Below are 97,061 nucleotides of genomic sequence, written 5' to 3'. Positions count from 1 at the left end.
AATCTCACCTTCGGCACCAGAACGCAGGAACATCTGACGGAGTCGCAGGCGAGCTGGAGCTGGCGTGAGGTCGCAACCTCGGTCTTCGTCGTTGCCGTCATCCTCGGAGGATACCTGTATTTTACGGGATAAGAACGATGCATCTAGGAAGCAAATGAGAAATGAAAAACTAAAAATGAGAAATTGAATGGAATACAGAAAATTAGGACGCACTGGATGGAATGTCTCCGCGATAAGTTTCGGCGCCTGGGCGATCGGGGGAACATGGGGGAATGTCGACGACAAAGAATCGCTTGAAGCTCTTCACAAAGCGCTCGACCTCGGAGTGAATTTCATCGATACCGCCGACGTGTACGGCGATGGACGAAGCGAACGACTGGTGGCTGCGCTGCGCCGCGAACGAAAAGAAAAATTATTCGTCGCGACAAAAGCCGGCCGCCGGCTGAGTCCGCACACCGCCGACGGATACAACAGGAAAAATCTCAGCCTGTTCGTCGAACGCAGTCTCAAAAATTTGAGCACCGACGCGCTCGATCTTCTCCAGCTTCATTGCCCGCCGACGGAAGTGTATTACAGGCCGGAGGTCTTCGAGATCCTCGACGATCTGACAAAAGCCGGAAAGATACGCTTCTACGGCGTGAGCGTTGAAAAAGTCGAAGAGGCAATCAAAGCGATCGAGTATCCGGGAGTGCAGACCGTCCAGATCATTTTCAACATGTTTCGTCATCGTCCTGCAGAGTTATTTTTTGACCTGGCAAAGAAAAAAGAGGTTGGAATTCTGGCGCGTGTCCCTCTTGCGTCGGGACTTCTGACCGGAAAATTTTCCCGCGACTCAAAGTTCGCAGCAGACGACCACAGGCATTTCAACAGACACGGTGAAGATTTCGACAGGGGAGAAACATTTTCCGGGGTCGATTATGAGACAAGCCTCATAGCAGTCGAGGAATTGAAAGCGGTCTGCCCCGCCGGAATGTCGCTCACTCAATTTGCCCTTCGCTGGATCCTAATGTTCGATGCTGTGACATGCGCAATCCCGGGAGCAAAACGGAAGGATCAGGAAGAACAAAACGCTTCCTCTGCAGATCTGCCCCCTCTTTCCCGCCAAACGATGGACGCCGTGCGAGCGATCTACGAGCGCAGCATCCGAAAAAGTGTCCATCACTATTGGTAGCACTTTGAATGATTTGAAACGGGAGGGGAGAACTTGAAGGTTGGTGAATCTCGGAATCTTCAAAAAAGCCCGATATAATGAACATTTTCGCATCCTGCAAATGCGGATCTTTTTGCTGAACAGTGTGCAAATTATCTTTTTTTCCCTTGCCTTTTTAATAGTTGTTGTTTACTATTGAAACGGTTCAATAGCAATTTAACCCATTAAATAGGAATAATGAATCGGAGTTTCCAGCCGGAGGGGTGAGGCGATTTTTAAGCCGGCGTGAAAACGCAAAGATCTATTTGATACATTCGGCGTCTTTGATGCGGCGTGATTTGTCTGCAACGCTGGGGAAGCGAGTTGTTCGCGGACACAGTATCAAAGAAAATGAATGACCGATCGACATCCCATTTCGTTTTGCCCGCACGTGGTTCTAGTGCACGGAATCCTACAATGATAGAAAAACTTTCCCACACTGCCGCAGACGTCCAATTAGACCTGCCAGACTACAAAAATCCCAAGCTCTCTGTTGACGACCGCGTTGCCGACCTGCTTGGCCGCATGACCCTCGAGGAAAAAATCGCGCAAATGATCTGCATCTGGGGGCAGAAGAAAACGATCCTCTTCGACGAAGCGGGAAAACTCAACCTGAAAAAATTGGGACACTATCTTAAGGACGGTATCGGCCAGATCGGGCGGATCAGCGACACCGGAGGCGGACAGGAAGCCGTCGCGATGGCGGAACTTTCGAACAAGCTTCAGAAATTTTTTGTGGAAGAGACGCGCCTTGGTATCCCGGTAATTTTTCACGAGGAATGTCTCCACGGGCTGGCGGCGAAAGATGCGACGAGTTATCCTCAACCGATCGGATTGGCGTCGACGTTCAATCCACAGCTTGTCGAAACAATCTATTCATCCGTTGCAGAAGAGACACGGTCGCGCGGAGCTCACCAGGCCCTGACGCCCGTCGTCGACGTGGCCCGCGACCCGCGCTGGGGGCGTGTCGAAGAAACGTTCGGCGAGGACCCGTACCTCATTTCACGCATGGGCATCGCCGCGGTGAAAGGATTCCAGGGGGACGGAACGTTTTCCGATAAGAAACATCTCATCGCAACACTGAAACATTTCGCCGCTCACGGCCAGCCTGAATCCGGTTCCAATTGCGGTCCGGGAAATTTTTCCGAACGTGTTCTTCGCGATACCTTCCTCTTCCCCTTCAAAGAAGTGATCAGGAAGGCCAACGTTATGAGCGTGATGGCGTCGTACAACGAGATCGACGGCGTTCCGTCGCATGCCAATCGGTGGCTGCTGCGCGACGTGTTGAGAGGCGAATGGGGATTCGAGGGGTTCGTGGTCTCGGATTACTACGCGATCACCGAGCTGAACGGAAAAGCCGATAGCGTGAGCCATGCGGTCGCGGCGAACAAGATCGAAGCGGCAATTCTTGCGGTCAATGCCGGGGTCAACATCGAACTCCCCGACCCGGATTGTTATCCCAACCTCACCAGCCTGGTGCGCGACGGAATGATCGCGGAATCTGCGATCGACGAGCTGGTCGCGGCGCTGCTGAAGTATAAGTTCCTCATCGGATTGTTCGACGATCCGTACATTTCGCTCGATGCCGTTCGTCACGAGCGCCGGATCGAAGACAACAGGAAGATCGCCCTTCGCGCCGCTCACGAAACGATGGTGCTTCTGAAGAACGACAACGGCCTGCTTCCCCTGACGAAGAAAAAAGGAAGTACGATAGCCGTCATCGGGCCGAACGCCGACAGAAAGCTGCTGGGCGGCTACAGCGGCAAACCGAAATATTTTACCACGGTACTCCAGGGGATCAAAGAGAAAGTCGGCGGTGACGTCACTGTCCTGTACAGCGAAGGATGCAAGAACACCGTCGGCGGTGCGTGGGATGAGGACGTCGTAACGCTTCCCGACCCGAAAGAGAACAAGAAACTTATCGCCGAAGCAGTACAAACAGCAAAGAAAGCGGACACGGTAGTGTTGGTTCTCGGGGATAACGAGCAGACCTCGCGCGAAGCGTGGAGCAACGTTCATCTCGGCGACAGGGCAAACCTCGATCTCTTCGGAATGCAGAATGAACTCGTCGCATCGATCGTTGAAACCGGCAAACCGATCGTGGTCCTTCTCTTCAACGGCCGGCCCAACTCGATCAGCGAGGTCGCGGCCAGGATCCCGGCGATTATCGAGTGCTGGTATTTGGGGCAGGAAACGGGGATCGCCGTTGCGGACGTTCTCTTCGGCGATGTCAATCCCGGCGGGAAACTGCCGATCTCGATTCCACGATCGGTAGGACACATCCCGTGTCATTACAATCATAAACCTTCTTCGCGCCGCGGATACCTCTTCGACGATATCTCGGCGCTCTATCCGTTCGGCTATGGGCTGAGCTACACGACGTTCCAGTTCACCAACGTGCGGCTGGAAAAACCGATCATCAAAGCCGATGAATCGACCAGGGTTCTCGTCGACGTGAAGAATACCGGAAGCCGAGGAGGGGATGAAGTGGTACAGGTCTACATCCGCGACGTTGTCGGCTCGGTCACCCGTCCGGTGAAAGAGCTGAAGGAATTCAAGAAGATCAGCCTGAAACCGGGGGAATCACAGACCGTCTCCTTTGCCATCGCTCCGGAACAGCTCTCCTTTACGAACATCGCCAAAAAACTGGTCGTCGAAGCGGGGGATTTTGAAGTCATGGTCGGAAATTCCTCGCGCGACCAGGATGTGACGAAGGTGGTGCTGAGAGTTGTCTAAGAGAAGAAGCCGGATTACAGAATTCAGAAGACGGAATACGGAAAAGCGAGAAGGCGCCGTGCGCATGTAGGATTGTGAATCCACGATTGCTAACCTAAAACTTACCCTCCAAACTCCCTTGCAGACTACTACGGAAAAGCTTGCGATAAAAGAAAAAGTCGGCTACGCCTTGGGCGACACTGCCGCGAACCTCATCTTCCAGACGATGGTGATGTTTCAGCTCGCCTTCTACACCGACACGTTCGGCATCACCGCGGCCGCGGCCGGAACGCTGCTGGTGGTCGTGCGCGTGTGGGATGCGATCTTTGACCCGGTCATGGGAATCGTTGCCGACCGGACCAAGACAAAGTGGGGTAAATTTCGCCCGTGGATCCTCTGGACGGCTGTGCCGTTCGGCATCATGGGATTCCTCGCCTTCATAACCCCGAATTTCGACGCCGGCGGAAAGCTGATCTACGCGTACGTCACGTACATCGCTTTGATGATGGTCTACTCTGCGAACAACTTGCCCTATTCGGCCTTGAGCGGAGTGATGACGGGGGATTTGGGAGAACGGACAAGCCTGTCGTCATACCGATTCGTCTTCGCAATGATCGCCCAGCTGATCATTCAAGGCCTCGCGCTTCCGATGGTCGGTTACTTCGGCCAGGGGAACGGCGCTAAGGGGTATCAGTACACGATGGGAATTTTCTCAACGCTGGCCGTCATTCTCTTCTTCATCACATTCTCGACCACGAAAGAACGCATCCAGCCCGACCCCGCGCAGAAAGCCTCGGTCAGGGAACATTTCCGCGACCTCACACGAAACGGCCCGTGGATCTCGATGTTCGTTCTGACCCTCATTCTCTTTATCACGCTCGCGATGCGCGGCAGCGTCGTCTTCTATTATTTCCGGTATTACATGCATGCCGAAAATTACGCGAGTCTTTTCAGCGTGTTCAACGTGCTCGGGACATGTTCGACGATCATCGGCATTTTCTTCTCGAAAGGCCTGGCAACAAGATTCGGCAAGAGGAATGTTTTCATCGGCGGGCTGCTGGGAACGACGATCTTTACGCTTCTCTTTGTCTTCCTTCCGCCGAATGCGATAGTCGTGATCTTCGGTATGGAAATGGCCCGGCAGTTTGTGTACGGGTTTACCATCCCGCTGCTCTGGGCAATGATGGCCGACGTTGCGGATTATTCCGAGTGGAAGAATCACCGGCGCGCGACCGGCATCGTCTTTTCAGCGATCGTCTTCGCGCTGAAGGCAGGTCTCGGGTTCGGCGGCGCCATCACCGGGTTCGTGCTGTCGCTTTACGGTTATGTTCCGAATGCCGAGCAGAGCGAGTCCGCTTTGAACGGCATCGTCATGACGATGAGCGTCTTCCCGGCGATCACATTCGGATTGTGCGCCGTCTGCCTCTTCTTTTACAGCATCAACAAGCAGGCTGAAATTCAGATCACTACCGAACTGGCGGAACGAAGGAAAAGCTTTGCAGTCCAATAAGATCACTATGAAAAAGAATCTCGTCGTACTCGTTGGCATTCTGGCCTTCGGCATAAGCAACAACGCCATGGCGCAGACATTTCTTAAAGACGTATTTAAGAACCGCTTTCTTGTCGGCGCCGCATTGAATGAAGCGCAGTTCTCGGGAAGAGATGAAAAAGGGGCCGCGCTCGCCGCCGCCCAATTCAATACGATCACTCCGGAAAACGTACTGAAGTGGGAACACGTTCATCCTCAACCCGGAACGTATGCATTCGCATCGTCCGACCGGTATGTCGAGTTCGGCGAAAAGAACGGCATGGTCATCATCGGCCACACGCTCGTCTGGCACAGCCAGACTCCGCGATGGGTGTTTCAGGACAGCACCGGAAAACCGGCGAGCCGCGAACTGCTGCTTGAACGAATGCGCGATCATATCAGCACCGTCGTCGGGCATTACAAAGGCAGGATCAAAGGATGGGACGTTGTCAACGAAGCGTTGAATGAAGATGGTTCACTCCGCGACTCTCCGTGGATGAAGATCATCGGCGAAGAGTACATGGTCAAGGCGTTTGAATTTGCGCACGACGCCGACCCGAACGCGGAATTGTATTACAACGACTACTCGCTCGAGAATCCTCCGAAGCGGAACGGCGCGGTTGCCCTGATCAAGAAGCTGCAGGCCGCGGGAGTACATGTCGCAGCGGTCGGACTGCAGGGGCACTATAAAATGGACTGGCCTTCGATGGCCTTGGTCGATTCCGCCATTGACGCGTTCGCATCCCTCGGCATTAAGGTGAACATCACCGAGCTGGATATCGACGTCGTCCCCGCCACACAGCAGAGGAGAAGCGCCGACGTTTCAGCCAACAACTACCATGCGGTGAACGAAAATCTCTTCGCCGCCGGTCTCCCCGATTCCGTTCAAGTCGAGCTGGCGAAACGGTACGGCGATCTTTTTCGGGTGTTCGTCAGGCATGCGGACGTGGTCGGCCGGGTGACGTTTTGGGGAGTTGCGGACGGAAACTCGTGGCTGAATTCTTTCGGCCGCGTCAATTATCCGCTTTTGTTCGACCGGAATTATCTCCCCAAACCGGCGTTTGACGCCGTTGTGAAGGCTGGTCAGAAGTTGTAAACGCATCGGTTTTCAGATCGACGCCTTGCTTTGGTTTCCCAGGGGAACTTGAAAGAGAGTTCCCTTTTTCATTTCCATCGATCAGCCGCTCACATTTTCGCGGAAAGCTTTTGAAGATCAACGTGATCATCTTGCGGTCGCTCTTTCTTGCTGCGTCAACCATCTCTCTCGCGGCAACATGCCTCTCTCAATCCACTCCGAATCCGGAAAGCGGAACGTACGTGGCGCACGAAAAAAGCCCGGGAAGTTTTCCTCTTGCATCGCCCGGAGTTCTTTCACCCGTCATCGTTTCTTCGAAGGATTTTCCCGGGGTATTGCGCGCCGCAAAAGACCTTGTCAACGACATCGATCGGGTTACGGGCTCCCTCCCGCAATTCATTGTGGATACGCTTCCCTCCGTTAAAGAAGTAGTGTTTGCCGGAACGATCGGAAAGGACCGGTGGATCGATTCTCTGATCTCGCTGAAGAAGGTCGATGTGAAAGAGATTGCGGGAGCATGGGAAGCTTTTTCAATTCAAACGGTCGAGAAACCGTTCCCGGGCGTCGATCAGGCATTGGTGATTGCCGGCAGCGATAAACGCGGGACGATCTATGGAATCTACGACCTCTCCGCTCGCATCGGCGTTTCTCCATGGTACTGGTGGGCGGATGTTCCGGTTCGTCATGAATCAAATCTCACCATCCTTCCCGGCCGCCATTTGGACGGCGGGCCCGCGGTGAAGTACCGGGGAATTTTCATCAATGACGAGGCTCCGTGTCTCTCGGGCTGGGCTGCAGAAAAATTCGGGGGGTTCAACAGCAAATTTTACGTGCATGTGTTTGAGTTGATCCTTCGCTTGAAAGGGAACTATCTCTGGCCTGCGATGTGGGGGAGCGCCTTTTCCGATGACGACACGCTGAACCCCCGTTTGGCCGACGAATACGGCGTGGTCATCGGCACGTCTCACCACGAGCCGATGATGCGTGCGCAGGCCGAGTGGCACCGCTACGGAAGCGGTCCGTGGAACTACGAGAAAAATGAGAATGTCCTCAAAGATTTCTGGACAAAAGGGATCAGGAGGATGGGAGAGAACGAGAGCGTCGTGACGATCGGTATGAGAGGAGACGGCGACATGCCGATGACCCAAGGGGCGAACATCGCGCTGCTTGAGAGGATCGTCAAGGACCAGCGCGAGATCATTGGCGCTGTGACCGGTAAAGACCCTGCCGCCGTTCCGCAGGACTGGGCGCTCTATAAAGAGGTGCAGGATTATTATGACAAGGGAATGCGCGTCCCCGACGACGTTACGCTTCTCCTTTGCGACGACAATTGGGGGAACATTCGAAAGCTCCCATCGCTGGGGGACCCGCCCCGCAAAGGTGGTTACGGAATCTATTATCATTTCGATTATGTCGGCGGCCCGAGAAACTATAAATGGCTGAACACGAATCAGATCGAGCGGACGTGGGAGCAGATGCATCTCGCGTACGCTTACGGCGTGAAGCAGATCTGGATCGTCAATGTCGGCGACATCAAACCAATGGAATATCCGATCCAGTTTTTTCTGGATTATGCCTGGAACCCCGATGCCATTCCGGCTCAACGCCTTCCCGACTATACAAAGCGGTGGGCAGCGCAACAGTTCGGCGAGGAACACTCAGCCGGCATCGCCGAGGTTCTGGCGGCGTACACGAAGTATAACGCCCGGCGGAAACCGGAATTGCTTTCGCCCGACACCTACAGCTTGACCGATTACAGGGAAGCCGAGACCGTCGTTGCCGAATACGATACGATTGCCGAAAAGGCGCAGCATATCGGCGACGCACTTCCTTCGGAATACAAAGATGCTTATTACCAGCTCGTTCTTCATCCGGTTCTTGCATGCTCGAATCTAAACGAACTTTATGTGACCGTCGCAAAAAATCGCCTCTATGCAAAAGAGGGGCGTGCTGCGGCGAATGGGCTAGCACAAGAAGCCCAGGCATTGTTCGAAAAAGATTCCGCCATCTCGTACTACTATAATAAAGTGATGGCCGGGGGAAAGTGGGACCACATGATGGATCAGACCCACATCGGATATACGTACTGGCAGCAGCCGGACAAGAATTCCATGCCCGAGGTGAAGAGAATCGGCGTGCGCGATGCCCCTTCGATGGGGGTTGCGGTTGAGGGAAGCAGTGCTTCGATGCCCGATGGCGGTACCGAAGCGGCATTTCCTCCTTTCGACTCGTTCAACCAACAATCCTATTATATAGAGGTCTTTAACCGGGGGGGGACTCCCTTCCGCTATTCAATCGAAACAAGGGACCCTTGGCTGAAGATCAACAAATCCGAAGGGACCGTCGAAGCGCAGGAGCGCCTTTGGGTCAGCGTAGATTGGAAAAATGCGCCTGCCGGGGAACATGCTTCTTCGATCGTTGTAACCGGACCGGAGAACAGCCGTATCACTGTCCATGCGTCGATCAACAACATTTCACCGGCGCAGCAAGGAAGCATGGCTGGATTTGTTGAAAGCAACGGCTGCGTATCGGTTGAAGCGGAACATTATTCCAAAGCGATCGGATCGTCGTCGGTGGATTGGCTGACGATCCCGGGATTAGGACGGACCCTTTCCGGAGTCACGCCCGAGCCTGTGACATCGCTGCCGCAGGTGGCGGGAGGGACTAGTCCGCACCTCGAATACCAGATGTATTTCTTTGACACCGGCAGCGTCAGCGTCAATGCATATCTTTCACCGACGCTCAATTTTCACAACGACCGGGGGCTGCGGTACGCAATTTCCTTCGATGACGATCCGCCGCAAACGATCACCATGAACGGCGAAAATTCGAACCGGACATGGGAACAGTGGGTGGCGAACAACATCAACATTTCGACCTCACAGCATGTCATTCATCATCCGGGGGTCCATACGCTGAAATTCTGGATGGTCGACCCGGATGTCGTACTGCAGAAGATCGTCGTCAACGCCGGCGGAGTCAAGCCAAGCTATCTTGGACCGCCGGAAAGTTTCCTTTTGCGCAACAAGAAATGAACGCATAACGCGGCGATCGCACGACCGGAAATTCGCCGACTGTAAAGGTACCAGAGAATTCTTTTGTTGATCGATGCGCAAAAACATCTCATCACATATTGAGTCTTCAAGGAGACAACTCGTATGAAAACTTCCTGCGTCAACATCTCTGCGATCTTGCTGTTCGCCGTCTTCTCTGCCGCATCGTTGAAGGGAGCTTCCTTCGACTCATCGTCAACCGCTCCGGCCGTTGAGATCGCCGGAACGCAATCGCTCCATATCACGTCCATGATCGTCAATCAGGAATTCAACCTTTACGTGAACCTTCCGAGAGATTATCAGGACAGCGCCAGAACGTTTCCCGTTATTTATCTCCTCGACGGCCAGTGGGATTTCCCTCTTGTCCAGGCGATCTTCGGCCAACAGTATTACGATGGATTTGTCCCCTCGGCGATCGTCGTCGCCGTCGCATGGGGAGGGAACAATCCGAATTATGATATGCTGAGAGTGAGAGATCTCACCCCGACCGCGCCAAAGGAGCTCCCCCAATCCGGGAACGCGCCGAACTTCCTGAAGTTCATCAAGACGGAATTGATCCCGTTCATCGATGCCCGCTATCGGACAAAAAAAGACGACCGGACGCTGATGGGGAGCTCGCTCGGCGGATTGTTCACCCTCTACGCTCTCTTTCAGGAAACGTCGACGTTTCAACGGTACGTATTGACGAGCCCCGCTATCGGCTGGGATAACAACGCGATAGCGGGCTTTGAAAAGAATTACACTCCGGCGAAAACCCTGCATCCGGTGAAGTTGTTCATGGCGGTTGGAGGGCTGGAAGGGAACGAGAGTTCGTTCGAAAAGTTCGCGGCCGACCTGAAGGCAAAAAAATTGGAGGGACTGGAGATCGAGACCCGGGTGCTCGAAGGGACCGGACATTCCGGGGGGAAAGCCGAAGGATATACGAGAGGACTCCAATTTGTTTTCGCCAAGCCGTCGATTGAGGTTTCGACCGCTGTTCTGGATGAATACGTAGGGGCGTATCGCATCAATCCTCAGGTGAGCATCAACATTTCCCGCGAGGAACAGCATCTCATGGTCGCGGGACCGGATGGGGTAAAGATGGCGTTGTGGGCCGAGACGGAGCAGGATTTCTATCGGAAAGGGGTCTTCCTTTTTGTTCACTTCAAGAGGGACAACAAAGGAAAAGTGATCGGAATGACGGTGGACCAATATGGCGGAAGTCAATTCATCGAGAAAGCCGAGTAGCACAACTGCCGCTGCACGCGCTCGGTACTAGCAGGAAGGGAATGAAAGTGAAAAGATTTGCGTTCGCCTCGGTGTTGCTTTTGATCATGGGGGCAATCAGCGTTCAGGAATTTTCGTATTGCCAATCCAGATCGACGTTCACGAACCCTATCATCGCGGGATTTTATCCTGATCCGAGTATCTGCCGGGTCGGGAAGGATTTTTACCTCGTCAATTCGACCTTTGCCTACTTCCCCGGGATCAATATCTTCCATAGCACAGACCTGGTCCATTGGAGCTTGATCGGTTACGTCTTGAGCCGTCCGGAAGAATTCAACCTGGACGGGCAGCAGGTATCGCGCGGTCTTTTTGCCCCGTCGATCCGGTATCACAACGGGTTGTTCTATGTGACATGTACGTTGGTCGACATCGGCGGCAACTTCGTCGCCACCGCGAAAGACCCGGCCGGTCCCTGGTCGAAACCTGTATGGCTGCCGCAGCTCGACGGGATCGATCCGTCGCCGTTCTTCGACGACGACGGCAAAGCATACATCGTCTACAACAGCATCCCCCCAGAGCACAAATCTCTTTACCCGGGACACAGAACGATCCGGATCCGAGAATTCGACCCGGAAAATCTTAAAGTAAAAGAAGACGAAAGGATCCTGATCAACGGCGGAACCGACATCAACAAAAAGCCCGTATGGATCGAAGGACCGCATATCCTGAAGAAGGACGGGATCTATTTTCTTATTGCTGCAGAAGGGGGAACTGAGGATCAGCATTCTGAAGTGGTTTTCAAGAGCGCCAATATTTACGGTCCGTATGTTTCGTATGAGAAAAATCCGATCCTTACTCAGCGCAACTTGAATCCGCAAAGACCGAACCCTATCACGTCGACCGGTCATGCGGATCTTGTTCAGACCGAGTCGGGAGATTGGTGGGGAGTGTTTCTCGGCTGCAGGCCGTATGGTCCGTACGAAGGGGAGTACTATAATACGGGAAGGGAGACATTTCTCGCGCCGGTAACATGGGAGAACGGTTGGCCGGTGATCAACCCGGGGCATGAGGAGGTGCAATACCGCTATTCTTCGCCGGTCGTCCCTTCAGCAGATCTGGCCGACATACCGAGGAGCGGGAATTTTCGGACGAGAGATGATTTCGATTCTCCGGAGCTGAACCGAAACTGGGTTTTTCTCAGAACGCCTCACGACCGATGGTTCGACCTGTCGACGAAGAAAGGATTCGTCACGCTGAAACTACGGCCGGAGACCTGTTCGGGGGAAATGAACCCGAGCTTTCTTGGAAGGCGCCAGGAACATTTGCGCTGTTCGGCAAGCGCCAGCTTGCTGTTTACTCCGCATGCGGAGAATGAAAAAGCGGGACTGGTGGTTTTTCAAAACGAACGGCATTTCTATTTTATTTGTAAATCATTGGAAAAGAACGGCGAGGCGATCCAGGTGTACAGCTCGGACAGCAGCGGCACGTCTGTTGACGGGATGCTGCTGGTTGCTTCCGTGCCAATCGCGAAGGATGAGGGCGGGAAGGAAGTGATGCTCAAGATCGATGCAACGGAGGGCCTCTATTCATGCTCTTTTGCGTTCGATGAGCGGCATTGGACCCTCCTGAAGGACAGCATGGACGCGAAGTACCTTTCCACAAAAGTTGCAGGAGGCTTTGTCGGGTGCATGTTCGCCATGTACGCGACGTCCGACAAGGAAACGAGTACGAATGCCGCCTCGTACGATTGGTTCGAATATTCCGGCGACGATGAAGTCTACAAATGACCGATCGGTTGTGTCTCAGCCTGAAGTTTGATAAGCATGGCTTCGTTCTCTGCAGTCAATCGAAGGAACTCTGTGAAATTGAGACGCTCTCGGGCGACTTGACTCTAGGGAAAAAAATCTTACCTTTTAGTCGGCTCATGAACATGCTGCCGATAAACAACACTAACGGGGCGCCTCCCGAAAAGAGGTACCGAAAAATCATATGAAACGAATAACAATAGAAGACGTCGCCAAGAGGACGGGGGTCTCGAAGGGGACGGTTTCCGCCGTTATCAACGCAAAAAGTACCGTAAAGCCTGCAACGCGCGACCACATCCTGGCGGTCATGAAGGAACTCAACTTCCGCCCGAAAGGCGTCGCACGGAATCTCAAGAACGGCAACCAGGATAAAAGCATCGGGATCATTCTCAAGGACCTGAATTACCCGTTCTACACTTCGATCGCTGCGGGAGCGAAGGATTATGCGAAAAGCAAGGGGTACTCTGTCCTCGTGACAAGTTCGGACGACGACCACGAGACCGAGAAAAAATTCTCTCATCTTTTTTCCGCAAAGGACATCAAAGGAACGATCATCGCGCCGATCGTGGCCGGAACGGCGGAAATAGAGCATCTATTCAAGCTGAAGATGATCAATTATCCTTTTGTTCTGCTCGAGGATGTCGGCGGCATCCAGGCGAATGTGGTGGCCATCGACAACCTGAAGGCGATCAAAAAAGCGGTGAAATATCTGATCGATGCCGGACACACCCGCATCGTCCACTTCGCCGGCCCGCCGCTGTCATCCCATACGCTCGAACGGATCGAAGGATTCCGGGATGCGTTCAGCGAAAGCACGCTCGTATTCCATAAGGAGATGATCGTTTCGGTCGGTTCCCACTATGACGAGAGCTTCAGCAAGACGGTAGAATTTTTCAAGAGCAAAAAGCCGGAAGATTACCCGACGGCGATCGTCTGTTTCAACGACCACCAGGCGCTTGCCGTCATGAGCGCGTTGAAGCAGTTGAAGATCCGCGTGCCGGACGATATATCGATCATCGGAAACGACGACATCTACTACGCGCAAATCTATCCGGTTCCGCTCACCACGATCCGGGCTCCGCAGCACGAGATCGGGAAGAAAGCGGCAGAAATCCTGATCAGGAACATCGAATCTCCATCGCTCCTTCCCAACGAGCATGTCGTTCTGGAGACAGAGTTCATCGTTCGGGAGTCGACCAGGGTGCTGAACAAGTAAAAGCGGCCGGTGTCGTTGATCCTATCGAGGCGGGACCCGTCCCGCTGCGGGTTAAAATTTTCTTATCGTTCTGATTTTTCTGTTTCCTCACACTCCATAGTCCGCTTCTGCACATTGGTCCGCGCGCCGATGGGGCGTTTCATTCTTTCATCGTAGAAATTGTTCGGAGATCGTTATCATGCCAAAGATCCTTCTGGGATATGACGTCGGAAGTTCATCTGTAAAAGCTTCATTCATCAACGCCGATACGGGGGAGCTCGTCGCCTCGGGGTTTTCTCCCGAGACAGAAATGAAAATCGATTCGCCGCAGCCGGGTTGGGCAGAGCAGGACCCGGACGCATGGTGGCGTCATTGTGTCGCCGCAACCAAGAAGATCTTGTCAAAGGTCAACGCGGCATCGATCGAGGTGGCCGCTATCGGCGTCTCGTACCAAATGCACGGGCTTGTGATGCTCGGAAAGAAGAATGAGGTTCTGTATCCTTCTATCATCTGGTGCGACAGCAGGGCGGTCGACATCGGCAACAAGGCGTTCGACTCGATGGGGGGCGATTTCTGCCTCCGGCATTACCTGAACTCTCCGGGAAATTTTACGGCGTCGAAGCTGAAGTGGGTGAAGGAGAACAAGCCGGAGGTCTACGCAAAGATCGCGAAGGTGATGCTCCCCGGCGATTATATCGCCTTCAGGCTGACCGGCGAGATCAGCACGACCATCTCCGGTTTGAGCGAAGGGATCTTGTGGGACTTTGAAAAAAAAGAAACGGCCGGCGACCTGCTGAAATTTTACGGCATCGATCGCGGCCTGATCGCAAACATCGTTCCGACGTTCGGGATGCAGGGAACATTGCAACCGTCAGCGGCGGCCGAGCTCGGACTGAAAGCCGGTGTCCCGATCACCTACCGCGCAGGGGACCAGCCGAACAATGCGCTGTCGCTCCATGTGTTGAAGCCGGGAGAAATCGCGGCGACGGCCGGGACATCGGGAGTGATCTATGGAGTTGCGGAGAAGAACATTTTCGACACTGCAAGCCGCGTCAACACGTTCGCCCACGTCAATTACACAAAGGAGACTCCGTTTACCGGAGTGCTGTTGTGCATCAACGGGACAGGCATTCAATACAGCTGGCTCAGGCAAAACGTTCTCGACAACAAGCTTTCGTATGACGAGATGAACACCCTCGCATCCGGCATCGCCGTCGGGTCGGACGGCCTTTTCTGTTTTCCGTACGGCAACGGGGCGGAACGAAGTCTGGGGAATAAGGATGTGCTTGCACAGTTCTCCGGCATCAATTTCAATATCCATCAGCGGGGGCATTTGATCAGAGCGGCCCAGGAAGGGATCGTTTTCTCATTCCGGTACGGCCTGGATATCATGAAGAGCATCGGCATGGAATTCGGAGTTATAAAAGCCGGGGATTCGAACTTATTCCAGAGCCGGGTGTTCAAGGAGGCGTTCGTCAACACATGCAACGTCGACCTTGAAATCTGCAATACGGACGGCTCGCAGGGTGCAGCCCGCGGAGCCGGCATCGGCGTCAAATATTACTCCTCTGCTGACGAAGCCTTTCGAGGGTTGAAAGTTATTGAAAAACTAGGCCCAACTGGCGAATTAGCAACGGAATATGATGCGGTCTATAAAGGTTGGAGTCGGCGGCTGTCGGCGCTTCTGGAGAGGTAAGTCGTTATTATTTCGCTTGACATGAAGAAGAATTATTTATAACATTGAATCGGTTCAATTCTATTTGAACTGTTAAAGAAACGGAGGAGCCTTTCACCGACATTCGAACCTTGCATCAAGCTCCATCATAAGCGCAAAACCATCCCACCACACAAATTCGAGAAGAGACTTCACATGGTCATGAGCAATAAATATTTTCCGAAGATCAAGCAATCAATTCCTTACGAAGGCAAAGATTCCAAGAATCCTTTTGCATTCAAATTCTATAATAAAGACCAGCGCGTCGGTTCGAAAACCATGGGAGAGCATCTCCGGTTCTCGGTTGCTTATTGGCATACGATGATGGGGAACGGGAGCGATATGTTCGGAGGACCAAGCTTCGAACGTGCGTGGCGGAAATCGAACAATCCGATGGACCGCGCCAAGGAGACGCTGGAAGCGGCATTTGAGTTCTTTCAGAAATTAGGCGTCGATTATTATTGTTTCCATGACAGAGACATCGCTCCCGAAGGAGAGAACTTTTCCCAGTCGATAAAGAATCTCGACGAGATCGTCGGGCTGGCAAAGACCTTTCAGAAGGAGACGGGTGTCAAGCTTCTCTGGGGGACGGCGAACCTGTTCGGGAGTCCGATCTACTCGCAAGGTGCCGGAACAAGCCCGAATGCCCACGTGATGGCTCATGCAGCCGCCCAGGTGAAGAACGCCATCGATGCGACAAAGGAGCTTGGCGGTGAGAACTACGTCTTTTGGGGAGGCCGCGAGGGGTACGAAACGTTATTGAACACCGACTTGAAGAAAGAACAGGAACAGATGGCCAAGTTCCTTCACATGGCCGTTGACTACAAGAAGAAGATCGGGTTCAAGGGACAGTTCCTTATCGAGCCGAAGCCGGCGGAACCGATGAAGCATCAGTACGATTCCAACGCCGCAACGACGCTCTATTTCCTGAAAGAGTACGGCCTTCTCGATCATTTCAAACTGAACATCGAAGCGAACCACGCGACGCTCGCGGGGCATACCTTCGAGCACGAACTGGCCGTTGCTTCGGCGGCGGGCAAGCTGGGGAGCGTTGACGCGAACCGCGGCGACCTGCTGCTCGGCTGGGACACCGATCAATTTCCGACGGACCTTTATTCCACCACCTTTGCGATGATGGTGATACTCGGCCAGAACGGTTTGGGCAAAGGGGGCTTGAATTTCGACGCCAAGGTGCGGCGCAGCTCGAACGACCCGCTTGACCTTTTCCATGCGCATATCGGCGGCATGGACACGTTCGCGCGCGGCCTTGTCGTTGCCCACTCGATCATCGAGGATAAGGCTCTTTCGAAATTCGTTGCCGAGCGGTATGCAAGCTTCAACTCCGGCATCGGCGCGAAGATCATGGCGGGGAAAGCGGGTTTCGAAGATCTGGAAAAGTGGATCATCAAGGAGGGCAAGCCGCAGCTCGATAGCGGCCGGCAGGAGATGCTGGAAAATATTGTTAATTCGTATATCCTTCGTTAAAGAGTCACCAGACAGTCGTTCAAACATCAATCATTGTCGTTACGATGCACCAATTGATACGACGAACTGAACAATTCGTTTTCGCTGTCGACCTGTCGGTCCGCATGTCATCGGACCAGCAGCAGACGCAGGATCAGGTGTATCGCCATCGGGTGGCCGCTCCGGAGTGAGTGCTATGCAGCTCACGGGAAAGAACGGTCACCCGATTTTTTTAGCCGGTGTTTTTATATAAGGAGATCTTGTTGTGAAAACCTCATCCGGTGTTAACGCAGCAGTTCAGCCATTGTTCGTCGAATACACAGGACTTCGTTTTAACGGAAAAAATATATTGTTGGCGGCGCTTGTGTCGCTGTTCATGGCTCCCTTGGCGTTTGCGGGGGGGACGATCAAAGGACGCGTGTTTGACAAGGACTCAAAGGACTTGCTCCCCGGCGCCAATATCGTGGTGAAAGGAACAAGCATCGGGGCGGCTACCGATCTGAACGGAGCGTTTTCCATTCCCAACGCTCCCTCCGGCGAACAGACGATCACGGCGTCCTACCTCGGATACGTCTCGATAAGCGTGACCCTGAACATACCCGACGGCGGCTCGGTGACGCACGATTTTTATCTCGGCGCTACGACCATTAAGGGAGAAACGGTTGTCATCACTGCACAGGCACAGGGACAGGTGCAGGCGATCAACCAACAGCTGGCGTCGGATAAGATCGTCAGCGTCGTCTCGGAGGCGAAAATTCAGGAGCTTCCGGATTTCAACGCAGCCCAAGCGATAGGACGTCTGCCGGGAGTCTCGACGCTGAAGAGCTCGGGTGAAGACAATAAGGTGGTCGTCCGAGGATTAGCCCCGCAGTATAACGAAGTTGCCATCGGCGGAATTACCCTTGCCAGCACCGGAAGTTCACAGATCGGTGCAAGTTCCCTGGGCATCACGGCGAATTCCCCCAGTGACGACCGGAGCGTTGACCTGACGATGGTGACACCATACATGATCAAGTCGATCGAAGTCTATAAATCTCTCACTCCTGATTTGGAGGCCAATGCCATCGGCGGCTTCGTCAACATGGAGTTGCGGGAAGCTCCTTCGGGTCTTCATGGGGACGCACTGTTCCAAACGGGCTACACGCAAAAAACGAATGATTATGGAAATTACAGGGCGGTTGTATCCGGAAGCGACAGACTCTTTGACGATCAGCTCGGCGTGTATGTCCTTGCGAACGCCGAGCAATATGACCGCAGCGCGGATAATATGAACGCCACCTACGCCACCGCGCAGAGTTGGATCGACCAGACCGGCTACAGGCCCGTGTTGGTAAACAACGTCACTCTGGATCGTCACATCGAGACAAGGGAGCGGTTCGGAGGCAACCTGATTCTTGATTACAAGCTCCCATCCGGCTCTATAAAGTCGATCAACATGGCAAGTCGTCTGACCTCGGACGCGCAGGATTATAACACAACCATAAATTACAACGCAGATCTTACTAACCACAGCCTGGGCTTTTCATACCGCCAGGCAAATAGCAACACCGACCTTGCAGTCAACTCACTGGATTTTACCAACGATTTCGGATTCATTTCCGCGGATGTGAAAGCGGCGAACAGCTATTCGAGAAATCATCTTCCATACTCGCCATATTATGTATTCTTCCAGAACAACGGCACAAAGGGCTTCAGCGGAAAGGACACCAACATCACCCCGGAGAATCTGCTAACATTTTTGAAGTACGGTCCGGATTCCACGACCTTGCTGAGCTCGATCAATCTATTCAGCAGCGATTACCACGAAAATGACCAGGCGTATAAGGCCGATTTCAAGGTCCCGTTTGCACCCGGGAACTTACTCTCCGGCTTCTTCAAGTTCGGCGGGGAGTATCGCTACAACTACATTACGAATACCCAGAGCACCCCATACATCCAGCTCGGCGGCACGAATGCGATCAATACTCAGGTTAGAAATAACCTAGCCAAATTATATCCGGGATTGAAGGTCGCTTCTACCGGTCAACTGGAAGGGGCTAATTTTACGTCGACCGATTCAAAACTCCTGGGTTCATTTTTGGATAATAAGTTTGGATCCATTAACTGGGCCACCGACCCCACCATCCTCAACGGTGCTGTCAATTATATTCAGGCGAATCGGGCTCTCTTCGCTCCGTTGGCGAGCGACGCAACAGGTGGCGGCTGGTATGACGGGCCATTTCAGGAACTTCCCAATGATTACAAGTATGTCGAACGGTACTACGCAACGTACCTGATGTCGGAATTGGATTTTGGGCAGGACCTTATGGTCGTCGGCGGGGTGCGGTACGAAGAAACGAAGAGTTTATATTTCGCGTACAACATGGAGGACGAGCGCAATCCGTACTCTCAACCCGTATTCCCCGTCACAACGTATCCACAGAATCATTACCTCCTTCCTCAGGTTCAGGGAAGGTATAATCTTACCGACTGGAGCGACATACGCTATTCCTACACACAAACACTCGCTCGTCCGGATTATACCTCGCTGTCGCCGCACTTTGTTGTTTCAGCCGCTGCAGGGGCCGTCTATGCCGGAAACCCGAGTCTGCTGCCGGCGCAAGCGTACAATCACGACGTGTTGGTAACCTTCCACAACAACGAGTTGGGGCTCTTGTCGGTCGGCGGGTTCTATAAGGAGGTCAATCATTTCACATACGCAGCGTCGTATCCGCTCTATAATAAGAAATTTTACGCTGCGCAGGGGGTGACCGGACTTCCATTCACGCTGGAATCATTTGCTCCGTTCTTGTCCTCGGCCGACCTTAGCCCCAACAACGGTACGAGAGTGTCCACGTTTATTAACAGTCCGTACGCCGCGTACGTGAGAGGAATAGAAACGGACCTTCAGACACGACTTTGGTATCTTCCGGCACCGTTCGACGGCGTTGTGCTCGGCGTCAACTACACGCATATTGCCTCCAAGGCTGTATATCCATATTTCGATGCACAGCAACATGGCAAGACCGTCCAATTTATCGACAGTACGAGGACCGACAGGCTGGTCTATCAGCCGAACGACGTTATGAACGCTTATATCGGCTATGATTACAAAGGCTTTTCTGCGCGGGCCTCCTTCGTCTATCAAGGGAACGTCGTCCAGAATATCGGGGCGTATCCTGAAACGGAAGGTTTCTCCAAAAGTTACAACCGGGTCGATATTTCTGCGCGACAGAAGCTTCCGTGGGAGGATGGACTCCAATTGTACCTGGATGTGAACAATCTCAACAACGAGCCGAATATTTCGACACAGCCCTCGATTAGCGGCTTCACATCAGAACAGTTCTATGGCCTCACAGCCGACCTGGGAATCCGGTTTACCCTGTGAAACGCGTAATTGATATCACGATGAGTGCGTCTGCTACTGTGGAACGATTTTGAAAGAGGATCAGCATCAATCAAAAACACAAGGAGAAGTCAACATGAAAAACTTTGTTTTGGTTTTGTTGTGTATAGCGTTGCCGGTTGTGATGGTGGCGCAGACCGATACGGTCAATGTGCCGAGCGACCAGGGGGACGGAGGCAACCTTAATACTGCCGTTGCCAACGTCATTAATGCAGACCCCACCGGCGTGCAGCTCTCCAACACGGTGTTCAAACTGGAGACGGGCGGATTTTATATTCTTTCAGGAGCGATTACGACTCCTCCTCATTCCCATCTTTATATCGTGGCACCGGCACCCGGCACCTCGCAGGCAACTTCGCTTCCGCAGATCGTTTGGACCACCAGCGGCGGCGTGACGACAACATACAACTTTGACTGCCATGGCGATCTGACGATGAAGAATATCTGGATTCTTGAGGGGAACATCACCGGCGCTCAGGTTGGGTCGAGCATCGTTATCGAGGACGACACGCTCCATAACACGAACGGGGCGGGGGAGCATTTGGACATGGACGGCTGCATCATCGATTATATGCCGATCGGTAACGGCGGCGGCGCCATTGAGCCGTCGTGCCAGCATTTCCGGGGACATATCTCCAACACGTATTTCCGGAACATGACCGATAACCACTATCGGTATTATGGCAGGCCGGTTTCTTGGACGTACCAGAGCACAACATGGCATACCGACACCTTGACCTTCGAGAATTGCACGATTGCAAACGCGGGCTATGCGTATATGCAGGAATCGCCTTGCTACGGCGATTATGTCTCGTTCAATCACTGTACTTTTTTGAACACGATGATGTACACGCTCGAGTCGTCGTACTGGTGGTGGCTGTCGGTCACCAATTGTGTTTTTCAGAACATCTTCATGTTTGGCGATACACCGTCGGGTGACGGGACCGGCATGGTCCCGAACGGCGGCGTCATTAACATCGACAGCGCTTCGGGGTTCAGTGCGTTGACCCCCCCCATTCCATTTACCGACGATCCGACAGCCGGCGCGGCGTTGCAGCGTCACATCGTCGTTGCCAACTGCAGCTATGGCTATGACCAGTGGTTTTACGACTTCCTCGCTCACAATCCATACAACGACACCGCCAGTGAAGTCAACAAAATCCACATCATGCCAATGATGAGCGGAAAGACATACCAATTCTTTGGAGGCAAGGATTCCGCCGGCCATAAGCTCTTTCCGTATATGAACGCCTGGAACCTGTATCCGTTTGATACAGCGACAACCACCTATAATCGCGTAACCTCGTACAACGCTGCTTACGACGCGGGTTTTGTACTGGAACCGACGAATATCGACAGCATCAAAGGTTTTTTGATCGGCCGATGGCAGACGGGAGCAAATGTCAGCTGGGCGTATGACCCTCAATCGGATGTCACACAAGCCTGGCCGCTGAACGAAGACCTCTCGTACGGTAACTCCACATTCATGTCTGCCGCTATTGGAGGATTGCCGTTGGGCGATCTGTTCCATTGGTGGCCGGCGAAATACACGCAATGGGCTGCTCAGGCCGCATCGGAACATGCCACGATCGCCGGATGGCTTAACGGGACGGGCATTACCGCAGTGAAGGCTCAGCCATCGACGGTTCCGGGAAAGTTCGATCTCGCGCAGAACTATCCTAACCCGTTCAACCCGACGACGACGATCAACTACTCTGTGCCCCAGAGCGGTTTCGTGACCCTCAAAGTCTACAACCTGCTCGGACAGGAAGTTGCAACATTGTTCTCGGGCACTCAGCAGCCGGGAAATCACACGGCGGTGTTCGACGGCAGCAAGCTTTCCAGCGGCGTCTACTTCTACCGCCTGGAAGCGAACAGCAGTTCATTGACCAAGAAACTGGTTCTCATGAAATAAGTTCATGCAGAATTTCCCTCCCGGTCCTCCAGGACCGCGGCCGGGAGGGGCGAGCGTGATGTATCAAAGATGTTTCTTTAGCGATGAAGGAGGTGATTGAAGCCGAAGTGATCGTGAAATTTGGAACGTAGCGTCCGATCATCTGTAGCATCGAACCGCTCTCGAACGAGATGCGGAGTTTCTTTGAGCAGTACCTGATTCATCGACGCAGGGAATCATCGTCGAGCATGGCAAAAGAGCATCACCAATAATTCACGTTGTACGTTGTGGTATTTTTTAGTTCATCGCTGTCCAATTACAACAACCTGGGAGGTAACATGAAAAGGTTTGTACAGCTACTCACGGCTGTCACAGCGCTTCTCGTGCTTGGACTCAGTATCTCAAGCGCACAGGAAGTGACATATGTACCGGCAACGTTCCCCGCACCGGCTGTCAACGCGGCGAACGGCGGTTTTGCCTGGGGCGATCTCAACGGAGACGGATATCTTGATGTCTTCACTCCGTCGACGAGTATCACCCTCAATAACGCCGGCACATCGTTTGCCGCTGCGGCATCAACGATGACGGCAAATCTTCCGCTGAACACCAACGACGTCGGCGCGCTGTTGGCCGATTTCAACGGCGACGGAGTCCTCGACCTGTTCACGACGAACGGCGGAACGCCGAGCAGCGGACTTTACTATAACAACGCCGGGGTATTTACGGCGGCAACAGGAACCGGCGACCTTGGTACGGCTGGACTTTCCGGCGAGGTTTTCCAGGGACTTGCGGCGGCGCCTATCGATCACAGCAATTACCTCAGCGTTGCATGGCCTGGAACATTTACGCCGATCGGCGCCTCTGGTCCTGGCAGCAATAATCAGGTACCGGCCCCCGCAGGCGGAATTTGGCTGCTTAAAGGCGGTCCGACCGGCTTCACGAATATCGGTAAGGGAGCGACTCCCGCTAATGCCGGCATAGATACGAGCCGTTCATTTGAATCCTGGGACGTCCGTTTCCTCGACGCTAATAACGACGGCTACATGGATTTGTTAATGCCGAGTTTCCGGCAAGGATTTTCCAAAGTGGATACCGGTACGTTTAACACTGCTCGAAAAGGATGCGTCCTGTATCTAAATGATGGAACCGGGAAGTTTTATGTTCCCACGAGCGCGACGATCCCCGGTAACCCGACGATCTACGCTCTCGACTCCATAAAAGTTAATGTGGCTGGCACCATGGACAGCGTTGAATATGCCAGCGTTCACGCGGACACCGGAATCATCGTCGATGATACGGTTCGCCACTTTGGCGCCATCGGCGAGCAGTGGGGCGACCTTAACAACGACGGTATCGAGGACCTGATCCTGAACGGTCTCAATGCGAACGATAACAGGGACGGCAATGATAGTTTGAAGGCCGATGTTATCCTGTATGGCAAGGGAGACGGCACGTTTACATACAAGTGGGATGGAGTCCATGTTGCAACGTGGAACGGACTGACTCAGAATACGGCCCAGCGTGCGATGTCCATCGGCGACTACAATAACGACGGGTGGGCGGATATCTTTACGTGCGCGACTTTCGGCCCCCAATATCTGTACCACAACAACGGTAACGGTACATTCACGAACGTGGCAACGAACGATGCCTTGGGGACAAATGGTGCGCGGGCCGGGCAGTTTGTCGACTACAACAACGACGGCTTCCTTGACATCTTCATGTTCATCGGCGGCACCGTTACGCTGGAGAAGAACAACGGCAACACGAACCATTGGATCGCCTTCACGCCAATAGGCACGGGCAATAACATGTCGGCCATCGGTGCCAGGTTCACTGTTTACACTGCCGGAACCAAGCAAATCCGCGACATTAAAGCAGAAGGCGGTTCTGCCGGTATGGGCGGAACGCTGAGGGCCAACTTCGGTATCGGCGCGAACACGAAGGTTGATAGTGTGAATGTTCGGTGGCCGGATGGAACATCACATACCTACGTTACTGGCGCTGCGAATAATACCCTTGCAGTGAACAAATACTATACGATCCAGGAAGGATCAGTTGTTCCCGGCACCCCGACGACGGGCCGGCCTTCATGGGCTGCAGGCGACTCGTCTCTCACGTCGACCGATACCCTGAACTGGACCGCAGGCGCAACGGGCACCGGTACCACCACCTATACAGTACAGGTTGCGACGAATGCTTCGTTCGGCAATATCGTGAAGACGGTTACTGGAGTTACGGCGACAAACACCATCGTCCGACTCGGTCTCTCCACGAAGTACTACTGGCGCGTCCAGGAGTTCGACAATCAGTTACCGAGCCCCTTCTCGGCGATCGACAGCTTCCGTACGAAAGTTGTCCCCGATTCGGTAACGCCGACGCAGTTACTGCCCGTGAACAATTACAAGGCAGCTCCTTCTGTCGGTGCGAAACTGGTCGTCAGCTATGTAGGAACGGCCTCGACGTATCATTTCCAACTCAGGTCAGACTCGGCTACCGGATTCACAAAGACCACCGGATTCATTGTCAACGACTCGACCAGCGATTTCGATACAACCTGGACGGTTGCGAGCGCGTTGACCCCAAGCAAGACCTACTACTGGCGTGTGCGGGGATACAACCCGGCTGGGTCGTCGGTCTTCTCGCCGGTCGATTCGTTCACTGTGATGTACGTGCCTGCGACACCGGTGCTGGCTTATCCGACACATGATGTGCCGAACGTGACGACGAACCCGACGTTCAAGTGGAACAGGGTGGCCGGCGACAGCTTCTATGTCGTCCAATTCTGGACCTCGAGCTCATCGGGTCTGTTGACCACCACCGACACCGTGCACCACGACTCATCGCTGGCGGTAGCCGGACTGCAGAACCGTGCAAAATACTACTGGCGCGTGATGGCCTACAACCAGGGGGGCGCGAGTGCCTTCACAGCGGTCGATTCGTTCACGACAGTGACCGAGCTTCCGATCGCCCCGACGCTCGTTTCTCCGAAGAGCACCACTGGTGAGAACAGGTTCACGAAGTTCGTCTGGCTGACGACGCCGAACTCGACGTCGTATCACCTGCAGGTGGCGACCGCTTCATCCTTCTCCACGATCATCGTGGATATGGATCTTGTCGACACCTCGGTGGTGATTACCGATACGCTGGCGGCCAACTCGCGGTATTACTGGCGTGTGAGCGCAGTGAATGCCGGCGGCGAGGGACCGTTCTCCGGTACCTCGACATACCAGACGGGAACGCTATTGCTCGTCGATGAAAACGGCGGCGGCATTCCCAGGGTCTACGCGTTGAACCAGAACTATCCCAACCCGTTCAACCCGTCGACGAACATCAGCTACGACATTCCGAAAGCTGCCTACGTCAACGTCGAAATTTTTGACGTCCTCGGACGCCGTGTGGTCTCCCTCGTCGATGGAGTCCAGGCGCCGAATCACTATGTGATGCAGTGGAATGCATCTAACGTGAGCAGCGGAATGTACTTCCTCCGCATCCGGGCGAAGAGCCAGGATGGGTCGGGAGAATTTAACGCTGTGAAGAAACTGATGTTGATGAAGTAACGTTGTTTTGCGTGAATTGCAGCCCGTCCGTGGTTCACGGGCGGGCTGCTTTTGTTTTGTTGCGGCAAGATGTCTCTGAAACTTTTTGTTATCGGTCTTCTATTTTTTAACAAGAGTAATCAATGAAGGCACTATGAAAACTAATTTTTGCGATCAAGGTAAAGAGAAGAAGACGTTGGGGCTGTCCGTATCAATTGTTTTCATAGCTCTTTCGGTGATTCTTACTACGCAGTTACATGCTCAAATTCAGACGAACGTTCCGTCGTTGAAGAACGTCTATGCGAATGATTTCTACATCGGCTGCATCTTATCCTACCGACACGTCGGCTTTCCATCCGATTCCGCCGTTACCGGGCAGTCGTCGGTGGTCGACCCGAATGGCGGATACCTGGTGAAGTATCATATGAATTCGATGTCCCCCGGCAACAACATGAAGCTGCAGTACACGGTGGATATTGCCACGAGTGCCGCCAATTATCTCGCAGCGTCCGGTTCTGCACGCGATTCCGTCAACGTCCATCCCGTGGTCAGGTTCAACGGCGACATGATCGCACAGCTGAATTGGGCGCGGAGGCAGGGCTTCACTTTCCGCGGCCATAATCTGGTATGGCATTCGTCCGTCCCGACGGAATTTTTCCGGACCGGCTATACGACCACCGGCGCGCGGCTGTCGAAAGACAGCATGACCATCCGCATGGGGAACTATATCCACGAGGTCATCAGGATCATCCACCAGGGATGGCCGGGACTCTTGTCCGCCTTCGACGTGGTGAACGAAGCCATCGACGACGGCACCTCCTCGGTGCGCACCACCGGCAACGAATGGTACACGACCTTTGGCGACTCGACATACGTCATGCTGGCCTTCCAATTTGCGCGCCAGTATACCGCGGAGTACGGCGAAACACAAATCAAACTGTACTACAACGACTACAACACCGACATCGCTGCAAAAGCCAACGGCATCGTTACCCTCCTTACTCCGATCTTTCAGGCGGGGTATCTCGACGGCATCGGCATGCAGGAACACGACGCGATCTCTCCATCCCCGTTTCCCACCGCCGCAAACTTCATCGCATCGTACAATAAATTCTCCCCCATCTGCTCAGAAATGTCGGTGACCGAGACCGATTGTGTCACCGGCAGCGCAACTCCGTCGGCCGCGGTCCTGGCGAAACAGGCCAATCAATACGGGATGCTCTTCAAATGTTTCGTGGAGCGAAGTTTCAGGTCGGGACGGGGAAAGATCGTCAATGTCACAAAAGACGGTTTGGACGATGCCTACACGTTTGCGACAGGCCAGTCTTCGTCCCTCTGGGATTCCAACGACCAGTGCAAGCCCGCATTTTTTGCCGTTGCCGACGTCGGCGCCAACTACGACATGCTCGATTCGCTGATCCGGTACGCCGACAGCCTCCACCAGAAGGATTACTCGGTTGCATCCTGGGCTCACCTCGATTCGGTCCTGTCGACCGTGGTGACCGCGCGCGACCAGAATTACTCCGCCTCTTTTTCGGCGGACACTGTGATGTGGAATGCCTTCTTCAGCTTGCAGGATGCGATCCTGGCCCTCAGCGCCCCGACCACGGTGAAAGCAAATCGATCAGAAGTTCCAGCCGAGTTCGGGCTCGGGCAGAATTATCCAAACCCGTTCAACCCAAGCACGGTGATCAGTTATCAGTTGCCAATTAACAGCTTTGTGACGATGAAGGTCTACGATCTGGTCGGGAGAGAAGTAAGAACCTTGGTGAGCGGATGGAAAAATGCGGGAACGTATTCCATCCAATTCGACGCAAGCAGCCTTCCAAGCGGCGTCTATTTTTACAGGATTCAGGCCGGCAATTTCGCAAGTGTCAAGAAACTTATTCTCTTAAAGTGACAATGATCTTCGGTTGATATCATTATAGGTGGTGTATGAAGCAGAACTGCAATGTGATGAAGGATTATCCGCTAATGCGAGAGCTTAGAACCGGTCCATGGCTGCTGGGGTTCGGGCTGCTCTTCCTTTCTGTGGTTGGAATTCCCGCCGGGTTGTTTTCCCAGCCGCTTGCGGCCGGCCAGAACAAATTTCTTGGATGCAGCAGCAGCGTTCCGGTCTGGCCGCATCTTGATCAATACTGGAATCAGATCACGCCGGGGAACGACGGCAAGTGGGGTTCCGCGGAGCCGGGGCAGGGATATTTCTCGTGGGACAACCTCGACACGATCTATAATTATGCGGCGAGGAACGGGTTTCTTTTCAAGGAACACAACCTCGTGTGGGGAAACCAGCAGCCATCATGGATCACGTCGCTCGATTCCGCCGATCAACGGGGGGCGGTACAAACCTGGATCCAGACCGTCTGCCAGCGGTATCCGACGCTGTCGTTTATCGATGTTGTCAACGAACCTTTTCATGCGCCCCCTCCTTACGCGAAGGCGTTGGGGGGAAACGGCGCGACCGGCTGGGATTGGGTGGTCACGGCGTTTCAGTGGGCCCGGCAATATGCCCCCGCGGGAACGAAGCTGCTTGTGAACGACTACAATATTTTGCAGGACAATACCACAACGACAAACTATCTTCACCTTGTCGACACGCTGATGGTGCGCGGGCTGATCGACGGCATCGGCATCCAGGGACATTATTTCGAATTCCGCAGCCCTCTTCATGCAACGAGCAATAATTACGTTTATAGTGTCAGTACGATCAAAAGCAATCTCGATAGACTGACGGCAACCGGGTTGCCGGTCTATATCAGTGAGTTCGCCATTAATGAACAGAACGATTCGGACCAACTTGCCGAGTATCAGATCTATTTTCCCCTGTTCTGGAGCGACCCGGGGGTCAAAGGAATGACGTTGTGGGGATATATTCAGAACGATGTCTGGAGCGCAGAACCGTATGCGTACTTGCTGCACACGGACGGGACCGAGCGTCCCGTGGTTCAATGGCTTCGTACGTTCATCAGATACGGCCCGACGCCGAATGCCCCGCTTCTTGTATCGCCGAGAAACGCGACCAACGTGGCGAGGCAGGCAACGTTCACATGGCGCTCTGCTCAGTATGCATTGACGTACGAACTGCAGGTTGCGCTCGACCAGGCATTTACTCTCGTGCTGGAGGATACGACACTCGCAGACACGACGAAGACCATCGGTTTCGCGCTTGACGACACCACCACATTTTATTGGCGCGTGGCCGGAATTGACTCGGCGGGACAGGGACCGTATTCAGTCGTTGCGCGGTTCAATACAGGAACGGCGCTCGATGTCAAAGAGGCGGACATGACACCGAAAGAATTTTCTCTTTCGCAAAATTATCCGAACCCGTTCAATCCGACAACGCTCATTTCCTTTCAGCTCCCCGCTTCCGGTTTTGTCCGGTTAAGGGTATTCGACCTTCTCGGCAAGGAGGTCGCGACGCTTGCCGAAGGAGAACGCCCCGCCGGTTCGTATCAGGTCAGCTTCGACGGTTCGCGGCTCAGCAGCGGTATCTATTTATACCGGCTTGAAGCAGGGGAATTGACCATAACGAAAAAGCTTGTGCTCCTCAAATGAAGATCCTGCTGTCATTCCTGATGGTCTGCGTCGCTGCGACCGCCCGCTCACAATCCGCAGCCGGCCAAAATGATCCTGGTATTCCGCACCTGCATAAACAGGGGACCGCGACGCAGGTGGTCGTGGATGGTAAACCCTTCCTGATGCTTGCAGGAGAGCTTGGAAATTCGAGCGCCTCCAGCCTCGACTACATGAGGCCGATCTGGCCGAAGGTCGCTAAGATGCACTTGAATACGCTGCTTGTACCGGTGTATTGGGAGCTCCTTGAGCCGGCGGAAGGAAAATTTGATTTCACGCTGGTCGACAGCGCGATCTTCTCTGCCAGAGCCTCCGGCATGAGAATTGTCTTCCTCTGGTTCGGTTCGTGGAAGAACAGTATGTCCTGTTACGTTCCGGGCTGGATAAAATCGGACCAGGACCGCTTTCCGCGGGCGCGGATAAGCAGCGGCAAAGCTCAGGAGATCCTCAGTCCCTTCTACGACGTCAATAAAGAAACTGACGCACGGGCGTTCGCCGAATTAATGAAGCATCTTCGCATCATCGACGGCACGCACCACACGGTCGTCATGGTTCAGGTCGAAAATGAAATTGGAATGATCCCTGAGGCGAGAGATTGCTGCAAGAAAGCAAATGCCGCTTTTCAGGACCAGGTCCCCTCCGCGCTCATGAGTTACCTCGAAAAAAACAAGGAGACGCTCGCCCCCGAACTATTAACGATGTGGCAGGATGCCGGTTCCAAATCGTCGGGAACATGGGAAGATGTTTTCGGGAAGGGAGCACACACCGACGAGATATTCATGGCGTGGTACTTCGCCGCGTATACGAATGATGTGGCACATCAGGGGAAAGAAGAATATCCGCTGCCGATGTACGTCAACGCCGCCCTCATTCGCCCCGGATACAAGCCGGGACAGTATCCAAGCGCCGGACCACTCCCCCATCTTATGGATATCTGGAGAGCGGCAGCGCCGGCCATCGACTTTTTAGCCCCCGACATCTACTTTAAAAATCTCACGGAGTGGTGCGAACGGTTTGACCGTTCCGGCAATCCGATCTTCATCCCCGAAGCCGGGAACAATCAGAGTATGGCAAACGCTTTTTATGCCTTTGCCCGGCATAACGCAATGGGCTACAGTCCGTTCTCCATAGAGTCGCTCGCTGACCCGGACAACAATCAGGTCGCAAAAGGATACGAGGTTCTCCAGCAGCTCGAGCCGCTGATCGTCGAGCACCAGGGAAAAGGAACCATGAATGGAATCCTTCTCGACAGCGCTTCTCAATCCGAACGGATTCAGTTGGGTGACTACGCGATCTTGTTCAGGCATGAATACGGATGGAGGTATGCCGTCCGAACGGGCCCCGACACACCGCGCGTTGGAGGAATGGTGATCATGATCTCGAAGGATGAATTTTTGGTGGCAGGAACGGGAGTTATGGTAAGCTTTTGGCCGCGGTCGTCTGACGACGACGCCGTTGGAATTATGAGCATGGATGAAGGAACGTTCGTCGACGGAAAATGGGTTGCCGGCCGCCGCATGAACGGAGACCAGGACAATCAGGGGAGAGAAACGCATTTACCTTCGGGGATGTTTACGATCCAAAAAGTGAAGCTCTACCGGTATAAATAAGGCCGTGCATATCAAATAGAGGTGTCGACCATGAAGATCGCGCTACAGGTATTAGGATTAATTTTTCTCATTGGACTCTGTCAGATGTCAGGGAACGCCCAGGACAGCTTGAAGAGCAATGCGCCGGGTAAATTCCAGCCGACCTGGGAGTCGCTCGAGCGTAACTACCGCTGTCCGGAATGGTTCCGCGATGCCAAGTTCGGCATCTGGGCTCACTGGTCTGCTCAATGTGTCCCCGAACAGGGAGACTGGTATGCAAGGAACATGTACATTCAGGGAACGCCGCAGTACGAACACCATCTGAAAACGTACGGACATCCGTCGAAAACCGGCTTCATGGAGATCGATCACTTGTGGAAAGCGGAAAACTGGGATCCGGAGAAACTGATGAAGCTCTACAAGCGCGCCGGCGCCAAGTATTTTGTCGCATTGGCGAACCATCACGATAATTTCGATTGCTACAATTCCAAGTACCATGCGTGGAATTCGGTGAACATCGGGCCGAAAAAGGACATCGTCGGAATTTGGGAAAAAGTCGCACGCGAGAACGGATTGCATTTCGGCGTCAGCAACCACTCCGCCCATGCCTGGCATTGGTTCCAAACGGCGTACGGTTACGACAGCGAAGGACCGCATGCGGGGGTCCGCTACGATGCGGCCACGCTCACCCGGGCCGATGGAAAGGGGAAATGGTGGGAAGGACTTGATCCGCAGGAATTGTATGCCGGCCCGAACATGAAAATGCCCGACGGACTGACGAGCGTTGCGGCGGTCGACGAATGGCATGAGAAAAACGACCGCGTGTGGACCGAACTGCCGCCGCCGAACAATCCGGCGTTCGTTCAGCAATGGTTCCTTCGCTGCCAGGATCTGATCGATTCGTACCATCCCGATCTGATCTATTTCGACGACTCGGAACTGCCCCTCGGGCAAGCGGGGCTCGACATCGCGGCGCATTATTACAATGCGAGCGCACGGCTGAATAACGGCAGCGTCGAAGGGGTCATCACCGCGAAACAGCTCTCTCCGGAAGAGAGCAAGGGGGTTGTCCAGGATTTTGAGCGAGGTTTCTGCGACACGATCCAAGCTGAGCCGTGGCAGACGTGTACGTGCATCGGTTCATGGCATTACAGCCGTGAGATTGCCGAGAAGAACCTTTACAAACCGGTCTCGCAAGTGGTCGATATGCTCATCGACAACGTGAGCAAAAACGGGAACCTCCTTCTCAGCATACCGGTCAGGGGAGATGGGACCATCGACGACCATGAGATTGCGTTTCTCGACGGGCTCGCCCGGTGGATGGACGTCAACGGCGAGGCGATCTTTGGAACGCGTCCGTGGAAATTGTTTGGTGAGGGTCCTTCAAAGGTCAAGTCAGGGATGTTCAATGAAGGAACGGGGGGAATGTTCACGTCAAAGGACATTCGCTTCACGACAAAAGGGAAGGATCTTTATGCGTTCGTCCTCAGATGGCCCGATGAAAAGAATGTGGTCATCAAGTCACTCGGCTCCGGATCTTCTCTCGTTGGCGGGAAGAAGGTGCTGACCATTTCCCTTCTCGGGTATGATGGTAAGCTGGAATGGTCGCAGAAAGACGATGAATTGGTCGTCACGTTGCCGGACCATAAACCGTGCGAAAATGCCGTTGCTCTGAAAATCAGCGGCATCGTTGCGGAATGAGATCTTCCCCGATCGTAGGTCGGGATATTAAAGAGTGAAAGGCATTGCAAACCCGATGAAATCAACGCTCTATCGGCGCATTCTCATTTATCTTCTAGGTATTTCCGTTGGCGCGTCAGCCATCGCACAAGTGCGCCTCCCCCGGTTGGTCAGCGACGGGATGGTTTTGCAGAGGGATTCGAAGGTAAAGGTCTGGGGATGGGCGGGCCGGGGAGAGAAAATTTCCGTCCACTTTATCGATTCGGTTTACACGGCGTTTGCCGACAGCGCAGGTGATTGGAGTATCGTTCTTGCCGGATTGAAAGCCGGCGGTCCTTACGAGATGCGCATCGAAGCGAGCAATGTCCTCACCGTCAAAGATATTATGATCGGGGAGGTGTGGGTCTGCTCGGGTCAGTCGAATATGGAGCTGACGATGAAGACCGTCCGGCCGATCTATGAAGATGAGATCGCAAATGCGCAGAACCCGTTCATCAGAGAATTCACTGTGCCCCAGACGTACGACTTCAACAAACCCCATCAGGATCTCGATTCCGGATCATGGCAATCGGCCACGCCGGCAACAGTACTTCAATTTTCGGCCGTCGCATATTTTTTTGGCAAAGAGCTGTACGAACAGTACAAGGTTCCGATCGGTTTGATCAATACGAGCCTCGGCGGCTCCCCCATCGAGTCGTGGATGAGCGAAGATGCGTTGAAGAAGTTTCCCGTCGCGTACAAGGAGGCGCAGCGGTTCAAGGATCCTTTGTTGATCAGGAAGATAGAGAGCGAGGACAGGGCCAGGATCGGAAAATGGTACGCACTTGCGCGCGAAAGCGACGAAGGACACAAAGACCCGTCCAGGCTGTGGACGTCGCCGTCGCTCAAGACATCCGGTTGGCCTTCCATGAAAATTCCCGGCTATTGGATGAACACTGCGCTCGGCCGCGTCAACGGGGTCGTGTGGTTCAGGAAGGAGTTCACCGTCCCTGTCGCAATGACCGGCGTTTCCGCGAAGTTAATTTTGGGGAGGATCGTTGACGCCGATTCGGCCTTTGTGAACGGCACGTTCGTCGGAACGACGAGCTACCAGTATCCGCCGAGGAGATATGAAATTCCGGCGGGGGTGCTGAAGGAAGGGAAAAATATTCTTGTCGTTCGGGTCATCAACGAAAGCGGCGCGGGAGGGTTCGTTCCGGACAAGCAGTACGAGATTGTCGCGGGAGGGCAAACGATCGACCTGAAAGGCGACTGGCAATACCGGCTCGGGGCATCGATGCCTCCCCTTGCCAGCCAAACATTCATACGGTGGAAGCCCCTCGGACTCTACAATGCAATGATCGCCCCTCTACTGAAGTATTCCGTCAAAGGAGCAATATGGTATCAGGGGGAATCGAACGCGGGAAGCCCGATAGAATATCGCGAACTGCTCCCTTCGCTCATCGCCGACTGGAGGCAGAAATGGGGGGAAGGAGATTTTCCGTTTTTGATCGTGCAACTGCCGAATTTCATGACGGCAAAGGAGGAGCCTTCTCAAAGCGATTGGGCCCTCTTAAGAGAGGCGCAGCTCAGAACATTGTCGACGCCGAATACGGGGCTGGCAGTGACGATCGATGTCGGCGAATGGAATGACATTCATCCCCTTAATAAGAAGGAGGTGGGTAAACGTCTTGCCCTTGCCGCTCAAAAAGTTGCCTATGGAGATGAACATGTTGTCTCTTCAGGCCCGATCTACCGGTCAATGAAAGTGGATGGGAATAAGATCATCCTGACGTTCTCATCCGTTGGCGGCGGCTTGGTCGCAAAAGGAGGCGTCCTCAAATCGTTCGCCATAGCCGGGGCCGACATGCAATTTGTGTGGGGGGATGCGAAGATCGAGGGGGACAATGTCGTCGTTTCGAGCGCCACGATCGCGAATCCGGTAGCGGTCAGGTATGCCTGGGCAGATAATCCGGCTGACGCCAATCTCTATAATAAAGAAGGCTTTCCCGCTTCGCCGTTCAGGACCGATGAATAAAATTAAAGCACGAGTTTTCAGAAGCCTCACCTCATCAAAAAATGCAGGCGAACCGATGATCAAATTTTTGCAGTTTTTCTTCGCCGGGGCCCTTCTTTCTCTCTCTCTTTTCCTGACATGGGCGTCGGCTCAGCCGTCCGGAGGACCGTACGGTCCGATCAAGCAGCGGTACGAACTGCCGTCGGGAGCAAATAGAATCTACTATGTTGCGGTGGACGGGAAATCCGAGGCCTCCGGCGAAGCGCTTACAAGCCCGACATCGCTGGAATCCGCGATCGAACGGGTCCGCACCGGCGATGCGATCATCATGCGCGGCGGCGTATACCGCACCGGCAACCTCGTCCTGAATCAGGGAATCACGATTCAGCCGTATGAAGACGAAGAACCGGTATTGAAGGGATCATTTGTCGCCGCAGATTGGCAGAATCTCGGCAATGGCCTTTGGGTGACAAAATGGTCCCACTTGTTTCCGTCTAAACCGGACAACTGGTGGCAGCGCGACCGGGAGGGGAAGAAAACTCCGCTCTACCTTTTCAACAACGATATGGTCTTTGTGGACGGAAGGTTCCTCCAAGCAGTTGGATGGGAAGGAGAGGTCGATCAGAACACGTATTACATTGACTATGACTCCGGCATGGTGTACATCGGCGCCGACCCGAAGGACCGGCTGGTGGAGATCACGGCATTCAACGTCGGCATCCTCCGGACAACCAGCGAAGTCCACGGGAAAAAATCCGACCATCAAGGATACACGATCCGCGGGGTCACGTTCACCCAATATGCGTACCGCGCCCTCGAGATCGAAGGGACCGACCCGGCCGCATTGTCCGAAGAGTCCGCACACGGGAAGGATGTCGTTGGCTCATTGCTGGAAAATTGCACTATCACATTCTGCTCGCGGGTTGCCGGATATTTTCGCGGCGACCGGTTCACGATGCGTCACTGTAAAGTCAGCGATACGAGTACCGAAGGAGTCTACGTGATCGGGTCGAACGACATCCTGCTCGAAGGAAATATCTTTACGCGGAACAACATCGAACACATCACCGGTTATTATCCTGCGGCGGTGAAGATCTTCAACCAATGCTACCGGGCGACGTGCCGCAACAATTTGATCATCGACCTTCCGAACTCGAACGGTATCTGGTACGACGTCGGCGAAGTGGACGGGGTCTTCGTGGACAACTGGGTTGAAAACGTCGGTCATGTCGAAGCCACGACGTCGACCGAACAGGCGTGGCCGAGCGACAACGGATTCTTCTTTGAGATCTCGAAAGGCGTGGTCTGCGCCGGAAATGTTTTTGTCAACTGCGACCACGGCATGATGATCCTCAACAGTTCCAACACGCGCATCTACAATAATACCTTCGTCAACAGCATGGCATGCATTGGACGGAACGGAAGAGTCCCGGCCGGCGATCATTTCGGATGGCATTCCAGCACCGGCCCCGGCGTCGAGAAGCGGGAAGGGCACGTCTTCGTCAACAATCTTCTGACCGGTGACAAGAATTTTACGCGGCCGCTCCTCTTCGTCTGGCAGCCGGCGTCGTTGTGCGAGCGCCTTTCCAAGCCGGCGTTGAGCCAATTCGACCACAATATTTTTGAGCGCGGGATCGAGAAAACGCCGTATCCGTTGATCGTCTGGAGCCCGGCACAGAACGCAAAATGCCAGACGGGATTCAACTCCGTCGACAGCCTTCGGGCGGTCTATCCGGAGTTTGAGGCCAACAGCAGATATTATCTCAATTATGACGGACCCTCCTTCAAGAGCGTTCAATTGAACAACTATCAGCTGATCCCCGGAGCTCCCGGCGCGACGTCCGGCGGCCAAACGCCCGAAGAGATCAGGAAGCTCATCGGGCAGGAAAAGAAGTCCGAACGATACGTAGGCGCTTTTCCACCGATGCAATAATCCGCAATCCCGAGAAGCTATCGTGAAAAATTCCTCATGATGTCATTCTGAAGGAGCTCAGACAGATCACTTTCATTCTGGACGGAGCAGAGAATCCATGTCAATGCAGCTTTGAAGTTCCTCGCTGGTGCAGTGTCATGGGGGGCATCTGGATGTACACTCTGCGTGGAAACTATTTTTGAGACAACTTCTAATATTTTCGGAAAGATTGCACAGGCGATTGTCGAAAATTTCATTGGCATTTTATACAGCCGTTGTCGATCTTTGTTCCTTCAAAGGGAAAGAGTGCGAGAGGCCCTTTGCCGGTCCGATCGTGGCGGCACGAACTGTCCTCGTCGACTCAAACCTTCTCATCCGGCCTGGATCAAGTTTCAGAGGCCACCGGCCGCGGTGAATATCATTCCCCCGATCTTGCAGTTGTAATTTTACGAACACGACAATGACCGAACCCCCCAGCACATACACATTCTCAGCAAAGTTGCAGAGCAACCCCAGCCCGCGCGCCGGCACGTACCGGTGGCGTATCTGCGCTCTTCTCTTTTTCGCAACGACGATCATTTACATTGACCGGCAAGTTTTTGGGATCTTAGCTCCCGTGCTGCAAAAAGAAATAGGCTGGAATGAGATCCAATACGGCTACATTATTGCGGCCTTTTCGCTGGCCTACGCCTTCGGCATGCTTTTCTTTGGACCGATCATCGACAAGATAGGAACAAAACTCGGCTATGCGTCGTCGATCTTTTTATGGAGCGTTTTCGTGATGGGGCATGCGCTCGTCCGTACGGTTTTCGGATTCGGCATAGCGAGGTTTTTGCTCGGCGCCAGCGAGTCCGGAAACTTTCCCGCAGCCACTAAAACAACGGCCGAATGGTTCCCCAAAAAGGAGAGGGCATTCGCTCTCGGGTGGTTCAATGCGGGCGCTAACGTCGCTCCGATCGTAGCGTCGGCGTTCGTTCCATGGATCGCGTTGACATGGGGATGGAGGGAGGCGTTCATCTTTACCGGGCTTCTGGGGCTGATCTGGATATTGTTCTGGTGGCGGATGTACGGGCTCCCCGAGCAGATCAAACGGGTGTCCAAAGAGGAGAGAGCATATATTCAGTCGGACCAGAGCGGTATTGAGCACGAAAAGATTCCGTGGCTCAAGCTGCTGAAGTACAGACAAACCTGGTCGTTCGTTGCCGGTAAGTTTCTCACGGATCCCGTTTGGTGGTTCTATCTCTATTGGCTGCCAAAATTCCTCAACCAGCGGTTCGGCCTCGACCTCGCCCATATGGGTATCCCGCTCATCGTGATCTACACAATGACCAGCGTCGGGAGTGTTGGCGGCGGCTGGCTCTCCGGTGCGTTCATCAAACGGGGATTGAGCGTCGACAAGAGCCGCAAACGTGTGATGCTTATCAGCGCACTCTGTGTTGTTCCGATCATTTTCGTAACTTCAGTCTCACAATGGTGGGCCATAGTCCTGCTCGGCCTGGCGACGGCGTCTCATCAAAGCTGGTCGACAAATCTTTTCACCACTGTTTCGGATATGTTCCCGAAAAAAGCGGTCGGCTCTGTCGTCGGTTTGGGCGGTTGGGCAGGTTCTTTGGGAGGGATGCTGATTGCAACTGCGGCCGGTTTTATTCTGCAAATTTCCGGCAGCTATGTTCCGCTATTCGTTGTCGCGGGGATGGCGTACTTGGCGGCGTTTTTCGTCATCAATTTGTTTGTCCCCGAGATGAAGGAAATTGAGATTTAGGGGATCGAGTGAATGCCGTTTTGCGGCCTGGCGACGATGAGACAAGCGCCGCTGAAGCGTGAACAAAATCAAATCACGTCGATTCCAGCAACACTTTTTGGCTATGATGCGCGGAATGACGGAGACGAAAGTTGAGTCACTCTAATGCTGAGCGCAGCGAATGCCAGAAGCATCCCCCAGGGAGCGTCCGCGAAACTGCATCCTGCGGATTGACCGACACCGTTTAACGATCCAGACTGATCTCAATGATGACCAAACCTAGTTACCTTCCTCACGCTCTTCTTTCCTTTCTCTTTTTAGTCCAATTCATCTCTTGTTCGTCCGATTTGACCAGGCACGAAATGGAAAGCACCGGCGTCATCGATGCGGATGACCCGGGCATTCAATACGTCGGAAGGTTCGATTTTTCGAACCCCAAAAAAGCCGTATTCGATTGGGCCGGAGTGTCCATGAGCGCGCGGTTTGAAGGGTCAAGCTGCTCCATCCGATTGGAGGATCATCATAACGAATATGCCGTGATCGTCGACGATCATGCCCCGGAGCTGTTGATAACGGACACGGTGACGACGCTGTACCGCCTCGCTTCCGAATTATCCGATTCGGTTCCGCATTCAATCATGGTTCAGAAAAGGACGGAGCCTCTTGTCGGCAAAGGGGAATTCATGGGATTTGTCCTTGACAAAGGAAAGAAGCTTCTCCCTCCGGAAAAGCGTCCCGTGCGCCGGATCGAATTTATCGGCAACTCGATCACTTCGGGATTTGGAGTGGAAGGAGACAGTCCCGACTGTCATTTCAGTCCGCAAACGGAGAACGCCTGCATGTCGTATGCCGGGATAACGGCGCGTGCTCTTGGCGCCGAATACCATCTGATTTCATACTCCGGACGGGGCGTCGTGCGCAATTACGGCAACAGCAGCAAAACGTCGGCCAATCCAATGCCGGCATTGTATGACCGGACGTGCTATTTCGATTCTACGACGAAATGGAATTTCAGGAACTGGGACCCGCAGGCCGTTGTCATCAATCTCGGAACGAATGATTTTTCAACTCAGCCCTATCCGGATAAGGACGTTTTTCAAAGCGCCTATAGCCGCCTGATCGAGCGGGTGCGGACGCTGTACCGCGGCGTGACGATCTTCTGCATCTCCGGTCCGATGATCGGGGAGCCGTGCACCGGGTACATCAAGGAAGTCGTTGAAGCGCAGCAAAAAATGAGGGGGAGATACCGCGATGTCTACTTCATACCGATCGCTAAGGACGCATTGACCGACGCCGACTGGGGATGCGACCGGCATCCAAATATCCTGGGGATGGCAAAAATGGCGGACATCATTGTCCCGGCGGTCCGCCTGCGGATGAATTGGTGAACCTGCTCACCGGCCCGCCGTTTTCTTCTTTACGTTCAGGATGCCGTGCAGAACCTCTGCGGAGGTTCTTCCTACCGTGATCTCGAAATTCCCCGCTTGGACCGCTCCCTCCGTGTCGAGAACGGACCCTACAAATTCCGAAGCCGGTCGACATATCCCCGGCTGGCAACAAGCTCCGTTCCGGTCTTATCTTTGAGATGGACCTTGAATTTTCCGCCGAACCACTTTTTCATCTCCCGGATAAAGCTCACGTTAACGATCGCCGAACGATGGATGCGGACGAAAGCATGCGAGTCGAGCTTTTCTTCGAGCTCGGCCAGCGTCATCTCGACGATATGTTCGTGCTCTGCTGTGTGCAGGAACGTATATTTGTCTTTTGCCTCGAAATAGACGATGCTCGCGATGTCGATTAGAAGGATCTTGTCGCCCGACGTAACCTGTAATCGCTTCAGCGGGGGGGACGCAAGATGCGAAAGGAGGCGTTCGATGTTTTCATTGAAGCGCGGCGCGGGTGATGAGGTGATGCGCTCAAGTTTTTCGATCGTTTTGTCGAGACGCTTCTGTTCGATGGGCTTGAGGAGATAGTCGACCGAGTTTTCCTCGAAGGCCTTCAACGCATACTCGTCGTACGCGGTGGTGAAAACGATGAACGGCTTGAAGCGGAGCCGGCGGACAACTTCGAACCCGTCAAACCCGGGCATCTGCACGTCGAGAAAAATAAGTTCGGGGCGAAGCTCCTCGATCCTTTCCACCGCATCTCCGCCGTTCTGAGCCTCGCCGACGATCTCCAGGTCTTTTTGGTAGCTCTCCAGCATTTTTCGAAGGCGCTTGCGGGCCAGCTCTTCGTCATCCACGATCATTGCCCGAAGATGCATACGGAGTCCTCACGAAAGCGGGATCGTGATCAGAAAATGAGTCCGTTCATCGGGCTCGAGGCGGAGCGAGGACTTTGTGCCGTACCGGAGCTGCAGCCGTTCTTCGACGCTTCTCAACCCGAACCCGTTCGAGGTATCAAGGCCGTCGACACCTTTCCCGTCATCGATCACCGAGATAAGGCAATTGCCGCCGCTCTTTTTGACCTCCACCGCAATGTTCCCTCCCTGGACCTGCGAAGCAAGGCCGTGTTTGATGCTGTTTTCGACCAGAGGTTCAATGATCAATGCCGGTATCATGAAATCCCGCACCGCGTCGTCACACGAGATGTCGTAGTGCAATCTCTCGCCGAACCGGACCTTTTCGATCTCAAGGTATGTCCGTACGATGTCAAGCTCTTCAGCCACGCTCACGATATTTTTTTCGGCGCTCTTGAGGGTATAACGAAAAAGGTCGGAGAGCTTTTCGACGGTCGATTCTGCGGCTTTCGGATTTTCGGAGATCAGGCTTGCGATCGAGTTCAGCGTGTTGAAGAGGAAATGGGGGTTGATCTTCGACTGCAGCGCCCGCAGTTCCGCTTCCATGGTCGTACGCGTCAGCCGCTCCTCGTTCAATTCCTTTTCTTTGAGCTGCCTGGCCATCCGCTCGACGGTGCTTCTCAACGTAAAATACATGACGGCGATCGTTCCGAAGACGGCCGAGAAGACCAGATTCATGGTCAAAAGCGGGAATTGATCTTTCCAGGTAAATCGATATCCGAACGTCGCGACGTGAATGCCCAGGCCAACCTCTGTGCCGATGAGTCCTCCGAGAAGAAAAAGGAAAAAGAGGAAGATCATCCTGACAAGTCTTCCCCATTGTTCGCTTCTGGGGGCGAAGTAGTGCGTAAGAAAATGGATTGAGAAACCGATGGACATTGAGAAAATGAACGTGCTGAAGAGCGCGCTTTCCCAATGCCGCGGGTCATTATAGATAAAACCTGCCGCCAAAATTACCGTGATGATGCCGCAAAAAAAGAAGGTCCGGATCAGGTCTCTTTTTTTCATAGCTGAAATTGAATTCCGAGATTGGTGCTGTTGTCGATAAAAAGCGCCCCGTATTCTGAATCACTCTTCCCGAGGAATTTCGTGAACCGCGTGTAGAGCGACAGGTATTGCGATATTCTGTACGTTACCGTGGGCACTAAAACGATGCTTGCATCGTCGGCGTTCATTAACTGGATAAACTCGAGGCTCCATCTGCCGTCGGAATAGTATTCGCGCCCGAAAAGATAATCGCGCAGCGTGCCGCGGGGAGAAAGCGTTTCGAGCGCCCATAAAAGATTGCTGCGCGACGGCGTCACCAGTTCCGGCGGCACAACCACCGCCCCCCGCTGAATGCCGTTTTGGAATTTAACAAACTTCATCCATTGATTCCATTCCGAACTGCTCAATCCTTCCATGTTCCGGTAATATTCGACGGCAATGTTCAATCCGTTCTCGAAGGTGTATTGCTCCCCCAGAAGAAGTTTGTAGAAGATCTCGCTTGAATTGCTGTAGCGCTCAATATAAGGGTTTGAAGAGTAGATTTGATCGGCGTTGTCCGACCACAATATTTGGTGAAACAACATCGACGAGCCTTCTTTCGCAAGAAACTCTCCGTGGAGCTCCAGATTATCGCCGATGACGTACGACCAATTTGCTCCCGCTTCAAGCCGGTCTCCCTGCCGGTAGTGCAGAATTCCCGAAAGGTCGAGCCCGCTCAGAAACGTATACGCACGGAGCGCATAGTCGTGTGTTCCCCAATGAAAAGCTCCGGACTCGATTTGCGCATCGTTCAGGTAGACCAGGGTCAGCGAGCTTTTGCCGGCGAACGCATTTATCAGAACGAGCGTGCGGCCAATATTCTGGCCGAGACGGTCCGACGGGTCGGAGGGAGAACGGGGAGGTTCAACGACGCCCGTCGGATTGAACGCATACCCCGGCCCCCATTTGAGGATCTTTCGCCCTACGGTGACATCGAAATTATCCGACAAGGAGAGGTCGTATGAAAGCTCCCGGATCGCAAAACTGTAATCAGGCGGGTTAAGGTTGTTCGCGGACGCGTTCAGGTTCAGCGAGGTCGATAAACCGCCGTAGCCCAAAAAGAGGTTTGTTATTGCATCGTTTCCCTGCACAGGCTGCGGCAGAATTTGGTTCCGGTAGTTAAGAGGAGTGGTCAGGTTGAGTTTCGTGAGCGTCCCCTCGTCAACGACCGAGAAACGGTATGCGAGTTCCTGCGCATCTGTTCGGATTGCGGCAACACCGACGGCCGTGATGAACAAGCATATTTTTGCCGGCGGCATCACCGCAGTTTCTCCAGGTAATCTTTGTTGAAGTATTTTTCCGGCATCTGTTTTTCGGCGTACGAAGCATATTTCATGATCGTCGTTCTTCCCTCGCGCAATCTGTCGGTGATCGTCATTTGCGTAAGAAGCGTTCTGCCGGAAACCTCTTCGTAGCGGTCGAACGTGATCGACTTGAAATGCTTTCCGGAGAGGAGATACATTTCGGCTTTCTTCGGACGCTTGGTCTCTTTTTCGACCCAGTATTCGATTCTCTTATAGGTTGCGCCGTCGCGTTTTGCATTCAGCTCAAGGAGGTAGCAGGGAACCCCTTCCACCGATTCTTCCTTGATGATCCTGGCTGAATAATCTTCCGCGTATCGCGTGCGGGCGACGTCGCCGTTCGATGCGTTTCCCATGAGCCGCTGCAACGGCGTGATGCGGATCGGCTTGCGGGTGTTCGGCATGTAGATCCACATGTCGTCCTCGACCATCAGCAGATACTCCCCCTTGACGTCTGCGTTCATGAATTTGACGAGCGTTTTGTCCATCCCCTTCATGCTCACTTCAAACAGGCCTTCTTCTTTCAGGTCGTTGTCCTCGTAGTTCAATATGGTCGTCATCACGGAATACGAAGTCCAGCCGTTCCTGTTCAGGTCGGAGAGACGCAGGATCTCGTCCCCCGTAGGTCTGGCGCTGCTCTGCTCCTCGCTTTTTTGCGAATGCAGCACGGAAAAGCTTGCAATGATTGCTGCGGCGATAAAGATAATGTTGCGGCACCGTTTCATTCCGTTTCTCCTTTTTCAAACATGTCCGAGGGCATCGACGATCTTCAATCGGGAGGCTTTGTAGGCCGGAAAAATTGTCGAAATCACTGTGGTCACCGTGATGAGCAGAAATACTCCGGCGAAGACCGACGGCACAAAATCAACGATCAACGGATAGCCTCGCGTCCCTCCGGGGGGCGGCGGCATCACGATGCCGGAGGAGTTGATCAGCAGGCCCGCAAGATACGCGAACACAAGTCCGGCAAGCCCTCCCATGGCTCCAATGATCAGCCCTTCGTAAAGGAAATTCGTCAACAGCCGCGCCGGCGACGTACCGACCGCAAGCTGCGTGCCGATCTCCTTTGTCCGCTCAAAAATAGACATCATCATCGTGTTCGAGCTGCTGAGCACGACGACAACGAAAATGAGGACGCCTAGGAAACCGAAGATGTTGTTGTACAGCCGGACGACAGCGTTGTAAAATGTCGCCATGTCGAACCAGCGCCGGGCTTTCATTCCGGGAAGGATCTCCTCAAGTTTCGAAGCGACTTCTTCGGTCTTGTCCGTTTCATCGAGCACGACCACGAGCTTGGAGACTTTCTGCGAGTTGAGCAGTTGTTGGGCCGTCGAGAGGTTGACCATCAACGCCCGCTCGTCGTACTCCGGAACGCCGGTGGAATATATTCCCGCGACCTTCACATCAGCAGCATTCAGCGCCCCTTTGGATGTCGTCGTCATGAGCGTGAGATAATCGCCGATCTTGGCCTTCATCGATTTTGCCAAGCCTCTCGCAAGAACCACTTCGTTCTCCTGAGCGTTTGCCTGGGTTTCTCCCAGGAATTTTCCGGTATCGACCGCAAGGGCAAAGCCGGCCAGCTTCGTCTCTTTTTCCGGCTCCACGCCGCGTCCGAGGAATGCCGCCGATTTATCGCCGTTCGAGATCAATCCCATGAACTCGATCCGCGCCATAGTAAAGCGGACGTGATCCTGGACGAGGATCTTTTTCTTCAGCACGTCGATGCTGTCGAGGCCGAGCTCGAGCGGACGTTCTTCCTCGCGCTGCAGCGCTTCTGTTGAATAGATCTGGATATGCCCCAGCTGTCCGCGGATGGTCGATTCGCTCAGCCCTCTGAACGAGAAGGAGATGAATCCGCCGGCAAGGATCAACGCGGTCGCCCCGAAAACGAGCACCAGCCCGGTGATGATCGTTCTGCGGCGGTTCCGGAACACGTTCTTTGTTGCGAGCTTGATGAACTTGAACATGGTAATATTCTCCTCTGTCTGTTAATGCTGGCCGTTGGTCAAAACACCGTCGTGAAGCTTGACGACCCTCCGTGCATACTGCAGAACGAGCGGGTCGTGGGTGGAGAAAAGGAATGTCACCTTCTCTTCTTCGTTGAGCGTGCGCATCAGGTCGAGGATCTCGGAGGCGGTGACGGAATCGATGTTCGCCGTCGGCTCGTCGGCAAGCACGATCTTCGGGTTATTGACGAGGGCGCGTGCGATCGCCACGCGCTGACGCTGTCCGCCCGAAAGCTCGTTGGGTTTGTGGTCGCGATGATCCCAGAGCCTGACGTCTTTCAGCGCTCTTTCAACTGCCGTTCTTCGAACTGCCGATGACTTTTTTGTGAGCAGAAGAGGGTATTCGACGTTCTCGTACGCCGTGAGAACAGGGATCAGGTTGAACGTCTGAAAAATGAACCCTAATTTTTCAAGACGGATCCGGTGGAGGTTTGTCAACCCGTTGTATCTGACCTCCGTCCCCTCGAGAAAAACGCTTCCGGTCGTCGGAGAATCGAGAAGTCCGAGAATATTCAGGAGCGTCGTTTTTCCGCTTCCCGACGGGCCGGAAATGGATGTGAACTCGCCTTCCTGGATCCCCAATGTCAGATCGTGGAGGGCCGGGACCTCGGATTTCCCGAGTTTGTACGTTTTTGAAAGAGCGTTCGCGCGGACAAGTGGATCCATTGTGGTCTCTCCGGGTTTCGTTTAAGAAATTTTCTTCAATTCGTTCTCTGCTTTTCGGGCGATGTCCGACCCCGGCTCTGCGGAAAGGGCTTTTTGCAGCAACTCTTTTGCCTTTGCCGTTTGTCCGTCGTTGTTGTAGGCGATCCCTGCCCAGCAATAAATGGTCGCCTGGAGATGCTTATCGAGATGCGCAAACCTTGGATCGTTCATCAGATAATCGAAGTCTTTGAGCGCGACGGGAAGCCGGTGGAACATCGACGGGAGATTGACGCCGTTGATTCCCCGGACAACGCGCACGGTAATATTGTCCGAAGCGAGATCGGCGGCCTTATCCATTTCATCGACGCCTTTGTCAACGTCCTTCATTTTGGTGAAGGGCCACCATGCATCGCGGGCACGAAGCGTCCACAGGCTTCCGCGGTACGCCAGCGCGACAGCATTCGACGGGTCAAGGACGAGAACTTTGTCAAAGCAGGTAAACCCTTTGTCGACGGCGTCGTCATTTCCCGCTACTCCCTGGTCATGGTACTGAATGCCGAGTTTTATTAATGTCCCGACATCATTGGGATTCTGCGCAAGCGCCGCTTCGAGATCTTTCGCGGCATCCTGGCTTCGGGAGATCCCCGCTAAAAACAAAGAGAGAAAGATCATCGTAGTTATTTTCTGGATCATGGCGTCCCTCCTTATGTGATTGAGTGCAACGTAATTTCATGGTGCAAGATAATGGAGAGGCACAGAATAACTAAGTCAATTCCGACGGGATGACAAAACAAAGGGATGAAATGCAAAGCGGAAGGATGAAAAATCAGGTCCGACAATCACTTTTGCCGTTTCTTCCTCGATGGACGCGGAGTCCGTTCTGTTGCCTTTTGGTCAATTATCCCCTACTTTCCATGTATTAGCTTCTCGCGGCGGGGCTTCTGTGAGCTGCTCAACAACTGCCCATGAACTGGCTCGAACCATGAATTCCGCTCGTCCCTGCACACGATAATGTATTCCCGCGAAGAGTTATTCACTCATCATCGAGAGAACTTTTTCCTTGCTCCGCGCAACCCTCTCCGCGGAAAAGGGACCTGTTTTCGCTGAGGGCACTACAAAGAACAACCGAGGAACTGCATGAAATACGGACACTTTGACGATAAAGAAAAAGAATACGTCATCACGCGCCCCGATACGCCCCTCCCCTGGATCAATTACCTGGGGACGTCCGACTTCTACGGAATTATTTCCAACACGGCAGGGGGGTATTGCTTCTACCAGGATTCGAGGATGCGCCGGCTGACCCGCTACCGCTACAACAATATTCCGATGGACAGCAACGGACGGTACCTCTATATCAAGGACGGCGATTCCGTATGGAACCCGATGTGGAAGCCGATGCGCGTTGCTCTTGATTCGTACGAGTGCAGGCATGGATTGGGATACACGAAAATAACCGGCGTCAAAAACGACCTGGAAGCTTCGGTACTCTATTTTGTTCCGCTCGACGCGAGGAATGAAATCTGGCATGTTCAGGTCACGAATCGTTCAAAGCATCCGAAAAATATCAGGTTATGGAGCTACGTCGAATGGTGCTTGTGGGAAGCGAACGACGATATGACGAACTTCCAGAGGAATTATTCCACAGGCCAGGTGGAAATTGACAACGGCACGATCTTCCACATTACCGAATACAGGGAGCGGAGAAATCACTACGCTTACTTCACTTCGAGCGAAAAAGTTTCCGGCTACGATTCGAGCCGCGACGCATTCGTCGGCGTCCATCAGGGGCTGGAGGCTCCCCAGGCGGTGATGGCGGGAAGCTGCATGAACAGCACGGCATACGGCTGGCTTCCGATTGCCGTCCACCAAATTGACCTCGCAATAAAGCCGGGAGAGTCGAAGAGACTTGATTTCATTCTCGGCTATGGAGAGAATCCGACGGACAAGAAATTTCTTGCCGGCGGAAAGATCAGAAAGGATGAGTTCGAAAAGGTAAAAGCGCGGTTTGCAAGCTCCTCCGCGGTCCTCGGGGCATTCGATGCACACAAGAAATATTGGGATGGACTGCTTTCTTCTTACCGGGCCGATACGCCCGATGCCATCGTGAACCGGATGGCAAATCTCTGGAATCAGTACCAATGCATGGTCACGTTCAACATGTCCCGCTCGACCTCGTTGTATGAATCGGGGATCGGACGGGGGATGGGATACCGGGACAGCAACCAGGACGTTCTTGGGTTTGTCCATATGCTGCCGCAGAGAGCCCGTCAGCGCATTCTGGATATTGCGGCGACTCAGCTTTCCGACGGCACGTGCTATCACCAATATCAGCCCCTCACAAAGAAAGGGAATGCCGATATTGGCGGCGGGTTCAACGACGATCCGTTGTGGCTGATCCTGTCGGTGTCTGCCTACATCAAAGAAACAGGAGATGCCGCAATTCTGAACGAAAGAACGGTCTATGCGGATGTTCCCGATTCAAAAGCCACACTCATGGACCATCTCCACCGGTCCTTGCAATACACGCTGGAGCATCGCGGGCCGCACGGCCTGCCGCTCATCGGCCATGCCGATTGGAACGACTGCCTCAATTTGAATTGCTTCTCGACGACTCCGGGGGAGAGCTTTCAGCTTGCCGGGCACATCGAGAACGACAAGATTGCAGAATCGGTGATGATCGCCGGACTGTTCTGCAGGGCATGCGATGAAATGGCGCTGCTGCTCAACCATCTGCGCCTCACGGATCAGGCGGCCGGCTATAGAGAACATTCTGCCGGGATGAGGGAGACAATTTACAGGCACGGCTGGGACGGCGAGTGGTTCCTGCGCGCTTACGATTCGTACGGCAAGAAACTTGGTTCGACGGAGAATGAAGAAGGGAAAATTTTCATCGAGAGCCAGGGATGGTGTGTCCTGGGGGGAGCCGGCCTGGAGAACGGCTACGCCAAACAAGCGCTCGACAGCGTGCAAAAATATCTGGCGACGCCGAACGGAATCATTCTGCAGCAGCCCGCGTTCCAAAAATATCACACCCATCTCGGAGAAGTCAGTTCGTATCCGCCCGGGTACAAAGAGAACGCCGGCATCTTCACGCACAATAACACCTGGATTCAGATCGCCGAAACGATGATCGGGCGGGGGGACCGGGCGATGGAATACTACATGAGCATTTGCCCTCCCACCAAAGAAGAGCAGATCGATATCTACCGCTCCGAGCCGTATGTTTACAGCCAGATGACGGCGGGCAGGGATGCTCCGACGCCGGGCGAGGGGAAGAATTCCTGGCTGACAGGAACGGTGGCCTGGTCGTTCGTGACGCTCTCACAGTATATCTTAGGGATTCGGCCCGATTATCACGGATTGATCATCGACCCCTGTATCCCGACGGTTTGGAAAAAATTCAACGTCGTGCGGAAATTCAGAAACAGCACCTACAACCTCACCGTGAGCAATCCCAAAGGAGTAAGCAAAGGGATAAGGAAGCTCACGCTAGATGGGAAGACGGTCGAAGGCAATCTTCTGCCTGTGATCAACGACGGGAAGGAACATGCCGTTGAAGCTGAAATGGGATGAGCGGAACAATAATGTTTGAACAAGCGTCGGAGAATTATTTATGAACATTTCCGAGTTTACGGTCGACGGTAGATCGAAGTTCCATCTTTCAAAGATCAAAACCGATTCTTCGGGCAAGGTACGCTCGAAAGAAGGAGCGCAAAAGATCCTCGAGAAGAACATCGCTACCGTCCAGGAGCTGCAGGCGAAGTTCTACGCGCAGGACAAATACAGCGTGCTGATCATCATCCAGGCGATGGACACTGCCGGGAAGGACGGCGTGATCAAGCATGTGATGACCGGACTTAATCCGCAGGGGACCGAAGTCCACAGCTTCAAGCAGCCCTCCGCGGAGGAGTTGAATCACGATTATCTCTGGAGGGCGCACAAAAACCTGCCGCAGCGGGGACAGTTCGGCATCTTCAACCGGTCGTATTATGAGGAAGTTCTCGTCGTGCGCGTCCACGACCTCATCGCCACGCAGAAAATTCCTGCCGAACTTGTCACGAAAGACATTTGGAAACAACGTTTCCGTCAGATAAAAGATTTTGAAAAGTATCTGTCCGAGAACGGAACGATCATCATCAAGATTTTCCTTCACATTTCAAAAGAAGAACAGAAACAACGGCTCCTCGCGCGTATCAACGACAAGTCGAAGAACTGGAAATTTTCGGAAGCGGATATCAAAGAGCGAGGGTATTGGGATCAATACCAGAAGTGTTACGAAGAAGTCATCAGGAAAACCAGCAGCGGAAAGGCGCCGTGGTACGTTGTCCCCGCCGACAAAAAGTGGTTCGCCCGTCTGGTGATCTCGGAGATCATCGTTCAGACGCTTGAAGGATTGAAGCTCAAATTCCCATCGTTGGGAAAGGACGAGCTGAAGCAGTTGGAAGAGAGCAAGAGGAAGCTGATGGAGGAATAAGTTGATTGCCTCGTTCCCAATCTCTGCTTGGGAACGAGAGGTGAAAGTTCAGCTTCGGAAACAATGTGTTCCGAAACGGAGTTTGGGAATGAGATAATTTGAATGCCGGCCGGAACCACGTGCCATGCCTTGCCCAACGGCCCCCCCCCCCCAATGTTGCTGAGCAAACTCATCGGCGCCCAAGCGCCATACGCGCGAAAGATCTGACGAACGCTCCCCGCTTTTGCTGCGCAAACTCATTGGCGCCCAAGCACCATACGCGCGAATGTTCTGTCGATCGCTCCCCACTGGTGTTTCACAAACTCATCGACGCCCAAGCACCGAAGCCGTGGATGGTCTGTCGTATGCTCCCCGCTTTTGCTGCGCAAACCCATCGACGCCCAAGCACCGTACGCACGAACGATCTGTCAAACGCTCCCCACCGTTGCTGCGCAAACTCATCGACGCCCAAGCACCGAAGGCGTGAATGTTCTGACAAACGCTCCCCGCTTTTGCTGCGCAATCTCATTGACGGACAAGCTTCGTACGCGCGAACGATCTATCGAACGCTCCCCCACTGGTGTTTCACAAACTCATCGACGCTCAAGCACCGAAGGCGTGGATGGTCTGTCGCATGCTTCCCGCTTTTGCTGCGCAAACTCATTGACGCTCAAGCACCGTACGCACGAACGATCTATCGAACGCTCCCCATTGGTGTTTCACAAACTCATCGACGCACAAGCACCGAAGGCGTGGATGGTCTGTCGTATGCTCCCCGCTTTTGCTGCGCAATCTAATCGACGCTCAAGCGCCGTAGACGTGAATGTTCTGTCGAACGCTCCCCGCTTTTGCTGCGCAAACTCATTGACGCTCAAGCACCGTACGCACGAACGATCTATCGAACGCTCCCCACTTTTGAAACACAAACTCATCGGCGCTCAAGCGCCGTAGGCGCGAACTAACTGTAGAATGTAAGGTCAAAAAAACCACACAGCTCCGTAGGAGCGGCCTACGATAGGGGGAATATGGCAAACACCTACACACAGATTTACATCCACATTGTTTTTGCAGTTAAGGGGAGACAATCATTGCTTCCGGAATCATGCAGGGATGAGTTGTTCAAATATATCACCGGGATTGTCAAAAACCGCAATCAGAAATTGATTGCAATCAATGGAACAGCGGATCATATCCACATCTTCGTCGGGATGCGGCCCACGATCACATTGTCCGATTTAGTGAGAGACATTAAGGCAGGTTCATCAGGATTTGTCAACAAACGGAATTGGGTGCGTGGGAGGTTTAATTGGCAGGAAGGCTTTGGGGCGTTTTCATGCTCTCACTCGGACATTGTCCGCGTTGTCAAATACATCGAAAAACAAAAAGAGCATCACGCCAAAATTCATTTCCGCGATGAATATCTGTCGATGTTGAAGCAGTACGCTGTCGAATATGACGAACGCTATGTGTTCTCATCGGATGATCTCCAGGGATAAGCCGCCTCTGACGGGGCTTGATAGATGTACTTGGGATGGGCATTTTACAGGGAGCGTTGCCCTTGCGGGGCGACGACATGCATGTATCCAGTTCCATGAAATAATTGATCCTTGAAAATGGACCTAAATACCGCCTGCCTGAAACTTGGGCCGCTGTAGAATAGGGCCAGTACAAGACGCGAGAAAAGTTTCTCTCACACGGCAGAATAGTTATCCCTTGTAAAGAAATAGCCCCGCAACTCCACAGCCAATAGCACCGCCACGGGAAGATATTCGATCACCATCGCCGTCGGATACTGCTGCCAGACACCGGTCAAGCGATAATTCATCACCGTAAAGCTCGTCAGGCTTGCTCCTGCGGCGAGCGCTATGCCGGACCATTTCCTCATGACCGGCAGCACAGCGACAACCCAGGCGACGTACCATGGATGGACGACAGGGGAAAGAAGCATCAGGAGGAGTAAGGAGAAATAGACAGTATGCAGCAGGTCTCTCCGTTTGACGTTCAAGATGAGTATGAAAACTGCAACCATCCCTGCGCACACCAGCCGCGACGTCTGATTATCCTGAAAATAGAGATAGACGAGCTCGAAGACTGCGCCGTTGAAGCTCCAATTCTTGGTGAAGGAAAATAATGTCTCGAACGGGTTTGACGTAAAAATGTACGGAAGGAATTGCGCTCCGACGGTCATCAGTGGAAGAAGAAGAGCGTAAACTTTATTCCGCCATCCATTCTCAAAGAAGAACAGGGCCGGAAGGATGATCAGTCCGACGGGCTTAATAGAGATCGACAACCCGAGCAGAACATACGATGGAATCTTTTTCTCCCTGAAGTAAAGGAAGAGCGAAACCAGAAGCAGCGGAAGGCCGACCGCGTCGATGTGGCTGTCCACGGCAAACTCTATGATGGGAAGAGGAGAGAGCGCATACAATAAAATGAATTTGCGCGGGATATCCAGCAAAGGAAGAAAAAGCAAAAGTACCGCGAATGTTCCGGCTTCGGCAAGAAGCAGCACTGCTTTGTACCCCCAGAACGATTCGCCGCTCAGGTAATAACAGAAATGAAAGACCCATTCGCTCAGCGGAAAATAAATCGTCTTGAGATCCGCATGGTTCATCGCCCCGGGAAGGAGAGAGGAATGCAAAGCATCCAGCCGGGGGTCGACGGCTGAATAAAGGTACGGGTTGATCCCGTGCGCTTCTACCTTCCCGTCCCACATGTACCGGTACGCATCCTCCGAGCCGATCGGACTGACCGAGATGAACGTCAACCGTATCGCTAGAGCCGCAGCGAGCATTGAATAGAGAACAGCATTGGAGATCTTCACACGGAACAGGGTCCAGGCCATGAGAGAATAAATGACCGAGCTGGCGATGAAGACCGCTCCGAATACTGCGACCGGATTGGCCGACGGAAGATGGATGAGCAGCAGGCTTGCGGCGATCAGCGCGACGGAAGAATAGAAAATTATATGTACAATTTTCTGCATAGTATGATTCACTGCTAAACTCAATCGGCAAATTGAAAATACATAAATTGCCCCTGTTTATCACTATAATAATCTTTATCAATATAATAGACGCTTTGATCGGGTCCCGGGGCCATCGGCGAAAATGAATCAACATTCAGGCGAAATCTCGGTGCAAGTGAACCATCATTGGCATAATTTGTGCCGTAACATTAGAAACTGTCCTAAAAGCTCCTCATGATGTCATTCTGCAGGTGCTCAGCCTGCTCATTGTCATTCGTTTCGTTCAGGATGAAAGTTGCAAGCACATTCCGAACAAAAATTAACTTTAGATCCAGCTTCCAGAAATGTTGTTTTAATGATTCTTTACTTCGTTAGAGAGATGCGAATGGTGCGCAGGACGGTATTTTTCCTATTCCTCGCTGCAATTTTTTCCTCGTGTTCCACCTTTGTTCCGAAGGAAGAGCAGGACGCTTTCGTGAGAGTGAGCGGAACGCACTTTACTCGCAACGGCAGACCGTACTACTACGCCGGTACGAATCTTTGGTACGGCTGCTATCTCGGTTCCCCCGGAGAAACGGGGGACCGTCCCCGCCTGCTTCGCGAGCTCGATTCGCTCCATGCGATCGGATTGGACAACCTCAGGGTCCTCGCCGGTTCGGAAGCATCAAAAAAACTTCGGGCGGTACAACCTGCGATTGTCCGGAGGCCGGGCGAGGTGAACGACTCGTTGCTGCAAGGATTGGATTTTCTTCTCGCCGAAATGGCGAAGCGGCATATGAAGGGGGTGCTTTATCTGACGAACTACTGGGAATGGTCCGGGGGGATGTCCGAATATGTTGCCTGGGCCGACAATTCCCATGCCCTTGACCCCGAAACCGACGGCTGGGAAAAGTTCATGGATTATTCCGCGACTTTTTATCAGAATGAAAGAGCGAACGGATATTTCCGGTCGTACGTAAAGAGCGTTGTCACGCGCAAGAATACGGTCAACGGCAGAGTGTATGCAGATGACCCGGCGATCATGTCGTGGCAGCTGGCGAACGAACCTCGCCCCGGGACCGGTGGAGCCGACGCACCAAACATTCTTCCGTATTATTACCGCTGGATCGACGGCACAGCCGGCTACATCAAATCGCTCGACACAAACCATCTTGTGTGTTCCGGAAACGAGGGACTCGCAGGCAGCATCCAGTCTCCCGAGTGCGTTCTCACGGCGCATCGTTCTCACAATATCGACTACCTCACCATCCACCTCTGGCCGCTCAACTGGGGATGGTTCAACCCCCAAAAGTTTGAGGAGACCCTTCCGCCGTCGATTGAAAAAGCGACCGACTACATTGCAAAGCACATTCAGTACGCGAGGGAATTGAACAAGCCGATGGTGATGGAGGAGTTCGGTTTGGGTAGGGATTCGGGAGCTTATGCGCAAGGGACTCCGACGACGGCGCGCGACCGGTACTATGCAAAAATTCTCTCGATCCTTTACGATTCCGCGCAGGCCGGCACGCCGGTCGCCGGTTCGAATTTTTGGGGATGGGGGGGCGAAGGAAAATCGCAGAACGCCGACTTCATGTGGAAAAAAGGAGATCCGTTCACCGGGGATCCGCCGCAGGAGCCGCAGGGGAGAAATTCCATATTCATTTCTGATATGTCGACGATCGCCATCATCCGCGATCACGCAATGAAAATGAATCGCCTCGGCATCGCGGATTCGATCAGCGTCAGCGCAATACGGTGAAATCGTTGACGGCATGACAACGGTGCGAACAGGATGCTCTCAATTCGGTCGCGGTGATTTATGGCTCGTTCAGGCGCGCGCTTCCGTCCGGGCCGTGAAGGATCTCTTTAATCGGGTTCTCCCGGAAAGTGACAGCGTGGTCGACAAAAATTCCAATTATTCGTAAAGAGGTTGCACAATGAAGAGACTTGCATCAGTCCTGTTGTTACTGGGGATCATAATGGCGTTCGGCATTCGGGCGGAAGCGAAACAGATCGACGTGCGCGAAATGGGCGCAATATCCGACGGCACGACGCTCAACACCAGAACGATTCAACACGCCATCGATTCGGCGGAGGCTCTGGGAGGAGGAACTGTCTATGTCCCTCCCGGGATCTATCTTACGGGCACCCTCCAGCTTCGTTCAAATGTCTGTCTCTACCTTGAAGCCGGGGCGGTAGTGAAAGGAAGTTCCAGTGTCGGCGACTATTTGCTCAACGGAAGAAGAGTCGGTTTATTCTTCACTCAGGATGCCGAGAACGTTTCTATCTCCGGCCACGGGACGATCGACGGCAACGGCGACGCGTACATGGTGATCGACTCGGCGAAAAAAATGGACCATACCGGAACGATGTGGTCGAGGCAGGGGGATATGTTCAGGCATATTTCCGGCGGTCTCGGCGACGGGCCGCTTGTGCCGAAGGATCGTCCATACCAGATGATCATCTTTTCCGACTGCAAAAAAGTTACTCTGCGCGATATCTCGATCATGAATTCGCCCTTCTGGACCCTCCATCTTGCGGACTGCGACGGGATTATTCTGTCGGGACTCCGGATCTACGGCAACCTTCTTGTGCCGAACAACGACGGGATGGACCTGACGTCGTGCAGCAACGCCGTCATCTCCGACTGCGATATCCGGACCGGGGATGACTGCATCGTCCTTACCGGCTATAATCATCACTTCGACCTGCCGGGATACAAATTCCTAAAGCGGACATGCGAAAACATCACCGTCACCAATTGCACGCTGGTTTCCCGTTCTGCCGCCATCAGGATCGGCGGCTTCGACCAAAACCCGATGCGTAATTTCACCTTTAGCAATATCGTGATCACCAATTCGAACCGCGGCATCGGGCTGTTTGTCCGTGATCAAGGGGGGATCGAAAATGTCGTTTTTTCGAATATTCTCATCGAGACCCGGCTCTTCACCGGCGACTGGTGGGGAAACGGGGAGCCGATTCAGCTCTCTTCGGTGCGGCTGACGAAGGATGTTCCGCTCGGAAAAATGAAGAACATTAAATTTGAGAATGTCGTCTGCAAGGGGGAGTCGGGAATCGTTGTGTACGGGACGGATGAAAGCGTGATCGAAGATGTCTCATTCTCAGACGTCCGCTTTCACCTCGGTGATAGTCCGTTAAATGAGATCAGCGGCGGGAATTTTGACCTCCGTCCGGTGATGGATCCGAAGCTCTCTCTCTTCTCGCACGATATTCCGGGTTTCTATGCCCAGTATGTCAAAGATCTTCGGGTAGAAAATTTCGACCTCACATGGGACCCGATGAAAGAGCCGTACTTCACGAACGGCATCGAAGTGGATCACTTTGACGGTGTAAGAATTCTCGGTTTCCATGGGACCGGCGCCCCAAATAACACAAAAGCTGTCCCCGTGCTCCTCCGCGACGGAAAGGACTATGAAATAACGCCGGTGGGCGTTTCAGTGTCGAAAGACAACGTGAAAGAAAAATAGCCCGGGTCAGTTGAGCTCAGCTCTTCGTTCCAGCAAAGCGAACGTTGCATTCTCATAACGGAGTTGAAAGTTCGAGAAGAACGTGTTAGGTGATCCGTCTCTGGGAGGGAAAAGGAGTTCGGATTCCGGTTTTTCGTTTTTCTGGACCACAAGGTACTGTTCTGAAAACGTCGTGTCAGAAATTCTCTGAACGGCGAAAGGTTGAATGATGCGGAATTGTTTCAGTGGTAGAGTGCTGGCGATCTGGATCCTGACAATGGTGCTCGGGTTTGTGACCAATCCGACCGGCCCATTGTTGTAGATGCCGGGAAGTTGTTCGCCGATGTTCATCGCATCTCTGGCGGTCCCGTCGATGCATTTCGCGGCGTCCTTGTAGACCGCAACGCCGATCGAAGGACGAGCGAGTTGTAAGACCGGTACGACACAAAGGAGAATGACAACGGCACTTCGCGCCGGAAAGCTTTTTACTTTGCCGAAAATTTTTGCGAGGCCGACTCCCCCGGCAACTGCGAAAAAAATGCCGAGGGTTAAAACGTATCTCCAATTCCACCACCACTCGTCGATTCCGACGTAGCCGGCAAGAGCGGCAGCGAGGATGAATGCTGCGGGGATGATGAAGAACGTGAGGAGCAGGAGGATATTCCTGTTGAGTTGCCTGGTTTGACGAGGAAGACAAGCTGCGGCTGAGATGAGCAGCAATGCAGGGCCGAAAATGACGAGAATAGCCCGGCCGAATGTCGCTATGACGTTGGAGGGAAGATGCTGGGACGATTCTCGGTAGACGGATGAAAGCGCAGAGTATGTGCCGTAAGTGAACGCGAACGGATTTCCATAGACAATGAAATGTGAGATCGACCAGATGATTATTCCGGCCGTACTGACCGCTGACATAACAGCGATCCGAACCGCTTCCTTCTTTTCCGAATTGTTACGCAGGGAATAGGCTTTCAACGATCCTGCAACGGCCACAAAGCCGACAAGAGGCCACGCTTCGTACCTGCACAAGCTTGCCAGCAGGACGGCGAATGAACTAAGGAGAAACCAGGAGGGCGAAGCATTCTCGAGCCACCGGAAGAGCGCATAGCCGGAAAGCGTGACAAAAAAAATGAGCGTCGGCTCGTCCATCGGCGTGAGCGAAATATAGACGACATTTGGATTCAGCCCGTAGAGGCAGCTCATCAGGAACGCAATGGCTGAGGAACCGGTGATCGCACGAACCAAAAGGAACAGCACCACGCCAGTCCCGACCAGACATGGAATCCCGACAAACGCTCCGGCGATTCCCGAAAAGAAAAGGCCGTCGATCGCCGCAAACGGAAGCAGTAGAAAATGGGGAAGCGGGAGCCAGACAGTCCCGATGATCGGGATCTCGTGAGGATGGGAATCGGTGAACTCGCGGGCTTTAACGATGTGCGACGCTGCATCCCCGAAATAATAAAGGGAATACTTGTCGAAATGGAGAAGCGAGAACCCGGCGATGCAGGAAGCGACAAAAAGAAGAAGGGCCAGCATGAAAGGCTCTTTTCCTCGAAGGAACATCGTTATCCGCTTTATCAAAGATTCCCGATCCGTGCGTTCAGTGTCAAGAGTGTTCATTCCCTGGAGGGGTGACGTGCGTATGGGCCGTCATCGGTGAGATCAGTAAGAGAATGATGTTGGGTTTATTTATCGCTCGTTCCTTGAAATAGGTTGAACGATTCCATCGACGTGATCAATTGGTCTGCCATCTTTTGATGGGTTTCAACCGTCGGGTGACCGTAGGCGACGTACCCGCCCGGAAATTCGTCGAACTGCGTGTAATAGATATTCTTTTTGCCCGACGCGATTTCTTCGTCAACGGCCATCTTGACGTTGGTGCGGATCCATTCATGGAAGGCAGCGATCGCGACGATCTTGGCGTTCGGATAAACGACGCGGACCGTGTCGATGAATTGACGGTATGCTTTACGGAACGCGGCGGATTTTTCGTCGGAGGTTTTTCCTTCATTGTCTTTTAAGCCGTTATGATCGTTCAAGCCGAGACAGATAACGACGACATCCGGAATCCATTGTTTGAAATTCCATTTCGGTTCGCTCGATTCCATCAGGGTTCGGTCGAAACGTGCGGGGATCGTTTCACCGGTCTTTCCCTGCCAGTCGCAGTACATTCCGGCCCCCGAACGGCAGGTGGTCGTGTATTGCGCGTTGAAATGTTTTGCGATAAGCGGCGCAAATCCTTTGTCGATGTTGGTGACGGGAAAACGATCTTCCCACGCCAGCTCCTGCACGGTCGCTTCGTCGCTCTCCGCGGCCGTGAACGAGTCCCCGACGAATTCGATTTTTCTCGAGGGCTTCGGCGGAGGGGGAAGAAGCGTTGCGCCGTTGTCAATGAGGATTCCGCCGAAGGTGTATGGTTTTTCGAACGTGATGTTTCGCCTCGTCAGCAGGAAAGTGTGTTTCGCGTCGTGAAGACTGTCGGCGAGGACATAATCTGCTTCCGTCGGTGTTGTTCCATGAAAAACGCCGTGAAGTTTTCCGTCGATGTAAATGTTGAAATAATCGGTCCCGTCGGCTATTCGGATGCCGATCGTTGTCCCGGAAAATTCCGCGTAGACATAGACGCCGGGCCACGAATAGCGTGGATGAAGAGAGTCGGTCATGTCCCACCGGCCGAAATATTGAATATTCGGATCGTTCGCCGGAACCAGCCTGAGTGCGCCTGCCGCCCCGGTGAGGCCGAGCAATTGAAACGCGCCGAGCAGAAGAAGCAGATAATGTTGTTTCATAAATTACCTTAATTTTCTATTATGCACCCGCAGCGAGCCGAGTCATGTGTGAATATCCCTAGATTTGGACTTAAATACAACCGGATGCCGCGTTGTATTCTGATTGAACATTTAAGAATCCATCACCACTGTCGTTCGCTTCTTCGAGGATGATGAGCGCTCAGCTTTCGACTCTGTTATCCCGGCATGACGGAGAAAAATTATTAAAGCACTCCCTGGTCAAATGAGGACATCACCCGAAGAAGATCGTGGCGGGACGGCTGAACGAGGAGTGTAACACTATAAATTACTCTTGCTATTTCATGAAAGCGGCAAACCTATGATCAATGTCGACGTGAAAAGGAATTGGGGGAAGTGCTCCTCTCTGCTGACGCTTTTCTTTCTGCTGTGGCAATGCTCACCGGGGAAAACTCCGTTCGATAACTCTGCCGGCGGAGTAAAGAAGGATAAAGCTTCGATCGCTGTCGAACTGCAGAACGTCCTGGACGATGAATTCCATCGATTCTATCCGCTGTCGGTCGATACGACCTACGGCGGATATTTCAGCGATATCAACTATCAATGGGAGCTCGATGGACTTCAGACGAAAATGATCGTCACCCAGGCGCGCCACATCTGGTCGGCCTCCAACGCGGCGATGTTCTACCAAAAAGACAACACACTCCGGAACATTGCGGCGCACGGTGTCGAATTCCTCAAAGATAAAATGTGGGATAGCGAGTTCGGCGGCTTTTATGACCTCGTCACCCGCCAGGGGGATCCGATCAAGGAGGAGGGGCAGATCGTGAAGCGGGCGTACGGAAACGCATTCGCCATCTATGGGCTGTCCGCCTACTACCGCGCATCCGGCGACAGCGCTGCGCTGAAAATGGCTCAAGAAACGTTCCGATGGCTTGAACAACACAGCTACGACAAGCAATACGGCGGCTATTTCCAATTTTTGGCGCGGGATGGAACGCCGTTCAAGGATGGCTACCAGGAGGTCGCGCCGAAGGATCAGAATTCGATGATCCACATCCTCGAAGCTTTCACCGAGCTGTATAAAGTCTGGCCGGATTCGCTACTGAAAGAACGGCTGAATTCCCTGCTCGTCCTGATAAGGGATGTTGTCACGACAAAACGGGGGAACCTCGTCTTGTTCCTCAAGCGCGATTTCACGCCGGTCTCCTTCAAGGATGCGAGCCCGTCCGTGAGGGAAAAAAATTATGAGTTCGACCATGTCTCGTTCGGTCATGATGTCGAGACCGCGTATCTGATGCTCGAAGCATCGGAGGTTCTCGGACTCAGGCATGATACGACAACGCTGAGCGTCGCGAAGAATATGGTCGATCATGTTCTGACGTATGGATGGGATCAAGACCACGGCGGGATCTATGACGGCGGATATTATTTTGGCACGAGCGAACGGGCAACGGTCATCAGGAAGACGAAAGAGTGGTGGGCGCAGGTAGAAGCGTTCAATTCATTCCTGATGATGTCGGAGATATTTCCGAACGACCCGATGCATTATTATGACAGGTTCTGCGACCAGTGGGAGTTCTGCAAGAAGTACTTGATCGACCGGGAGCGCGGCGGCTTTTATTGGGGGGGTATCGACATTGTGCCGGGAAATGTCTACGCGCCCAAGGCGTCGATCTGGAAGTGTAACTACCACACTTCGCGCGGCTTGATCAATTGCATCAACCGGCTCAAGAGCGAAACGATCGTCTACGACCAAAAGCATTACGAGCCGGTGAACCATAATGCGACCCCGGAAGCGAAGAAACTGCTCGAATATCTGTACTCCATCAAAGGAAAACATATCATTGCCGGACACCATAATGCCGTCGGCCGTGCGGATGTTTTTCCCGACCGCGTACATGAGCTGACCGGGAAGAGGCCAGAGATTTGGGGCTGCGATTTCATCAATTACTACAGACCGGGAAACGCGGATTCGCTGGTGCAGGAAGCGTATCAAAAATACAGGGACGGCTACATCATCACTCTCATGTGGCATGTCGGTAGACCGCAGGACGATCCCCCATTTAAATGGAAGGAAAGCGTTCAGGGAAGAATGACCGATAATGAGTGGAGGGAATTGACAACTCCCGGAACACCGTTGAACGCACGATGGGTTGCCCGTATCGATACGATTGCTAAGTATCTCGGCGACCTGCAGAAGCTCGGCGTTCCGGTATTGTGGCGGCCGTATCACGAATCGAACGGGGTCTGGTTCTGGTGGGGGAATAAGCGGGGAGAGAACGGATTCGCCAAGCTCTACAGGATGATGTACGACCGGTTCGTCAATTATCACAAGCTTAATAATCTCATCTGGGTTTGGAATACCAACGCGCCGCGGCAGCTGATCAACGACGAGGCATATGTCTACGAAGACTATTTCCCGGGCATGGAGTACGTCGATGTCTTCGCCACGGATGTGTACCACCATGATTATCGTCAAAGCCACCACGACGATTTGGTCCGTTTAGGGAAGGGAAAAATAATCTCCCTCGGCGAAGTCGGGGAAGTGCCATCCCCCGAAATTCTCGATCATCAGCCGATGTGGACATGGTTCATGATCTGGGCGAATTTCGTGGACACCCATAACACTCCGGAGCAGATCCGCGACCTCTATAATTATCCGCGGACCATCGCTCACGAAGATTACGGTAAAGGTAAATAGGTTTTTATCAATTTTCTTTCATACGGAAATGAAGAAGATACGTTTTCTCTTCTGGATAGGACTCGGCATCATGCTTCTCTCTGTTGCAGTGTATCCTCGTGAAAGCGCGCGGCTGGTTTCAGGCTGGCGATTCAAGCTGGGAGAAATCGCCGGCGCCGCGCAGCTTCAATTCAACGACCGCGATTGGCAGTCGGTCGACCTTCCACACAATTGGGGGTGGCAGGAGGCTCAAAGGGGGGAAGAGTATTATCGCGGTCCCGGCTGGTATCGCTGCCCTCTGGATCATCTGACGCCAAAACCCGGGAGGCGTTATTTTCTTCGCTTCGAAGCAGCTGGTTCTGTCGCCGATGTATATTGCAACGGCGTTCTTCTCGGCCAGCATCGCGGAGCGTTCGGCGCGTTCTGTTATGAGATCACCAGACAGCTTGCGCCGGCGGGACCGAACCTGATCGCGGTTCGAGCAAGCAATGCCCCCGAGCCCGACCTCGCCCCGCTCAGCGGCGACTTCAATATCTTTGGTGGATTGTACCGCCCGGTATATCTCATCGAAACGAACGACATTTGTTTCGCCCTTACCGACCATGCTTCCCCCGGGGCTGCATGGCTTCAGTCAAGAGATTCCGATGGGGCGATTCTTGACGTCAATGTCGAGATATCGAACGGAACGTCCCGGACTGAAGGACTGATTCTGCGGGCTGTCGTCTACAATGCAGCCGGAAGCCGCGCCGCAGTTGCCGAGGAACCGATCACCGTCGTTCCCGAAGTCACCGCGCCGTTCGCGCTCCATCTTGCTCTTCCTCATCCTCATCTCTGGAACGGACTAAAAGACCCGTACCTGTACCGCGCTGTCGTGGAATTGCGGACACCCGGGGATACGCTTCTTGACTCCGTCGAACAGCCGCTCGGCATACGATATTACACCGTCGATCCTGAAAAGGGCTTTTTCCTGAACGGGCAGCCGTACCATCTCCACGGCGTTTGCCGTCATCAGGACCGGCCGGACAAGGGCTGGGCAATCTCTGAAGCTGATATGAAAGAGGACATCTCGATCCTGAAAGAAATCGGCTGCACGGTCGTTCGCTGCGCGCATTACCAGCACAGCGATTATTTCTACGGTTTATGCGATTCGGCGGGTATTCTCGTCTGGGCGGAGCTTCCGCAGGTCAATGAGATCGGCACCGACCCCCGATTTGCCGAAACATCGCGCGGCCAGCTTCTCGACCTCATCCGGCAGAACATCAACCACCCTTCGATCTTTGCGTGGAGCTTGTTCAACGAACTCTGGCCGGGAAGACCCGACCCGCATCGCGAACTGCAGGACTTAAAAATTGTGGCAAACGGTGAAGATCCGACCAGACCGACCATTGCCGCAACGTCGACCGAAAAATTGCCGCAGATGGATAAGATCCCGGACCTGTTGGGATGGAATATTTATCCGGGCTGGTATCCGGGATGGGGGCCGAAGGAAGCGTTCGGCGATTTTCTCGACCGGGGAAAATCGTTGAGCAGACACGGCGGCTTGTGCATCAGCGAATACGGGGCAGGTGCTAACGTCGAGCAACATGAGGAAAATCCGCAGCAGCCGAAGGCGGACGGTCCGTGGCATCCCGAGGAGTACCAGGCGCTCCTCCACGAAGCGGCATGGGCTGCGATGAAAGCGCGTCCGTTTGTCTGGGGAACGTTTGTCTGGAATATGTTCGACTTCACGAGCAATACGAGGAACGAGGGGGGGATAAAGGGGCGCAACACGAAGGGGCTGGTCACCTACGACCGGAAAATTCGCAAAGATGCGTTCTTTTTCTACAAAGCAAATTGGTCGGACGAGCCGACGCTCTATATTACAAGCCGCCGGTTCACTGCAAGGACTCATCCGGCCACGGACGTGAAGATTTATTCGAACGCAAAGGAAGTTGAACTGCTGGTCAACGGAGTTTCGCAAGGAGTGCAAAAGGAAGGTTCCAATTGCATCTTCATCTGGAAGAATATTCAATTGCAGCCGGGAGAGAATCAGATCGAGGCACGCGCAAGCCGCGGCGGGGCCGGCCTGACGGACAAGTGTCTGTGGACGCTCAAACCGTCCGTGAATAAATAACCAAACTGTGGTGGATCAATGATGAAAAGAAATTCTCTTGTTATCGTTTTGCTCCTTGGTGTATTGTTCTCGGGCATGTTCGGTCAGACGAAGCAGCCGAATCCGCTCCTGAAAATCAATAGCGAGGGATACTATGAGGCCGACGGGATCAATGTGATGATGTTCGATGATTTCTATCCCGAAGGCCATCAGGGGGGATTGACGATCGTCCAATGCGGAAGCCGCGTGGCGGCGAACGGGGATGTCCGTCTCGAACCCGGTCCCGGTCAATGGTCCCCCGTTCCGAAGGTCGGCAAGCGTCATGTGGACAAAGAGAACGGAACGATCACGGTCGATCTGTGGTATCCCGACTCGAGCCAGAACAGAAAAGGATATAACCCGATCGACTATCCCGACCTGGTATTCAGGTATACCATCAGGACAGAAGCGGTCGGAAACGGCATCAAGCTCACTGTCGATCTCGAGAAGCCGCTCCCGCCCGCATGGGCGAATAAGGTCGGCTTCAATCTGGAATTATTTCCCGGCCAGTTGTTCGGCGAACATTATTTCATGGACGGCGGGCCGGGAATCTTTCCGCGCCAGGCAAACGGTCCCATGAAAAAGGAGAGTGATGGAAGCTTCCAGATCACTCCGATGGCTTCCGGGAAGAAATTGATCGTGGCCCCGGGAAATGCGGAAAAAGAATTGACCATCACCACCAACGCAAGCGATCTTCAGCTCCTCGACGGGAGGGGACTCTATAACAACGGGTGGTTTGTGGTTCGCTCGACGATCCCGCTCGGCGCGGTCAAGAACGCGGTCGAATGGATGATCACTCCGAAATTCAATCCCGGCTGGAGATACAAGCCGGTGGTGCAGGTCTCACAGATCGGATACCATCCGAAACAAAAGAAATTCGCAGTTGTTGAACTCGATAAGCTTGCTTCGACATACGATGCGGTTCAGCTTGTCAAAATAACGCCGGATTCTGAGGTGGTCGTCAAAGAGGAAAAGACTCCGGCACCATGGGGAAAATTTCTGCGGTATCAATATCTGCGGTTTGATTTTAGCGGCGTGAGTGAGGAAGGATTGTATAAGGTCAAGTACGGGACATCCGAGTCCAACGAGTTCGAGATCAAGAACGATATCTTCGCGCGGAATGTCTGGCAGCCGACGCTCGAGTATTTTCTGGCCGTTCAAATGTGCCATATGACTGTGAAAGACCGCTACAAGGTCTGGCACGGGCTCTGCCACATGGACGACGCGGTGATGGCGCAGCCGGGGGACCATTTTGACGGATACTCGCAGGGAGCATCGACACATACGATGTTCAGGCCGGGCCAGCATGTTCCCGGCTTGAATATCGGCGGTTGGCACGATGCCGGCGACTACGACCTGCGCGTGGAATCGCAGGCGGAGACGGTGTATAAGCTTGCGCTGGCATACGAATTCTTCAAAAATGATTACGACGAAACAACCATCGACCAGAGACGAAGGGTCGCCGAAATTCATAAGCCGGACGGAAAACCGGATCTTCTCCAGCAAGTTGAGCACGGCGTCTTGTCGATCGTCGGAGGTTTTGAGTCGATGGGAAGGCTGTACCGGGGAATACAGGAAGCGACGCTCGAGCAGTATGTCCATCTCGGCGATGCGGCGACGATCACCGACAACCTTGTCTCCTACGACAGCGGTAGAGACCCGGTGCTCGGTTTCCCGCTTCCCAAAGATGACCGCTGGGTCTTTACGGAAGAGAATCCGCGAAGAGAGTTGTATACAGCCCAGCGGCTTGCCGCTGCCGGCAGGGTATTGAAGGAGTTTAACCCCGGCCTTGCCGCAAAATGTGTAACGATCGCCGAAGAGCTGTACAGAAGAAACGCTTCGGCAAAACCGCTGGACAGGGTCACGGCCGTTGCGGAGTTGTATCTTACCACGTCCAAAGATGAATACCGCAAAATTTTGCTCGACAATGGCGACGTGATCGGCGGCAACATCATCACCTGCGCTGAGGTTGCCGGAAGAGTTGTCGAGAAGCTGCACGATAGTTCGTTCACCGCAAAGGTCACCGACGGCGTCAAACGGGCTTTTAGGAAGATCGCCGACGAGCAGAAACAAAACCCCTACGGCGTGCCGTACAAGCCGTACATCTGGGGGGCCGGCTGGGATATCCAGTCTCTCGCCGTGAAAGAACTGCTGCTGCATATCGGCTTTCCGAAGGCCTTCTCGTCCGAGTACGCATTCAACGCGATGAATTTCATTCTCGGATGCCATCCGGGAGACAACACCGCCTCCTTTGCTTCGGGCGTCGGCGTGAAGTCGCTGACCGTCGCGTACGGCGTCAACAGAGACGACTGGTCGTATATTCCGGGAGGAGTCAGCAGCGGCACGGCGCTGATTCGTCCCGATCTGCCGGAGCTGAAAACGTGGCCCTATTTCTGGCAGCAGACGGAGTATGTAATGGGGGGCGGCGCGACGGACTTCATGTTCCTTGCGATGGCGGCGGATAAGCTTTTCAACGAGACATCTCAGTAGTTGTTCGATCTTGATGCACTGGTATTTCCTTACTATCGACGATTAATCCAAGGAGAATCATATGGACGAAACACTGCAGAAATTACCGCTGAAGGAAAAGATCGGCTACGGCTTCGGCGATTTTGCCTCGGTTCTATTCTGGCAAAGCATCACGATGAATATGATGTTCTTCTACACCGACGTTTTCAAGATTGCCGCAACAACGCAGGCAGCGGTTGTCGCCGGCACGATGATCATGGTGTCGCGCCTCTTCGACGCAGTGATCGACCCGGTCATCGGCATGACAGCCGACCGGACGGAAACGAAGTGGGGAAAGTTCAGGCCGTACTTGATCTGGATGGCTCTGCCGCTCGCCGTCACTGCAACGCTCACGTTTACGACGCCGAATTTCAGCGAATCGGGGAAGCTGGTGTATGCGTACATCACGCTCTTTCTTTTCATGGCGTGCTATGCCGGCATCAACATCCCATACTCGTCCCTGCTCGGAGTTCTGACGCCGGACGCGACGCAGCGCACAAGCGCATCGTCGTTCAAATTCACCTTTGCATATATCAGCGGGATGACGGTTTCGGCGACGTCCCTTCTCCTGGCGAAACATTTCGGCAACGGAGTCGATACGCGTGACCCCGGAGGGTGGCAGAAGACCATCATGATCTACGGCGCCGTCGCGATCGTCTTTTTTATTCTGACCTTCCTGCTCACAAAGGAGCGAGTTCGCCCTCCAAAAGCCCAGAAAACTCCGATCAAAACCGACCTGAAGGACCTTGTCACCAACGGGCCGTGGCTGATCCTACTCTTCGCGACGATTTCGATGATCATGTTCGTCGCATCGAGGATCGGCGTGACGAACTATTACTTCAAATATTACATCACGAACTTCTCCGACGTCACGCACAATACGATCAGTTACTCGTTCCTCTGGTGGAATTTTAACTGGGGATTTGAAGAAGTGACGACGGTGTTCAACACGCTCGGCCAGGGGTGCTCGATTCTCGGAGCGCTGCTGGTGCCGCTACTGACGGCGAAGATCGGAAAGAAAAATGCCTTTCTGGCTCTTTTCGTCGTGGCCCTGATCAGCACCGCTGCCTTTTATTTCCTTTCCGCCGCGAACCTTACGCTGATCTTCTTCTTCCAGATCACCGGTTCGCTGACGGGAGGTCCCTTGTCGCCGGTCATCTGGGCGATGTATGCGGATACCGCCGACTATTCGGAATGGAAACGGGGCCGGAGAGCAACCGGTCTGGTTTTCTCAGCTTCGGCAACGTGCCAGAAAGTTGGATGGGCGATTGGCGCATTATTCACCGGCGCGCTCCTTTCTGCGTACGGGTTCATGGCCGATAAACCGCAATCTGCCGAGGTCAATCATCTTCTGATCTCGCTGATGAGCGTCATTCCGGCAGCGTTCGGCCTGATCTCCATCCTTCTTATTTTCTTCTACAAGCTCGACGAAAAGACGATGATGGGAATTGCAAAAGATCTCGTTGAAAGAAGAAAGGCCAGCGGAAACGAACCGCTGACAGCATAGAGAACAATTAAGAATTATGGATTAAAAATGAAAAATGTCTGAGCACGAAGACACTGCGGCAGCGAGAGGTTCTTGAATAAAGGACACTCAATGTGTCTTAGCGTCTTCGTGGCAAGCTAAAAATTAGGATTCAGGCAACTACCATATCATTACGACCATTAAAGGATGTTACTATGAAAAAGACAATCGTGGGGAAAGCGCTGCCGAACATGCCGTGGCAGGAGAGGCCAAAAGGGAATACCGATGTCGTTTGGAGATACGACAAGAACCCGGTGATCGGCAGAAAACCGATCAGGGGTTCAAGCCGGGTTTTCAACAGCGCCATCATCCCCTACAAGAACGAGTTCATCGGAGTGTTCAGGGCAGAGCATTTCGACGGCTATCCCAAATTGCATCTTGGCCACAGCAAGGACGGTTTTCACTGGGATGTCCAGGAAGACGTCATCACATTCCAGAATGAAGATGGCAGCCCGGCCAAACCGATCTTGTATGCGTATGATCCGCGCCTTCTTGAGATCGACGGGACGTACTACATCGTGTGGTGCAATTATTCTTCCGGGCCGACGGTCGGCATTGCGAAGACGAAAGACTTTAAAACCTTTGTTCAGCTCGAAAATGCGTTCCTTCCGTTCAACCGCAACGGCGTCCTTTTCCCGAGAAAAATAAACGGCAACTACGTGATGCTCAACCGTCCGAGCGACAATGGGCACACGCCGTTCGGCGACATCTATCTGAGCCAGAGCCCCGACCTGACGTACTGGGGGAAGCACCGCCTGGTGATGAAGACGACGCACTACTGGTGGAAGAATACAAAGCTCGGCGCCGGCGCCGTGCCGATCGAAACGACCGAGGGCTGGCTGATGATCTATCACGGCGTTTGCACGACATGCAGCGGTTTTATTTACAGCATCGGCGCGGCGCTCCTCGATCTCGACGATCCGTCAAAGATTCTCGTCGATTGCGCCGACTACATCCTGACGCCGGAGGCGCCGTATGAAACGACGGGCTTCGTCCCAAACGTTGCATTCCCGTGCGCGACGCTCCAGGATGCCGAGACGGGAAGGATGGCGATCTTTTACGGCGCGGCGGACACGTACTGCGCACTTGCGTTCACTCAAATCGATGAGCTCATCGCGTACATCAAAGCCCATCCCAACAAACCGATCTGACGAAAAGAATTTTCTTCAAGGAATTGACAATGCAATTCGGATATTTCGACGACCTCAACAAGGAGTATGTCGTAGAACGGCCCGACACTCCCCGTTCATGGAGCAATTATTTGGGCTCCACAGAATACGGCGCCATCATCACCAACAATGCCGGCGGATACAGCTTCTATAAATCCGCCGCGCAGGGCCGTTTCACCCGGCTCCGTTTCAACGTTATTCCGATGGACCAGCCGGGGCGTTATGTTTATCTTCACGACAAACAAAGCAAAGATTTCTGGTCGACCTCCTGGCAGCCGGTGGGGAAACCGCTGGCGCGCTATACGTCGGAATGCCGCCACGGAACGGCGTACACGAAGATCGCTTCGGAGTATTCATCCATCAAGACCGAAACGCTCTTCTTTGTTCCGCTCGGACGAACCTGCGAATGCTGGCTCCTCAGGATCACCAACAACGATTCGAAGAAACGGGAATTGAGTTTGTTCACGTACGTCGAGTACGCGAACAACTGGAACTTATCCCAGGACATGATCAATCTTCAGTACTCCCAATTCATTTCGAAGATGGATGTCGTTGATGATATCATCGACCATGGGACCAATGTCAACATGCCTGTGCGCCCCGATCATTTCGAGGACGACGGGCAGGCACGGCATACGTTTCTTGCATTGGCGGGAGCCGACATCAAAGGGTTCGATACGGACAGGGAGGTTTTCCTCGGCCCGTACCGGACCTATGCTAACCCGATCGTCGTCGAGGAAGGACGGTGCAGGAATTCGAAGTCAGTCGGCGACAACGGCTGCGGTACGCTTCAGGCAGAGGTTGAGCTTCGGCCCGGCGAATCCAAGGAAGTGGTGATCCTGATGGGAATCGGCGCAGCCGGGACGGAAGGGAAAAAAGCGCTCGGAGAATTTGGAGATCCCGGCAAAGTCAAAGCTGAATTCAGGAAGCTGAAAGAATATTGGCACTCGAGGCTGCAGGGAATGACCGCCGAGACTCCGGATAAAGAATTCAACAGCATGCTGAACATGTGGAACCCGTACAACTCCCTTATCACATACGCGTGGTCGCGCGCTGCGAGCCTGGTCTATACCGGCGAGCGTGATGGACTCGGATACCGCGATACTGTCCAGGACATGCTCGGCGTTCTTCACACAATTCCGGACGAAGTGAAAGAGCGGCTGGAACTCATGATCACGGGGCAGGCGTCAACTGGCGGTGCGATGCCGGTTGTCAAGCCATTCGCCCATAGACCCGGAAGCGAGAAGCTGCCTGCCGAAAAAGAATACCGCTCCGACGACTGCTTGTGGCTCTTCAACACGATTCCGGCGTACGTGAAGGAAACGGGGGATATGGCGTTCTACGGCAAAGTGCTCCCGTACGCCGATAAGGGAGATGACACCGTGGTCGGTCATCTGCGGCGGGCTATTCAATTCAACCTTGATCGGTCCGGTTCGCATGGCTTCCCGTGCGGACTCTCGGCGGACTGGAACGATTGTCTGCAGCTTGGGCATGATGGAGAGACGACCTTTGTCGCCTTCCAGCTTCGTTATGCTCTGAAGGAATATACCGAGATTTGCAGCATGCTGAAGAAGACGGACGAGGTCGCCTGGGCTATGGGCTGTTTGACGGCACTCGACGAAAACCTCGAACGGCATGCCTGGGACGGAGAATGGTATCTTCGGGCATACCGCGCCGACGGTTTGAAATTCGGCTCGAAAGAAAACAACGAGGCCTCGATTTTTCTGGAGCCGCAGCCGTGGGCAGTCTACAGCGGGCATCTTACCGAGGAGCGCGCGGTAGGGTTGATGGACGTCGTCAATAAGCGCCTTTCGACCGAGTACGGCCTTATGCTCTGCGATCCCCCTGTAGAGAAAACCGACCCGAAGGTCATCAAGGCGGTCCTGTTCAATAAGGGAATGAAAGAGAACGGTTCGATCTTTTGCCACACGCAAGGCTGGGCGATCATTGCGGAGACGATGCTGGGAAGAGGAAACCGGGCCTACGAGTATTACAGGAAATTCATGCCTTCAGCGTACAACACGAAGGCGGAGGTCCGCGGCATCGAACCGTACGTCTATTGCCAATTCACCAACAGCAAATACAGTCCGCGTTACGGCGCGTCGCGCCTCCCGTGGCTGAGCGGCAGCGCTTCGTGGGCGTATTACACCGCCACACAGTACATTCTCGGCATCCAGCCTGGATACAACGGACTGAAGATCGACCCGTGCATCCCGTCCGATTGGAAGGAAATAAAAATCTCCCGAAAGTTCAGGAAGAAGAGCTTTTCCATCGTCATCAAGAACGGCAGCGGAGTCCAAAAAGGGGTAAAGGGGATGACGGTCAACGGGAAGGAGATCCAGGGGAGCTTCATTCCTATCGATCAGATGAAAGATTCGAACGAAGTGCTTGTCACGATGGGGAGGTGATCGGAAACAGGATCTTTTTCTTGAACGCGGTCCAGTCTAAAGGAAGGTTCTGCTGCTGTGTAGTTCATCTTTCAAGGTGAGCAGCTTCTTTCCTTCCAGGAGAAGGTTCTTCGCGTTGAAGGTCAACAGGAGGTCGGATCATGAAGAGACGAAATTTTCTTTTGGGACTTCCCGCAGCGACGGCGGCTTTGAGTTACTCGGGCGCACGCGGAGAAAACCGGAGTAGTCACCCGATCGGTGAAATATTTCCGGCAAATGACGCGCCGTTGGCAGAGAAAGTAAAACGGGCAATGCTCTCGCTGCAGCGGGCGACATGGGAACAAGGGGTGGCCATGCAGGCGATGCTGGAGGCGGGGGACTCGGACCTCGTCATCCTCATGGCCAAGGATGCCGTTTTGCGCCAGTCGCCGGACGGAAGGCTTGCGATGCTGGGAGAGGAATTTGCCTTAAGCGATGCCTGCTCTCCCGGCGAAGCGGTCTTGTGGGCTGCAAAAAAGACCGGGGATAAAACGTTGATGGGCGGGTTTGATAAATTGGTCGAGTATGTGATGACAAAAGCGCCACGGACGAAGGAAGGGATCATCTATCATTTCACGAATATCCCTCAGGTCTGGAGCGATATCATGTATATGCTTCCGCCGTTTCTGGCCGCGGCAGGAAAGTACGAAGAATCGGTGAAGCAGATCGACGGCGCTTATGGGCTTCTTTGGAACCCCGAAAAGAGACTTCTCTCCCACATGTGGGACTGCGAGAAACAAAGCTTTGTTCGGAAGGATTGCTGGGGTGTCGGAAACGGCTGGGCGGCAGCCGGCATCACCAGAGTGATTCGGGCTCTTCCCGGATCAATGCAATCGGAAAAGAAAAAAATGATCGGATATGCAAAAAATATTATCGATGGATGCTTAGCACACATCAGACGGGACGGCTTGTTCCATAACATCGTGGACGATCCCCGTTCATTTGTTGAAACCAATCTCGCCCAGATGCTTTCGTATTCCATCTATCGAGGAATTCAAGGGGGATGGATCGACAAGAGCTACTGCGAAAAGGCCGACACGATGCGCCTTGCTGCTCATTCGAAGGTTGACGACCTCGGACTTGTGCAGGGAGTATGCGGCTCGCCGGAATTTGACCATCCCGGCACCGCTACCGAGGGACAGGCATTCTTTCTCATGATGGAAACGGCGTACAACGAATTGAGCAGCGGCAAAGGTTAATCGTTCGATCAAGATTCTTCTCGATCTCAGCGTCCGTCTTCAGAACAAAGCGATCTCTTCCGGGGCGCGAGCTTTTCCCTCAAAAAGGATTTGCATTTCTCGCTCAATCTCGCTATGCTGTTGTAGCCAGCTCAATCGTTTCAAACAATCCTTAACGCAGCAAGCCTTGCATTACTTCCAGGTTATTGCCATGACTGATCCGCGTCGTGGAATATTCATTGGTTTGGATGAAGGAAACTTTTCCATCGGAGCAGAGGAGATGAAGCCATGAAGATCGACGCTACTTGGAGAAAACACGCATTCACCGCGGCCATCGTGCTGTTGTACGCCGTCTCATTGCACACACAGCCGAAATCACGACGCACGGATATTTCGGTCAAACAACTGGGGGTCGTCGGCAGCAACTCCGTCCGCATCAAGCGCGACCCGGTCTCGCATCGCCTGTACATCGTTCAAAATAACGGACTTATTCAGCGCGTCAATTTTGGAACCGGCGGCTCGGCGACGCTCACGACGGTGTATCAACCTTCCGTTGACAGCGTAAATGCCCCGCTAGGAATTACCTTCGGCCCTGACGGTACAATGTATCTCACCGGCAATGACTCCACCGGCGTCATTGGCACCGCTGTGGTCGTTAAGGGAGTTCCCGACTCGCTCGGAAGCGAGAATCGTACCTGGAGTGTTATCGCCCGCACTGTCGGATACAGGTACGGCAACATCTACAACCATCGGGTCAATGCGATTATCCTGAATCCTACCGGCGACTCGCTCTACATCAACAGCGGCGCGGCTACCGACCACGGTGAATTGCACAATGGCTTCCGGGAAGCCGGCCTCACATCGATCATCTGGAAATTGCCGATCAGCGGGCATGATATTTTATTGCAGGATGACCGGGAATGGCTCAGGTCCAACGGGTATCTCTTTGCCGAGGGAATTCGCAATACGTTCGACTTCGCGTACGCAGGGAACGGGGACCTGTTTGGTCCGGAGAATTCCGATGATCGCGACGACCCCGAAGAGCTCAATTGGCTTCGTGAAGGACATCATTACGGTTTTCCCTGGCGCATCGGCGGGGATAACACGCCCCAGCAATATACCCCGTACGATCCACACACGGACCCGCTGCTAAGTAAAAACGCCTGGGGAGGAGGAAATTTGTACGTCACCTACAGCGAAGACTCGACATACCCGGCACGGCCGGACAGCATCACATTCACCGAACCGATTCCAAACGCCGGTCCGGACGCAGACAAATTCCGCGATACGACGACCGGAGCGGTGAAGGACGCCCACCAGCTCGGCACGACGGATGCTACGTTCACGCCGCATCTTTCGATCGACGGCATCGTGTTCGACAAGGATTCGATCATCGCGGGCGATTTGAAAGGTAACGCGTTCGTCATCAGCTTTTCGAACAGCTCTCTCATCACGGCGCTGAACGATACCAGCCAGAATCTTATGGCAATTGCCCTGACGAAGAACGATACCGGTTACATCGCACACGTCACAAAGCTTGTAACAGGGTTCAATTCGCCGCTCGGCATCGAGATGGTAGGAGACACTCTGTATATTGTCGAAACTGGATTACAATACAGCAATAACTCTCCCAAATTATGGCAGGTGATTTTGCCGACAGGGACGGCGGCGGGTGTGGACGAAAAGCAGAACCATCCTTCGGCCTACGCGCTGAATCAGAATTACCCCAACCCCTTCAACCCGGCAACGGTCATCAGCTATCAATTAACGGCGAACAGTTTTGTTACGTTAAAGGTCTATGATGAGCTTGGAAGAGAAGTTGCTCGCCTTGTCAGCGAGACAGAGGGGGCCGGAAATCATTCCGTGCGATGGGATGCGGCGAATTTGTCGAGCGGAGTTTATTTCTACGAACTAAGCGCCGGAAATTTCCACGACGTGAAAAAAATGGTGCTGATGAAATGATCGGGGGATTGACGGAGGATGCTCAGCGCAACAGGAGCATCGTCTTTGTTTCATCGAAGCTCCCCGCTTGCAGCCGGTAAAAATACGTGCCGCTTGCAAGCCCGGAAGCGTTCCAACGGACTGAATACGCCCCCGCTTGCCGTTCATCATCGACCAGCCTGGCGATCTCCCTCCCCGTGAGGTCGTACACATTCAGTTTCACGAAACTGGTGGCTGTTAATTGATAGCTGATGATTGTTTCGGGGTTGAACGGATTAGGATAGTTCGCATTTAATCTGTGTGACTCCGGAAAAAGCGAACCGTGGTCGTGAACCTTCGTAGTCGCCGCCAGCCGGATTCTATAAAGGCTGCTTCCCGCCGTGATATACAGTGTCTTTCTGTCCGCATCTCCCCAGTTGCAGTTCGAAGGCGTTTCCATGACGATCCTGTCCAGGTAAACTCCCGCCGGAGATACGACCCACACGCCGCTCGGCCCGCTGCAGTAGATGTTCCCATCGCGGTCGACTTTCATTCCATCAACGTACCCCGATAACGGCGTCGTATAGAATAATTTCTTGTTGGCGAGCGAGTCCCCCGCGACATCCCAGACGTAGATCTTGTGCTGTGCCGATTCGTTGACGTAGAGCTTGCTTTCGTCGGGGGAGAAACAAATTCCGTTCGGTTTGTCGAGAGAACTATCTAACAACGATAATACGCCCGACGGACTGATCCTGTAAATTCCTTTGAACGTCAATTCAGCTTTTTCGCCCGGAGGGATGTTGAAGTCCGGGTCGGTAAAGTAGATGGAGCTGTCGGACTTTACGACGACATCGTTGGGGCTGTTGAACCTTTTCCCGTCGTACGTTGAAACGAGAGGAGTGATCGTTCCATTGGCTTCCCGGCGCGAGACGCGGCGCAATCCCATCTGTGTCAGGATGATTCGTCCCCGGAGGTCGAGGGTCATGCCGTTCGAGCTGTCGGATGGGTTCATGAAAACCGTCAGCGTGCTGTCGGCGGGGGAGAATCGGTAGATTTTATTTCCTGCGATATCGCTCAATAACAATCCGAGCGAGTCGATCCACACCGGCCCTTCGGGCTGCAGAAAGCCTGTTGCAACTTTTTCCAGCTTTGCTTCTGGAGGGATGGGGGATTGGGCCATGACTCCAATGATCAACAGGAATTGAAGGAACAGCATGCAACGGAAGCGGTGCCTGAGATTCGGTATCATGGTCATTGTCCGGTCAAAAAAAGTGATCACGAAATGAATGCCCTCTCATATTGGGCGATCATCCTTTCCATCATATCGTTCGTTTCCTTCTTGATGATCTGCCGCGACGGGTCTGCTTCGAACCAGTCAATGGTCCGCTTGATTCCCTGTCGGAAGGGAATGGTCGCCGTAAATCCGGGGACAAACCGCTTGATCTTGCTGTTGTCGAAAATCACGCTCGTCGCTTTGTCTCCGATAAGGCTTCCGCGAAATTCCTCGTCGCAAGAAGCCAGAAAGTCCGACGCCATGTGAACGATATGCGCCTCCCGTCCGACCGCTTCGGCGACCGCCTGATGGATCTGATCCCATGTCAGGATCTCGTCGGATGTGATGTGGAATGCATGTCCGATGGACTGCTGGTGGGCGAGAAGACCGACGAATCCCTTGGCGAAATCTTCCGCATGAGTGACGGTCCATAGAGAAGAACCGTCCCCGTGGACAATGATCTTCTTCCCTTTCTTGATCCTGTCGACCGTCGTGTATTCGGTCCATCCTCCGACCGGAACCGGAATGACGGTATCGTATGTCAGCGAGGGACGAACGATCGTCACAGGGAAGCTTTCGCTTCTGTACAAAGACATGAGCTTTTCTTCGCAGGCAATTTTATTCCGCGAGTATTCCCAGAACGGATTCGCCAGCGGCGTCGATTCGGTGACGAAGGGGGAGGCGGCGGGTCTTTGGTAGGCCGACGCAGAACTGATGAAAACGAATTGCTTCGTTTTCCCCTTGAACAGCTCGAAATCTCGTTGGATATCGCTCACCGTATATGCGATCCAATCGACCACGGAATCCCACGCATGGTCCGTGAGGATTGATCGCATTTCGTCCGGCTTCGAAATATCGCCGATGAGCACTTTGGCCCCCGGCACGGCAGTCCCTCTTTTTCCTCTATTAAGTAAATAGAGATCGATGCCGCATGCGACTGCAAGCCTGCTTACGGAAGTGCTGATATTCCCCGTTCCGCCAATAAATAACACCTTCATAAAAATCAATTAAGTTTTGTGTTTGAATAATGAAAAATAACGGTTGGGCCTAATCTCTCATGGAACCCGTATTTGCCTCCGTTATTGTTCGGTCAGTTACTTTTATACTTTTCCCTTTGCCAATCCATTCTTTGTCAGGTACGCGTAACTCTTCTGCATACCGTCAAAGATATTCCCTGCATACTCGTCGAATTCGACGATCATCCACTGAATATTTTTTCCTCCTGCCCTGACAATGGCAGGGAAATCCAGGGTGCCGCTTCCCGCCGGAACGTGCGCATACATTGTGGGACCTTTGACTGCCGGTCCGTCTTTGATGTGGAGGAACGGGGCGCGCTTCCCGAAATCGTGCACCGCTTTTGCAGGGTCGACACCGCCGGTCTTCGCCCAATAAGTGTCGATCTCAAAGAAGACGTCGGGAGACAGGTGCTCCAAAAAATAATAGAACGGGACGATCCCGTCTGATTTTTCCCATTCCCACCAATGATTGTGGAGCCCGAAATTCAGCCCTTTCTTCTTGAAGTATGCGCCTGTCTCGTTGTAGAAATCGGCTTTCTTTTTCGTGATGTCGACGGTCTTAAAAATTTCGGCCACCTGTTTCATCAAGTCGTCGCTGTGCGGCGAGAGCCCCGCCGGCCATCCGGGATAGACCACGTTTTTGCACCCGTATGCCTCTGCGGCTTTAAGAATATTTTCCCGTTCGTCGCCGACGGGCAGGGCTGTGTGCATGCTGAACACCTGCAGCCCGCATTCCTTGAACACCTTTGCCGCCTGTTCGAGCGTGACATTTGAAGGGAGAGGATACGCTTCCACGCCGATGTATCCCATGTCGGCTACTTTGCGGACAGAGCCGGCGAAGTCCTTTTCCAGTTCATAACGGATCGTGTAAAGCTGGAATCCGATGTTGGCCACGTACTTCTTTTCATCAGCGAAGCTGAATTTCGTCAGGGCGAGCGTGCCGGCGCCCAGCCCGAGAAGCTTGATGAATTCTTTTCGTGTGTAGTTGGACTGTGTCATCGCGTTCTCCTTTATTTGAATGGCTAGCGCAATTTTCTGATTTCGGCGGTCTTCTCTTCACGGCGCATCATTGCGGAATCTTCCCGTGCAGCGCTTGCTTGAAGAACTCTCCGCTTTCGGTGAGCTTGAACGGTTCCCACGATTGCACGAGTCTCGGATACCATTCGGTATCGAAGACCCATCCCATCCAGCTCATCCCCCGTGACTCAAGATAATGAATGATCTCTTTTCCATACTCGCCGTTCTCCGCCATTCCCTCTCCCCCTAAAACGAAACCGAATTCCGTTGCCACGACGGGGTACGTACCTGCGGCGAACCCGAAATCTTCATCCCATTTCGGTACGTACGGCTTCGAGCGCTTGTGGGGATACGGGTGTGTCACGTAGCCGATCCCTTCCGCTTCGATCGGTTCGACGTGCAGCGGCGTCAGGTCATACGCCCAATCGAATCCCGCCACAAGTGGGATCTTTTCCGTATCGTAGGCGCGGATGAGATGAATGATGTTTTCGTTGATCTTCTTCCATTCGCTCCATGACATGCTTCCGAGCTGCCCGTTGTAGAGCGTCGGTTCGTTGAAGAGTTCATAGAAGGCAATGGTATTGTTTCCTTTGAAGTGGACCGACATCGTGCGCCAGAACTCATACGTTTCTTTTTTTGTCGTCACGTATTCGGGGTCCTGAAACAACTCCATGCCGAGGTTGCCGATCGAGTGCCAGTCGAGGTCGATGTACATCCCGAGGTCGCTGCACCATTCTACGGCCTGGTCGAGGAGCAGAAGATACTTTTCCGGTGTGCGCATGCGCCAGGCGGCCGGATGGACCGGAATTCGTACGATCATCGCTCCGTAGTCCTTGAGCTTCAGGAAAAGGTCTTTGTTCCAGCGTCCCTGCTGGTCGAGCTTGTCCGGGTCCGCGATGGCGATGCCGCGGAAGAGTACGGTATCTCCGTTCGCGTTAACAAACCTGTTCCCGCGCACACGAATGAGAGGGAGCTTTTTCGCATTCGGGTCGTTGAACGGTCTGTTGACGTCGCGCGTGTTCAGCCAGTCGTAATACATACTCTTCTCTTTTGGCGGCTGAGCATTCCCGGCCGCCGGGCAGAGAAGGACGAATGAGACGACGAATAATACAGCAATATTTTTCATAGTGGTGCCGATCAAGGTAATGATGAAAGTGAATCCAAGAACTTCTTTGCCAAGATCCTGCCGGTTTCTCAGATCAGGATTTCCTCAGTGTGATGTGTCACTGCGGCGTCAGCCTGACAACGAGAACATCATGCGACGCCAGATCGGACGACGTATTCTTTTTTGTGTCGCCGAGTGCTTTCTTCTGCCAAAGGTCGCGAATGTTGTAAACGGTTTCGTTGGTGTTCATCGTTCTTTTCGACAGGTCGTCAGCGATGACATTTTTTGACCAGTCGAAATCGAGTTTTCGAGCCGTTTTGGAACGATTGAGGAAGCAAACTGCCCAATCGCCGTGCGCAAGCGGTTTCACCCAGATTTCGATGCTGTCCCTCGTGTCGTAGCGGTATCCCTGAACGCCGAGGGAGTCCTGGTCGATGTCGAGGACTTCGCGGTTGGTGAGGATTTCGTTCGTCTCTCTGCTCATCGCGCGCAGGTCGTTGCCGGCGATAAGAGGTGCGGCCATCATACACCAGAGAGAGAAGTGCGACCGGTCTTCGCTGACCGACATGCCGTTTCCGACTTCGAGCATGTCGGGGTCGTTCCAATGTCCGGGCCCGGCATACTTTCGGATGTCCTTGCGCATCTCGGGGATCTTCATCACTCCCCACGCCGTCCAGGTGCCGTGATGATCGTCCGTGCAGTCGAAGCAATTTGTGATGTCGCCGGTGATCCTCCAAAGATGGCCGACGTCCTTCGCCCACTCCCACGATTTTGTGTCCCCCCATTCGCACAGGCTGAAGACGATCGGCCTTCCCGCGGCATAGAGCGCGTTCCTCATTGTAGTGTACGCCCCGATGGAGTTCAATCCGTCGGTGTTGCACCAGTCATACTTCAAATAATCGACTCCCCATTTTGCGTACGTGAGAGCGTCCTGGTATTCGCGGCCACGGCTGCCAGTTCTTCCGGCGCACGTCTTGTCGCCGGCGCAGGAGTAGAGGCCGAACTTCAGTCCTTTCGAATGGACGTAATCGGCGAGCGCTTTCATGCCGGAGGGGAAGCGCTCCGGATCGGGGAAGACGAAGCCGAGGCTGTCGCGTCCCCCGTGCCAGCAGTCGTCGATGACGATGTACTGATAGCCGGCGTCCCTCATTCCGCTGGAGACCATGGCATCGGCCATGTCACGGATCATCTTTTCATCCACGTTGCATCCGAACCTGTTCCAGCTGTTCCATCCCATCGGCGGAGTGAGCGCCAGGTTCTGAAATTTCTGACCATATGAGGCCGTAGCAATTATGAGAATGAGGAAGGCGGCGACTTTCGTTGATGTTCTCATAGGCCATTCGCTTTTGCTGTTTTGTAGTGAACGTTCGGCAAACCCCGTAGTATCGCGGCGCTCTGTTCCGGGGTGATATCCCGTTGCGGTTCGGCGAGCATCTCGTATCCGACCATGAATTTTTTCACGGTCGCCGAGCGGAGGAGGGGGGGATAAAAATGCATGTGAAAATGCCATTCGTCGTGTTTCTTCCCGTCCGTGGGCGCCTGATGCATCCCGGCCGAATAGGGGAACGAGATTTTGAACATATTGTCGTACTTGCTCGTGATCGTTTTTAATGCGTTGGCGAAATCCTTTTTTTCTTTTTCGGAAAAGCGGAGGATGTTCGCTATTTTCCGTTTCGGCACGATCATCGTTTCGTAGGGCCAGACCGCCCAGAACGGCACAAGCACCGTGAAGGTTCCGTTGTCGTAGACGATCCTCTCTTTCAGGCGAAGCTCTAGCGTACAATAATCGGCGAGGAGACTTTTTTTCTTTTTCGCGTAGTACCGCTTGAATTGCTGGAGCTCTTTCGCGGCCTCGCGAGGGATGCTTTCCTGCGCCCAGATCTGCCCGTGCGGATGGGGATTGCTGTTCCCCATCATCGAGCCCTTGTTCTCGAAGATCTGCACATGGTTGATGTGCCGCTCGGCGCCGAGCGATCTGAATTCGTCCTGCCATACCGTAACGACCTTCGCGATTTCCCGTTCGTCCATCTCGGCAAGCGTCAGATCGTGCCGGGGAGAAAAATTGACGACACGGCAGATCCCTCTTTCCGTTGTTGCCATCAAGAGGCCGCCGATGTTTCGCTGCAGAGGAGGCGTATCGGCTAAGAGCGCCGAAAAATCGTTGGTGAAAACGTACGTGTCCTTGTAATGGGGATTCGTCTCGCCGTTTGCCCGCTTATTGCCGGGACATAAATAACATTGCGGGTCATACGCGGGACGCGCCTCTCCTCCGGTCGCGGAGATCTCTCCTTGCCATGGACGCTGTGTCCGATGGGGGGATACGAGGATCCATTCACCGGTGAGAATATTTTTTCGCCGGTGAGGATGCTTCGCCGATTCGGTGTCTTTCGCTTTCATGATCGTTGAGAATACTGATTCCGGGATTTGTTCTGCGCCGTTCCCCGCCGGTTATGCGGACGGTGTTCGGGTCTTCAAATAGAGCGTCCCGCCGAAGAGGATCATCAGCGCTCCCCACCAGACGTCGGGATGGATTTCCGCCAGCACGGTTTTGACTGCCGGCGGGCTGATGAGATGATAGATTCCGCTCAATAAAATGAGGGTTCCCATGACCAGCAGGATCAATCCGACAAAATACCAGATCGGTTTCATTTGAGGTTCAGGCATGACAATTCTCCTTTATCACCAGAATAGGACGTTTAACACGATAAGGACGATAAGCGAAATCAGGGCATAAAACTCGGGCCGTTTTGTGAACGGGAGATGTTTATCGAAGTTCTCCTCCGTCAGTCCCTTGACGAGCCCGACCAGCTCTTCTTTCGGTCTCTTTTTTGTGAATAGGCTGACGCCGACCGTGACCGCCGCACAGATGACCCATGCCCACCAGGCGCGCCAGAAATTCGCCGCCATGTCGCTCTGCACGCTTGAAAGGGTGAGGTAGCTTTCCGAGAACCAGTGGAACTTCACCGCGAGATACATGAGAAAGGAGGACGACATGCCGGAGACCAATCCCCAGAAAGCTCCCGCCGGGGTGATCCACCAGATGAACATGCCGAGGAGCATCGTGGCAAAGAGCGGCGCGTTGACCCACGAAAAAATTGCCTGCATATAATCCATGATACTCGGAAAGCTTTTCGCCCAGTACGCCGTGATCAAAGAAATGATGACGCCGACGATGGTCGAAACGCGTCCCATCCATAGGAGATGGGCATCGGAGGCATTTTTGTTGAGCACCGATTTGTAAATGTCGTAGGTCCACACCGTATTGAAGGCGCTCACGTTTCCCGCCTGGCCGGCCATGAAACCGGCGAGCAATGCGGTGACGCCGAGTCCAACGAGCCCTGCCGGATAGTAGCGCGCGATCAGCAATGGAAGGGCCGAGTCATAATTGACCTGCCCGCCGTCCTGCAGCAATTTGAAGCCGCTGTGCGGATCGATCGATAATGCGATGGCGATGAGTCCGGTGAGGATGACGATGAACGGCAGCGCCATCTTAAAGAACGATGCCAAGATCGGCGTCAAGCGTGCAGTGCGCAGGTCCTTTGCAGAAAAAGCGCGCTGCACCACCAGGAAGTCGGTCGTCCAATAGCCGAACGACAGGACGAATCCCAATCCCAGAACGATGCCCCCCCAACTGATGAACATTCCATTCTGCGTCGGGTCGGCCGACGTCGACCAGAGCGTGGTGAAAGAGACGTGCGCGCTGTACGCGTTGATCCTCGCCATGATCTCTTTTAGGCTTCCGATCTCGATAATGCCGAGGATCGAGACGAGGAAGAGTCCGAACCAGATCAGGAAGAATTGAATGATCTCGGTGAAGATCGCCGACATCAGTCCGCTGAGCGACACATAGGCTGCCACGGTGACGGCCGATGCCCACATGCTCACATCCCAATTCCAGCCGAGGAAGGTGTGAAGGACAAGCGCCATCGCGTAGAGGTTGATGCCCGACACGAGGAGCGTCATGATGGCAAACGCGATGCCGTTGAGCACGCGGGTCTTTTCGTCGAAGCGGAGCTTCAGGTAGCCGGGGACGGAATTGATCTTGCTGCTGTAATAGAAGGGCATCATGTAAACGCCGAGGAAGAGCATTGCCGGGATGGCGCCGATCCAGTAAAAGTGCGCGACATACATGCCGTACTTGAAGGTATTGCCGGTCATCCCGAGCAACTCGAGAGCGCCGAGGTTCGCCGACAGAAATGCAAGCCCGGCGACCCAGACGGAATTTTTTCTTCCGGCAAGGAAAAAATCCTCCTGGCTGCGGGTATACTTCCGGAGATACATTCCGATCCCCAGAACGAAACCGAAATAAATGATGATGATCACCCAATCGATGAACGACAGTCCGATTGCTTCCATGTGTTATTCCTTGTCGATGTTGTTGTCGTAGCCTCTGTTGGAATTGGAGAATCAAAACGCTTCATTGCCGCTGTGTCGTGAATGACGAGCGCGCTACTGAACGCTGCCGTACGAGATCTCAATCCTCGCCAACGCGACGCCGTTGGCAAGATCGATCTTTATGAACCGGTCTTCCGGAGGAATATTTCGGAGGATGTAACGTCCAGCGGCGTAAAATCCATAATGATTGGAATACGGTTCATAGACTTCTTTGCTCGCTGCGGCCGGCGAGAAATTTTCCGCGGTTGCCCCGGCGGAAAATTCGATCGTGCTGTCACGCGTGGCGGTCGTATAGAACACATCAAGATACAAAGAATCGATGCGTTCAGGCAACCTGTAAATGATAAAATCGCCGTCATGACCTTGAACGAGACTCGGATCCTCCTTGCTTCTGATCGTCCCCCCGCCGCGAAGAAATTTCAAATCGCCGCTTCTTGCATAGAAGTTTGCATCGTTCTCGAATTCATCGATCATCATCCGGTTCGATGCAACGACGGCGTTGGTCGGCTCGGATGGCTCGGACACCCCCGATGTATTTTTTGCGATGAACCGGTAGACGTATTTTTTGCCTAGTTCGACCGAATTGTCGGAATAAAGTGGACGATACCCGATATTGGCATCGCTCGCATTTGAATCAATCACATCCCATTGCCACCAAAAGATCCGTCCGGTGGGCCTTCGCTCTATAATATACGATGTTGCCCCCGTCGAACCTTGCCAGGAAATCCTGTATGGGGATTCGATTGGAAGGGGCGTTGGAAGCAAAGGGGGCGGAAGCGGCGGCTCGGGGAGGCCATTGATCTTGTATGCTTTTTCTCTCATCAGATTGATGACGTCGATCTCTTCTCCATGCGCGCCATAGCCGAAACCAGGCCAGCGGTACGAAAAACCATGATAGTAAAAACCTCCGTCGCGGTTGTGCTGCCGCATATCCCAGATCATTATGCCGGCAATTCCGGAAGAGATCACCGTATCGAGCACGCACCTGATGCTGTCGATGGGCAGAGAACCAAACTCGCCGATGAAGTACGGCTTTTTCCCTTTGGCTTTTTCTCTCGCGCTGAGGATGAGCGGGATCATCTGGTATGCGGGAACGTAATGATGCGTCGAGACCACATCAATGTTCGGGTCTGCAAGTGCCGAGTCGCTCACGGACTTGCTGTGCGTCCCTTCGAGGACGAGATGATTTTTGTCGAGGCTTTTGATGTACGCGGCGATCGTGCGGGTCCACTCATAGGTGGTCGGTTCAAGCTCGTTCCCCGTTTCCCATCCAAGTATTGCTTTGTCTTCTTTAAAAGGAACGCCGGTGCAGGTATTGACCCGGTTGACGATGTGCTCGACCGTTTTTTTGAAGTCGGAGATCAGAAGAGAATCGGTCCAGAACTCCTCGCTCTTCTTCCCGCGGAAGGCCGCATACTCCTTCGGCCCGCCCCACCACCACCAGTTGTCGACCAGCGGAATGATCACGCGTATCCCGGTTTCGTTGGCGACCTGAAGGACTTTGTCGTACGCCTTAAACGCCTCTTCGTTGAACATCCCCGGCCCGTCAACATGGCGGATCAGGTCCGGAGGGTCCTTTTCTTTTCGGACCGAGATCACGTACATCCGGGTCACTTTTCCGCCGGCTTGCATGATCGCCTGAAGAGCGTCCCGTATTTCGAACTCGTCTGCGACGCGCCACGGATTTGGGTCGGTGAATTGCTGGTTGTCTTCAATGTAATGGAGGTTGGGGAGATTATAGGAGACAAACCGGAGTTCATGATCTCCGTCCATGAGCTTGTCTCCTTTGGTTGTGACGAAGTTCTGAAACTGAGCGTGGAGTGGGGGAGGAACAGCGAGCAAAAAGAGTGCGGCGATTGTGAAACGAACCGTCATGCGATTTGCCCTCTTTTCATCCATCGAGGCACCATGGCATCAGCGTGAGCGGATTTCGATGCGGCTGATCTGAACCCCCTCTTCCAGCATGATCTTGATGTACTTTGTCCCGTCCGGAAATTCCGTTCCCGCAAGCGTCACGGCATCGAAGTATCCGTAATCGTTCTGTCCGTAAAGAAATACTTCTTTGCGTGTGGCAAGATCCGCGAACGTTTCCAGATCTTTTGAGGCGAGTACTTCGACCTTCTTTGTTGTGTCTGCGACAAAATAATCCACCAGAACACTTGCCGCTTTACCTTCCAGCGTATAGATAATATAGCTTCCGTTATTTCCGGCCAGCCGGCTCCGGTCTTCTTTCGCGCGCCGGATATCTTCCAGCGTCAATAGCTTCAACGCGCCGTCTTTTTGGAATACCTTGTCGAAATTCTCCATCTCATCAACGATCGTTTTGTAGACTGCCTCGACCGGGCCGACAACGTTGGAGTAACCGGATTCCCCGGTTTCATTTTTTGCCTTCACCCTGTATGAATATTTCTTTCCGATCTCTGCCGACCCGTCGGAGAAGAGGGGACGGTATTGGTACCGGGATTCATCGACGTTGGCGGCGGCGACAGTCCATGACGTGTCGCTTTCTTCTTTTCGCTCGACCGTATACGATCCGGCGCCGGTCGACCCCTCCCATGAGATTTCCGCGACGTCGTTGATGTCGAGCAAGTGGGGAGGGGCGGGAACCGGAAGCCGCTCCGCCGTCGTGCCGTCGATCTGATGCGCCTTTTCGCGCAAAAGAGTGAGGACGTTCCGCTCGTCGTAAAAGTCGCCGGAAGAAAATCCCGGCCACCGGTACGCCTCGTAATTCTGGTATTCGTAATGGCTGTAAAATCCCCCGTCGCGGTTCCTGAACCGGAGGCTCCAGATCATCGCTCCCGAAAGCCCCTGGTTGATGACGGTGTCGGTGATCATGCGGATGTCTTCCGTCGGAACGAGTCCGTACTCGCCGACAAGGTACGGCTTCTTCCCTTTTGACATTTCCCGGTTTTTCACGATGTCATTGACGGCGGCCCTGGCGTCGTGATAATAATGAGTCGAGAGAATGTCGAGGTCCGGGTCGTTGAGCGCCTCTTCTGAAATTTCCCGCGCCAGAGTGCCTTCCATGACCAGGTGATTCTTATCGATGCTCTTGATGTATGCGGCGACGGTTTTCGTCCATGAGAACGGGGCGACAATCTCGTTGCCGGTTTCCCAAGCAAGAATAGCCTTGTCCTCGTTGTAGGGGATGCCGGTGACGGTGTTTTTGCGGTTGAGGACAAACTCGATCGTCTTCTCAAAGTCGCCGATCAGCTGCTGGTCGGTCCAGAACGCATCGCGCGCCTTCCCCCGGAACGCCGCGTACTCTTTCGGCCCTCCCCACCACAGCCAGTTGTCGACGAACGGGACGATGAGCCTGACGCCGAGCTCGTTCGCTATAGAAAGAACCTTGTCGAATGTCTTGAATGCTTCCTCGTTGAATTTTCCCGGAGCCTCGACGTGGAAGACTTCGACCGTATCCCCTTCCTTCTTGACCGAAAAGACATACATGCGGACAACCTTTCCCCCCATTTGCTTTACCGCGGTGAGCGCATCGCGGATCTCGAATTCATCCGGCAGCCGCCATTGGTTGGTTCCGCCGAACGGAAGATAATCCTCGATATAGTGGAGGGTTGGGACGTCGAATGAAATGAATCGAAGCTCGGCATCGCCATCCATCAATTTGTCCTTCTTGACCGTAATAAAATTCTTGAACTGCGCGTGCGCAGCGAAGGCGCACAGAACGACAAGCAGGATGGGCCGAAAGAATTTGTTCACGATGCAACCGGGAATTTGTGAATAGGCAATTGCGCTTGCTGCATGAAGTTCAAATGTAATGCCATACATTGTAGATAATCCCTTCTGAAAATGCAAAAAAATAAATGCGCGGGCGGGGCATTTCTTATTATTTTGTGAAAGATTATCAAAATAATAGGACTGTGTTCGGGGCGTCGGCTGCGGACTCGAAGAAGCATACTTATTTGTCAAAAAATTCCGGCACGTCAATTGCACTCGTTTCACCCAAAAAGCTGGCAGGAGTATGGATCAAAAAGAAGAATTGGCAGGAGAGTTCGCTGATGCCCTAAGAAAGGGGATCGTGGACCGGTGGTATCCGCTCGTCGTCGACAAAGAGTGCGGCGGATACTTTACGAACGTCGCTTACAATTGGAAACTTCCTCCGGAACAGGAAAAAATGATCGTAACGCAGGCGAGGCATGTGTGGACGTTGTCGAAACTCGCCTCGTTCCTGAACGACCGGTCGTTCGAAACAATGGGGCTGCACGGCTACTATTCGCTGCGCATTCATATGTGGGACGCCGAGTACGGCGGGTTCTATCAGATCAGAAACCGCGTCGGCGGACTGTCGGACGTGAACGGATGGCGCGACGAGAAGCGGACGTACGGAAATGCATTCGGCATCTATGCGCTTGCGGCGCTGTATCGTCAAACAGGAAACAACGAGATATTGAACTTTGCCCAGGAGGCATTCCGATGGGTGGAGGAGCATGCCTACGACCCGAAAGGGGAGGGGTACTTCGAATTCCTGACCCGCGAGGGAAAACCGTTCGATTCAAGTTCGCAGTACAAAACGATCGCGTCCGACAGAAGCGAGCTCGGGTTCAAAGACCAGAACTCGTCGATCCATCTGCTCGAAGCGTACACGGAGCTGTACCATGTGTGGAAGTCTCCGCAACTGCGGATGCAGCTTGAACGGCTGCTCGTGCTGATACGCGACACGATGGTGTCGAAAGAAGGATCGCTGAGATTGTTCTTTCACCCGGATTGGTCGCCGGTGTCGTTCCGGGATGCGGCGGAGGATGTGCGCAAAGCGAATTTCGGGCTCGACCATGTTTCCTTCGGCCACGATTACGAAACGGCGTTCCTGATGCTCGAGGCGTCACACGCTCTGGGACTGAAGAACGACACGAGAACGCTGGCGGTTGCGAAGCGGATGCTCGACCATGCGATCCGCTTCGGCTTCGACGAGTCGGTCGGCGGGTTTTACGACGGAGGGTACTATTTCAAGGGAGAGACCGAATGCTCGATCGTCAAGGATTCAAAGAATTGGTGGGCGCAGGCGGAAGGGCTGAACGCGCTCCTGCTCTTCTCGAAAATTTTTCCCCAGGAGAAAAAATATGAGGACCACTTTCTGAAGCAGTGGAAATACGTTAGAACCTACATCATCGACCCGCAGAACGGCGATTGGTTCGAAGGGGGGATCGACAAAGAGCCGCATTTCAAGACCGGACCGAAAAGCCATATGTGGAAATGCACCTATCACACCGGGAGGGCGCTGATGAACTGCATCAACCTGCTCACCGGGGAGAATTCGGCGAAGAAGAAGGAGGTTGCCGAACTGGCACACGCCTGGCACGCCGTTGCTTCCTCGCAGCTTGCCGCGGTTCCCGCGTAGCGCTTCTTTCCGCTGAACCAAAATCATTTACCCCATAAAACACGAATGCCTTGGACCGATCCTGCATCAGGATAAGGACAAGGCATCTGTGTTGCGGAGAGCTACTTTTTCAGAATCTTCAGGTTCTTCGAGATCAAGTCGTACCGCTGCTTTACGCTCATGGCGCTCCGGTAGCCGTCCTCGGGCGTGTGGAAAACATAGTCGAGCAATCGATCGACGGTGGAGGTTGCGACATGCATCCGCGTGTCCGATGAGGCGTAGTAAATGAACACCTCGCCGTTGTCCCGTTTCACCCAGCCGTTGCTGAAGACGACATTCGAAACGTCGCCGACGCGCTCCATTCCTTCCGGCGCGATGAAATATCCCTGCGGACGTGCGATGACTTTTGACGGATCTTTAAGGTCGGTCAGGAATAAGTACAACACATAGCGCAGACCGGCAGCCGTGTTCCGGACGCCGTGTGCGAGCTGGAGCCACCCTTTGTCCGTTTTGATCGGCGCGGGGCCCAGGCCGTTCTTCACTTCTTTGATCGTATGATAGACCCGGTCGTCGACGATGATCTCGCTGCGGATCTCCGCGTTCTCGATCGAATCGGAAAGTCCCCAGCCGATGCCTCCTCCCGATCCCGTTTCGATGAACCCGTCTTGCGGCCTCGTGTAGAAGGCGTATTTTCCATGGACAAATTCGGGATGAAGGACAACGTTCCTTTGCTGCGGCGATTTCGTCTTAAGGTCGGCGAGCCGGTCCCACTTTTTGAAGTCTTTCGTACGGATGATCCCGCATTGCGCTGTTGCGGACGACAGATCCGTCCTCGGCGCGCTTGTGTCCTTGCGCTCCGTGCAGAACAATCCGTAGATCCATCCGTCCTCGTGCTTCACGACGCGCAGGTCGTAGACGTTCGTGTCGGGGTCCGACGTCTCGGGGAATGAGATCGGATAGTCCCAAAAACGGAAGCGGTCGATGCCGCTGGCCGATTCAACGACGGCAAAGAAGGATTTCCTGTCCACTCCTTCGACGCGGACGAAGAGGAGAATTTTTTTGCCGAGTTCGAACGCACCGGCATTGAACGTACCGTTCACGCCCAGCCGTTCCATCAAAGACGGGTTCGTCGCATAGTCCAAATCGTAACGCCAGAACAACGGTACGTGCTCTGCCGTCACGACCGGGTTGACGTACCGGTGGAAAATGCCGTTGCTCTTCTTTGCTTTCGCGTTCGGCTTTTTGACGAGCTTTTCATAGTCGCTCGTCAGCGTCGCTAATTTCCGGTTGAACTCTTGTCGTTTCATGGTAATTCCGGAGGAGAACTATTTTGAAAATGCAACCGACCCCTCGGCGGCGGACGGGACCGTCTGGCTTCCGTTCGTCGGCTTCATCTTTAACACTCGTTCGTCGAAATCGGCGGGGAGCGTCTCCTTGCTCAGGTCGTCCAGCTTATTCCACCAGTTGAATTTCAGGATCACCGACGTGATCGCGAAACTGGCGAGGACGCCGTACAGCAAGGTCATCTCGCGCGTGATCAGTGAGATGGGAACAAGTACGATCGAGGTCTGCCACACGACTCCGACAAGGACGTTGGTCATGTCGCGGACGAAGTTCGGGTTCGGTTCGAACGACGGATAGTATGCGCGCGCTTTTTTGATGATCGGTCCCCAGAATCCCCATGGGCGGATTTGCATGTAGAACCGCAGCAGCACCTCATCGGGTTCCGGTTTCGTCGCCAGGCTTCCGACAATGCACCCGACAAGCGAGACCGCGAAAACGTACGGGAAGGACATGATCGCCGGGATCGACGGGAACGCCGCCGGAATGATCATCGATGCCGCGATACCCGAGATCATCCCCCAGAAATATCCGTGTCCGTTCAGCCTCCACCAGTACCATTTGAGCACGTTCGATGCCGTGTAGCCGCCGTAGAGCGCGCTGACGATCCAGAGCGTCACCTGGTTGATGGATTCCACCATGAACCCGAAGGCAAAACCGATCAGCACGAAGGCGATGGTCGTAATATAGCTCAGGGTGACGTATCGCCCCTCGCTCGCGTGCGGGTTGATGAACCTTTTATAGATGTCGTTGACGACATACGCCGGCGCCGCATTGATGGTCGCGGCATAGTTGGACATGAACGCCGCCAGCAGACCAGCGAGCAGCAAGCCGACCAGGCCGACCGGAAGAATGCTTTTGATAATGTAGGGAAGGATCAGCTCGAAGTCGATATTTTGCCCCATCGACTTAAGCTCCGGCGAAAAGAATGCGAGCGCAAGAACCGTGATCCCGGAGATCATCGTATAGCGCGGGAACATGAGGACGAGGTTGACGAACCAGTTCATCTTCGCCGCTTCCTTCGGCGAACGTGTTGCGAGGACCCGCTGCATATCGTAGTTCGGCGCCGGACCGGCAGCGCTCTTCAGAATACCCTGGAAGACCACCATGATAAAGAAGAAGCCGAACATGCTGTAACCGTCCGCTTCGATTTTGGCGTTTACGGCGTCGATCAACCCCGTCCAATTCAAGCCGAGCGTCCAGCCGAAGAAAGGGGTCGTCCAGCCTTGAGGGATGAACTGGTGCAACTGCGCCGGCGTTACTGTCGTGATCGCAAGGATGCCGATCGCGAGCGATGCGACCGTGAGGACGATGAACTGGAGAAATTCCGTAATGACCACGCTGAACATTCCCCCTTTCACCGCATAGACCGCAGTGAACGACATGAGGATGACCGCATACATATCCGGCGAGACGTGCCACGGGAAGAAAATTGCTGCAAACTTTCCGATCCCCTTGAACGCGTATGCGATGAAGCCGATGACGCTGATGAGCGCAAAGATGACGACGCTGATGTGCGAAAGATTTGCGCCTTTGCTGCGGCCGAACCGCGTTTCGATCCACTGGGCGCCGGTCATCACCTTCGATTTGCGGAGCCAGATCGAAAGATACGCCATCAGGAAGATCTGGTTGAAAGTCGGCCAGATCCACGGCATCCACACGCTCTTGAACCCGTACACGAAGAGGACGTACACAAGCCACATCGTTCCGGTAATATCAAACATCCCGGAAGCGTCGGACACACCGAGAATCCACCAGGGGAGAGAATTCCCGCCAAGGAAATATGAGCTCATGCTTTTCTTTGCCCGCTGTGACACGTAAATTCCGAGCGTCATTGCAACGACAAAATAGGCAATGATGATGCCGATGTCGAGGGGGCTGATTGACATAAGAATTCGCTTTCTAATAAGATGAGATACTTTGCCTCAAAACTTTTAAGCATAAACGGTGCCATTTCTCTCCCCTCCTTTAGCGATTATTTAGCGAATTCGCGCGTTCGTCAAATTATCAGAGTGATAATGATTATGGAAATGATAAAGCGGCTCGAAGATTGATTTATCGGAAGCTTGCAGTTAAGGGGCCAATTGGCGAGATTGGCCTGGCAAAATTATTGCATACGCCCTCTCCTAGAATAATAACCGAGGAGTACCCGACCGATGAAACCATCCGCCCGAATATTAGGCCTTCTTGCAATACTCATTGTTGAATGCGCAGCCGCGCAGCATCAACCGCTCCAATTTTCTTCGATCTTTACCGACAGCATGGTGCTGCAGCAGCGGCACGACGTTGCCGTCTGGGGGACGGCTGCCGCCGGCAAACGAGTCTCGCTCAAGGCTTCATGGAACGCTGGCGCTTCCGCCGTGGCGGACAGCAGCGGGTCGTGGTCCCTTCATTTGAGGACAGTGAAAGCCGGCGGGCCGTACGAAATCACCGCGTCGGACGGCGACACGAGCGTGACGCTCCATGACGTGCTTCTGGGAGAAGTATGGCTCTGCTCGGGGCAGTCGAACATGGAAATGCCTCTCGAAGGCTGGCGGCCACAGAATCCGATCATGAATTCGGACAGCGAGATCGCGCACGCAAACTATCCGAACATCCGTCTCTTCGGGATGAAACGGGGGTACGCGATCGAACCCGAAACATCGTGCGACGGACGGTGGACGGAATGCACGCCGCAGAACGCGCGGCTCTTCAGTGCCGCCGGGTATTTCTTCGCGAGAACATTGCACGAGAAATTGAACGTGCCGATCGGGATGATCCATGCGAGCTGGGGAGGGACGGCCATCGAATCGTGGATCGGCAAGAAAGCCCTCACGACGGTCGGCGCTTACGATTCCGTTCTCAAAAAGATGGAAGAAGGACGCGACAGCATTCTTGTGCTCAACAAGTGGGTAACCGGGCATCCGGTCATTAAGCTCGCCGGACGCAAGCAGGAAAGCCGCTGGCTGAACCTCGACTTCGACGACAGCGCTTGCGCTTCCAAAAGTTTCAACGATTCGCTTTGGAAGGAGATGACGCTTCCAACCGTCTGGGAACGGACGGAAGTTGGGGAATTTGACGGAGCGGTCTGGTTCAGGAAGCAGGTTATTCTTCCGTCCGGCTGGAAAGGAAGAGACCTCGTGCTCAGCCTCGGCCCCATCGACGATATGGATGAAACGTTCGTTAACGGCGTTCCTGTCGGCAGCCATCTCACCGAAGGGATGTGGGAGGAGCCGCGAATCTATCCGCTGCCGGGGAGCGTCGTGAAAGATTCGGTCGTCGAAATTGCTGTGCGCGTTCTCGACTACGGGGGCAACGGCGGCATCTTCGGCAAGCCCGAAGAGATGGAGTTGAAGCGTACCGATACTGCGCTGGCAATTCCTTTGGCGGGGAAGTGGAAGTACCTGCCGGTGGCGGAATACCGCGGCAGCATTTTTTACGCCTTCGGATACAAGGGGCAGGAATATTTCCGGCGTCCGAAAGTGCCGATCGATTTTTCCGGGTACTCTCCGACGGCGCTCTTCAACGGAATGATCTCGCCGCTGGTGCCGTTCACTCTTAGCGGTGTGATCTGGTACCAGGGAGAATCGAACATCGGCCGCGCGGAGATGTACGCCAAGTTATTTCCGTTGATGATCGGCGAGTGGAGGGAGGTTTTCCGGTCGGAGAACCTTCCGTTCTATTTTGTCCAGATCGCGCCGTACAATTACGGGCCGGACGCCCATTCCGAACTCATTCGCGAAGCGCAGTTCAAATCCCTTTCCGTGAAGAACACTGCGATGGCAGTGACCCTCGACATCGGCGATTTCAACAGCATTCATCCGTCGGACAAACAGGATGTCGGCAAACGCCTCGCGCTGTGTGCGCTCGCGAATGCGTATCATCAGAAAAACATTGTCTGCTCCGGTCCCGTGTTTCAATCGATGAAAATAAAAAAAGACGTTGCGGTTTTGAAATTCGGAAACGTCGGCAAGGGATTAGTCGTGAAGGAAGATTCGAGCGGGAGCGGTTTTCAGATCGCGGGAGAAGATAAGCAGTTTAAGAATGCAAGAGTGAAGATCAAGGGATCGACCCTGCTGATCTCGGCTGACGGCGTGGCGCATCCCGTTGCCGTACGCTATGCTTTCACTAATACACCGGCGGCGACGCTCTACAACGTGGAAGGGCTTCCGGCATCATCCTTCAGGACAGACGACTGGAAATAAGCGGCTCATGGCCTGTTATATTACAATGATACACTTTATCAAAATAATAAACGCGGGCGTAAATACGACACATAGGTAATCTCCCTTTTTTGCATATTTATGCCATATATGAAGGTCAAAAGTATGGCATCATGTATGCAAGAACCATGATTTTAAGGAAAACTTCGTTCATGCCGAAAACAATACTTTGGTAAGCTGAATGAATGTGCTGAATATGCCCGCCGTACCGATTCAAGTATTACTTCAACTCTTTTCACGTTTTAGGCTGATGGTTCGCCGAATCTCAAGGTCGGTCAGATGGTTGCCGGAAAAAACCAATTGATGCCGGCAGAGCCTTGTGATCTTATGAACGCAAGTACGTTATCGTGAGTTGCAAATCAAAAAAGGGCTTGACAATCAAAAAAGTACAACCTAAATTTGCGCCAGGTGACCACGGTGTTCTCTTCCAAGTCTCCACCATCACATCGAGCTTTAATTCAAGTCTGAAGTTACCATACTACCCTCAGCGGCAACTAATTCATCGGAGAAGAAAAAATGTCTATTGAGACTTCTTACAATCGAATGAAACTGGCGTGTGCAGTTGCAGCATTGTTGTTGATCACCGCGTCAGCGTTTGCGCAGGGAACCGGAACGATCAACGGCCGGATTGTTGATAAGGACTCGCACGAAGCGCTCGTTGGGGCCAATGTGATCGTTGCGGGCACCAACCTCGGTGCGGCAGCCGACATCGACGGAAAGTTCACCATCCATACCGTCCCTGCGGGGAAAGTAACATTGAAGGTGTCGTACGTAGGATATAAACCGATCACGGTCGAGGTGACGCTCGCAGAAAATGGGACCGTGCAGCAGGAAATTTCGCTTGCGGCTGGTTCGGTGATTGGCGAAACGGTCGTTGTCACGGCACAGGCGCGCGGCCAGTTGTCTTCCATCAACCAGCAGTTGGCGTCGAGTACGCTGATCAATGTGGTGTCGGCAGAAAAGATGAAGGAATTGCCCGACGCGAATATCGCGGAATCCATCGGGAGACTTCCCGGGGTGTCGTTGCAACGTAATGCTGGCGAGGCCGATGCCGTTGTCGTGCGCGGCCTCTCACCGAAGTACAATAATATCACCATCGAAGGCGTCCCGATGGTCTCGACCAACTACGGCGACCGGAGCATAGATCTGAGTATACTTTCCGACGATCTGGTGCGGGGAGTGGAGCTTTCGAAGACCCTGCGTCCGGATATGGATGCCGACGCGTTAGGCGGGACGGTCAACCTTACATTAAAGACGGCGCAAGAAGGGTTCCATTATGATGTTCGCGGCAACGGGGGATATACAAAACTGGACAACTCATACAGCAACTACAAAGTAGCGGGGACGGTCGGCGACAGATTCTTGGATGACAACTCCCTCGGACTCCTGATTCAGGGCAACATCGAGGAGAAGAGGTTGCCGGCAAATCAATTTAACGCTACCTATGCGGCACCGCAGGGGCTAGTCCTTGCCAATGGCGATTCGATCTATAATCTTTCCACGCAAACAGCAACCGTTCAGCAAACAGATACAAAAAGGAATCGATACGGCGCGAGCGCGGTGCTAGATTATGTGTCTGATTTTTTTAGCGCGAAATTCTACAGCGTGTACGACCAGAAAAAAGACAGTACCTTGACCAGAAGCAACCAAACGACATTCTTATCCGGACAATTCTTCTCCCAGATTTTTGCCAACCAGACCAAGACCGAACAATGGTCGCATTCGGCGCAATTTTTATTCAAACTCGGGAAGACAGAATTGCCGCTGTCGTTTACGTATACGAAGGGGGATGTAAGTTCTCCGCTAGCCCAGCAGATTGATATCTATGGATTTGAGCCTACGGGATTTCCGGTCCTAAAGGTGCAACAAACAAACTTTGTTCAACCTTCCATCTTGATGAACTATAATGGAGTGCAGCAGCCCCAGTATTCTTTGCTTCAGGAGCCATGGATCATCAATACTTCTCTTTCGGACCAGGATTATGATGCAAAGGCTGACTGGAAAATACCGTTTAAGTTTTCAGACGAATTCTCCGGAACAATCACGGCAGGCGGAAAGTATCACAGCGTGACGCGTTCGAGCAATCGAGATCAATATGGGCTGTACATCCAGTATGGACAGGGAAAGGGGGCAAGGGACGATATGATTTCGTATCTCACCGCGCATTATCCCGGCTTTAGTACTGACCCTACCCTCCAAACGGGGATTGAGGCCAACAATTTTGTTGATCCGAACTATAAGGGTGGGTCGATCTTAGGATACGCAATAGGGCCTCAATATAACGTCGCTCAATTGGAGAGCATAAACAGTTACTTTTATGCGAATCGTGGACCGGGCACAGCGATTGATGAATATTTGATTTCAGGTGTCAATAGCTTCAATCAGGACTACTCGGACAAAGAACATACAGTTGCGGGTTATTTGATGGGTGAGTTTAACATCGGAACGAGCCTGACAGTTATTCCCGGAGCCCGGTTTCAGCAAGAGAATACCGATATCACATCCTATCATATCCTGGTTGATCCTCTGAGCCCGACAGGGATCGTGGGCTCGCCCTCGCCGAGTGAATCGAAGCGGAATAATCCGTATTGGTATCCTTCGGTCAACGTGAAGTATAAAGCGAGTGAGAAGGTTCAGTTATTGGCTGCGGTCTATCGAAGCGTCTCGCTGCCGAGCTTCATCGATATCGATCC

Annotated in this window: 59 protein-coding genes; 37 read left to right on the top strand and 22 right to left on the bottom strand. The window is 53.5% G+C overall.

The genetic code is table 11. From position 1 onward, the window contains the following. The first annotated feature begins 187 nt into the window (after nt 1-187). The 21 genes from VMF88_10450 to VMF88_10350 all read left to right on the top strand — a co-directional run bounded on the left by VMF88_10450 (nt 188) and on the right by VMF88_10350 (nt 39,644). Entirely contained in the window at nt 188-1,171 is a 984-nt protein-coding gene (locus tag VMF88_10450; protein HTY11480.1) for an aldo/keto reductase, read from the top strand. Nucleotides 1,172-1,606: 435 nt separating this feature from the next. Beyond that, nucleotides 1,607-3,925: a glycoside hydrolase family 3 N-terminal domain-containing protein gene (locus tag VMF88_10445; protein HTY11479.1), complete on the top strand. Its 2,319-nt coding sequence runs from the start codon at nt 1,607-1,609 to the stop codon at nt 3,923-3,925. Nucleotides 3,926-4,043: 118 nt separating this feature from the next. Beyond that, nucleotides 4,044-5,414 (top strand): MFS transporter, encoded by a 1,371-nt coding sequence (locus tag VMF88_10440; protein ID HTY11478.1) that lies wholly within the window; start codon nt 4,044-4,046, stop codon nt 5,412-5,414. A 7-nt stretch (nt 5,415-5,421) separates the two neighbouring features. Continuing rightward, nucleotides 5,422-6,528, top strand: coding sequence for an endo-1,4-beta-xylanase (locus VMF88_10435; GenBank protein HTY11477.1), 1,107 nt, complete (start codon nt 5,422-5,424; stop codon nt 6,526-6,528). A 110-nt stretch (nt 6,529-6,638) separates the two neighbouring features. Next, nucleotides 6,639-9,542 (top strand): glycosyl hydrolase 115 family protein, encoded by a 2,904-nt coding sequence (locus VMF88_10430; GenBank protein ID HTY11476.1) that lies wholly within the window; start codon nt 6,639-6,641, stop codon nt 9,540-9,542. A gap of 123 nt (nt 9,543-9,665) precedes the next feature. Further along, entirely contained in the window at nt 9,666-10,787 is a 1,122-nt protein-coding gene (locus VMF88_10425) for an alpha/beta hydrolase-fold protein (GenBank protein ID HTY11475.1), read from the top strand. Between the two features lie 41 nt (nt 10,788-10,828). Beyond that, nucleotides 10,829-12,553, top strand: coding sequence for a glycoside hydrolase family 43 protein (locus VMF88_10420; GenBank protein HTY11474.1), 1,725 nt, complete (start codon nt 10,829-10,831; stop codon nt 12,551-12,553). A gap of 202 nt (nt 12,554-12,755) precedes the next feature. Beyond that, nucleotides 12,756-13,787 carry a LacI family DNA-binding transcriptional regulator gene (locus VMF88_10415; protein ID HTY11473.1) on the top strand — a complete coding sequence of 344 codons (1,032 nt, stop codon included), beginning with the start codon at nt 12,756-12,758 and terminating at the stop codon, nt 13,785-13,787. Nucleotides 13,788-13,965: 178 nt separating this feature from the next. Beyond that, entirely contained in the window at nt 13,966-15,462 is a 1,497-nt protein-coding gene (locus VMF88_10410; protein ID HTY11472.1) for an FGGY family carbohydrate kinase, read from the top strand. 180 nt (nt 15,463-15,642) lie between these two features. Beyond that, entirely contained in the window at nt 15,643-16,965 is a 1,323-nt protein-coding gene (gene xylA / locus VMF88_10405; protein ID HTY11471.1) for a xylose isomerase, read from the top strand. Between the two features lie 244 nt (nt 16,966-17,209). Beyond that, nucleotides 17,210-20,311: a TonB-dependent receptor gene (locus tag VMF88_10400; GenBank protein ID HTY11470.1), complete on the top strand. Its 3,102-nt coding sequence runs from the start codon at nt 17,210-17,212 to the stop codon at nt 20,309-20,311. A gap of 94 nt (nt 20,312-20,405) precedes the next feature. Beyond that, nucleotides 20,406-22,244: a T9SS type A sorting domain-containing protein gene (locus VMF88_10395; GenBank protein ID HTY11469.1), complete on the top strand. Its 1,839-nt coding sequence runs from the start codon at nt 20,406-20,408 to the stop codon at nt 22,242-22,244. A gap of 317 nt (nt 22,245-22,561) precedes the next feature. Then, on the top strand, nt 22,562-25,783 hold the full coding sequence (locus VMF88_10390) for an FG-GAP-like repeat-containing protein (GenBank protein HTY11468.1): 3,222 nt from the start codon (nt 22,562-22,564) through the stop codon (nt 25,781-25,783). Nucleotides 25,784-25,916: 133 nt separating this feature from the next. Continuing rightward, complete coding sequence (locus VMF88_10385; protein HTY11467.1) at nt 25,917-27,662, top strand: endo-1,4-beta-xylanase; 1,746 nt, start codon at nt 25,917-25,919, stop codon at nt 27,660-27,662. Nucleotides 27,663-27,697: 35 nt separating this feature from the next. After that, nucleotides 27,698-29,320 carry an endo-1,4-beta-xylanase gene (locus tag VMF88_10380; GenBank protein HTY11466.1) on the top strand — a complete coding sequence of 541 codons (1,623 nt, stop codon included), beginning with the start codon at nt 27,698-27,700 and terminating at the stop codon, nt 29,318-29,320. Continuing rightward, nucleotides 29,317-30,948 (top strand): DUF5597 domain-containing protein, encoded by a 1,632-nt coding sequence (locus VMF88_10375; GenBank protein ID HTY11465.1) that lies wholly within the window; start codon nt 29,317-29,319, stop codon nt 30,946-30,948. The genes VMF88_10380 and VMF88_10375 overlap by 4 nt, the downstream gene beginning before the upstream one ends. Before the next feature lie 84 nt (nt 30,949-31,032). After that, nucleotides 31,033-32,628, top strand: a complete 1,596-nt coding sequence (locus VMF88_10370; GenBank protein HTY11464.1) for an alpha-L-fucosidase — start codon at nt 31,033-31,035, stop codon at nt 32,626-32,628. Between the two features lie 55 nt (nt 32,629-32,683). Further along, nucleotides 32,684-34,624 carry a sialate O-acetylesterase gene (locus VMF88_10365; GenBank protein HTY11463.1) on the top strand — a complete coding sequence of 647 codons (1,941 nt, stop codon included), beginning with the start codon at nt 32,684-32,686 and terminating at the stop codon, nt 34,622-34,624. A 55-nt stretch (nt 34,625-34,679) separates the two neighbouring features. Continuing rightward, nucleotides 34,680-36,536 (top strand): right-handed parallel beta-helix repeat-containing protein, encoded by a 1,857-nt coding sequence (locus VMF88_10360; GenBank protein HTY11462.1) that lies wholly within the window; start codon nt 34,680-34,682, stop codon nt 36,534-36,536. A gap of 439 nt (nt 36,537-36,975) precedes the next feature. Next, entirely contained in the window at nt 36,976-38,277 is a 1,302-nt protein-coding gene (locus VMF88_10355; GenBank protein HTY11461.1) for an MFS transporter, read from the top strand. 341 nt (nt 38,278-38,618) lie between these two features. Next, entirely contained in the window at nt 38,619-39,644 is a 1,026-nt protein-coding gene (locus tag VMF88_10350) for an SGNH/GDSL hydrolase family protein (protein ID HTY11460.1), read from the top strand. A 128-nt stretch (nt 39,645-39,772) separates the two neighbouring features. On the opposite strand, the gene VMF88_10345 is transcribed toward VMF88_10350, so the two are convergent. From VMF88_10345 to VMF88_10315, 7 genes are read right to left on the bottom strand one after another with little or no spacing between them, the layout of a single operon-like run. Next, nucleotides 39,773-40,519, bottom strand: a complete 747-nt coding sequence (locus VMF88_10345) for a LytTR family DNA-binding domain-containing protein (GenBank protein ID HTY11459.1) — start codon at nt 40,517-40,519, stop codon at nt 39,773-39,775. A 9-nt stretch (nt 40,520-40,528) separates the two neighbouring features. Beyond that, nucleotides 40,529-41,563 (bottom strand): histidine kinase, encoded by a 1,035-nt coding sequence (locus tag VMF88_10340; GenBank protein HTY11458.1) that lies wholly within the window; start codon nt 41,561-41,563, stop codon nt 40,529-40,531. Beyond that, nucleotides 41,560-42,843, bottom strand: a complete 1,284-nt coding sequence (locus tag VMF88_10335) for a hypothetical protein (GenBank protein HTY11457.1) — start codon at nt 42,841-42,843, stop codon at nt 41,560-41,562. Before VMF88_10335 ends, VMF88_10340 begins: the two co-directional genes overlap by 4 nt. Next, complete coding sequence (locus VMF88_10330; GenBank protein ID HTY11456.1) at nt 42,840-43,607, bottom strand: outer membrane lipoprotein-sorting protein; 768 nt, start codon at nt 43,605-43,607, stop codon at nt 42,840-42,842. Before VMF88_10330 ends, VMF88_10335 begins: the two co-directional genes overlap by 4 nt. A 15-nt stretch (nt 43,608-43,622) precedes the next feature. Beyond that, a complete protein-coding gene (locus tag VMF88_10325) occupies nt 43,623-44,849 on the bottom strand; it encodes an FtsX-like permease family protein (protein ID HTY11455.1) in 1,227 nt (408 codons plus the stop codon). Between the two features lie 21 nt (nt 44,850-44,870). Continuing rightward, complete coding sequence (locus tag VMF88_10320) at nt 44,871-45,554, bottom strand: ABC transporter ATP-binding protein (GenBank protein ID HTY11454.1); 684 nt, start codon at nt 45,552-45,554, stop codon at nt 44,871-44,873. A 21-nt stretch (nt 45,555-45,575) separates the two neighbouring features. Further along, nucleotides 45,576-46,226 carry a hypothetical protein gene (locus VMF88_10315; protein ID HTY11453.1) on the bottom strand — a complete coding sequence of 217 codons (651 nt, stop codon included), beginning with the start codon at nt 46,224-46,226 and terminating at the stop codon, nt 45,576-45,578. A gap of 444 nt (nt 46,227-46,670) precedes the next feature. On the opposite strand from VMF88_10315, the gene VMF88_10310 reads away from it, so the two are divergent. The 3 genes from VMF88_10310 (at nt 46,671) to tnpA (ending at nt 51,485) form a co-directional block, all read left to right on the top strand. Further along, nucleotides 46,671-49,109 carry a glycosyl transferase gene (locus tag VMF88_10310; GenBank protein HTY11452.1) on the top strand — a complete coding sequence of 813 codons (2,439 nt, stop codon included), beginning with the start codon at nt 46,671-46,673 and terminating at the stop codon, nt 49,107-49,109. A gap of 40 nt (nt 49,110-49,149) precedes the next feature. Then, nucleotides 49,150-50,010 (top strand): polyphosphate kinase 2 family protein, encoded by an 861-nt coding sequence (locus tag VMF88_10305; GenBank protein HTY11451.1) that lies wholly within the window; start codon nt 49,150-49,152, stop codon nt 50,008-50,010. A 1,004-nt stretch (nt 50,011-51,014) separates the two neighbouring features. Further along, nucleotides 51,015-51,485 (top strand): IS200/IS605 family transposase, encoded by a 471-nt coding sequence (tnpA, locus tag VMF88_10300; GenBank protein ID HTY11450.1) that lies wholly within the window; start codon nt 51,015-51,017, stop codon nt 51,483-51,485. Between the two features lie 194 nt (nt 51,486-51,679). Here the strand turns inward: tnpA and VMF88_10295 are convergent, their stop codons facing one another. Continuing rightward, complete coding sequence (locus VMF88_10295) at nt 51,680-52,975, bottom strand: hypothetical protein (GenBank protein ID HTY11449.1); 1,296 nt, start codon at nt 52,973-52,975, stop codon at nt 51,680-51,682. 457 nt (nt 52,976-53,432) lie between these two features. Between VMF88_10295 and VMF88_10290 the strand changes: the two genes are divergently transcribed. Both VMF88_10290 and VMF88_10285 read left to right on the top strand, forming a co-directional pair. Continuing rightward, on the top strand, nt 53,433-54,695 hold the full coding sequence (locus VMF88_10290) for a mannanase (GenBank protein ID HTY11448.1): 1,263 nt from the start codon (nt 53,433-53,435) through the stop codon (nt 54,693-54,695). A gap of 178 nt (nt 54,696-54,873) precedes the next feature. Further along, complete coding sequence (locus tag VMF88_10285) at nt 54,874-56,424, top strand: glycosyl hydrolase family 28 protein (GenBank protein ID HTY11447.1); 1,551 nt, start codon at nt 54,874-54,876, stop codon at nt 56,422-56,424. Nucleotides 56,425-56,430: 6 nt separating this feature from the next. Here the strand turns inward: VMF88_10285 and VMF88_10280 are convergent, their stop codons facing one another. Both VMF88_10280 and VMF88_10275 read right to left on the bottom strand, forming a co-directional pair. After that, nucleotides 56,431-57,936, bottom strand: coding sequence for a hypothetical protein (locus VMF88_10280; GenBank protein ID HTY11446.1), 1,506 nt, complete (start codon nt 57,934-57,936; stop codon nt 56,431-56,433). 149 nt (nt 57,937-58,085) lie between these two features. Beyond that, nucleotides 58,086-59,189 (bottom strand): SGNH/GDSL hydrolase family protein, encoded by a 1,104-nt coding sequence (locus VMF88_10275; GenBank protein HTY11445.1) that lies wholly within the window; start codon nt 59,187-59,189, stop codon nt 58,086-58,088. A 319-nt stretch (nt 59,190-59,508) separates the two neighbouring features. Between VMF88_10275 and VMF88_10270 the strand changes: the two genes are divergently transcribed. The 8 genes from VMF88_10270 (at nt 59,509) to VMF88_10235 (ending at nt 74,729) form a co-directional block, all read left to right on the top strand. Then, entirely contained in the window at nt 59,509-61,851 is a 2,343-nt protein-coding gene (locus VMF88_10270) for a glycosyl hydrolase (GenBank protein HTY11444.1), read from the top strand. 28 nt (nt 61,852-61,879) lie between these two features. After that, nucleotides 61,880-63,943 (top strand): glycoside hydrolase family 2 TIM barrel-domain containing protein, encoded by a 2,064-nt coding sequence (locus tag VMF88_10265; GenBank protein HTY11443.1) that lies wholly within the window; start codon nt 61,880-61,882, stop codon nt 63,941-63,943. An 18-nt stretch (nt 63,944-63,961) separates the two neighbouring features. Next, nucleotides 63,962-66,451 (top strand): glycoside hydrolase family 9 protein, encoded by a 2,490-nt coding sequence (locus VMF88_10260; GenBank protein HTY11442.1) that lies wholly within the window; start codon nt 63,962-63,964, stop codon nt 66,449-66,451. A gap of 61 nt (nt 66,452-66,512) precedes the next feature. Next, nucleotides 66,513-67,976 (top strand): MFS transporter, encoded by a 1,464-nt coding sequence (locus VMF88_10255; GenBank protein ID HTY11441.1) that lies wholly within the window; start codon nt 66,513-66,515, stop codon nt 67,974-67,976. Nucleotides 67,977-68,149: 173 nt separating this feature from the next. Next, entirely contained in the window at nt 68,150-69,145 is a 996-nt protein-coding gene (locus tag VMF88_10250) for a glycoside hydrolase family 130 protein (protein ID HTY11440.1), read from the top strand. Nucleotides 69,146-69,174: 29 nt separating this feature from the next. Then, complete coding sequence (locus VMF88_10245; protein HTY11439.1) at nt 69,175-71,571, top strand: N,N'-diacetylchitobiose phosphorylase; 2,397 nt, start codon at nt 69,175-69,177, stop codon at nt 71,569-71,571. 140 nt (nt 71,572-71,711) lie between these two features. Continuing rightward, the gene (locus VMF88_10240) at nt 71,712-72,788 is read left to right on the top strand and encodes a glycoside hydrolase family 88 protein (GenBank protein HTY11438.1); all 1,077 of its coding nucleotides are present in this window, start codon (nt 71,712-71,714) and stop codon (nt 72,786-72,788) included. A 267-nt stretch (nt 72,789-73,055) separates the two neighbouring features. After that, nucleotides 73,056-74,729: a T9SS type A sorting domain-containing protein gene (locus VMF88_10235; GenBank protein HTY11437.1), complete on the top strand. Its 1,674-nt coding sequence runs from the start codon at nt 73,056-73,058 to the stop codon at nt 74,727-74,729. Nucleotides 74,730-74,751: 22 nt separating this feature from the next. Here VMF88_10235 and VMF88_10230 read toward each other — a convergent pair whose 3' ends face one another. From VMF88_10230 to VMF88_10185, 10 genes are all read right to left on the bottom strand, one after another. Beyond that, a complete protein-coding gene (locus tag VMF88_10230) occupies nt 74,752-75,942 on the bottom strand; it encodes an SMP-30/gluconolactonase/LRE family protein (protein HTY11436.1) in 1,191 nt (396 codons plus the stop codon). Nucleotides 75,943-75,962: 20 nt separating this feature from the next. Further along, a complete protein-coding gene (locus VMF88_10225) occupies nt 75,963-76,958 on the bottom strand; it encodes an SDR family oxidoreductase (protein HTY11435.1) in 996 nt (331 codons plus the stop codon). Nucleotides 76,959-77,060: 102 nt separating this feature from the next. Then, entirely contained in the window at nt 77,061-77,975 is a 915-nt protein-coding gene (locus VMF88_10220; protein ID HTY11434.1) for a sugar phosphate isomerase/epimerase, read from the bottom strand. A gap of 67 nt (nt 77,976-78,042) precedes the next feature. Next, nucleotides 78,043-79,119, bottom strand: coding sequence for a cellulase family glycosylhydrolase (locus tag VMF88_10215; GenBank protein ID HTY11433.1), 1,077 nt, complete (start codon nt 79,117-79,119; stop codon nt 78,043-78,045). 97 nt (nt 79,120-79,216) lie between these two features. After that, entirely contained in the window at nt 79,217-80,431 is a 1,215-nt protein-coding gene (locus VMF88_10210) for a glycoside hydrolase family 27 protein (GenBank protein HTY11432.1), read from the bottom strand. Next, nucleotides 80,428-81,495 (bottom strand): UDP-glucose--hexose-1-phosphate uridylyltransferase, encoded by a 1,068-nt coding sequence (locus VMF88_10205; GenBank protein HTY11431.1) that lies wholly within the window; start codon nt 81,493-81,495, stop codon nt 80,428-80,430. The genes VMF88_10210 and VMF88_10205 overlap by 4 nt, the downstream gene beginning before the upstream one ends. A 51-nt stretch (nt 81,496-81,546) precedes the next feature. Continuing rightward, nucleotides 81,547-81,762 (bottom strand): hypothetical protein, encoded by a 216-nt coding sequence (locus tag VMF88_10200; GenBank protein HTY11430.1) that lies wholly within the window; start codon nt 81,760-81,762, stop codon nt 81,547-81,549. A 15-nt stretch (nt 81,763-81,777) separates the two neighbouring features. Then, on the bottom strand, nt 81,778-83,454 hold the full coding sequence (locus VMF88_10195; GenBank protein ID HTY11429.1) for a sodium:solute symporter family protein: 1,677 nt from the start codon (nt 83,452-83,454) through the stop codon (nt 81,778-81,780). 93 nt (nt 83,455-83,547) lie between these two features. Next, nucleotides 83,548-85,266: a cellulase family glycosylhydrolase gene (locus tag VMF88_10190; protein ID HTY11428.1), complete on the bottom strand. Its 1,719-nt coding sequence runs from the start codon at nt 85,264-85,266 to the stop codon at nt 83,548-83,550. Nucleotides 85,267-85,407: 141 nt separating this feature from the next. Continuing rightward, entirely contained in the window at nt 85,408-87,279 is a 1,872-nt protein-coding gene (locus VMF88_10185) for a cellulase family glycosylhydrolase (GenBank protein ID HTY11427.1), read from the bottom strand. Nucleotides 87,280-87,472: 193 nt separating this feature from the next. On the opposite strand from VMF88_10185, the gene VMF88_10180 reads away from it, so the two are divergent. Then, nucleotides 87,473-88,846: an AGE family epimerase/isomerase gene (locus VMF88_10180; protein ID HTY11426.1), complete on the top strand. Its 1,374-nt coding sequence runs from the start codon at nt 87,473-87,475 to the stop codon at nt 88,844-88,846. Between the two features lie 101 nt (nt 88,847-88,947). Here VMF88_10180 and VMF88_10175 read toward each other — a convergent pair whose 3' ends face one another. Continuing rightward, a complete protein-coding gene (locus VMF88_10175) occupies nt 88,948-90,132 on the bottom strand; it encodes a glycosidase (protein HTY11425.1) in 1,185 nt (394 codons plus the stop codon). An 18-nt stretch (nt 90,133-90,150) separates the two neighbouring features. Continuing rightward, on the bottom strand, nt 90,151-92,055 hold the full coding sequence (locus tag VMF88_10170; protein HTY11424.1) for a sodium:solute symporter family protein: 1,905 nt from the start codon (nt 92,053-92,055) through the stop codon (nt 90,151-90,153). A gap of 267 nt (nt 92,056-92,322) precedes the next feature. Between VMF88_10170 and VMF88_10165 the strand changes: the two genes are divergently transcribed. Then, nucleotides 92,323-94,350 (top strand): sialate O-acetylesterase, encoded by a 2,028-nt coding sequence (locus VMF88_10165; protein ID HTY11423.1) that lies wholly within the window; start codon nt 92,323-92,325, stop codon nt 94,348-94,350. Nucleotides 94,351-94,884: 534 nt separating this feature from the next. Next, nucleotides 94,885-97,061 (top strand): carboxypeptidase-like regulatory domain-containing protein (locus tag VMF88_10160; protein HTY11422.1); only part of this gene is annotated, 2,177 nt, incomplete at its 3' end.

It is taken from the genome of Bacteroidota bacterium, from assembly GCA_035506275.1.
Lineage (GTDB): Bacteria > Bacteroidota > Ignavibacteria > UBA10030 > UBA8401 > JAGVPT01.
This window is presented reverse-complemented; position numbering and strand designations above follow the sequence as displayed.

Coding starts and splice junctions, on each gene's coding strand:
- VMF88_10285 (HTY11447.1), top strand. CDS start 54,874: ATGAAGAGACTTGCATCAGTCCTGTTGTTACTGGGGATCATAATGGCG.
- VMF88_10390 (HTY11468.1), top strand. CDS start 22,562: ATGAAAAGGTTTGTACAGCTACTCACGGCTGTCACAGCGCTTCTCGTG.
- VMF88_10240 (HTY11438.1), top strand. CDS start 71,712: ATGAAGAGACGAAATTTTCTTTTGGGACTTCCCGCAGCGACGGCGGCT.
- VMF88_10320 (HTY11454.1), bottom strand. CDS start 45,554: ATGGATCCACTTGTCCGCGCGAACGCTCTTTCAAAAACGTACAAACTC.
- VMF88_10415 (HTY11473.1), top strand. CDS start 12,756: ATGAAACGAATAACAATAGAAGACGTCGCCAAGAGGACGGGGGTCTCG.
- VMF88_10350 (HTY11460.1), top strand. CDS start 38,619: ATGGAAAGCACCGGCGTCATCGATGCGGATGACCCGGGCATTCAATAC.
- VMF88_10280 (HTY11446.1), bottom strand. CDS start 57,936: ATGCTGGCCCTTCTTCTTTTTGTCGCTTCCTGCATCGCCGGGTTCTCG.
- VMF88_10375 (HTY11465.1), top strand. CDS start 29,317: ATGAAGATCCTGCTGTCATTCCTGATGGTCTGCGTCGCTGCGACCGCC.
- VMF88_10220 (HTY11434.1), bottom strand. CDS start 77,975: ATGACACAGTCCAACTACACACGAAAAGAATTCATCAAGCTTCTCGGG.
- VMF88_10325 (HTY11455.1), bottom strand. CDS start 44,849: ATGTTCAAGTTCATCAAGCTCGCAACAAAGAACGTGTTCCGGAACCGC.
- VMF88_10385 (HTY11467.1), top strand. CDS start 25,917: ATGAAAACTAATTTTTGCGATCAAGGTAAAGAGAAGAAGACGTTGGGG.
- VMF88_10170 (HTY11424.1), bottom strand. CDS start 92,055: ATGTCAATCAGCCCCCTCGACATCGGCATCATCATTGCCTATTTTGTC.
- VMF88_10215 (HTY11433.1), bottom strand. CDS start 79,119: ATGAAAAATATTGCTGTATTATTCGTCGTCTCATTCGTCCTTCTCTGC.
- VMF88_10450 (HTY11480.1), top strand. CDS start 188: ATGGAATACAGAAAATTAGGACGCACTGGATGGAATGTCTCCGCGATA.
- VMF88_10180 (HTY11426.1), top strand. CDS start 87,473: ATGGATCAAAAAGAAGAATTGGCAGGAGAGTTCGCTGATGCCCTAAGA.
- VMF88_10340 (HTY11458.1), bottom strand. CDS start 41,563: ATGAAAAAAAGAGACCTGATCCGGACCTTCTTTTTTTGCGGCATCATC.
- VMF88_10305 (HTY11451.1), top strand. CDS start 49,150: ATGAACATTTCCGAGTTTACGGTCGACGGTAGATCGAAGTTCCATCTT.
- VMF88_10420 (HTY11474.1), top strand. CDS start 10,829: ATGAAAGTGAAAAGATTTGCGTTCGCCTCGGTGTTGCTTTTGATCATG.
- VMF88_10230 (HTY11436.1), bottom strand. CDS start 75,942: ATGACCATGATACCGAATCTCAGGCACCGCTTCCGTTGCATGCTGTTC.
- VMF88_10225 (HTY11435.1), bottom strand. CDS start 76,958: ATGAAGGTGTTATTTATTGGCGGAACGGGGAATATCAGCACTTCCGTA.
- VMF88_10275 (HTY11445.1), bottom strand. CDS start 59,189: ATGAAACAACATTATCTGCTTCTTCTGCTCGGCGCGTTTCAATTGCTC.
- VMF88_10435 (HTY11477.1), top strand. CDS start 5,422: ATGAAAAAGAATCTCGTCGTACTCGTTGGCATTCTGGCCTTCGGCATA.
- VMF88_10205 (HTY11431.1), bottom strand. CDS start 81,495: ATGAAAGCGAAAGACACCGAATCGGCGAAGCATCCTCACCGGCGAAAA.
- VMF88_10355 (HTY11461.1), top strand. CDS start 36,976: ATGACCGAACCCCCCAGCACATACACATTCTCAGCAAAGTTGCAGAGC.
- VMF88_10310 (HTY11452.1), top strand. CDS start 46,671: ATGAAATACGGACACTTTGACGATAAAGAAAAAGAATACGTCATCACG.
- VMF88_10315 (HTY11453.1), bottom strand. CDS start 46,226: ATGATCCAGAAAATAACTACGATGATCTTTCTCTCTTTGTTTTTAGCG.
- VMF88_10250 (HTY11440.1), top strand. CDS start 68,150: ATGAAAAAGACAATCGTGGGGAAAGCGCTGCCGAACATGCCGTGGCAG.
- VMF88_10185 (HTY11427.1), bottom strand. CDS start 87,279: ATGTATGGCATTACATTTGAACTTCATGCAGCAAGCGCAATTGCCTAT.
- VMF88_10365 (HTY11463.1), top strand. CDS start 32,684: ATGAAATCAACGCTCTATCGGCGCATTCTCATTTATCTTCTAGGTATT.
- VMF88_10195 (HTY11429.1), bottom strand. CDS start 83,454: ATGGAAGCAATCGGACTGTCGTTCATCGATTGGGTGATCATCATCATT.
- VMF88_10245 (HTY11439.1), top strand. CDS start 69,175: ATGCAATTCGGATATTTCGACGACCTCAACAAGGAGTATGTCGTAGAA.
- VMF88_10165 (HTY11423.1), top strand. CDS start 92,323: ATGAAACCATCCGCCCGAATATTAGGCCTTCTTGCAATACTCATTGTT.
- VMF88_10210 (HTY11432.1), bottom strand. CDS start 80,431: ATGAGAACATCAACGAAAGTCGCCGCCTTCCTCATTCTCATAATTGCT.
- VMF88_10380 (HTY11466.1), top strand. CDS start 27,698: ATGAAGCAGAACTGCAATGTGATGAAGGATTATCCGCTAATGCGAGAG.
- VMF88_10345 (HTY11459.1), bottom strand. CDS start 40,519: ATGCATCTTCGGGCAATGATCGTGGATGACGAAGAGCTGGCCCGCAAG.
- VMF88_10260 (HTY11442.1), top strand. CDS start 63,962: ATGATGAAAAGAAATTCTCTTGTTATCGTTTTGCTCCTTGGTGTATTG.
- VMF88_10175 (HTY11425.1), bottom strand. CDS start 90,132: ATGAAACGACAAGAGTTCAACCGGAAATTAGCGACGCTGACGAGCGAC.
- VMF88_10410 (HTY11472.1), top strand. CDS start 13,966: ATGCCAAAGATCCTTCTGGGATATGACGTCGGAAGTTCATCTGTAAAA.
- VMF88_10200 (HTY11430.1), bottom strand. CDS start 81,762: ATGCCTGAACCTCAAATGAAACCGATCTGGTATTTTGTCGGATTGATC.
- VMF88_10330 (HTY11456.1), bottom strand. CDS start 43,607: ATGAAACGGTGCCGCAACATTATCTTTATCGCCGCAGCAATCATTGCA.
- xylA (HTY11471.1), top strand. CDS start 15,643: ATGAGCAATAAATATTTTCCGAAGATCAAGCAATCAATTCCTTACGAA.
- VMF88_10295 (HTY11449.1), bottom strand. CDS start 52,975: ATGCAGAAAATTGTACATATAATTTTCTATTCTTCCGTCGCGCTGATC.
- VMF88_10235 (HTY11437.1), top strand. CDS start 73,056: ATGAAGATCGACGCTACTTGGAGAAAACACGCATTCACCGCGGCCATC.
- VMF88_10270 (HTY11444.1), top strand. CDS start 59,509: ATGATCAATGTCGACGTGAAAAGGAATTGGGGGAAGTGCTCCTCTCTG.
- VMF88_10395 (HTY11469.1), top strand. CDS start 20,406: ATGAAAAACTTTGTTTTGGTTTTGTTGTGTATAGCGTTGCCGGTTGTG.
- VMF88_10360 (HTY11462.1), top strand. CDS start 34,680: ATGATCAAATTTTTGCAGTTTTTCTTCGCCGGGGCCCTTCTTTCTCTC.
- VMF88_10190 (HTY11428.1), bottom strand. CDS start 85,266: ATGGACGGAGATCATGAACTCCGGTTTGTCTCCTATAATCTCCCCAAC.
- VMF88_10265 (HTY11443.1), top strand. CDS start 61,880: ATGAAGAAGATACGTTTTCTCTTCTGGATAGGACTCGGCATCATGCTT.
- tnpA (HTY11450.1), top strand. CDS start 51,015: ATGGCAAACACCTACACACAGATTTACATCCACATTGTTTTTGCAGTT.
- VMF88_10425 (HTY11475.1), top strand. CDS start 9,666: ATGAAAACTTCCTGCGTCAACATCTCTGCGATCTTGCTGTTCGCCGTC.
- VMF88_10445 (HTY11479.1), top strand. CDS start 1,607: ATGATAGAAAAACTTTCCCACACTGCCGCAGACGTCCAATTAGACCTG.
- VMF88_10370 (HTY11464.1), top strand. CDS start 31,033: ATGTCAGGGAACGCCCAGGACAGCTTGAAGAGCAATGCGCCGGGTAAA.
- VMF88_10255 (HTY11441.1), top strand. CDS start 66,513: ATGGACGAAACACTGCAGAAATTACCGCTGAAGGAAAAGATCGGCTAC.